Here is a 115,343-nt window from a genome sequence, read left to right on the forward strand (position 1 = left end):
TAGCGAGCTGACCGGTCACTTTGAAGAGAGCCGCGCCGCCATCGATCTCGATTCGGTGCTGCAGGAGATCGAGAGCGCTGAGGAGGAGGCCTATGCCCGTCAGGCCCGGATGAAGGCGGAGCAGGAAGACAGTTACTAAAGATTTTTAGTGGTCAACTCAATCTGGATACTTGGTTCGGTTGAACCTCGGATTTTGCTGGTGGCATCCCGCCATTGTGTTGATGTGGATGCGGCCAGTTGTTGTAATCCATCAGGTAATAACTGATTTCCCGCTTCTCCTCCCGTAGGTTCATGCCCCCACCAATGGGATCCCACCAAGTCCCCCTGACGTCTGAACCACATAAAATAGTGTCTGGGATGATTAGACCATATATGGACGCCGTCGGGTGGTTGGCTCCTTGTCCCGAAGAGTAATCTTGCGTGAAAACGTAAGTGGGCCCAATGGCCCGTTTGGCCGCCAATGAAAAGCGCCTGCAGCAATGCAGGCGCTTTTTATATGATCAAGCAGTGCCAGACAGGTTACTGGGCGACCAGATAGAGGTCCCGGCTATAGACGATGTCTTGCGGGCTCTCATAGGGATAACCCTTGACGAACGGCTTGAGCAGTCGCGATTTGACGTAGAAGTAGAGCGGCGCGATAGGGGCGTCAGCCTCGATCAGTGCTTCTGCCTGCTGGTAGAGCTGATTGCGCTCGGCCGCATCCTGCGAGTCGTGGGCCTTGGCTAGCAGGGCATCGTACTCCTTGTTGAACCACTTGCCGCTGTTGGCGCTGCTGCTGGAGGTCAGGATATCGAGGAAGGTGGAGGCATCGTTATAGTCCCCGTTCCAGGAGTAGCGGCTCACCCCGAAATCCCCCTCGTTGAGTGCCGAGACCATGGTTTTCCACTCCATGTTGTTGAGGGTGGCGGTGACCCCCAGGTTGTGTTTCCACATGGAGGAGACGGCCAGCGCAATCTTTTTGTGGCTCTCGTTGGTGTTGTAGAGAATGTCCACTGTGAGTGGCTTGTCCGGGCCATATCCCGCTTCGGCCAACAGGGCTTTGGCTTGCTTGATCCGCTCATCTTTGCTCTGCAGCTGGCTGGCCGGTTTTTTCAATTCAAAGCCGTCCACAATGGGGGGCGTGAAGCTATATGCGGCAATTTGTCCCTGTCCCAGGATCTTGTCGGTGATGGTCTCCCGGTCGATGGCGAGCGAGAGCGCCTTGCGTACTTTCGGGTCATCGAACGGTTTGCGCTGGGTATTGAAGACATAGTAATAGCTGGCCAGCGTGGGGACGCTGACCAGTTCTTCCGGGCTCTTGCTCTTGAGCTGCTTGTACTGCTCCAGCGGATAAGTGGTGTAGTGCAGTTCACCGGTGCGATAGCGGTTGTAGGCGGCGGTTTCCGAGACGATCTCCAGATAGATCACCTTGTTCAGGACGGTGTGCTGGTTGTTCCAGTAGTGGGTATTGCGCTCGGCACTCAGCCGCTCGTTGGGGGTCCACTCCTTGAGTACAAAGGCACCGTTGGAGACGATATTGCCCGGTTTGACCCAATCCTTACCGTATTTTTCAATGGTGGCCTTGGGGGCCGGGAACGTGGTGTAGTGGGCCAGCGTCTTCAGGAAGAAGGGGACCGGATTTTTCAGGGTGACTTGCAGGGTGTGGTCATCGAGCGCCTTGATCCCGAGCTCTGACGGGCTCTTCTTGCCCTCTGTCACCTCCCTTGCATTGACCACTCCGGTCAACTCGATAAACCAGGCGTAGTTGGAGGCCGTCTTGGGATCGGCCGCCCGTTGCCAGCCGTAGACATAATCGGCGGCGGTGACCGGTTCACCGTTTGACCACTTGGCCTCGGGCCTCAGCTTGAAGGTGTAGACGGTACCTGTCTTGTCGACCTCGTAGCTGACGGCGCCTGCTGGTTTGATCTTGCCGGTATTATCCAGCTCATAGAGCCCTTCAAACAGATCGTTGACGATGGCACTACCGGCGGTCTCTTCTACCAGCTGGGGGTCGATGGTGGTGGGTTCGGTGCCGATATTGGTCACGTAGATTTGTTGGGCATCCGGCAGCAGCTTGGTACCGGCAGGCACCTGGGCAGCCCAGGCGGGAAGGGCAAACAGTCCGGCTACCATGCCGGCAATGAGAGTCTTGTTCATTGATAATCCTTGAGTTTTATTTGCTTCCAAAGCGAAATCAGTGTGCTGGATTGGCGATCGGATCTCAAGAGGCAATGGCTAAGGGAGCAGCAGGCCCATCAGACTCTATTTTTAATGGCCCAAGGCCAGTCAGCTCATGGCTTGCAGCAGGTTATTGCCACGAATTAAGGGGCTGAAAGTTATCGATTGAAACCGAATGAAACGCGCCTTTTACCATAACGTGAGGCGAAATAGTCTATTTAATAGGCCGCTTAATTCGCTGCAAAAACAAAAAACAGACGTTACATTAGGTTACAAATCAAGGCCGCCGGTGATCGGCATTTTTTTTGCCGATGCCTGCAAACGTTTTCAATGCCAACGGATGCGATCTAAAGGAACAAAAATGCGAAACATGATCACCATGGGTGAGTTCATCGTCAAAAAGCAGGCGGATTATCCTACCGCGACCGGCGAGCTAACCTCGTTGCTCAGCTCGATCCGCCTTGCTGCCAAGGTGGTGAACCGGGAGATCAACAAGGCGGGACTGGCGGATATCATCGGTTCCATGGGCGCTGAAAACGTACAGGGCGAGGTGCAGCAGAAGCTGGATGTCTACGCCAACGAACGCTTCAAGGCGGCGCTCGAAGCGCGCGGCGAGGTGTGCGGCATGGCCTCGGAAGAGGAAGAGGACTTCGTCGCCTTTGACTCACCGCTCTCCAAAAACTCCAAGTATGTGGTGCTGATCGACCCGCTCGATGGCTCTTCCAATATCGACGTCAACGTCTCGGTCGGAACCATCTTCTCCATCTACCGCCGTTTGAGCCCGCAGGGTTCGCCGGTGACCCTGGAGGACTTCCTGCAACCGGGCAACCGTCAGGTCGCCGCCGGTTATGTGGTCTACGGCTCCTCCACCATGCTGGTCTACACCACTGGGTTTGGCGTCAACGGCTTTACCTACGACCCCTCCATCGGCTGCTTCTGCCTCTCCCACGAGAACATCCGCATTCCGGAAGAGGGCAAGATCTACTCCATCAACGAGGGCAACTACATCAAGTTCCCGGACGGGGTGAAGAAGTACCTGAAATATTGTCAGGAGCGCGATGAGGCGACCCACAGACCCTACACCTCCCGCTATATCGGCTCCCTGGTTTCCGATTTCCATCGCAACCTGCTCAAGGGCGGCATATACATCTATCCGTCCGGCACCAATTCGCCGAACGGCAAGCTGCGCCTGCTCTATGAGTGCAACCCGATGGCGTTTCTGGTGGAGCAGGCTGGTGGCAAGGCCTCTGACGGTTTTGGCCGCATCATGGATATCCAGCCCACCGCGCTGCACCAGCGTACCCCTTACTTTGTTGGCTCGACCAAGATGGTGGAGCGCGCCGAGGCCTTTATGCGCGAGTTCTCCGGCCATGAGGATCCAGCCAACCAGGGCTGAACGTACGCAGTAGTCAGATAGCAAATAAAAAACGGGAGCCGATATGGCTCCCGTTTTAGTTGGCGTTATCTCTCTGGCTCGCCGCCAGCGTTGCAGATATTCACAGGCTGTTGTTGGCCAGATCAGCCAGCAAACCATCCACCAGTTTCAGGCGCATGGCGCGATCCTGGGTCGGCACCTGGAAGCGCAGCCGGGTCGGCCCGTCCATCTTGTAGACCCGTGGCTGGCTGGAGAGCAGTTTGACCAGATAGGCCGGATTGACCTTGGTCTCCTGGGTGAAGTCCAGATAGCCGCCGCGCTCGCTCATCTCCACCCGGCGAATGCCAAGGGCGGTGGCACGCTGGCGGAAGGCGGCCAGCTCCAGCAGGGTTTTGGTTGCCTCCGGCAACAGGCCAAAGCGGTCGATCAGCTCCACTTTCAGCTCGCGCAGCTCCTGCTCGTCCGCCGCACTGGCGATCCGCTTGTACATGGAGAGGCGCATGTTTACGTCCGGAATATAGTCATCCGGCAGCAGCGCAGGCAGGCGCAGCTCCACCTCGGTGTGCTGGCTCATCAGCTGCTCCAGCGATGGCTCCTTACCATTTTTCAGCGCCTCGACCGCCTGCTCCAGCATCTCCATGTAGAGGGTGAAGCCGACCGATTCGATCTGACCGCTCTGATCGTCGCCGAGTAGTTCGCCTGCGCCACGGATCTCCAGATCGTGGGTCGCCAGCGCAAAACCGGCGCCGAGATCTTCAAGCGAGGCGATCGCCTCCAGCCGCTTGGCCGCATCCTTGGTCATCAGCTTGGGATGGGGGGTGAGCAGGTAGGCATAGGCCTGATGGTGAGAGCGGCCAACCCGACCCCGCAGCTGGTGCAGCTGGGCCAGGCCGAGATGATCCGCCCGATCCATGATGATGGTGTTGGCGCTCGGAACGTCGATACCGGTCTCGATGATGGTGGTGCAGACCAGCAGGTTGAAGCGCTGGTGGTAGAAGTCAGACATGATCCGCTCAAGGTCGCGCTCGCGCATCTGGCCGTGAGCGATACCAATGCGCGCCTCTGGCACCAGCTCCGCCAGGTCGGCTGCGCACTTCTCGATGCTCTCGACATCGTTGTGCAGATAGTAAACCTGACCACCACGCTTCAATTCCCGCAGTACCGCCTCGCGTACCACTGCCGGTTCGTGCTGGCGGACAAAGGTCTTGATGGCGAGCCGCTTGGCGGGCGGAGTCGCGATGATGGAGAGATCTCGCATGCCGGACATCGCCATGTTGAGGGTGCGCGGAATAGGGGTGGCGGTGAGAGTGAGGATATCCACATCGGCCCGCAGCGCCTTGATCTTCTCCTTCTGGCGCACCCCGAATCTGTGCTCCTCATCGACGATGAGCAGGCCCAGATCCTTGAAAGTGAGCTCGGAGCCGAGCAGCTTGTGGGTGCCGATGATGATGTCCACCTTGCCTTCGGCCAGCTCTTTCATCACAGCGCTCTGCTCCTTGGCGGAGCGGAAGCGGCTCAGCACCTCGACCCGCACCGGCCAGTTGGCAAAGCGGTCGCGGAAGTTGTCGTAGTGCTGCTGGGCGAGCAGGGTGGTGGGCACCAGCACGGCAACCTGCTTGCCGCCGTGGACGGCCACAAACGCTGCCCGCATCGCCACTTCGGTCTTGCCGAAACCCACGTCGCCACACACCAGTCGGTCCATGCTCTTGGCCTGACACATATCCCCCAGCACCGCATTGATGGCGTTGAGCTGATCGTCGGTCTCCTCGAACGGGAAGCTGGCGGCAAACTGGCGATAGGCCTCTTTGTCGTGCTTGAAGGCAAACCCGGCGCGAGCGGCGCGATGAGCGTAGACATCCAGCAACTCGGCTGCCACGTCGCGCACCTTCTCCGCCGCCTTGCGCCGCGCCTTGCTCCAGGCCTCGCCGCCGAGTTTGTGGCTGGGCGGGTTATCAGAGCCGGTGTAGCGGCTGATAAGGTGCAAACTGGTGACCGGCACGAACAGCTTGTCGCCGCCGGCATATTCGAGGGTCAAAAACTCGGTGGGCAGACCACCGGCATCGATGGTCTCCAGTCCCAGATAGCGGCCGACCCCGTGATCCAGATGGACCACCGGCTGGCCCTGGGTCAGCTCGCCCAGGTTTCTGATCACTGCATCGGAGCTTAAGTTTTTGCTCTTCTCCCGCGCTCGCTTGCTGCGCACCTTGCCGCCCAGCAGCTCGGTCTCGGTGATCAGCGCCAGTGGATCCTGACCGACCTCCTGCCACAGGAAGCCACGCTCAAGGGGGGCAACCAGCAGGCCGTGGCGATCCGGGCTCGCCATAAAGGCGTCAAGGGAGGGGAACTCCTTGGGTTGCAGCGAGATACGCGCCAGCAGATCGCCGAGCACCTCCCGTCGCCCTTCGGATTCCACCGCAAACAGGGTGCGCCCGGCAAAGCCTTGCAGGAACTGGTTGAGCGCCAGCAAGGGTTGCTCCTTGCTGTGATCGAGTTGCAGATCCGGCAGGGCCGAGATAGGCAGATCGTGCTGACCAGCATCGCCCGCAGTGGCGGCCTCTTGCAGCCGCACCGCGCCATATTGGCCCAGAGAGGCAAAGAGCTGCTCCACCGGCAGATAGAGCTGGGCCGGGGGTAGCAGGGGGCGAGTATTGTCCCAGCGTCTGTCTTCATAGCGCTGGCCGATATCGTTCCAGAAACGCTGGGCGGCGGGGTAGATATCCCCCACGGTGAGCAGCAGGGTATCTTCCGGCAGGTAGTCAAACAGGCTGGCAGTCTGGTTGAAGAAGAGTGGCAGATAATACTCGATGCCGGCGGGCCAACGCCCCTTGCTCACCTCCTGATAGACGGAGCCCTCGGCCCGCGACAGCTCGAACTGCTCGCGGAACTGGCCGCGAAACAGTTCGATGGCTGCCTCGTCGGTAGGGTATTCCCGGGCGGGCAGCAGGCTGACCGTCTTGACTGGTTCGCTGGAGCGCTGGGTTTCGGGATCAAATGGGCGGATGGAGTCCACTTCATCGTCGAAGAAGTCGATGCGATAGGGGCTGCTACTGCCCATGGGGAAGAGATCGAGCAGGGAGCCGCGGGCGGCAAATTCGCCATGTTCCAGCACCTGATCCACCGCCACGTAACCCGCCTCAGCCAGGCGGCCGCGCAGCTGTTGCAGATTGAGGCGCTGACCGGCCTTCACCATCAGGCTGTATTTGTCGAGATAGACCCGGGGGGCACAGCGCAGCATCAGGGTGGAGATGGGGACAATCAGCACCCCCTTGCTCATCTGCGGCAGCTTGTAGAGAGTCTCGAGCCGCTGGGAGATGATGTCCTGATGGGGGGAGAAAGTGTCGTAGGGCAGGGTCTCCCAATCGGGGAACAGCAATACCGGCGCAGACTGATCGGCTAGCTGCTTGTCTGCCAGCAAGTACTGTAGCTCCTGCTCCAGGCGCAGGGCGCTCGGGGTATCGGCGGTGATAAGCAGTACCGGCCCCTTGGCTTCATTGGTGAGACGGGCTGCAATCAGCGAGAGGCTGCTGCCGACCAGCTGGCCGAGCGTGATCTTTTGGCCCGCTTTGGCGGGCAAGGCGGGGAGTGTCATTGGCATGGTTCGATTCTTTTAACGTTGACGTTATCTATCGCTGACGTTCGCTCTGGTTAGCGCTGACGTTCTTGGGCGCGCAGCTTGAGCTGCTTCGATTGCACATGGAGGCTGGCACGAACCAGCAGTTCACGGTCATCTTCGCGGATCCGCACATAGTCGAGCTGCACATGGGTGCCATGTTCACCGCCGTCGAGCTGTTTGACCTGGCCATAGCAGTAGATCGCTGCCGCCTCTTCCCGCAGGAAGATCTTGAGGCGGACGATCTGGTGCAGGTGCGGCGCATCCCCGTGATCATGATAGGGGTGCAGGTAGGTGAGTTGACCAGCCCCGAAGCGCAGGGTGTGAAAGCGCTGCTCCGGATGGTCCTGCAGGGAGAGCACATAGCCCATGATCATGTCGATCTTGCGGGACTGCTGATTGACGATCTCGATCAGGTCGTGCATCGACTCGTTCTGGTTGCGCAGCAGGCGGGTGGTCACCAGATCGATGGAGGTAATGGCCGAAGAGATCCGAAAGGGCTCCGGCAGCTCAGCGTCCAGCTCCTCCAGCGAGGGGAGGTGGAAGTCGGCCGGCATGGGGATCACATTGACCGGCGTGGCATGAGTGACGCTGAAGAACTGTTCCTGCATGGAGGCTATCCCTTGTTGTCATGGACGGTTTCCCTTTATTATCCGGTATCTTATTTTGTTGGCAACGTACATATCCTTGAAGACCGGACTTTTTCAGCCCCTTTCGCTGGCCATCGGCCTGCGTTATGCAGGCTCGAAGCGCAGCAATCGCTTCGTCTCATTTATCTCCCTGTTCTCTACCTTTGGTATCGCCATCGGGGTTGCCGCCCTGATGGTGGTCATTTCGGTAATGAACGGTTTCGAAGGGCAGCTCAAAGGGCGCATCCTCGGGGTGATCCCCCATGTGGTGGTGACCAACCAGGCTGGTCGTATTGATGCAGACCCGCAAGGCTTGCCGGATCTGGCCAAACTCCCCCATGTGGTTGCCTCGGCCCCCATGCTCGACAGCGAAGGGATGCTGCAAAGCCCCGGTCAGCTGACCGGGGTGAGCGTGCAGGGGATCGACCCTGCAAAGTGGCCCAAGGATGACATCCTCCACAGCCAGATGCTGGGGGGGCGCCTCGATACCCTGCAGGCCGGCCACTACCGCATCGTGCTGGGGCAGGGGGTGGCTCGTCGCCTCAATGTCTCCATCGGCGATCAGGTTCGTTTGATCCTGACCGAAGGGACCCGCTTCACCCCGTTTGGCCGGGTACCGGCCCAGCGCCTCTTTACCGTCTCCGGCATCTTCGGGGTCGGCGCCGATGTGGATAACCAGATTGCGCTGATCGCCCTGGGGGATGCCCAGCGGCTGCTGCGCCTGCCGCCAGAAACCGTCGGTGGCATTCGCCTCTGGCTCGATGATCCCTTTGCCGCTGACGAGGTGATCAAGACGCCGCTGCCGGATGGCTTGCTATGGCAGGATTGGCGCCGCGAGCGGGGCGAGCTGTTCCAGGCGGTCGCCATGGAAAAACGGATGATGGGGCTGATGCTGGTGCTGATCATCGCCGTCGCTACCTTCAACATCCTCTCCGCGCTGGTGATGGTGGTGACGGACAAGGAGGGCGAAGTGGCCATCCTGCGCACCATGGGCATGAGCGAGTCGGGGATCGTCAAGATCTTCATGGTGCTCGGCGCCTCCAGCGGGGTGATTGGTGCCCTGTTTGGCGGGCTGGCTGGCCTTGCGCTCTCTTTGGGTCTCAACCCTCTGCTCAATGCGGTGGGGCTCAACCTCTATATGGCGGCGGGCGGCAGTGGCCTGCCGGTCATCGTCGAACCGGCTCAGGTCATCACCATCTTGCTGGGCGCCGTGCTGCTGAGCTTCAGTGCCACCCTCTATCCGGCGGCCCGCGCTGCGCGGGTGAAACCGGCCGAGGCGCTGCGTTATGAGTAATGCCGTGAATAATGCATCTTCTGTTGTGACTGGTGCCCCCGTTGTTGCGGGTGCCAGCGTTGTTACCGAGGCAAGTGGAGCCCCTGTTATGAATGAAGCCGTATCCCGTGAACCTCTGCTGCGCTGCCAGGCGCTCAACCATGTTTATAAAGAGGGGGAGCTGGAGACTCAGGTGCTCAAGGGGATCGATCTCTGCGTCGCGCCCGGTGAAATGCTGGCGGTGGTGGGGAGCTCGGGCTCCGGCAAGACCACTCTGCTGCATCTGATGGGGGCGCTGGACAACCCCTCCAGCGGCGCCGTGCTGTTCAAGGGGGAGGATATCCACCACTGGGACAGCCGCACCCAGGCCCGTTTTCGCAACCGCGAGCTGGGCTTTGTCTATCAGTTCCACCACCTGCTCTCCGAGTTCAGTGCGTTGGAAAATGCGGCCATGCCGCTGCTGATCGCCGGTGAGTCGGTGGCGATTGCCACCGAAAAGGCAACCAAGATGCTGGGGCGGGTGGGGCTCTCCCATCGCTTGAATCACCGTCCCTCCGAGCTATCCGGTGGCGAACGTCAGCGGGTGGCGATCGCCCGGGCGCTGGTCAACGAACCGAGTCTGGTATTGGCGGACGAACCTACCGGTAATCTGGATCACGCCAGTGCCACCGCAGTGTACGAACTGCTGTGTGAACTGAATCGTGAGCTGGGCACTGCGTTTGTGGTGGTGACTCACGACTTGAGCCTGGCGGCCAAGCTCCATCGCCGGGTGACCCTGGTGAGCGGCGTGATGGCGGAGGTTGCCTGATGTTCAAACCGCTGCCCCTCTTTCTGGGCCTGCGTTACAGCCGCTCCCGCCGTCGCAACGGGTTTATCGCCTTTATTTCTGCCTCTTCCCTGATCGGTATTGCCCTCGGGGTGATGGCGCTGATCCTGGGCCTCTCTGCCATGAACGGTTTCGAGCGGGAGCTCAAAGATCGGGTGCTCTCGGTCGTGCCGCAAGGTGAGCTGGACGCCGTCGAGCGGCCGCTGCCGGATTGGCCACGTCTGCGCGACTACCTGCTGGCTCAGCCGGGCGTTGAGGCGGCAGCGCCGGTCATTCGCCTTAATGGCCTGCTGGAGCATGGCTCTGCCCTCAAGGGGGTCCAACTGCGCGCTGTGCTGCCCGATCTGGAAGCCAATTTGTCGGATGCCGGCAAATACATGACGGGCCGCGGTCTGCGTGAGCTGCAACCGGGTGAACGTGGGGTGATCCTTGGCAAGACCATCGCCGACAAGTTGGGGGTCAAGGTGGGGGATTCGGTCGCCCTGCTGCTGCCGCAAGGGGGTGATCAGGCGGGGATCAAGAATCCTCGCCGTGAAGCCCTGACCGTGGTGGGGCTGCTGGAAATTGGCGGTCAGCTCGACGGTCTGCTCGGCTTTATGCATCTGGCCGATGCGCAAGCGATCACCGGCATGGGCAGCGATGTGGAGGGCTTCAGCCTGCGGGTGAGCGATGTGCTCAAGGCGCAATCCATCACCGTAGCCGCGGCGCAGCAGTTCCCTCATCATGTTTACATCCGCAGCTGGATGAACAGCCAGGGCTACCTCTATCAGGACATCCAGATGGTGCGTACCGTCATGTATGTGGTGATGCTGATGGTAGTGGCTGTCGCCTGCTTCAATATCGTCTCCACTCTGGTGATGGCGGTGAACGAGAAGCGCAGCGAGATTGCCATCCTGAAAACCATGGGGGCGAGCCCCGGCCAGATCCGGCTCACCTTCGTCATTCAGGGGATGGTCAACGGCGTGGCCGGAGCCCTGCTCGGCGCCCTGCTGGGCGGGCTGCTCTCCAGCAAGCTGACCCAGATCCTTGGTGTCATCGAGAAGCTTATTGGCCACCGCTTCCTCAATCCGGATATCTACTTTATCGACTTTTTGCCGACCGAGTTGCATATGCAGGATCTGCTCATCGTGACGGGCGCCGCCATCCTGATGAGTCTGGTGGCTACCCTCTATCCCGCCTGGCGGGCGAGCGGTCTGGTACCCTCCCGCGAGCTGGGTCACTGATGCGCTGCATCTAATGCGCCATAAATAACGAAGGGCCCGTCGGTGAAAACCGGCGGGCCCTTCTGTTTTCAGGTCGCGTGGACTGGCTTAGTGAGCGTTAAGCTCATCGAGCGGCAGAGAGAAGCTGGCCACAAAGGTGTCGATAAAGTAGCGCATCTCCTCGCTCATCCGGGCTGCCAGCATGGCTTCAAGGCGCTTGCGAGCCGGTTCGAACTCCCGGTTGCCCGCGTTGATCTCCTCCAGACACTTGGTATAGGCGCAGAGGGTGTCGGCATCCTTGACCAGTCTGGCCAGCTCGTCATCCTGGGCTGCCGAATCGAGCAGGGGGCGAAAGTCATCGATCAGTTCTGGCGGCAGCATGTCAAGCAGACGCTGTTCGGCGGCCAGTTCTATCTTCTTGTACTCGCGGGCAATTTCGGGGTTGAAGTATTTGACCGGGGTAGGCAGATCGCCGGTCAGCACTTCACTGCTGTCGTGGTAGAGGGCCATCACGGCGGCGCGGTCGGCATTCACGCTGCCGCCAAACAGTCGATTTTTGATGATGCCGAGGGCATGGGCCACCATGGCCACCTGCAGGCTGTGCTCGGCGATGTTTTCCGGCTGGATGTTGCGCATCAGGGGCCAGCGGTAGATGAGTTTCATGCGGGCGAGATTGGCGAAAAAGTGGCTGGGTAACATGACGGCCTCAACAAAAGAGAATAGAAAAGGGCAGACCCTAGTCTGCCCTTTTTTTCGTTGCAGGGCAGCGTCTGCCCGCGCATTTCCCGCAGTTAGCGGATATAGCGGCCCGATTCCGCCTCCTGGTTGGTCACAATCATCTGGCCGATGGGCGCCAGACTGATGAGTGACAGCTTGAGGTGCTGGATACCGAACGGGATACCGATAATGGTCACGAAGCAGGCCAGCGCGGAAGCGATGTGGCCGATGGCCAGCCAGACACCGATCAGCACGAACCAGAGGATATTGCCAATCAGCCCCAGAGTGCCGGTGCCGATATCGCTCTGGCCGGTCATGGTCTTGCGATTGACGGCCTGCTTGCCAAACGGGAAGAAGGTAAAGGTGCCGATCACGAAGCAGGCACGTCCCCAGGGGATGCCGACCAGCGAGATAAAGCAGACAAGACCGGCCAGCCACCAGGCCAGGCCCATAAAGACACCTCCCAGTACAAACCAGAGCAGATTGAACAAGAAGCGGAAAAAGGCCATGTGAGTGACTCCAGATCATCAATTTGGTTGCCACCATAACGAGGGAGGGGTAGGGACGCAATGGTTGATTGGTTCAATCGCCATTTGGCTGGTCAAATTGAGTCGCCACCCGCAACGGCGGGCTGTTTTTCGGCTAAAAATGGGCAATAAAGCGGCGTTCGGATGAAAAAAGGTGAGCAAACGCAAAATTATTGCCATCGGATAGTTGAAGTCGGGCACCTCTCTCCCCATATAAAGGGCAGTTTTGCACGAATTGTGCTTGCACGCCGCTCAATGTGGGGGATGTGTAGCTCGACTCGACCAAAGTGCGCAGCTATAATGCCGCGTCATATTTTCTCATCACAAAGACATATCGTTGTCTTTATAAACAGGAAGACTCCGGGCTTTGCCCAGGGGCAATAAAGGGTCAGCACACAGTGCTGAGTTGAACGAGGTAGAAGAATGCAAGTTTCTGTAGAGACAACCCAGGGTCTGGAACGCCGTCTTACCATCACTGTACCGGCCGCTACCGTAGACGCCGCTGTGCGTAAAGAATTGAATGGCCTGGCCAAAACTCGTCGCATCGACGGTTTCCGTCCTGGCAAGGCTCCGGTTGCCATCATCAAGAAGATGTTCGGCGCCATGGCTCACGCCCGCGTTGCTGATGAAATGATGCAGAGCAACTTCATCAAAGCCATCATCGAAAACAAACTGAGCCCGGCCGGTGCCCCGACCATGGATCCGAAAGAGATCAAAGAAGGTCAGGATTTCGAATTCACCGCCACTTTCGAAGTGTATCCGGAGTTCGAAGTTGCAGGTCTCGAGACCATCAAGGTCGAGAAGCCGGTTGCGACCGTGAAGGATGAAGATCTGGCCAACATGATCGACACCCTGCGCAAGCAGCACGCTACCTGGGCTGATGCTGATGTTGCCGCTGCCAATGGCATGCGTGTGACCATGGACTTCGTCGGTTCCATCGACGGTGAAGAGTTCGACGGCGGCAAAGCTGAAGGCTTCAACCTGGTGCTGGGTGCTGGCCGTATGATCCCGGGCTTCGAAGACGCCATCCTGGGCAAGAAAGCGGGCGACGAGTTCACCATCGAAGTGACCTTCCCGGCTGATTACCACGCTGAAAACCTGAAAGGCAAAGAAGCCAAGTTCGCTTCCAAGCTGAGCAAGGTTGAAGAGCAGATCCTGCCTGAGCTGACCGAAGAGTTCGTGAAGCGTTTCGGTATCGAAAGCGGTTCTGTTGAAGAGCTGAAAGCCGAAGTGCGCAAGAACATGGAGCGCGAACTGGCTCAAGCCCTGAAAAACAGCGTGAAAGAGCAGGTTCTGAACGGTCTGGTTGAAGCCAACCAAATCGACCTGCCGAAAGCTGCCGTTGCTCAAGAGATCGACGCACTGCGTCAGCAGGCGCTGCAGCGTTTCGGTGGCTTCCAGGGCGGCAACGCTCCCGAGCTGCCTGCTGAACTGTTCCAGGCTCAAGCCGAGCGTCGTGTACGCGTAGGCCTGCTGCTGGGTGACGTGATCCGCACCAACGAGATCAAGGCTGACGATGCTCGTGTAAACAGCATCATCGAGTCCATGGCGACTGCCTACGAAGATCCGAAGGAAGTGATCGAGTACTACCAGAAGAACGAACAGATGCTGAACGGCGTTCGTAACCTGGCAGTAGAAGATCAAGCCATCGACCTGATCCTGTCCAAAGCGCAAGTGACCGAAAAAGAAGTTGCCTTTGACGAAGTGATCAACAAGTCTGGCGCCGCTGCCTAAGAACATTTGACTTAAGGTCAAGACTGTTAAGTATAATGGCTCGTGTGATCTCCACTCGGGCCATTTTATTTTAGGGACAATGCCTTATGTACAAGAACTATAACGATATGACCGATTCTCCCAGCAATGCGCTGGTCCCCATCGTGGTCGAACAGACTGCCAAGGGTGAACGTTCCTACGATATTTACTCCCGTCTGCTGAAAGAGCGGGTGATCTTCCTGACTGGTCAGGTTGAAGATCACATGGCCAATCTGGTGGTGGCTCAGCTGCTGTTCCTCGAATCCGAGAATCCGGACAAGGACATCTATATCTACATCAACTCGCCGGGTGGTTCGGTGACTGCGGGCATGTCCATCTACGACACCATGCAGTTCATCAAGCCGGATGTCAGCACCGTCTGCATGGGGCAGGCTTGCTCCATGGGTGCCTTCCTGCTGGCCGGTGGCGCCAAGGGCAAGCGTTTCTGCCTGCCTAACGCCCGCGTGATGATCCACCAGCCGCTGGGTGGCTTCCAGGGTCAGGCATCTGATATCCAGATCCACGCCCAGGAGATCCTGAAGATTAAAAATACCCTGAACGAGCGCCTGGCGTTCCACACCGGTCAGGACATGGCTACCATCGAGCGTGACACCGATCGTGACAACTTCATGTCCGCCGAGCAGGCCGTGGCCTATGGTCTGGTAGACGGTGTCCTGAGCCAGCGTAGCTGAGCAGGGTGTCCCGGTCTGTTGTAAACTCAACAGGCCGATCCATCCTCTATTGATAAAACGAGGTTGCTGAATGACAGAGAAACGCAAGGGTGAGGGTGATAAGCTGCTCTACTGCTCTTTTTGCGGCAAAAGCCAGCATGAAGTGCGCAAGCTGATCGCTGGCCCTTCCGTCTACATATGTGATGAGTGCGTCGAGCTGTGCAACGACATCATCCGCGAAGAGATCCGCGAGATCTCGCCCAAGCGCGATGGTAACGAGCTGCCGACCCCTCATCAGATCCGCGCTCATCTCGATGACTATGTGATCGGGCAGGAGTACGCCAAGAAGGTGTTGGCCGTTGCCGTCTACAACCACTACAAGCGTCTGCGCAACAGCGGCGAAAACAGTGGTGTGGAGCTCGGCAAGTCCAACATCCTGCTGATTGGCCCGACCGGTAGCGGCAAAACCCTGCTGGCCGAGACTCTGGCTCGTCTGCTGGATGTGCCGTTCACCATGGCCGATGCGACCACCCTGACCGAAGCCGGTTATGTGGGCGAGGACGTGGAGAACATCATCCAGAAGCTGCTGCAAAAGTGCGACTACGACGTAGAGAAGGCCCAGCGTGGCATCGTCTATATCGACGAGATCGACAAGATCTCCCGCAAGTCGGACAACCCCTCCATCACCCGCGATGTCTCCGGGGAAGGGGTACAGCAGGCACTGCTCAAGCTGATCGAAGGGACCATCGCTTCCGTACCGCCGCAAGGTGGTCGCAAGCACCCGCAGCAGGAGTTCTTGCAGGTTGATACCTCCAAGATCCTCTTTATCTGTGGCGGTGCCTTTGCCGGTCTGGACAAGGTGATCGAGCAGCGTTCCGTGAAGGGAACTGGTATCGGTTTTGGCGCCGAGGTGAAATCCAAGGATGCCAAGGCCACCCTGAGCGAGACCTTCGCCAAGGTGGAGCCGGAAGATCTGATCAAATATGGTCTGATCCCCGAGTTCATCGGCCGCCTGCCGGTGGTCGCGACCCTGACCGAGCTGGACGAGTCTGCCCTTATCCAGATCCTGAAAGAGCCGAAAAACGCGCTGACCAAACAGTACGCGGCGTTGTTCGATCTGGAAGGGGTCGAGCTGGAGTTCCGTGACGATGCGCTCAACGCTATTGCCCGCAAGGCGATGGAGCGTAAAACCGGTGCTCGTGGTCTGCGTTCTATCGTGGAAGCCGTACTGCTGGATACCATGTATGACCTGCCTTCTCTGGAAGGGGTCAGCAAGGTGGTGATCGACGAGACCGTGATCAAAGGGGACTCTGCGCCCTTGATGATCTACGAAAATCCCGAAACCCAGGCTGCTGCATCAGAGTAAATGTCTGATTTTTAATCGAATGGAAGGGGCTTTTTGCCCCTTTCATGCTTTTTACGGTTTCGGCGATTGAATCTCATCTCAGCGCCCCCATATACTCAGCCAAGCGCTTTGCCAACGGTATAACAAGCCGAGAGGACATATATGAACCTAGAGCGTTCAGAACGCATCGAGATTCCCGTCCTGCCTCTTCGTGACGTGGTGGTTTATCCCCACATGGTCATTCCACTCTTTGTGGGGCGGGAAAAATCCATTCGCTGTCTGGAAGCGGCCATGGAGCAGGACAAGAAAGTTCTGCTGGTGGCCCAGAAGGATGCGTCAACCGATGAGCCAACGGTGGAGGAGATCTTCACCGTCGGGACAGTGGCCAATATTCTGCAGATGCTCAAGCTGCCGGACGGCACCGTCAAGGTGCTGGTAGAGGGGGGACAGCGTGCCCGCCTGGAGCGGATGATCGACGACAAGGATTTCTTTGTCTGCGAGGCCCAGTACATCCCCTCCCAAGCCATTGAGGAGAAGGATCAGGAAGTACTGGTTCGCTCCGCCATCGGCCAGTTTGAAGGCTATATCAAGCTCAACAAGAAGATCCCGCCCGAGGTACTGACCTCGATCTCGGCGATCGACGATGCTGCGCGTCTGGCTGACACCATGGCGGCCCACATGCCGCTCAAGCTGGAAGACAAGCAGAAGGTGCTGGAGATCGTCTCGGTTTCCGAGCGCATCGAATTCCTGATGGCGATGATGGAATCGGAAATTGACCTGCTGCAGGTCGAGAAGCGCATCCGTACTCGCGTCAAGAAGCAGATGGAAAAGAGCCAGCGCGAGTATTACCTCAACGAGCAGATGAAGGCCATCCAGAAAGAGCTGGGTGAGCTGGAAGATAGCCCGGATGAGTTTGAAGCCCTCAATCGCAAGATTGAAGAGGCTGGCATGCCGGAAGATGCCCGTGAAAAGGCCCAGGCCGAGCTTGCCAAGCTGAAGATGATGTCTCCCATGTCCGCCGAGGCTACCGTGGTTCGCAGCTATGTGGACTGGATGGTACAGGTGCCGTGGAAGGCGCGGTCCAAGGTCAAAAAAGACCTTGGCAAGGCGCAAGAGGTGCTGGATGCCGATCACTATGGCCTCGAGAAGGTCAAGGATCGCATCCTCGAATATCTGGCGGTACAGGCACGGGTGAACAAGCTCAAGGGCCCCATCCTCTGTCTGGTTGGGCCCCCAGGTGTGGGCAAGACCTCGCTGGGCCAATCCATTGCCAAGGCGACGGGTCGCAAATATGTGCGGATGGCCCTCGGTGGGGTGCGTGACGAAGCGGAGATCCGCGGTCACCGCCGTACCTATATCGGTTCCATGCCCGGCAAGCTCATCCAGAAGATGGCGAAAGTCGGCGTCAAGAACCCGCTGTTCCTGCTCGACGAGATCGACAAGATGAGCTCGGACATGCGTGGCGATCCCGCATCCGCCTTGCTGGAAGTGCTGGATCCGGAACAGAACAACAGCTTCAACGATCACTATCTGGAAGTGGATTATGACCTGTCGGACGTGATGTTCGTGGCCACCTCCAACTCCATGAACATTCCGGGTCCGTTGCTGGACCGGATGGAAGTGATCCGTCTCTCCGGTTACACCGAAGATGAGAAGCTCAACATTGCCAAGCAGCATCTGGTTGCCAAGCAGATCCAGCGCAACGGCCTGAAAGAGTCCGAGATCACCATCGAAGATTCTGCCCTGGTCGGAGTGATCCGCTACTACACCCGCGAGGCGGGGGTGCGGAGTCTGGAGCGCGAGATCTCCAAGATTTGTCGCAAGGCGGTCAAGCGCATCCTGCTGGACAAGAGCATCAAGCACGTTCAGGTTAATCAGGAGAACCTCAAGGAGTTCCTCGGGGTGCAGCGTTTCGATTACGGCAAGGCCACCGACCAGAATCAAGTGGGTCAGGTGTGTGGTCTGGCGTGGACCGAAGTGGGGGGCGATCTGCTCACCATCGAGACCACCAATATGCCGGGCAAGGGCAAGCTCACTTATACCGGTTCTCTCGGTGATGTGATGCAGGAGTCCATCCAGGCGGCCATGACGGTCGTAAGAGCCCGTGCCGAGAAGCTGCGCATCAATGCCGACTTCTACGAGAAGCGCGATATCCACGTGCACGTACCGGAAGGGGCTACCCCGAAAGATGGTCCGAGCGCCGGTATCGCCATGTGTACTGCCCTGGTCTCCAGCTTGACCGGTAATCCGGTTCGTGCTGATGTGGCGATGACAGGGGAGATCACCTTGCGCGGCGAAGTGCTGCCCATCGGTGGTCTCAAGGAGAAGTTGCTGGCAGCCCATCGTGGCGGCATCAAGCGAGTGCTTATTCCGAAAGAGAACGAGCGTGACCTTGAGGAGATCCCGGCAAACGTCAAACAAGACCTTGAAATTTATCCGGTTCGCTGGATTGACGAGGTGCTGGAATTGGCGTTGCAGGACAATCCACAGGGGTTTGAGCGCGTTTCTGTCGTGTAAATGTTGATGCGCCGCAAATTTGGCGCATTCGGCGGGTGGTTAAGGCTTGCATGCGCCCGATAACGGAAGTAGCCTTGACCACCGATCGGGTACTCGTGATGAGTCGCAATGCGTTGTGTGGCGCGGGTTTGCGCCAGATTGTCACTTGCAACTGATCAGGAGGCTTGCTATAAAACCTCCACTTGTTGTGGCCAGGGAAATCAGCGCCGCAGCGGTGTTTGATAAAAGGGGAATATAAGAGTGAATAAATCTCAACTGATTGACAAGATTGCAGACGGTGCCGATATCTCCAAAGCTGCCGCTGGCCGTGCGTTGGATGCCTTCATTGATGCTGTTGGTGAAGCGCTGAAAGAGGGTGACCAGGTTGCTCTGGTTGGTTTCGGTACTTTCGCTGTACGCGAGCGTGCTGCCCGTTCAGGCCGTAACCCGCAGACTGGCGCGACCATCGAAATCGCTGCTGGTAAAGTTCCTGCCTTCAAAGCCGGTAAGGCCCTGAAAGACGCTGTTAACTAAGTCGGTCGCTGATATCCGTCGGCTACCGTCCTTGGTCGCAGACCAGACAAGTTAGAGAGTCTTCTCTCATACTGATTGACCAAGGCGCATCGCAATCGGTGCGCCTTTTTATTGTTTACGCCCATCGAGTTCGGGAGCATAAGTACAAACATGATGTTGGATAAACTACGCGAAGGGGCGCAGGGCAAGGTAGCCAAGGTTATCTTGGGCCTGATCATCCTCTCCTTTGCCTTGGCTGGTGTAGGTAGTTACCTGAACGGCCCGGCCCGTACCGCCCCCGCCACCGTCAATGGCACCGAGATCAGTGCTGCGGCACTGGAAAATGCCTACCGTAACGAGCGCGCCCGCATGGAATCCCAGATGGGAGAGGCATTCAGCCAGCTGGCCGCGAACCCCGATTACATGAAACAGTTCCGTCGCGGTGTGCTGGATCGCCTGATCGATCAGGCGCTGCTGGACAGCAAGGCCCGTGAACTGGGTCTGCGTATCAGTGACGAACAGATCAAGCAAGCCATCGTGGCCATGCCGGAGTTTGCCGAGAACGGCAAGTTCAACAATGACCGCTATCTGCAACTAATCCGTCGTGCCGGCATGACTCCTGAAATGTTCCGTGACTCCCTGCGTCAGGACATGGTACGTCAACAGTTGATGAGCGCTCTGCTGGGCACCGAATTCTCCCTCAAGGGTGAAGCGGAGCAGCTCGACAAGCTCTACAACCAGACTCGCGATCTGCGTCTGGTGCGTCTGGCTGCTGCCAACTACATGGCTGACGTTCAGGTCTCCGACAACGAGCTGGAGCAGTACTACAAGACCAATGGCGCCCGTTTCATGAACGACGAACAGGTCAAGGTCGACTATCTGCTGCTGGACGCTGCCAACCTCGCCAAAGATATCAAGGTCACCGAGCAGGATGCCCAGGATTACTACGATCAGCACCAGGATCTGTTCCAGCGTGCCGAGCGTCGCCACGTGGCTCACATCCTGATCCCGTTTGGCAAGGACGAGAAAGCGGCCGAGCAGAAAGCAGAAGCCGTGCTGGCCAAAGCCAAGGCGGGTGATGATTTCGCTGCGCTGGCCAAGGCTGACTCTTCCGATACCTTCTCTGCCAAAAAAGGCGGCGAGCTGGACTGGTTCGAGAAAGGGGTGATGGATCCGGCCTTCGAGAAAGCCGCGTTCGCCCTGAACAAGGCTGGCGATCTCTCCACCGTGGTGAAGAGCCCGTTCGGTTTCCACATCATCAAGCTGCTGGGGGTTGAAGCAGCCCAGACCAAGCCGTTTGCCGATGTGAAAGAAGAGACCATCACTCGTCTGCAAGCTGACAAGGCCAAGGAGAAATTCTTCGCCGAGCAGCAGAAGATGGCTGACAACAGCTTCGAAAACCCGGACTCGCTGGATCTGACCGCTGATGCCATGGGGATGAAGGTTCAATCTTCCGATTTCTTCACCCAAGCGACTGCTCCGGCTCCGCTGAATGATCCCAAGGTGCTCTCCGTGGCGTTCTCCGAACAGCTGCGCGATGACAACACCAACTCCGACGTGATCGAGCTGGCTGACGGCAAGGCGCTGGTGCTGCACATCACTGGTCACAAGCCCAAAGCAGTCAAGCCGCTGGCCGAGGTGAAAGAGCAGGTGATTGCCGCCATCAAGCATGACAAGGCCAGTGAAGTGGCCCGTGGCAAGGCCCAGGGCCTGCTGGACAAGCTGAAAGTCGGTGAGAGCATCACCGCCGATCTGACTGCACTGGGTCTGAAAGTGGAGACCCACAAAGGGGTTGCCCGCTTCGATCGCGAGCTGGATCAGAACCTGATTGCCCAGGCATTCACGCTGCCCCATCCGATCGACGGCAAGCCGAGCGTGGCTCTGGTTGCCGAGACCAATGGTGACCGCGTTGTAGTTGCGCTGGACAAGGTCAACGTCCCTGCCGCCGCATCCGGCATGGCCGCCATGCTGCAAGCTCAGCTGGGTCAGGGCAAAGCTCAGGTGGATTACAAGTCTCTGATCGACGAGTTGCGCAAAGCAGCCAAGATCGAGTACTTCACCAGTGTGGAAGCGACCGTCGAGTAATCGGCACTGCGCAATCCATTGAAAACGGCTCCTTGATGGAGCCGTTTTTTTATCTGTGGGCAAAAGAGGGGGATACTCAAGCTCTGCTCTCTGCTCTCTGCTCTCTGCTCTCTGCTCTCTGCTCTCTGCTCTCTGCTCTGTGGCGTGTAGTCACACCACTGCTATATGCCATCTCAGTCGTCTAAATACGGGATATAAAAAAACCGGCACCTGAGTGCCGGTTTTGCATTGCGCACTTGCGCAGGAGCGGGGTTATACCACGCCCTGGGTGCGCAGGTAATCCTCGTAGGTGCCGCCGAAGTCGCGGATACCATCTTCGGTCAGTTCCAGGATACGGGTCGCCAGAGATGAGACGAACTCGCGGTCGTGGGAGACGAAGATCAGGGTCCCCTGGTAGAGCTCCAGTGCCATGTTCAAGGATTCGATGGATTCCATGTCCAGGTGGTTGGTCGGCTCATCCATGATCAGGATATTGGGGCGCTGCATCATCAGCTTGCCGAACAGCATGCGACCCTGTTCACCACCGGAGAGCACCTTGACCGGCTTCTTGATGTCGTCCTGAGAGAAGAGCAGACGGCCCAGTATGGAGCGTACAGCCTGCTCGTCTTCGTTCTCCTGTTTCCACTGGGCCATCCAGTCGAACACGTTGAGATCAGTGTCGAAGTCTTCGGCGTGATCCTGAGCGTAGTAACCGATCTGGGCGTTCTCGGACCACTTGATGGTGCCGGTATCCGGTGCCAGTGCGCCGACAAGGGTCTTGATCAGGGTGGACTTACCGATACCGTTGGTACCCAGAATGGCGACCTTCTCGCCCACTTCCATCATCATGTTGAGGCCCTTGAACAGTGGACCGTCGCCATAACCCTTGGATACACCTTCCACTTCCAGGATGTTGCGATAGAGCTTTTTGTCCTGCTCGAAGCGGATGAATGGGTTCTGGCGGCTGGAGACCTTGACGTCCTCAATCTTGATCTTGTCGATCTGCTTGAGACGAGAGGTCGCCTGACGGGACTTGGAGGCGTTGGCGCTGAAACGGGAGACGAAGGATTGCAGATCGGCGATCTGGGCCTTCTTCTTGGCGTTGTCAGCCAGCAGGCGCTCGCGCGCCTGGGTGGCGGCCAGCATGTAGTCGTCGTAGTTGCCTGGGTAAACGCGCAGCTCGCCGTAGTCCAGATCCGCCATGTGGGTACAGACAGAGTTCAGGAAGTGACGGTCGTGAGAGATGATGATCATGGTGCTTTCACGTTCGTTGAGCACCTGCTCCAGCCAGCGAATGGTGTTGATGTCCAGGTTGTTGGTCGGTTCGTCCAGCAACAGGATGTCAGGGTTGGAGAAGAGCGCCTGTGCCAGCAGCACCCGCAGTTTCCAGCCTGGGGCCACTTCGCTCATCGGGCCGTTGTGCTGCTCAAGGGGAATGCCGACACCCAGCAGCAGCTCGCCTGCACGCGCTTCAGCGGTGTAGCCGTCATATTCGGCGACCAGACCTTCCAGCTCGGCGGCCTTCATATAGTCTTCGTCGGTGGCTTCGAGATTGGCGTAGATGGCATCGCGCTCGGCGATAGCCGCCCACAGCTCGGTGTGACCCATCATGACCACGTCCAGTACGCGCATATCTTCGTAGGCGAACTGATCCTGACGCAGCTTACCGATGCGCTCGTTGACGTCCAAGCTCACATTACCGCCAGTGGGCTCCAGATCACCACCGAGGATCTTCATAAAGGTGGACTTGCCACAGCCGTTGGCGCCGATAAGGCCATAGCGGTTGCCGCCGCCAAACTTGACGTTGATGTTCTCAAACAGCGGCTTGGCGCCGAACTGCATGGTGATGTTGTTGCTACTTAACAAGGTATGTGTCCCGATTGGTCTGTCAAATGGCGCGCATTATGGCACAGATCCCCCAAAAGTTTTAGCAAGAACTGTGATCTTGATCGGGGCAAGCAGGGCGTGCAGCCGATTGATGGGCAATAAAAAAAGCCGGCACGAGGCCGGCTTGGAGGGATGAACATGATCTGTTAGTGAGAGGTGGCGCCAGAGGCACCCAGCCCGGTCTGGGAGCGAACGAACTGCGGCAGGAACTTGGCATGCTCATCGGCGGCGTTCTGGGAGCTGTCAGTGATGGAGAAGAACCAGATCCCTATGAAGGCCAACCCCATGGAGAAGAGGGCAGGGTATTCGTAGGGGAAGATGGCCTGGGCATGGCCCAACACTTTCACCCACACGGTCGGACCAAGGATCATCAGGGTTACTGCGCTCGCCAGTCCCAGCCAGCCACCGTAGACGGCGCCACGGGTTGTCAGGCGTGACCAGAACATGGAGAGGAAGAGTACCGGGAAGTTGCAGCTGGCGGCGATGGAGAAGGCCAGACCCACCATGAAGGCGATGTTCTGCTTCTCGAACAGGATCCCCAGACCAATGGCAACCACACCCAGCACCAGAGTCGTCATCTTGGAGACGCGCAGTTCATCGGTCTCGTTGGCCTTGCCCTTCTTCAACACGCTGGCATAGAGGTCATGGGAGACCGCAGAGGCTCCGGCCAGGGTCAATCCGGCAACTACCGCCAGAATGGTGGCAAATGCCACGGCAGAGATGAAGCCGAGGAACAGACTTCCACCCACTGCATCAGCTAGGTGGACGGCTGCCATGTTGGTGCCGCCCAGCAGGGCGCCGGTGGCGTCCTTGAAGGCAGGATTGGTGCTCACCAGCAAGATGGCGCCAAAGCCGATGATGAAGGTGAGAATGTAGAAGTAACCGATAAAGCCAGTGGCGTAGAACACCGATTTACGCGCCTCTTTGGCATCGCTCACGGTGAAGAAGCGCATCAGGATGTGGGGCAGGCCGGCGGTACCGAACATCAATGCCAGACCGAGCGAGATGGCGGAAATGGGGTCGGAGACCAGCCCGCCCGGGCTCATGATGGCGGAGCCTTTCTCGTGCACTTTGACCGCTTCGCTAAACAGGGCGCCGATGTCGAAGTTGACTGACTTCATCACCATGATGGCCATAAAGCTGGCACCGGAGAGCAGCATCACTGCCTTGATGATCTGCACCCAGGTGGTGGCCAGCATGCCGCCAAACAGCACGTAGAGCACCATCAGGATACCGACCAGCACCACGGCCACATGGTATTGCAGACCGAACAGCAGCTCGATCAGCTTGCCGGCACCGACCATCTGGGCGATCAGGTAGAGGGCGACCACTACCAGCGAACCACAGGCGGAGAGGGTACGCACTTCAGTCTGCTTGAGACGATAGGAGGCGACATCGGCGAAGGTGTATTTGCCGAGATTGCGCAGCCGCTCGGCGATCAGGAACAGGATGATGGGCCAGCCCACCAGAAAGCCGATGGAGTAGATGAGGCCGTCATAGCCGGAGGTGTAGACCAGCGCGGAGATCCCGAGGAAGGAGGCGGCGGACATATAGTCACCGGCGATGGCCAGACCGTTCTGGAAGCCGGTGATACGGCCACCGGCAGCATAGTAGTCGGAAGCCGAGCGGTTGCGCTTGGAGGCCCAGTAGGTGATGAACAGGGTAGCGGCCACAAACACCAGAAACATCACGATGGCGGCGACATTAAGGGGCTGACGCTCCACGGCGCCAGAGATTGCATCGGCCGCCAGCAGGGGAGAGGAGGCCAGTGAGGTCAACAGCAGCAACTTGCCTTTCATGATTGCACCCCTTTGAGGATCTTCTGGTTCAGTTCATCAAACTCGCCGTTGGCGCGAAAGACATAGACGCCGGTCAACACGAAGGAGGAGAGGATCAATCCTACCCCGACAGGAATGCCGCGAGTAATGGTCGACCCTTCGCTCAAGGGGGTGCCGAGCCAACCGGGGGCAAAGGCGATGAGCAGAATAAACGCCAGGTAGAGTCCCAGCATCAGAGCCGAGAGGGCCCAGGCAAAACGCTGGCGCTTGGCGACCAGCTCCTGGAAGTTGGGATCTTGCTGGATCCTCAGATAGCTTTGCTGTTCCATTGCAGTTCTCCATGACATGAGTGTCAGCGGTGGATGGGGTAACCCCGACGAGCAGGCAATCTGCTCATGTAAGCAAAATGTGAATTAAATGTTATTTCTCGACAATTAGACTTTGGGATAAGTGAGCGGCGAGCCGCAGGTCAGGCGCAGGTAGATGAGCGCGGCCGTGGTGGCATCGGCAAGGGCATCGTGGGCGGGCAGGGCGGGCAGCGCCAAGTGACGGCAGATGGCACTCAAGTGGAGGTCAATCGCAGCATCGGGGTAGCGGCGATAGAGGTGGTCGTGATAGAGCTGGCTCACCTCGATCCCTCGCTGGGGCAGGGTCAATCCCCACAATTTCTGGCAGGCAAGATTGAGAATGCGCAGGTCGTAGGCGATGTGATAGCCCACCAGTTCACGGGGGCCGATAAAGTGAAGCAGCAGGCGCAGCGCGGCTTCCAGCTCCATTCCCTGTTGCAGATCCTGATGGCGCAGACCGTGGATCACCACAGATTGGCTGGTCAGGCTGGCCGGTGGCTGTACCTTGATGGCTAGGGCCTCGCCGGTCAGCAGCCGGTTACCCTGAATGCGCACCCCCCCGATGGAGACGATCTCGGCCTGCTCGGGATCGAGACTGGTGGTCTCGAAATCGAGGGCGACCTGTTCATCTTTCGGTGGGGTGGCAAAGAGCGGCGCGAACTCGCCCGTTCGGAACGTGCGGCCATACCAGTAGCGTCGAGCGCGGCTCAACATGACTATTGTCTCAGACGAAAGTGCAAGGTGAGCCACTGCTGGAATTTCTTCACCTGATGCAGCGCCTGACGCAACAGATCCCGCTCGCTGTGGCTCAGCTCGCTTGTCTGCACCCGACTATTGCCCCCCTTGAGCTGGCTGCGCAGCCTCAGCCGGATAAAGAGCCGAAACGCCTCTGCCAGATTGCTGCCATAGTCGGCACTGAGCCGATCGGCTGCCACCAGCGCGTCGATACGCCCCAGGGTTGAAGTCTCCAGAATGCCTGCCTCAAGGGCCAACATGCGGATACCGTGCACCAGCGGGAACAGGCCGCCCCGCTTCAGATCCAGCCCTTCCGGTGGCTGCTCCAGCCGGCCAAACAGGGTGAGGGGGGCATGAAAGGCTACTGCCGGCCGCACCATCTCCGCCAGCAGATCCCGCCTGTCCGCCAGCTGCTCGCGCAGCGCTCTGGCCATCGGCAGATGGAGCTGGCGATCCCCTGCGATGGGGTGAGCATCGGCCAGGGTGGCGAGCCAGAGCAGCTCATCCTCCTTTGCCGTAGTACAGGCGCTGGCAATGGCGCTTTGCCACTTGCTGCCCGTTTTCACCCAGGCCGGATTGTTCACCATCACCTGCCCGGGGCACAGCGGGTAGCCGAGTCGCTCCAGCAGGGCGCTGAATTCGGCCAGATCGGCTGTCTGGGTGGGCCATGCCAGCCCCTCTGGCAGGATCAGGGCGTTGTCCTGATCGGTTTTGAGGATCTGCTCGCCGCGCCCCTCCGAGCCCAGCATCAGCAGGCAGACCTTATCCTGCACCTCGGGGGGGATCACCATCGCAAAGGCTTTGGCGATCAGCTGTTCGTTGATGGTGGCGATGAGCTTCATCAAAAAGGCGGTGTGGATCCCCTGGGCAAACAGGGATCGGGTCAATTGCTGCTGCTCGCGGGCCACCGCCTCCAGTGCCGGCAGGCTGTCGGCGCGGGCGATACGCAACGTCAGCACGTGGGAGTGGGTAGAGAAGAGCCCCAGCACCTGAGTCAGTTGCAAGATCCCCGCCACCTCGTTGCCACGCCACACCACCAGTCGCTTGATGCGATGGCGGGTCATCAGCAGCAAGGCATCAAACAGATAGCTCTCCAGCGGCAGACCAATCAGGGGCGTGGGGGTCAGCACCGAGAGGGGGGCTGTCAGCGGCAATCCCTTGAGGGTCAGGGCGTGGAGCAAGGTCTTGCGGGTTGCCAGCGTGAGGGAGCCGTCGTGGGCCGGGTAGAGCAGGCAATCGGTCCCCTTGCTCACCATGGCTTCGGTGGCCGCCAGCAGTGACAGCTTGCTGTCGACGATAAGCGGTGCCTGCAGGTGGCCGGGTTCGATGCGGGTCAGGATAAATTCAGCCAGATTCTTCTGACCCAGTTGTTCGCGTTGCTCCTGCTGGCGCTGGCGCTCGGCCAGATTGGCGGTGAAGTAGCTGGCAAACTGCGGATCCTGCTCACAGAGCGTCAGAAATGTGTGGCGAGGAATGAGCTGACAGAGGCTATCTTCCAGCGCGGTGAAGCGGTGGCGGCAGCGGCCGTCAAACTGGGCACGTACATCGAACAGATCATCGACCCCGTAATCACCAAACTGGTGGTGAGGGGCAGACTCTTCCACCGCCCCCTTGATGACGAGATAGAGGCCGGGAGGCTCGTCCCCCTCTTTTAGCAGCAGATCCCCGGCCCGAAAATAGCAGAGCGAGAGGTGACGGGAGAGCCGCTCGCGCGCCTCCTCGCCCAGTCGGTCGAACGGTGGTCTGGCAAAATTGAACAGGGTTGACATGACAGCGTCCTCTGCTGGCTTGCGGCACTCATGCAGATCCCAGTGTGACAAAGGGAGGGGGAGGCGACCAGCCGACTTTAGTCTCAGCTGTACCGCCTGTTCACACTCTGATAACGTGGTGGTATGACCAGTGAGTCAGTTTCAGGGATCAAGGAGAGGACAAGGGAGATGGAAAAACCAAGGATCAAGTGCGAGATCCACGACGGGATTGCCGAAGTGATGCTGACGCGGGGGGATAAACTCAATGCGCTGGACCGCGCCATGTTCAGCGCCATCGATGAGACATTGACGCAGTTCGCTCAGCACAAGGGGCTGCGGGCGGTGATCCTGCACGGCGAGGGGCGGGCCTTCTGCGCCGGGCTGGATGTGAAATCCATGCTGAGACAGCCGGTGGCGGCGCTCGATATTCTCAAGCGCGAAGCGGACGAGGCGACCAATCTGGCCCAGCGGGTTGCCTATGGCTGGCACCTGCTGCCGGTGCCGGTGATTGCGGTGACCCAGGGAGTCTGTTTTGGCGGTGGCTTGCAGATCGCGCTCGGGGCCGATTTTCGCTTCAGCACCCCCGATTGCCGCTTCTCGGTGATGGAGATCAAGTGGGGCATCATCCCCGATATGAGTGGCAGCGTCACCATGCGCAACCTGATGGGGCTGGATACCGCCATGGAGCTGGCCATGAGCGGGCGTGAGCTGGATGCTGTCGAGGCCAAATCCCTCGGGATGGTGAGCCGGGTCTGTGCCGATCCGCTGGTGGAGGCGCGCGAGTTTGCCCGCACCCTGATCACCAAGTCACCGGATGCGCTGGCGGGGATCAAGCAGCTCTACAGCCAGGCCTGGGCCCGCAGCGATGAGGCGATGCTCAAAGAGGAGACCCGCCTGCAAAAGCAGATCCTGGGGCGACCCAATCAGTGGCGGGCCACCCTTAACAGCCTGTTTCGCTGGCGGCTGCCCTTCGGGCCGCGCCGCAATCCGCTCTGAGATGAGGTGACAGGAAAAAGAAATGGCAGCCGAGGCTGCCATTTTTATTGATGTCTTATGTCGTTTTGGTTCAGGAAGTCTTGCGATCCTGATCCGGCTCGAACTGATGGCCCGATTTCTCCCTCTCCAAGTTCTCTTCGGAGCGTTTGCCCACCCAGTAATCGGCGTTCTTGATGCCGAGCTTCTCCGGGTGGAATACGGGGTCAATACCTTGTGCCTGCTGCGCTTCATAATCCTTCAAACAGGTGAAGGCGGTCTTTTGCAGCAGCAGGATGGCGATGATGTTGAGCCATGCCATCAGGCCAACCCCGATATCACCCATGCCCCACGCCAGATCCGCCGTCTTGACGGTGCCGTAGACAGTGGCAGCCATCAGCGCAATTTTCAGCAAGAAGGTGAGCCAGGGGCGATTAATCTTGCGGTTGATGTAGGCGATGTTGGTTTCGGCGATGTAGTAGTAGGCAACGATAGTGGTGAACGCGAAGAAGAACAGCGCGATGGCCACGAAAATGCTGCCAAAGCCCGGCATCATGCTCTCCATGGCGGTCTGCACATAGCCCGGGCCTGCTGCGATACCGGCAATACCCGTGTAGATGGCGGCGCCGTCCGGCCCTTGTACGTTATAGAGACCGGTGATCAGCAGCATAAAGCCGGTAGCGGAGCAGACGAACAGGGTGTCGATATAGACGGAGAACGCCTGCACCAGACCCTGTTTGGCCGGGTGGCTCACTGCCGCCGCAGAGGAGGCGTGCGGTCCGGTACCCTGACCCGCTTCGTTGGAGTAGACCCCGCGCTTCACGCCCCACATGATGGCCAGACCCAGAATGGCACCGAAACCGGCATCCAGACCGAAGGCGCTCTTCCAGATCAGCAGGATCACGCCCGGCAGCTGGCCGATATTGAGGGCGATGATGACGCAAGCCACGATGATGTAGCCCAGCGCCATAAAGGGCACCACGGTACTGGCAAAGCTGGCGATACGCTTGACGCCGCCGAAGATAATAAAGCCGAGCAGCAGCGCCAGACCGGCGGCGGTGACGTTCGGATCGATATTAAAGGCGGTCTGCAGGCTGGAGCCGATGGAGTTGGCCTGCACGCCCGGCAGCAGCACGCCGCAGGCGAAGACGGTAGCGATGGCGAAGGTCCAGGCGTACCACTTCATGCCAAGCCCTTTCTCGATGTAGAAGGCCGGGCCGCCGCGGTATTCACCGTTGATCTTCTCTTTGTAAACCTGACCCAGGGTGGACTCCACGAAAGCGGAGCTGGCGCCGAGAAAGGCGACCATCCACATCCAGAACAGGGCGCCCGGACCACCGAAGGTGATGGCGGTGGCCACACCGGCGATGTTACCGGTACCCACGCGACCGGCCAGGGTCATGGCCAGCGCCTGGAAGGAGGAGACACCGGCATCGGTGCTCTTGCCATCAAACATCAGGCGCACCATCTCTTTGATATGACGCAGTTGCAAAAAACGGGTGCGCAGGGAGAAGTAAAGACCGACCCCCAGACACAGGTAGATGAGCGCAGGGCTCCAGATTACACCATTGATGGCATTGACGATTTCATTCATGTACAACAACTCCTTTGTTGTGTTTGTGGCGCTGTCTTGGCGAGATCTTGGCCTCGCTCTCTGTCACTGTTTTCGGCCCTGTTTGTTAACAATCCAGTTAACAAATGAGCGCGAGGTTGAGGGGTTAAGCAGAGCGCAAACACGCGCCATGCATGGCTTGTAACATATCGAGTTGTATCGGTGCTTCCCAGCGAAAAATGTTGCCTTGTTGCAAATTTGTGAATTGACAAGGGTGGGGGGATAATGGCAGGCAGCGTTTTCTATGAGTAAAGATGAGATCCTCCTTGTTGATCTGCGCCAGGCAATGTGACGGGTGTAACACAATGGAAAGCAAACATGAGGCCAACAATGAAAAATGACCCTGAGACGTTGACGATCCGTCCCCCTGAGGCCGACGACGGGAGCGCCATCGCCCACCTGTTCACCCAATTGGGGTATCCTGCCGAAGGCGCTGACGTGACGGCGCGCCTGTTGACGCCGGATCCCGCGAGCGTTGTGCTGCTCGCTGCCCTTGCAGACAAGGTGGTCGGCGTGCTGGTGTGGCACAAGTTGGCACCGCTGCATGTTGCACCAGCTTGGGGCCTGATCTCGGCGCTGGTTGTCGATGAAGGGGCAAGAGGGGCGGGAGTGGGCGCAGCCTTGCTCAAGGGCGCCGAAGAGATGGCGCGGGCCGCAGGTTGCGCCCAGCTGGAGCTATCCAGCAGTCTCAAACGCGAGGCGGCTCACCGTTTCTATCTGGCGCAGGATTATCAGGAGCGGCCGAAACGGTTCGTCAAACTGCTGTGACCTGTTTTTTGCATCAAAAGAAGGAGTAGGCGTGCTGGGATGGTTCAAATGGCTGGGTGGTCGCCCGCAAACGCCCATGAGTGAGGATGAATTGGCGCTGTGGCGTCAGGCGCTGGCGGCTGTACCCATCTTGCAAGGGCTCAGCGACACCGAGCAGACAACGCTTATCGGCTTGGGGCAACAACTGCTCAAATGCAAGACCCTGACCCTGATCGGGGTAGAGCTCAGCCGCCGTCAACAGGCGGTGCTGGCGCTGCAGGCGGCGTTGCCCATTCTTCATCTCGGTATCGACTGGTATCGCGGCTTTCACGAAATCATCATCATTCCCGAGCCCGTCACCCGGCGTCAGGAGGTGCAGGATGAGTTCGGTCTGGTGAGCGAGTTTGAAGAGAAGAACGCCGGTGAATCCTGGCCACAAGGGCCATTGGTGCTGGCCTGGAGCGAACTGCAGCAGGATGGCGACTGGGATGGCTTTAATCTGGTGATCCACGAGCTGGCTCACAAGCTCGATATGCTGGGCGGTGAGGCGGACGGTGCGCCGCCGTTGCCGGGGCAGATGAGCAGCCAGCTGTGGCAACAGGCCTTTCAGAGCGCCTTCGATGCGCTCTGCCAGCAGCTCGACCGGGACGAAGTGACCGATATCGATCCCTATGCTGCTGAACATCCCGCCGAATTTTTTGCCGTCAGCTGCGAGTGCTTCTTTAGCGATCCGCTGCGGCTGCAGCAGGTCTATCCCGCGGTGTACCGGCAACTGAGCCAGTTCTTTAGCCAGGATCCCGCACTGCGTTTTCCCGCGACCCGCTTGCTGGCGGGGGAGGTGGACGTCGAGTCACTTGACTGATAATCGATCTGTTGAACGGTTATTCGAGATAGCAAAAAGGCACCCGAGGGTGCCTTTTTCACAATCTGAGTGGCTTGCCTATCAGGCAGCGGCTTTCAGCTGTACTGCGGCGGCTTTCTTGTGATCGCCGATCGGCATTACGGTGCGGCCGAACTGCTCGTTGATCACGGTGGCCATGGCCAGGTAGATGGCGCTGGCGCCACAGATGATGCCTTCGAAACCGGCGATGGTGCCGATCAGGGTGCTGCCGGTGAAGTCACGGGCGGCCAGCAGGAAGAACAACACGGTCAGGGAGGCGAACACGAACTGCTTGGCGCGCGGGTAGTTGATGGTGCCAACCAGCATGAACAGGGTGAACATGCCCCACATCAGCAGATACCAACCCATGTAGGCGTGCGGAGTGGCTTCGGCCAGACCCATGGTCGGCATGATCAGCAGGAACACCAGGCTCAGCCAGAACAGGCCGTAGGAGGTGAACGCGGTCACACCGAAGGTGTTGCCACGCTTGTACTCCATGATGCCAGCTATGATCTGGGCGATGCCGCCATAGCACAGGCCCATGGCCAGGATCATGGCGCTGATGGGGAAGAAACCTGCGTTATGGATGTTCAGCAGGATGGTGGTCATACCGAAACCCATCAGACCCAGAGGGGCAGGGTTGGCCAATTTTTCGCTCACGTGGCGTTCTCCAAAAATAGAGGTGGGGGTTAACAAAAGACGCGCGATTCTAGGCAGGCTGCGGCGCGCCCGCAAGGGGGCAAGGGGGATAAATCGTAAAAAAACTACGTGATTATTTGCATCAGAGGCCAAATGCTCACCAAGGCAGGCTGTTTGGTGAGCAAAAGGTGTCAAAATAGTTGAGGGGTTGTATTTTTATTACGCTTTTTACGAAGTGCGGCGGCGTCACTGATCCAGTGTCAGGATCACTTTGGCTTCCTTGTCCTCTTCCTTGACCTGGCTGTCGAGCACGAACAGCCGCTCCGGGGCGATCCCCTGGCTGTCGACCAGAAACTCCTTGGTATTTTGCGCCCGGCGCATGGCGAGATTGCGCAGGGATTTGGCGGTGATGAGCTGCTGATCCCGCAGCAGGATCACCGCCTGGGCCCGCAGTGCCGCGCTCTCTTCATCCAGATGGAGGCGGTCCGCCAGATCATCCAGATCTTCGCCAAAGCGCTCTTCATAGGCCTGGGCCAGCGCCTCTTGCAGGGCTGAGTCCTGTTCCAGCAGGTCGAGATCCGCCTGATTGCCGGTGAGCTTGGCCAGTACCCGCTCCAGCTTTTGCCGTTGCAGGATGGGGCGCTCCTCGTTGAAGTTGACCTTGCCGCGAATGTTCATGCTGAGCTTGGGTCTATCCTTAAGGGCCTGCGCCAGCTTGACCAGTTTCTCCTGCTGGGTGGGGGTGAGATCGGGATCCCCCGGCAGGAAGGGAAGTTCGTCGAGATCTTCGGTGCCATCGGCCAGCGAGGCGAGCAGGGAGAAGGGGGAGGTGATCGCCTTGCTCAGTGTGTTGCCCAGCACATCCCAGAAGATATTGCCGATGCTGAAGTCCGGTTGATCGAGATCGCCCTTCACCTTGAGGTTCATCTGTATCACCCCGTTGGCATCGCTCAACAGGGCGATGGCCAGCCCCAGCGGCAGATCCTTGGCCTGATCGCTCTTGATCTTCTCGCCCAGTTGCAGCTTCTTGATGGTGATGTCGTTATCTCCCTCCAGCCGGTTGCCCTCCAGCTTGTAGTGCAGCTTCATGGAGAGCTGCCCCTTGTCGATGGCATAACCCGCATAGGTGCCCGAATAAGGGGTAAAGGTGGTGAGCTCTAGGTTGTGGAAGGCGACCGCGATGTCGAGGATAGGGTTGGCCACCAGCAGGTTGGTACCGCCGCGAATGGTCACTGGCGCATAGCGATCCACCTTGCCGTTGAAGGCGAGATCGGAGCGTTGCCCCGGAATATTGCTGATATGACGGCTCTGGCCGCCCAGCGAGGCGATATCGGCCACAAAATCTTGGCTCAGGCTGCGGTCGGCAAAGCGCAGGTTGCCCTGCTCGGTGCGCAGCTGGTCAATGGTGAAACGAAAGTCGGGAGCCTTGCTGCCTGCCTTTGCTTCAGTACTTTTTGCTGCCGCCGGTTGTGGCAACAGCAGCTGTTGCAGGTTGGTGGTGCCATCTTCGTTGATCTCGATGCGGGCGAAGGGCTTGTTCAGAGTAATGTCCTTGATCCGCATCTGCTGGCTGATGCCATCATACGTCAGACCGGTGAGAGCCAGGGTGTTGAACTCCAGCAGACGCTGATTGTCTGCCCGATCGACCACCTTGAGCCCGTTGATATCGAGCCCCCCCTGCAGGGTCAGCTTGCTGAGATCTCCCTGGGCGGTGGTGGCGAGATCAAGCCGGGTCTTGCTGCTCAGCAGCCCGTTTTGCACCTTGATGCGTACCAGATCGGCTAGATAGGGCTGTGCCAGCGTCAGGGGCAGCCCCTGCTGGTTGATGTCGCCACTTAAGGTGAAAGGAGTCAGGGTCAGTTGGCCATCAAAGGCGAGGGGGCTGCTCTGGTTGAACTGGGTGGCCAGAGTCAGTTTGCTCGGTTGCTCCCCCTTGCTGCCCAGTGGCCCCAACGCCAGCTTGAGGCCGGAGAGCTGGCGTGCCTGCGGTTTGCCGCTGCTCGATTCGGTGAGGGTGAGATCGCCCTTGACGATGGCGATCTGCTTGATCTGCCACTGCCAGGGTTTGTCTGGCATATGTTTCTTGCCGTTACCGGCTGTCTTTGCTTGTTGTGCCGACTTGGGCGCCGCATTGTTGGCCACCTCGTTTGCGGTGTCGGCTCCTTTGACGGGCTTAGCGGGAGCTTGTTCAATCAGCAAGTCAGCCAGATCAAGCTCCTGCTGTGGGTTGAGGGTGGCCTTGAGCAGGGGCTGTTGCAGGGTTACCTTGCCGATCTGGAGCGACTGTTTCTGGCCATCGACAGCCAGATCGCTCAGGGCCAGCTGGCCGAAGCGGGCAAATTCGTCGCCCTTGTGTTTTTTAAGCTGCCAGTTGTCCAGCGTCAGCTTGCCTTTGGACAATTGCCACAGTACCCCTTGCTTGCCCTCTTTAAGCTGGTACTCCACCTCTGCATTGGCGTGGCCCTTGGCCAGATCCAGCTTGAGATAGGGTGTCCAGAGCGGGGCGAAGGGTTTCAGGTCGACCTGTTTGAGGCTCACCTTACCCTGACCCATGCCGCTCATCACATCGAGTTTGCCGTGGGCAGCGAGGCTGCTTTTGCCGTTGATGGCGGCGTTCAGCTGATAGGCGGTCGGGTGATTTGCCTCGGTGCGCAGGTTATCGAGCTTGAGGGTCACTTTCTCCAGATTGAGAGGCGGCAACCAGCCGGGTTCGCTCTCCTTGCGTTGATCCTGATAGCGCACATGGCCGTCAGTGACTGCGATGCTGGCAATATCGACCAATAGCGGGGCGCTGGCTGTTTCGGGCTCGGGGGAGGGCGCAGGGGCGAGCAGGGTGGCAAGCGCATCGGTCAGGTTGAGTCGAACATCTCCTTTTTTATCTGTCAGCCGTTGCAGCAGCACCACGGGTTTGGTCAGGGTGACGGTGGAAAGCACGACCCCTTTCTGCTGCCAGCTGGCTTGCAGGTCGGGGGTGATAAATAGCTGCTCAAAACCGATGATAGGCTGCTGTTTGGCATCGAGCAGGGCAGTCGCGCCGAGGGTGAGAGAAGGGTTGCGCAGTCCTACATTAATCTCCCCCAGCATCAGTTGCAGGCCGTAGTGCTCGGCCAGCCAGCCGGGCAGATAGCGCTGGATCAGACGGGGGGTTTGCCACAGCAGCAGGGTGATCAGGATAAGAAGCAGCAGGAAAGCGTAGGCAAGGTAGCGCAGCAAGCGGAGCTTGGGGGACGCGGGCTCGGTGGTGTTCATTTGGTGCACTCCCATTTGGTTCCCGCCATGGTACAGAAAAGCTGGATAGTAATCATGGGGTTGCGTGCTGTTGTACGCCGTACTTTGTCCAAAGGCGATCCAGTTCACCCTTTTGTTGCAGCACTGCCAGCCACTGTTCCAGCTGGGCAGGGGTAATGGGGGCCGCAGGGTGAAGGATGGCGCGGTGTTGATACTGTTGATCCCATTTTTGCGAGATCAGCAACTGGTCGGCTGTGTCGGGGTTGGCCTGCAGATACTGGTTAAGGTAAGAAATGTTGAGAATGGCTACCTCGCCGCGCCCTTTGAGTAGCGCTTGCAGGGCGCTGACGTTGTCTTTGACCAGGGTGATATTGAGCTTGCGCTGCAGGTAGAGAGGATCGGCATTGAACTGGCCGACGCCGTAGTGATAGCCGGTCACTCCGATGAGGTGATGGCTGGCAGGATCGTCAAAAAAGCGCTGATCCCGGCCCGCTTTGTTCAGGGCCACATAGACCTCGCCACCACCGAGGAAGGGGGTTGTCATCTTGAATTTATCGGTGTCCCAGCCCCACTTGGTGTCTTCAAACAGCATCAGCGAGAAACGGCCCAGATCGAGCGCCTTGTAACGGTTGGCGGCCGAGGTGGGGACAAAGACGAAGGTCACCTCTTTCTGCACGGTATTGAGCTGGTCGATAAGATCCAGCGTCAGTCCTTCATAGCGGGAATCGGGGAGTTTGATCACAAAGGGGGCATAGGGGTATCCACCAACCTTGATGAGGGGATGGCTCCAGCCAGAGAGGCTGAACAAGAGCAAAAACCAGCACCAATATCTCATGGGATCCCCAGGGCAATAGCTTGCTCCCAGATTCGGTTAATCTGCGCCGCTTTTCAAGCTGTTAAGGGAATTAACACAGCGCTGTTCGGCGGCTTCCAGCTCGGCCATCACCATCTGGATATCCTCCCGTTGCTGGCGCAGGGCACCGCGTTTTGCCTCGATCAGCTGGATCATGGAGTGGAGCTGGGTTTTGCTCGATTTGTCAGTGTCGTACATATCGAACAGCTCGCGGATCTCGGCCAGGCTAAACCCCAGCCGTTTGCCGCGCAGGGTCAACTTGAGCCGGATCTTGTCCCGATGGCTGTAGATGCGGGTTTGCCCCTCCCGCAGCGGGGTGAGCAGCCCCTCATCCTCGTAGTAGCGGATGGTGCGCGGCGTGACATCGAACTCGTGGGCCAGCTCCGAAATGCTGTAGGTGATCTCCTTGCCGGGCAGGGAACGGGACATGGTCATGACTCCTGTTGCTGGGCGTGTGGCTGGCAGAGGCGGGCACGCAGCCGCTCGGCATTGGCGTGCAGGGCCTGACCGACCCGCGAGCCGTTGGGGCGAGCGAGCTGCTCGCTCACCCACTGGCCGGTGGCCGCCAGTTTGTCGAGATCCACCCCGGTCGTCATGCCAAGGCCGTGCAGCAGGTAGACCACCTCTTCTGACGCCACATTGCCGGAGGCGCCCGGCGCATAGGGGCAGCCGCCAAGCCCCGCCACCGAGCAGTCGATGGTGCGAATGCCACGCTCCAGCGCGGGTAGCAGGTTGGCCAACCCCTGACCGTAGGTGTCGTGAAAATGGACCGCGAGTCGACCCGCCGGGATCTCGTGCAGTACCGCATCCAGCATGGGGGCCACGGTGCCCGGAGTGCCGACGCCGATGGTGTCCCCCAGCGAAATTTCGTGGCAACCGAGATCCAGCAGTTGCTCGGCCATGGCAGCGACCCGTTTCGGGCGGGTCGGGCCATCAAACGGGCAGGCGATGACGGTGGAGAGGTAGCCGCGCACCTTGATGCCGAGGCGGCGAGCTTCCTGCACCAGCGGGGCGAAGCGCACCAGCGACTCCTCCACGCTGATGCCGATATTGGCGCGGGTAAAACCGTCGGAGCAGGCGGTGAAGAGACCAATCTCATCGGCTCGGGCGGCAATGGCTGCCTGCAAGCCTTGCAGATTGGGCACCAGAGCGCCGTAACGGGTTGAGCCCTTGCGTGGCAGTGCCTCGAACAGCGCTGCGGAGTCCGCCATCTGCGGCACTTTTTTGGCAGAGACAAAGGCACCCACCTCGATGCGCTGCAGGCCGCTGTCGGTAAGGCGCTGGATCAGCTCCAGCCGCTGTACCAGGGAGAGGGGCGCAGCTTCATTTTGCAGGCCATCTCGCGGCCCCATCTCCACCAGACTGACCCTGTCGTCACGGACGTCCTGTGATCGGTTCATGGGTGATCCTCCTGTGAAGCAGTCTCTTCGGCAAAGCGCACCAGCACGGTTCCCTGGCTTACCTGCTCGCCTTGTTTGCACTGCAGGGCTTCAATTACCCCGTCCCGCTCTGCACGCAACTGGTGTTCCATCTTCATCGCCTCCAGCACCAGCAGGGGTTGCCCCTTGCTGACTGTTTGCCCCTGCTCGATCAGCACGGCTACCACTATGCCGTGCATAGGCGCGATGGCGCCCTGCGCCTTCTCGTTTGCCTGCTCATGGTGGTGGCTGTGCTGTCGATCATCGGCCGCGAAGCGGATGCGCTGGCCCCCCAGGGTCATGAGGAAGGTTGCCTCCGGGCCTGCGACCGTCTGAATGGGGATCTGTTGCCAGCCGCCGCCCTGCTGCAGCCGGATATTATCGTCACCTCTCTGGTAGCAATGAGTCTCCCCTTGCCACTCAAACTGGCCGCCATGATCGTGAAGGGTCAATACCCGGTGCTCATCACCGATGCGCACCGCCGCTGTCCAGCAGCGATCCGGCCCCAGCCGAAATCCGCAGGCTTGCTGCCAGGGGGAGGTGCCCGCAGGGCGGCTCGCCAGCCAGAAGGCGGCCAGCGGCCAGGCGAAGTCGGGAATGGATTGTGCTGTGGTGGGGATGGGCCACTGGGTATGGTGGCCCATGGCCAGGACGTCAGGCTCTTCACAAAGGCGCAGCAAGAGCGCGCCGTTGTGCATCAGCGGCCCGAGATCCAGTGCCGCCAGCGCATCGGCCAGTTTGGCGAACGCCTCGGCTCGACTCTGGCCGTGGGCGATCAGCTTGGCGATCATGGGATCGTAATAGGGGCTCACCTCATCGCCAGCGGTGACGCCGGTGTCGATGCGCACGCCAACGGGCCAGTGGAGCCAGTGGATAGGCCCGCTGGCAGGCAGAAAACCGGCCGCCACATCCTCGGCGTAGAGGCGCGCCTCCACCGCATGGCCGCGCAGCACCACTTCCTCCTGAGTGAGTGGCAGCGGCTTGCCTTCGGCTACGGCCAGCTGCCAGGCCACCAGATCCTGCCCGGTCACCGCTTCGGTGACCGGATGCTCCACCTGCAGCCGGGTGTTCATCTCCATAAAGAAGAACTCATCCTTGCAGAGCAGGAACTCGATGGTGCCAGCCCCCTGATAATGGATGGCTTTGGCTGCGGCCACGGCCGCATCCCCCATGGCGCGGCGAAGGGGCGGAGGGATGTCGGGTGCGGGCGCCTCTTCGATCACCTTCTGATGGCGCCGCTGCAAGGAGCAGTCCCTGTCCCCCAGATAGATGGCATTGCCGAGGCTATCGGCAAAGACCTGCACCTCAACATGGCGAGCCTGGGGCAGATAGCGCTCCAGCAGTACCAGATCGTCACCAAAGGCGGCCTTGGCTTCCCGTTTGACTGCCGCTAGCGACTCGTCAAAGTCGGCCAGCTGATCGACCCGGCGCATCCCCTTGCCACCGCCGCCACTGGCCGCCTTGATAAGTAGCGGGAAGCCAATCTGGCTCGCCTGATCGCGCAAGAAGTCCGGTCGTTGATCCGTGCCGTGATATCCGGGCAGCACAGGTACGCCGGCAGCCTGCATCAGCGCCTTGGCGCCCGATTTGTCGCCCATGGCGAGAATGGCGGCGCCGCTTGGGCCGACAAAGCGCAGGCCGCGCTGTTCGCAGGCGGTGGCAAAATCGCTGTTTTCCGACAGAAAGCCGTAACCGGGATGGATGGCATCGGCGCGCGCTTCTTTGGCAATCTTCAGCACCTTGCCGGTGTCGAGATAGCTCTCTCTGGCCGGTGCGGGCCCCAGATGCCAGGCCTCATCGGCCAGGTGGGTGTGCATGGCGTGGGCGTCGGCATCGGAGTAGAGGGCGATGGTGTGAATGCCGAGGCGTTTCGCCGTTTTGATGATGCGCACAGCGATTTCGCCGCGATTGGCGATCAGCAGGCGCTTAATCTGAGTGTGATGGGTCATGTCTCATCCTTGAAACGGGGACGCCAGGCGGGAGGACGTTTGTCGAAGAAGGCCTGCATCCCCTCCTGGGCTTCGAGCCCCACCCGAACCCGGGCGATGGTCTCGACGGTTTTCTCTTCGTGCAGGCGGGAAGGATGGGCCTCTATCGCCGCCAGCAGCCGTTTGGTCTCTTTCATCGCTTCCGGCCCGTTGCGGCACAGACGAAGGGCCTGCGCCCGTCCCTCCGCCAGCAGTTGATCCGGTTTGCAGAGTTGATGCGCCACATTGAGCCGACAGGCGGTAATGGCATCGAACGGCTCGGCACTGAGCATGTAGCGGCGCGCCTGACGCATTCCCATGGCACGTACCACGTAGGGGCTAATCACCGCAGGCACCAGACCCAGGCTCACCTCAGAGAGGCAGAAGCGGGCATCGTCGCTGGCCAGCACCAGATCGCAGGCGCAGATGAGGCCCAGCGCCCCGCCGTAGGCGGCCCCTTGCACCAGCGCCACCGTAGGGAAGGGAAGCTCATCGAGGGTCTGCATCAGCCGCGCCAGTACCCGGGCGTCTTCGCGATTGTGCTCGAAATCGGCGTGGGCCAGATTACGCATCCAGTTGAGGTCGGCGCCCGCGCAAAAGTGTTTGCCTTCGGCACGTAGCAGCAGGGCGTGAGGGCGTTCGGCGAGATCATGACCATGGAGATGGGCCAGATCATCGAGGCAGTCGAGCAGCCCCAGCATCAGGTCGGCATCAAAGGCGTTGTGGCGGGCCGGGCGCGACAGCACCAGCTCGGCCAGCGGGCCGTGCCGCTCCAGCCGAAACGGGCCCTGTGTTGAAGAGCCAAGTGCTGAGGAAGTAAGTGGATCTGACATCGTTTTGCTCCTTACATCCGAAAGATGCCGTACTGCTCGGGTTCAATGTGGGCACCCTGACAGGCGGCGAGCGCCAGTGCCAGCACGGTGCGGCTCTGGGCCGGGTCGATGACGCCATCATCCCAGAGGCGGGCGCTGGCGTAGTAGGGGTGACCCTGGCGCTCATACTGTTCGATCACGGGCGCGCGGATGGCGGCTGCTTCCTGTTCGCTCAAGTCTTTGCCCTCGGTAGCCAGCTTGTCCCGACGCACCTGCACCAGCACCCCGGCAGCTTGCTCGCCCCCCATGACAGAGATACGGCTGTTGGGCCAGCTAAAGAGAAAATCGGGCTCATAAGCGCGGCCACACATGCCGTAGTTGCCGGCACCAAAGCTGCCGCCGACGATCAGGGTGATCTTGGGCTCCCGGCTGCAGGCCACGGCGGTGACCAGCTTGGCGCCGTGCTTGGCGATCCCCTCTTTTTCTGCGCTGCTCCCCACCATAAAGCCGGTGATGTTCTGCAAAAAGAGCAGCGGGATGGCACGCCGGTTACAGAGTTGGATAAAGTGGGCCCCCTTCTGGGCACTGTCGCTGTGCAGCACGCCGTTGTTGGCGAGGATCCCCACTTCCATGCCGCAAATACGGGCAAAGCCGGTCACCAGTGTGGTGCCGAACAGCGCCTTGAATTCGTCAAAATCAGAGCCATCCACCAGTCGGGCGATCAGTTCGCGGGCGTCGTAAGGGCGTTTGAGGCTGGTGCCCACCAGACCGTAGAGCTCCTCTATGGGGTAGCAGGGGGGCTCGTAGCCAGGGCTGCTCTCTATCGGCTCGTTACCCAGATGAGTAACCAGCGTGCGGGCGATGGCCAGCGCATGTGCATCGTCACGGGCCATATGATCTGCAACTCCCGAGTGGGCGCAGTGTACTTCGGCGCCACCCAGGGCCTCGGCGCTGATCTCCTCACCGGTGGCGGCCTTTACCAGCGGCGGGCCTGCCAGAAAGATGGTGGCCTGCTCCCTGACCATGATCGACTCGTCCGCCATGGCAGGCACGTAGGCGCCCCCGGCGGTGCAGAGCCCCATCACCACTGCCAGTTGCGGGATGTTCTGGGCCGACATGCGGGCCTGGTTGTAGAAGATGCGACCAAAGTGATCCCGGTCGGGGAACACCTCGTCCTGCATCGGCAGAAAGGCGCCGCCGGAATCCACCAGATAGAGGCAGGGGAGACGCAGCCGCTCGGCGATGGCCTGGGCGCGCAGGTGTTTTTTCACCGTGAGTGGGTAGTAGGTGCCGCCCTTCACGGTGGCGTCGTTCACCACCAGCATGCAGAGTCTGCCCGAGACCCGGCCGATGCCGGTGATGATGCCGGCGGCGGGGACCGGCTCGTCATAGACCTGCCAGCCAGCCAGTGCCGAGAGTTCGAGAAACGGGGAGCCCGGGTCCAGCAGCTGATTGATGCGCTCGCGGGGCAGCAGCTTGCCACGGGCCTGATGGCGGGCGTTGTTGGCCGCGCCGCCCCCTAGCGCGATCTCGGCAATGCGGGCGTGGAGATCATCGACCAGCCCCTGCATAGCAGTCCGATTGGCCGCATATTCCGTGCTCGCCGTGTCGAGGCGGGAGTGGAGCCTGCTCATGCGTTATCCCCCATCAGCTCGCGGCCGATGAGCCAGCGGCGGATCTCCGAGGTGCCGGCGCCGATCTCGTAGAGTTTGGCGTCCCGCAGCAGGCGGCCGGTGGGGTATTCGTTGATGTAACCGTTGCCGCCGAGCAGCTGGATAGCGTCGAGGGCCATCTGGGTGGCGTTTTCGGCGGCAAACAGGATGGCTGCGGCGCAATCTTTACGGCTGGTGCGCCCCTGATCGCAGGCGCTCGCCACCGAGTAGACCAGCGCCCGGCTGCTGGCGAGGCGGGTATACATGTCGGCGAGCTTGCCCTGCACCAGCTGGAACTCGCCGATGGCTTGACCAAACTGCTTGCGCTCACGCACATAGGGCAGCACTACATCCATGCAGGCCTGCATGATGCCAAGGGGGCCCGCAGCCAACACCACCCGCTCGTAATCGAGCCCGCTCATCAGCACCTTGACCCCGCCGTGCAGCGTGCCCAGCAGGTTTTCCTGCGGCACCCGGCAGTTGTCGAATACCAGCTCGCAGGTGCTGGAGCCGCGCATCCCCAGCTTGTCGAGCTTCTGGGCGGAAGAAAAACCGGGAGTGCCGGCTTCAACGATAAAAGCAGAAATTCCTTTGGGGCCGGCACTGGCATCTGTCTTGGCATAGATGACGAAGGTGTCGGCATCGGGCCCGTTGGTGATCCACATCTTGTTACCGTTCAGCACGAAGTGATCGCCCTCACGCACCGCGGTGAGGCGCATGCTGACCACATCGGAGCCGGCACTCGGCTCGCTCATGGCCAGCGCCCCCACATGCTCGCCGCTCACCAGCGAGGGCAGGTAGCGCGCTTTCTGCTCCGCCGTGCCGTGGCGGTGGATCTGGTTGATGCAGAGATTGGAGTGGGCGCCGTAGGAGAGGCCGACCGAGGCGCTGGCGCGGCTCACCTGCTCCATCACCAGCACGTGGGCCAGATAGCCGAGGTTCACCCCGTCATACTCCTCCGCCACCGTGATGCCGTGCAGCCCCAGTTCACCCATCCGGGGCCAGAGATCACGGGGAAAGGCGTTGCTCTGATCGATCTCGCTGGCGCGCGGGGCGATCACTTTCTGGCAGAATGCCGCAACCTGTTCGGTCAGGGCATTCAGGGTCTCATCCATCTGCATCCATGCTCTCCTTGCGGATATGACAGTCGGGTAGGAAGGTTGGTTTGACCGGCTGACTCGGCGTTACGGCTGGCAGTGGTCGGTCCATTTTGTACTTCACTTCTGTCACAAGTTTACGTTAGCGTAAACGTAAATCAATTGTTAATCTGTTGTGTGTCGATAAAGCGGTGGTAGTGAAAGAGTGATCAGCTACCACGACAACAGCGCCACAGTGGTAGATTCGACTGACGCAGCGTGTGGGCGCCGCGTCATAAAGCACTAACTCAGGAAAATAAGCGCGGGGCAACAAGGGAGAGAAAGACGAGATGGATTTTACCCTGACCGATGATCAACAGGCGTATGTGGAGGCGGCCGCCGCCTTTGCCGATGAGGCGCTCAAACCCCATGCCGCGCGCTGGGACAAGGAGCATGAGTTTCCGATCCCGACCATCAAGCAGGCGGCCGAGCTTGGTTTTTGCGGTCTCTATACCCCGGCGCAGTTTGGCGGATTGGGGCTGCCTCGCCTCGATGCGAGCCTCATCTTTGAACGCCTCGCCATGGGGTGTACCTCGACCACTGCGTATCTGACCATCCACAACATGGTGAGCTGGATGCTGGGTAGCTGGTTGCCCACCGAGGTTGCCAAAGAGTGGGTGCCCAAGCTGGCCAGTGGCGAGCTGCTGGGCTCCTATTGCCTCACCGAACCGGGGGCAGGCTCAGATGCGGCGGCCCTCAAGACCCGGGCGGTGCGCGAGGGTGACAGCTACCTCATCGAGGGGACCAAGGTCTTTATCTCGGGAGCGGGCAGCACTGACGTGCTGGTGGTGATGGCCCGTACCGGTGGTGAAGGTGCGAAGGGGATCTCTGCCTTTATGGTGCCAGCTAATGCCCCCGGCGTGAGCTATGGCAAGGCAGAAGAGAAGATGGGCTGGAACAGCCAGCCGACCCGGGAGGTTGTCTTTAATGGGGTTCGCATTCCTGCCAGCTATCGGTTGGGCGAAGAGGGGGAAGGATTCAAGTTCGCCATGCAGGCCCTTGATGGGGGGCGCATCAATATTGCCACCTGTTCGGTGGGCACCGCCCAGCAGGCGCTGGACGATGCGCTGGCTTATGTGCAGCAGCGCCAGCAATTTGGTCACCCGATCAGCGAATTCCAGAGCGTGCAGTTTCGCCTGGCCGACATGGCGACCGAGCTGGCTGCCGCCCGTTTGCTGGTGCGTCAGGCCGCCGACAAGCTGGATCGCGGGGCTCCGGACAAGAGTGCCTGGTGTGCCATGGCCAAACGGTTTGCCACCGATGTGGGTTATCGAATCTGTGATGAGGCTCTGCAACTCTTTGGCGGCTATGGTTATATCCGCGAGTATCCGCTCGAGCGCTATCTGCGCGATACCCGGGTGCACCGCATTCTGGAGGGCACCAACGAGGTGATGCGACTCATCATCGCGCGCCGCATGCTGGCCGATCCCGGTTTGACGCTGGGCTAACCGGTGGTCGCATCAAGGGGGTGTCTACTGCCACCCGATTTGCACCATGCCGGTTTCGGCTTTGTGAGCCAGCCACAGGTTGGTGTCATTCAAGCCTGTCATCATGGCGGCAGCTTCATCGACAAGGACAATGCTATGACAAGGATCAGACTCGAATATCATGGCCACGTGGCCTATATCACTCTCGACCATCCCCCTGCCAACACCTGGACCCTCGCCAGCCTGCAGGCCTTTTTGCAGATGATGGGGGAGCTCGACAGTCGTCCCGATGTGGTGGCACTGGTGATCCGTGGTGCGGGCGACAAATTTTTCTGCGCCGGTGCCGACCTCAAGATGTTTGTCGAGGGGAATGTCGAGCTGGCCCGCGAAGTAGCCGAGGCCTTTGGCAAGGCTTTCGAGGCACTGGCCCGTTTTCACGGCGTCAGTATCGCCGCCATCAATGGTTATGCCATGGGAGGCGGGCTGGAAGTGGCGCTGGCCTGTGATATCCGCATCGCCGAGCAGCAGGCGTTGCTGGGACTTCCGGAAGCCTCGGTGGGCTTGCTTCCCTGTGCCGGTGGCACCCAGCGTTTGACCGAGCTGGTGGGGCCGGGCTGGGCCAAGCGGATGATCCTCTGCGGTGAGAAGGTGAGTGCCTCGCTGGCCTACGAGATGGGGCTGGTGGAGGAGGTGGTGAAAACCGGCCAGGCATGGGAGGCGGCGCACCAGATGGCCCATCTGGTGGAGCGCCAGAGCCCGAGCGCCCTGCGCGCCTGCAAAACCCTGATCAATCAGGGCCGCAGTGGCCCGCGGGATGCCGCCTTGCCCCTTGAGCGGTCGCTGTTTCTCGATCTCTTTAGCGATGCCAATCAGCGTGAAGGGGTGGCAGCCTTTCTGGAGAAACGCTTACCGCGCTGGCAATATGGCCCAACAAAATAAATCCATACGGAGCCGTTTATGAGTGAGCCGGTCAAGGTTAGCTGTTATCCCACCGAAGATGGTCATCAGGTCGGGGTGTTGACCCTCGACAGCCCTGCGTCTCTCAACGCATTGAGCCTGCCGATGATCCAGATCCTGCAACAGACGCTGACCCGTTGGGAGCAGGATCCCGCCATCGTCTGTGTGCTGCTGCAGGGGGCGGGTGAGAAGGCGTTCTGTGCCGGTGGCGATATCCGCTCCTTCTATTACCGCAAGCAGGAGGCAAGCGGAGCTGAACTGTTCGAATATGCCCGCGACTTTTTCGAGCAGGAGTACCGGCTCGACCACCACATCCACTCTTACCGCAAGCCCCTGATCTGCGTGGCGGACGGTATCTGCATGGGGGGCGGCATTGGCCTATTTGCCGGAGCCGATTTTCGGGTTGTCACCGAAAGAAGCCTGTTTGCCATGCCGGAGGTGACCATTGGCCTCTACCCCGACGTGGGGGCGAGCTGGTTTTTAAGCCGGATGCCGGGGCGGCTCGGGCTCTGGCTCGGTCTGACAGGTGCCCGCTTCAACGGGAGTGATGCCATCGGTATTGGGCTGGCGGATCACGCCATCGCCAGTGGCAAGCGCAGTGCGCTGTTGTCACGCCTTGCCGTGCTCGACTGGACTGGCAGTGGTGATCCCCGTGAGCAGATCGATCTGCTGCTCACGGGGTTGCATGGTGAGGTGGCGGCCCGCTTGCCTGCACCTGTGCTGCTACCCCATCAACAGAGGATCGATACCCTGCTGGCGGGGCGCACGTTGCAAGGGGTATTGGCGCGGTTGTTCGAGGCTCAGTTCGATGAACAGGAGACGGTACTCAGGCAGGCGCAGCAGCTTTGCCGCACCGGCAGCCCCATCAGCCGTGCCATTTTGTGGCGACAATATTGGCAGGCTCGCCGCAACTCACTGGCAGAGGTATTTGCCGAGGAGCTGACCCTCTCGGTCAACTGTGTGCTGAAGGGGGATTTTGTGGAAGGGGTACGGGCACTGCTGATCGACAAGGATAAAGATCCCCGCTGGCAACAGTTGCCACCGGAGGGGGAGTGGCTGGACGAGTTCTATCGCTGGCCGCAGGGGCGCAATCCGTTGGCCTGCAAGGAATAACATCTTGGCAACCGGCGGACGCCGCCATCAGCAACGCAAGGAGCAAGCGGGATGACAAGGATAGGGTTTATCGGGCTCGGCAACATGGGGGGGCCCATGGCGGCCAATCTGGCCAGGGCCGGGCACAGGGTGCAGGTGTTTGATCTGGTTGCCCAAAACATTGAGCGCGCCATCGCCGCTGGCTGTATCGCAGCGGGGGATGCCCGTGAGGCGGTGACCGGCTGCGAGGTAGCGATCAGCATGCTACCCGCGGGGGAGCATGTGCGCGACCTTTGGTTGTCTGAGGGGCAGGGTCTGCTGGCAGCCCTGCCGGTTGGTGCACTGGTGATCGACTGCTCCACTATCGATGTCGACTCTGCCCGTCAGGTCGGGGAGGCGGCCCGCGCCCGCGGTTTGCGCTTTATTGATGCCCCCGTATCGGGAGGTGTCGCCGGTGCGGCCGCCGGGACGCTCACCTTTATCGTTGGCGGCGATGGGGCGGATTTCGAGGCGGCGAAACCTCTGCTCGCCTGCATGGGGCAGAACCTGTTTCACGCCGGGGCGCTGGGCGCCGGGCAGATCGCCAAGATGTGCAACAACATGCTGCTTGCGATCCATATGGCGGGTACCGCCGAAGCGCTGGCCCTCGGGGTGAAGGAGGGGCTGGATCCCGCCGTACTCTCCACCATCATGGGCAAGAGCTCCGGCAACAACTGGAGTCTGGAGCGCTACAACCCCTGGCCCGGGGTGATGGAGAATGTCCCTGCCGCCCGCAACTATCAGGGGGGCTTTATGACCCGGCTGATGGTGAAAGATTTGGGGCTCGCCATGGCGCTGGCCGAGCATGGCCACAGCGCTGTGCCCATGGGGGCGCTGGCCCGCAACCTGTTCAACCTGCATGCTGCTCAGGGGCAGGGGAGCCGCGATTTCTCCAGCATCGTCGAACTCTATCTGGATAAACAGGATCCCGCCTGACGGGCACCTCTCTTCAAGGCATCTCTCTTCGACCAGCTACAAGGAGCATTGATGGATATCAAAGATAAGGTCATCGTTATTACCGGCGCTGGACGTGGCTTGGGACGGGCCATTGCGCTGGCCCTGGGCGCACAGGGGGCGACGCTGGCACTGCTCGACATCAATCGCGCCGATCTGGAGGCGACCGCAGCCCTGGTGCGCAGCCAGAATGCTCAGTGCGATCAAGATAGCCAGTGCGAGCTGTTTGTCTGCAATGTGGCGAGCGAAGCCGAGGTTGAGTCGGTTTTTGCTGCCATCAAGGGGCGTTTTGGCGTGCTGCACGGTCTTATCAACTGCGCCGGCATTTTGCGCGATGGCATGCTGATCAAGGTGAAAGAGGGTGAGCTGGTGGAGAAGATGACGCTGGCCCAGTGGCAGAGCGTGATTGACGTCAACCTCACCGGTACCTTCCTCTGCGGGCGCGAGGGGGCGGCGCTGATGGCGCAAGGGGGGCAGGGGGGCGTCATCATCAACATCTCCTCCATCGCCCGCGCTGGCAATATTGGCCAGAGCAACTATGCCGCCAGCAAGGCGGGGGTTGCCTCGATGGTGGTGACCTGGGCGCGGGAGCTGGCGCGCCATGGCATTCGGGTGATGGGGATTGCCCCCGGGGTGTTTGCCACCGACATGACGGCGGCGATGAAGCCGGAGGCGATGGCGCGGATGCAGCAGGCCATTCCGGTCGGCACCCTTGGCGAGGCGCAACAGCTGGCCGAGACGGTGAGCTTTATTTTTGCCAACGACTATCTGTCGGGAAGGATGATAGAACTGGATGGCGGTTTGCGTTTATAGGGATTTACATAATGGGCCCCGGTGTTTCCACCGGGGCTTTTTTATGCAGATTATTTATACAGAGTGTGCCTGAATGGCGATGCATAGGAACCATGCGAGTCAGGTTGTGTTGGCAGAAAAATGAGAAATATCAATGGGTCTTGGTTAATTTGAGCCAGCTCACAGGCCATATGGGTCAGTGCTGTAAAATTGCGCGCGGTCAAGGCGGTGCATGATTGACGAGACGAGGGATTGCGGTCGGAATAGTCATGCAATATAGTTGCCGCCTTTTTCACGGGGTCAGGATTCCCAGCCCCTCCCATATTGCGCGCAGTATGAATACGGACGCTCTGCCGCCGCCTAAATAAACAGGATTGAAATGGACAAGAAACTAGGGCTGGGCGCCCTCATTTCGCTGGTGATCGGCTCCATGGTCGGCGCCGGGGTCTTCAGTCTGCCACAAAACATTGCTGCGCATGCCAGTGCCGGGGCGGTCGCCCTGGGTTGGGCCATCACCGGTCTTGGCATGATCTGTCTCGCGCTGGTCTATCAGAACCTCTCCATGCGCCGCCCTGATCTCGATGGCGGTATCTTCAGCTATGCCAAGGCCGGTTTCGGCGATTTCATCGGTTTCAACGCCGCCTGGGGTTACTGGCTCTGCCAACTGCTGGCCAACGTCTCCTACGCCATCGTAGTGTTTAGCGCCCTGAGCTACTTCTTCGATACGCCTGACAACGTCATCTTCGGTGACGGCAATACGCCGGTGGCCATCACGCTGGCCTCCATCCTGATCTGGTCGGTGCATGCGCTGGTGCTGCGCGGGGTACAGGTTGCTGCACTGGTGAATATCGTCACTACCATCGCCAAGATGGTGCCGCTCATCGTCTTCTGTGTTGCGATCCTGCTGGCCTTCAACATGGATACCTTCACTCTGGATATCTGGGGCCAGAACAACATGGAGCTGGGCTCCGTGATGGATCAGGTCAAGTCCACCATGAAGGTGACCCTCTGGGTCTTTATCGGGATTGAAGGGGCCGTGGTGGTCTCTGCCCGTGCCCGTCATCGCAAGGATGTGGGCCGCGCGACCGTGCTGGCGCTGCTCGGCGCCCTGACACTCTATGTGATGGTGACCCTGTTCTCGCTAGGTGTCATGAGCCAGCCGCAACTGGCGGCGCTCAAGAACCCTTCGACCGCCATGATCCTCGAAGCCGTGGTCGGCCCCTGGGGCGCCTGGCTTATCAACATCGGTCTGGTGGTGTCGGTGATGGGTGCTCTGCTCAGCTGGACCGTGCTGGCCGCTGAAGTGCCCTACATCGCGGGCAAGACCGGTGTGTTCCCGGGCTGGTTTGCCAAGGAGAACAAGAACGGCTCGCCGCAGGTGTCCCTCTGGTGCTCTACCTGTCTGGTGCAGATCTTCCTGATCATCATCTACTTCCAGAGCAGCACCTATCTGGCGCTGGTCAACATCGCAACCTCGGCGGCGCTGGTGCCTTACGTCTTTTCGGGCGCTTATGGCCTGAAGCTGGCATTGAAAGGGGAGACCTATCAGGGTCAACCTCATCAGCGCAAGCGTGACCTGCTGCTGGCCCTGGTGGCGACGGTTTACGGCTGCTGGCTGGTCTACGCTGCCGGTGTGGAGTACCTGTTGCTGGTGGCGCTGCTCTATAGTCCGGGCATCTTCATCTACTGGAAGGCGCGTCAGCATCACGGTCTGCGCGGCCTTAACCGGTTGGAGCAGGGGATGACGGCGGCCCTGCTTGGCTGTGCCGTGCTGGCCTTCTACAAGGTGATGGACGGTACCATTCCACTGCACTAACCGGCACAATGAAGAGATGGCCCTCGCGCCATCTCTTTTTTTTCATGCAGATATCCACTGTTGCCCGGCCGTGTTGGCCAGTTTTTGTTTAACACAGGAATTTTTATGCTGTTTATGGGTTACCTCCTGCTGGGCGCCTTTGCCGGTATGCTGGCGGGACTGTTCGGGATCGGCGGCGGTCTTATCATTGTCCCCGTGCTGGTCATGACCTTTCGCGCCCAGGGCATCGACCCTGAAATCATTACTCATCTGGCCCTTGGCACCTCGTTGCCCACCATGATCTTTACCGGATTCAGCTCGCTGCGGGCCCACCGGGAGGCAGGCGCCGTCGATTGGGTGATGATCCGCCGACTCGGCGCCGGCATGCTGATCGGGGGCTGGCTTGGCGGCATGACCGCCAATCTGCTCAGCACCAGCACCCTTAATATCATCATCGGTTGTTTCGCCTGGAGCATGGCGCTACAGATGGGGCTTAACCTTAAACCCAAAGCGGAGCGCCATATGCCGGGGCCGCTCGGCACAGGCATTGCCGGTACCATCATTGGCTGGATGTCAGCCCTGTTTGGTATTGGTGGTGGCTCGCTGACCGTCCCTTATCTGAGCTGGAACTCGGTGCCAATGCGCAATGCGGTAGCGGTCTCTGCAGCCTGCAGCATGCCCATCGCGCTGGCGGGGAGCCTCAGCTACCTCTATGCGGGTTGGGATCATGCCGATCTGCCCGAGTGGAGTGTGGGCTACATCTATCTGCCCGCCCTGCTGGGCATTGTGCTGACCAGTACCCAGTTCGCCCGCATTGGCGCCAAGCTGGCACACCGCCTGTCACCCACACGCCTCAAGCAGGCCTTTGCCCTGCTGATGCTGCTGGTAGGGGCGAAATTTATGCTGTTTAGCTGATTCATTCGGCAGATTGTTGAAAAATAAGGCAAACGATCTGTTGGAGGGTAGAAAGCCATTGCATTGAACGCCCAGTTTGCCTATTCTCCTCGCCGGTGGTCCTATTGGTCCTCTCGCATTGATAACCCGTCGACCTGGTCAGGACCGGAAGGTAGCAGCCAAGGCGGGGGACTCGAGTGCCGGGATGTGGCTGGTAGGGCCACCACTTGTTTCTGCAATTCAATAAGTTAGCTTCCTAAAGCCCTTGGTCATCCACTTTGTGTGGACGACGAGGAGCTCATCGATGAATCTCTGGCTCAGTCCTCAAGGTATCTGGTACTACCGCAAGGTGACAGTGCTCCCCTGTGGTCGTCGTAAAGAGATCAACAAATCCCTGCATACCCGAGACAAGCTGACGGCTCGTGCAGCTGTTGCGAAGCGGCTTGCCTGTGTGGGTTCCAGACCCAAGCCCATTCAGTTGCCTGCAGAGGTCAATGTTGCCCCACATGAGCAATCAGCAGCACGGAATCCGCGGTTTTATTGCTTGGTGACACGCATGGCTGCGTTGTATTTGAGCCGCCCATGGGAAATATGTCTGTTTATCTCGCTTAGCAGCGTCTCTTTATTGATGGGCTTGGTGATATACCCGTTCATGCCATGGGAGAGATAGTATTGCTTGGATTCCGGCATCGCATCAGCAGTCAGGGCGATGATGGGGATATCTGCCCAAGGCATCTGGGAGGTGCGGATCCGGGTGGTGGCCACCAGGCCATCCATCACTGGCATCTGGACATCCATCAACACCAGATCAAATTCGGTGTGACCCAGTTTCTCCAGCGCCTCTTCTCCCTGAACGGCCAATGTGACCTGATGGCCCACGGAGTCGAGCATGGCGCCGATCACCTTGCGGTTGGTGGCATTGTCATCAACCAGCAAGATGCGATAGCTCTCCTGATCCAGCGGCTTGGACGGCAGGCAAACAATCGAGGGGGTCGTGGCTTTGGCGGGCCAGATGTAGGTAAAAGTACTGCCATGTCCCTCGCTGCTCTCTACCGAGATATCGCCGCCCATCAGGCGTGCGAGGTTACGGGATATTTCAAGTCCCAGGCCCGATCCGCCATATTGGCGGGTGATCGAGACATCCGCCTGAGCGAAACGTTGAAACAGGTTCTTTAACTGACTTTTGCTCATGCCGATCCCGGTGTCCTGGATCGAGATACGTATCGAGTAGCGATCCTGCTCCAACAGGGTGCTATCAACGTGGATCTTTACTTCCCCCTGATGGGTGAACTTGATGGCATTGCTCACCAGATTGAAGAGGATCTGGCGCACCCTCAGCGGGTCGATCATCAACCACTCCGGCGTATCGGGGGCAACAGCCAGGGTCAGCTTGATCCCTTTTGCATCGCAGTTGCTCTGCATCAGGGCCCGGATATCCTCCAGCAGCTGGGGCAAGTGATGGGGGGCCAGTTGCAGCTCGATCTTGCCCTCTTCCAGCTTGGATACATCCAGAATGTCGTTAAGCAGACCGAGCAGATGGTTTGCCGATTCGCGCGCCGTCTCCAGATAGTCTCGCTCCCTCGGATCCATATCCCGGTCGGCCAGCAGTGAGAGCATGCCGAGAATGCCATTCATGGGGGTGCGAATTTCATGGCTCATGTTGGCCAAAAAGCTGCTTTTGGCTCTTGTGCCGGCCTCTGCCGCCTGATTTGCCCGCAGCAGTTTGTCATTGAGCTGCTGCATCAGTTTGTGCTGCAGAAACGAGATATTCATTTGCCGCCAGATCAGCAGGGCGAGCACAAAGAGCAGCGCAAATTGCAGGGTTGCGATGAGTGTCGTCGTGATGATCTGCTCCCTCACGCTGTCGCGACGCGCCACATCAAACAGGGTCGCCTGCTGGTTCACCTCCAGAGTCAGCTGATGGAGCAGGGGGAGCAGGGAGGCAAGCTGTTGGCGCAGCTCCTGATGGGCAAGATTGTCCAGCGGCTTGGTGGCTTCCGGGCCGAGCCAGATATCCGCCAGAGAGATGTAGGAGCGAATGGCTTTGCTTGCCTGCTGGTAGATCTCTGTTTGCTGAAGCAGGCTGCGATCCTTGCTCTCCAACACCAGATCCATGCGGCTGACCAGAATATCGTATCTGAGCTGGAAGGTCGGTTGCGACTCATGGAGCAGCGAGCTTTGAAAACGCAGCGCTTCGTTATAGAGCTGGAAATAGTTCCACATCACGTTGTCTTCGCCCTGGCTGGTACTGCGCTGCAGATCCTGAAATTGCCGGTACTGGATGGTACCAATACCGGCAAAGGCAAGGAGCAGCACGCAGAGCACCACAAACAAGAAACGTTGACTGGCCGCCATGGAACGCATGATGGGATTTACTCCACTTTTATCGCACTGATCTGCCAGATAGCCCGACCGTAATAGAGCTTGTTTTGCAGTTCGGGATATTGATCGAACGGATAGACAAGGAACAGCGGCCCTTTGTCACGTACCGACAGTGGCTTGCCATTGATCGTGCGGGCGAGGATGACCCGATACTGCTCGGCATCGCTGGTCGGCACCTGTACCGAGTAGTCATTGAGCGCGGTAATGGTGAGCTGTTTGCCGGTTGCCCCGACCTTGGCCAATACATCTTGCAGCAGCGGGCCGCGAAAGGTTTTGGCTTCGTCATACCAGGGGGTATGGGTTTTGATTTCGTGTACCGGCAGTTGATCAAGCATGGCGCTGTCCCACAGGGCCAGAGCCTGATGAGTGGGGCTGCTGATGGCGCCTTCAACCTTCAACACGGCGCTGTCAGGGGAGGGGGCTGCGTATGCGGTGCCGCAAAGGGCTGCCAACAGTGGTGCGATGTAAAGGCCTGCTTTCATGATCTCTCCTTCCTGGAAAATGGCGGCATGGGGGCCGAGCCAACGGTGGCTTGTGAAGTGTGTCCAAAGGCAAGCAATAATCGGGCCCAGTCTAATGGGCTCGAATTATCAGTGATTTAGCCTGTTATCGGGCGATCTCGGCCAAGGTGAATTGCAGTTTGCAACGTGCGGGGGAGGTTAATTGCAATTTGGCAATCAAAACGAGGAGTGGGTGTCGGTGAATAAGGCACAAAGAGTATCATTTGGAGAACAAGTGCCGTGGCACTGCCCGGCATAACATTTGCAACGTGCTGAATGCCGTGACAGCAAATAGTCTGAGAATCGACAAGGAGCTAGCGATGGAAAGCATGACTTACACCCTTAATGATATCCAGGTAGTGGTACTGGAAAACGAGTTTGACGCGATGGCCGTCAGTGAGCTCCGCCCGTTATTTGAAACCCTCTCGACCCACCCGGGAGATATCCTGGCCGATATCAGCGATGTTCATTTTATCGACTCGTCGGGGATCGGAGCCTTGGTATTTCTCTATAAAAGATTGATTATGAACGGGCATCAGATGGCCCTTGTCTGCGGACCCGGTCAACCCCATGACCTGCTGGAGATGCTGCATATCGACCGGGTGATCCCCTGCCATGAGAGCATCAAGGCCTATATGCGTTCCCGTGGCATGATGGCCGCTGCATCATGAAACGCTTTGGTATCCTGCTCTCGTCCATTCTGCTGTCGGGTTGTGCGCAGTGGCCGCCGGAGGGGTATGGCGGCATGGCAGAGGCAAGACCCACCCGTATTCCGGTCAATGAGGATGAACGGCGGGTCTGGTCTCGTTATGATGAGCGTCAGAAGGAACTCGACTTGCAACTGACGGAATTAAAGCAAGCGAGTCTGCAGGGGTGTATGCCTGCCGAGTTGAAACGACTACAATCTCAACGTATTGATATCGAACGGGATATGCACGGACGGCTCTGGTCGGATGTAGCCTGGCGTCAGACCGTGTTGGCACAATCACTACAACAAGTACGTTTGCGGCTGCAACAGACAACAGCGGATGGCTGTCGTGCTGATTGGTCAGGGCTCCCCTTACGCCAATGGGGGCAGACGTAACAGACGAAAAGGATGTCTATGAAACGGGGCGCTCTCGAAGGATTGATCTGTGTTCTCTTGCTGTTGTTCACCTGCCCGTTACTGGCCTCCACCTTGTTGGCTCCCGGTGATCGGTTGGCCATAGTGCAACCCGGTGAGCCTGCTTTTGATCAGCCTTTCCAGATCAACAAGCAGGGGGAGATTGCACTGCCTGAAGTTGGAAACGTCGTGGTGGGGGGGAAGACCCTGCAACAGGCGGATGAGCTGATCCGCACCGCCCTCAAACCTGTTTACAACAACCTCTCTCAATTGACCGTCACCTTGCTGGAGAAGCGGCTGCTGATCAGCGTGATGGGCTATGTCAAAAAACCCGGCAGTTATGATCTGGCGCCCGATGGCAACGTGCAGATGGCCCTCGATGCCGCTGGCGGGTTGGTGCCCGGTGCCCAGCTCAACAACATGCAGGTGCGGCGCGGCAGCACGGTATCTAGCTTCGACTACAAGCGTTATCTCGATACCGGCGATGCCAGCGTGTTGCCGCCATTGCAATCCCTCGATGTGGTGTTCGTACCCGCCTCTCCGCTGATCGGCAACGTGCAAATAGATTTTGATGCGGCAACCCTGGCGGCAGGCGGGGATGGCGATACCGGCAAGGCGATCAAGGTGTTTGGCGAGGTCAACAGCCCCGGCGCCTTCAGTTTCAAGAGTGGCAACTCCATCGTGGATCTGCTGATGCGGGCAGGTGGGGTAACCCGTTTTGCCGGGGTGGAGCGGATCCGGGTGATCAATGGTGATGCCCCCGAACTGTTCGATCTCAAAGCCTATCTCGACTCCGGCAACAACAAGCTGCTGCCCAATCTGGCGCCGGGCGCCACCATCTTCGTGCCCAAGGATGAAGAGCAGATAAAACGGGGGGCACGCACTATCTACATCATGGGCGAGGTGTTCAAACCCGGCGCCTATGAGGGGCGGGAAGGGGACTCCTTCCTCGATATTCTGGCCAATGCCGGCGGCCCGACCCGCTATGCCGAGAGTCGCCAGATCCGTTTGCTGCGCACCGATGGCACGATCGAACCCATCGACTTGCAGGCTTATACCGAGGGGATGCAAAAGGCGCTACCCCAAGTCAAACCCGGTGACGCCATCTTTGTGCCGGAAAAGACCGATATCAACGAGAAGTCCTGGTTGAAGGTGGCACCCGGGCGGGCGGTGATGGTGATGGGGGCGGTGCGGATCCCAGGTCGTTATGAATGGTCTGACGAAATGTCGCTGCTGGATCTGATCGCCCACGCCGGAGGGCCCAACGAGCGGGCCGATATCGCCAAGGTGCAGATCCTGACCGCCGAAGGGGGGCAGGCCACGCCAACCCTGTTTGATCTCGACAAGTTCCTTCATCAGGGCGGGGCGCTGGCCAGCCTGCCGAAGATCCGGGCCGGATTCACCATCATGATCCCCGAGCTGCCCACCGATCCCAGTGATAACAAGTCCCAGTGGGTGCGCCAGTCACCGGATAGCTCCATCTATATCTTCGGTCAGGTCGGGGCCCCCGGTCGCTATGCCTTCAATGAGCAGATGGGGTTTATCGACATCCTGTCGGCCGCCGATGGTCCGACTGCGGCGGCGGATCTGCGCAATGTGCGCATCGCCCATCGTAGTGGCAGCACGGCGCGGGTCAGTAAGCTCGACCTTGCTCTCTACTTTGAAACCGGCGATGAAACCTTGTTGCCCAAGGTGCTGCCCGGCGACTCCATCTATCTGCCGGAGAAGAATCGCCCCTGGCTCGACGAGCCCAAGGAGAACACCATTCGGGTGCTGGGAGCGATTGCTCGTCCCGGTCGCTACCGCTTTGACTCCTCCATGACCCTGCTGGATCTGCTGGCCGAGGCGGGGGGCCCGACCAGCAGCGCCTATATCAAGAAGATTGTGGTGATCAACATGGCCACCAGTGGTCAGGGGGATCAGGCCCGCAGCTTCGATCTCGACGGCTTTGCCAAAGAGCCCGACTTTAGCCAGTTGCCGGTGCTGCGTGCCGGGGACACCGTCTTTATCCCTGATAGCAAAAGCAGCAACTGGGCCATCTTCATGGATGGCATGCGCGACATTCTGACCACGATCTCGGTGGTGGCCCTGGTCGGGACGCTTTGATATGAGCATCCCCATTCAATATCTGGAGCTCGAATCCCTCTACGCGGCGACAGTCGCCCGGGGGATCCGCTCGCTGGCGGTCACCTCGTCAGAAGGGGGAGAGGGGGTGAGCTCCATCTGCGATGCGCTGGCAAGGCGCTCGGAGGCGGATGGGCTGCGCACCCTGCTGGTGGATCTCAACCTCTATCATCCCGGCCGCGCCACGGCGGTTGCCTGGGGTCCCAATGATGTGCCCGAGCCGGTGGCCACTGGCCGGTCGTTGTCGCTGCTCCCGGCGCCGGGCAAGGATCTGATGGCTTTTCGCAACAAGGATACCTTGCGCCAGCTGCTGGTTCGCTGGCTGGAGCATTACGATGTGGTCATCTTCGATACCTCGCCGCTCACCGCCCTCAATCGGGGCAATATTCCGGCCGATCAGGTGTGTGGGGCCTGTGAAGGGGCGCTGCTGGTGGTGCTGGCAGGAGTGACGCCGACGACCGTGGTACAAAGTGCGGTGGATAAACTGACCCGTGCCGAGGCCAATCTGATTGGCGCAGTCTATAACGACAAACTCAACCCGGGGCTGGCCAGCGAGATCCTGCGCGAGCTCAACCGGCTGCCCAGTAACCGGGTGACCGAATGGCTCAAGCGCTGGTGCCGGCGCAGTGCCTTGCTCAATTTCCGGATCTGATCGCCCGCTGATGGAGGCCCGATATGGATGACTGGTTGCGATCTGCTCCGGCAACCCTGCAGTCGGTGCGCGAACTGCGCAACCGGCTGGCGCAGGGACTCTCCCTGTTTCAGGTCTCCCCAAAGGATCAAGCCAACTGGCTGCTCTGTTTCAGTGAGCTGGCCACCAATAGCGTCAAGCACACAGCGCCTCCTGCGACCCAGCTCTGGCTCACCCTGACTGCAGATGAAACGGGCTTGAGTCTGGTGCTGGAGGATGATGGCGGCCCGCAACCCGGTCTTGCCAGCGCGCCGTTACCCGATGAGCTGCAGGAGGGGGGATACGGGCTGGCGCTGGTGCACCAACTGTTTGCCGAGGTGCACTTCTCTCGCGACGGTGATCGCAATCGCGTGACCCTTCGCCAGCAGGGCCCGGTCAACCAACTGCCGGTGCTCGCGGTGATCGACGATGACAAGGTGATGCGTGCCTTACTCACCGCCTATCTCCATGAGCACTACCGAGTTGAAAGTTATGCCGACTCCCATGCCGCCCTGCTGGCGCTTGGAAAGCAGCCCCCCGCGCTGGTGCTCTCCGATATCGAGATGGAAGGGATCGATGGCTTTGGGCTGCGCCAGCAGTTGATGAAGGATCCCAAGATGAAGGGGGTGCCCTTTATCTTCCTGACCGGTCATCAGGATCAGTGGACCCAGAGTCGGGCGGGGGCGCTGGGGATCGATGACTTTCTGGTCAAGCCCATCACCAAGCAGGACCTGTTGCTGGCGGTTTCGCGGGTGCTGCAACGCTCGGAGCAGCTCAAGTCGCAATGGGGCGAACAGCTGGATCAGCGCATGACCTCGGCGCTGCGCCCGTTATTGCCCGCCACCTCCATAGGGGGATACCAGCTGGCGTTGCAAACCCGCGCGGCCACCGTGGGCGGCGGTGACTTTCTGCTGGTCAAGGATCGGGTGCTGTGGCTCGGGGATGTGATGGGCCACGATGCGGAAGCCAAGTTCTTCGCCCATGCCTATGCCGGTTATCTGCGCGGTTTGCTGACGGCGCACGATCTGGAGCGCGCCCCCGCCCGTTTGCTGACCATCTTGTCCAATGCGGTTCACAGTGATCCGTTATTGGGGGCTACCCTGCTCACCACCCTCTGCATTGAACTCGGCAACGAGGGGCGGGTGCAGTGGGCCAGCGCGGGCCACCCGGCGCCCTTGCTGGTCGGGCCCGGCACCATCCGTCAGGTCGGCGTGACCGGCCCCTTGCCCGGTTTGCGCCCGGATCCCCACTTCGTGACCAATGAGCGTCAGCTCAAGCCCGGCGAGATCCTGCTGTTCTGGACCGACGGCCTGCTCGATAGCCGTGACGCAGAAGAGCGCCAGCGCTGGGAGGCGCAGCTCAAGGAGATCTGCCTGACTTCGGGGCCCGGTCTTGAGCAACTGGCTCATCGCATTGCCCGCTGGTTTGATGAGCGCATCAATGATGCCGCCCTCGATGACATGACCCTCTTGCTGGTCGCCTGTCCCGGCGCCTGATCCTGCCCCTCTTTGCCTGACTGGCCCGCTCTATGCAGCGCCTCATTTCAGGTGGCATGGAGCCACGGGAGGAGGGCCTTATGTTACCCATGCAGCAGATCTGGCTGGCCATCGATGCGCGTCAGGTCGGTGGAATAGAAGTTCACATTATCCACTTGGCCAACGATCTGCTGGCCAGAGGATTTCGCCCCACCATAGTGCTGGTGAGCAACCACGGCATGACCCCCTTTACGACACTGCTCAAACAACAGGGCTTGCCCTACGAGGTGTGCCACAACAGCCGCGACTTTATGCGCCGTCTGGCCCGCCAGCCGGCTTCTGTGCTGATCCACACCCACGGCTACAAGGCCGGGGTGCTGGGGCGGCTGACAGCCTGGTTTACCGGTAAATCGGTGGTCTCGACCTTTCACAGCGGGGATGACGGGGAGGGTTTGCTGAAGTTTTACAGCTGGCTGGATCGCACTACAGCGCGTTTTGCGAAGTGTATTGCAGTGAGCGAGCCCATCGCTCGCAAATTGCCTGTACCAAGCACGGTGATCAGCAACTTTGTCCCCATGCCTGCGACGCCGGCTGCGGTATCTGGCAACAGGATTGCCTTTGTCGGCCGCCTCTCGCCGGAGAAGGGGCCGGAGGCGTTCTGCCAGCTGGCCGCCTTCTGCCCGGACGGGGCGTTTCATCTCTACGGGGATGGCCCCATGAAAAGCGCTTTGTTGCAGCAGTATGGTGATCGCGTCCAGCTTCATGGTTTCCAGAACATGGCCAATGAGTGGCACAACATCGACCTGCTCTGCATCACTTCACGCTTTGAAGGGTTGCCGCTGGTGGCCCTGGAGGCGATGGCTCACGGCATACCGGTTTGTACCTTTGCGGTGGGGGGCCTGGTCAATCTGATCGACCATAAATCCAATGGCTGGCTGGTGGAGCCCGGCCATGTGCGGGATATGGCGGAGCTGGTCAACTACTGGCTGCGCAGCGATGGGGTGGTGCGCAGCAAAATGAGTCAGGCGGCCCGCAACACCATCGCCCGCGGGTACAGCGTCAACAACAGAGTGACCGATATTCTGGCCGTCTACGGCGCCTGAATCCCCACGGGGAAACCCGCCAAAAACGAGTGGCTGCTGGCTACTCGTTTTTTTATGTGCCGGTGTTAGGGGTTGCAGGGGGAGGATTGCTTCGGTGATCACGCAACGCTTGGGTTTCTGCGGTTGGTCAAACTGGCATCAGGCCTTTGGATGGATGGGGCCAGATGATGGCGATCAGATCGCTGACTTCTCGGTGATCAACGTTGATTTGCCACAAGGATGCGCCATAAAAAAAGGCCATTGCAGTGGCAATGGCCTGATGGGGTTGGGGTGTGGTTGAGGTTGGCACAGCGGGATTAGCGCCCCTTTTTGCCGACCATGATGGCGATCGTCTTGCCGATGATATGCACATCCTGCACCAGCCAGCGCCAGGGGTGGAGCAGGGCGACCGAGTAGGCCAGGTCGAACGCCAGCTTGCTGCGCACATCATCGAGCGACTCGTCGTAACCCTGATTGACCTGTGCCAGACCGGTAATGCCGGGGGCCACTTCATAGGTGCGTTCGATAAAGTACGGCACCGCATCTTCCAGCCGGTTGGCGATCCCGGGTCGCTCCGGACGGGGGCCGATCAGCGACATTTCCCCCTTGAGCACATTGATAAACTGCGGCAGCTCATCGAGCCGGGTCTTGCGCAGAAAGTCGCCGCTGCGGGTGATCCGGCTGTCCCCCTTGCCACACCAGACCGGCCCGGTGCCCGCCTCGGCGTCGGCGCGCATGGTGCGAAACTTGATCATGAAAAAGAGTTCGGTATGGGTGGCGTGGCTGCGCCCGATCCGCAGCTGACGAAAGAACACAGGCCCCGGGCTATCGAGCCGGATGGCCAACATGATCAGCGGCCACAGAGGCAGCGTCAGCAACAGGCCAAGAGTAGCACCGAGCAGATCCATGCTGCGTTTGACCACCAGGGTCAATCTTGGAATGGGGTGTGTCATACGGCTTTCTCCTGTGACATGAAACGTATGGGGGCGCGCAGGCAGTAGCGCAGGGTGCCCATGCCGTTGTACCAGTGTCCGAGTACCAGATAGTGGATTTTGCGAAACAGATTGGGCCAGGGGTGCACAGGGGTCAGCTGGATCAAGATGACCAGCAGATACCCCAGCAGTTGCAGCCCCAGCAGCAGTTGAAACAGCAGGGATTGGGTGGCCAGCGGGATGGCGCAGAGCCACAGCAGGGTCAGGCAGAGCGGCATCAACACCCGCAGCCCCTTGCCACTGGCAAAGTTGAAGGCAACCCAGCCGAACTTGGGGTGTAGCAGGGGCAGCAACCGCAGCAGTTGCTGGGTGTTGCCAGCCCCGATCCGCTTGCGCCGTGTCGCCTCCAGCGCGGCATCGGAAACTTCCAGCTCCAGTGCGGCGCAGCGATTGTCATAGACAGCGCGATACCCCTTGGCGATGGCTTGCATCGGCAGGATGAAATCGTCGTTGATGGTATCGGCGGCCAGCGGGGTGAGGCACTCCCGGCGCATCATGTAAAAGGCCCCGTGGGCCCCCAGCATGCCGCCAAGGGCCGACTCGCAGAGTTTGATCTGGCTTTGATAGTGCCAGTAACTCTCCTCGCCCTGAGAGCCCGGTTGCCAGAACCGGTATGCTTCCCCGACCACCCCTACCTTGGGATCGGCAAAATGGGCGACCGCCAGCAGCAGACTGTCGATGGGCAGCAGGGCCGAGACATCGGTGAGGGCCACCAGATCGCTGTGCACCCGGGTCATGGCCTCGTTGAGCACGGCGACCTTGCCGCGATTGCGGGGGTGATCAAACAGCCTGATCTGCAACTGCTGCAGGGCGGGATCACCGAGCTGGCTCAGCGCAATGGGGTAACTGTTGTCGCTGCAGCCGTCGAAATGCACATGCACCCACAGCTTGTCGGCGGGGTAATCGAGGCTGGCGAGGTTTTGCAGCTTGGCCGCGATGGTCGCCGCCTCGTTGTAGACCGGCATCAGCAAAGTGATGGTCGGCAGCGCCTCATCGGCGGCGTCTGCTTTGAACCCTCGATCCAGAGGGCGCGGTGGATTAGCTACCTTGTGCGCCTGCCGACCACCGAATTTGAGCAGCAGGGGATAGCCCACATGGTGGTAGACCACCAGTACAGCGCACAGCCAGAACACGGTCATGATCCATTCCATGGGATGCTCCTCTGGTCATCGGGTCGCTTGATCAGCGGCTGTAAAGCTGCTGATAGGCCTGAGCCATCCGGCTCAAGCTGCTTTGCTGGCACACAAACTCACGGGTGACGGCACGCAGGCTATGGCACTGCAGCAACCCTTGTGCCAGAAGCTGGGCAAGGCGGCCGGGATCCCGCTCAGACAGGATATGGCCGCTGGCCTGGCAGACGATCTCTCTGGCCGCACCCACGTCGCTCATCACCACCGGCACCCCGCACGCCTGTGCTTCCAGCACGCAGAGCGGCATCCCCTCTGCCAGTGAGGGGAGGCAGAAGAGATCCAGCCCCTGATAGAAGCGCGGCATGTTTTCGACCAGCCCCAGAAAATGGACCCGATGGGCGATCCCCAGCTGCTGACACTGTTGTTGCAACGCATTTTGCAAACTGCCGACCCCTGCCAACGCAAGATGCACCTCCTCCGGCAGGGTGCGGATCGCCTCCAGCAGCAAGGTATGTCCCTTGACCGACTCAAGGCGGGCGGCGCAGCCAATCAACTTGACCCCTTGCGGCAGCCCCATCTCCTGACGGGCGAGGGCGGCGGCGCCCGGGGCAAAGCGCAGCTCATCGATGCCGTTGGGGATCACGGTTGGCGACAGCTGGCCCAGCTTGGCCAGCAGCTGGTTGGCCACCGGCGTGGCATCGGCCACCAGAATGGGTTTGAAGGCGCGCAGCCCCCACAGGGCCAGCGTGCGCTGATGGGGATCATCGAGATACCAGGCATCGTGCTCTGTGTGTACCAGGGTGGGCACCCGTGCCAGCCGACTGGCCAGACCGCCATAGAGCATGGGCCCCAGATGGTGGGTATGTACCGCGACGGGCTTGAGTTGGCGCAGCAGTCGGGTGAGCCGCCAGAGGGTCGCCAACGACCAGCCCGCGGGCTTTTCCAGACAGTGAATATTGCCTGCGAAGGGATGCAAGGCGGGCCATGCCCTTAGCACATCCCCTTTGCGCCCTTCGAGGGAGATGATATGCACTGGTTGCTCGGCAGGGCTTGCCTGAGTGAGGTTGAGCACCATGGTCTCCAGCCCGCCCGGCTGCAGGTGCTGCACTATTTGAACGATGGAGCCCCTGCGGGGATGGGGTTTGTGCGACAGGGTTGATGACAACATGGTTCGCGCTCCGGCAAGGGAAGGGGTGGCACCCCGGATAGCGGGAGAATGCGAATCTTGTACCACTCTTGCGATCTGCTCACAGAGGCGATCAGCTCCTCTGGTGGCACTGCCTTTGCATCGTGCGGGGGGAGGGCCTTTCTCAGGGAGTGATGCCATGCCTGTCCAGTTCTATTACAACCTCTACATCATTCTCTTTGCCGCCTGGCGCCGTCGCTATCTGCTGGTGATCCCGGTACTGGTGATGCCGCTGGTGGGCGTCACGGTTGGCCTGCTCACCCCCAAGGAGTATGAGAGCCGCACCACCTTTATGGTGCCGCAAGATGCCAACCAGACCCCGACCCTCAAGGATCTGATCACTCAGGAGAGTCTCAAGGATCGCTTTGCGGTGCTCGAAGCCCTGTTGCGCAGTCGTTATGTGCTCGATGGAGTGGCGCGGGATCGCGGTCTGGTCAATGACGAGACCCCGCCAGCTCAGCGCGATGCCATCATGGACTGGCTCTCGAGTGCCGTCTCGCTGCGGCTGATCGGCGATGAGGTGATCGAGATAAAGGTCAAAGCGGATTCGGCGGCCAACAGCGCCGGTTTGCTCGAAGCCATTTCACGGCGCTTTTTCTTCAACCTGCTCAGCAAGGGGCGCCAGTCGGCGGAGTCGTCCGAACGTTTCCTGCAAAGCCAGCTCGACAGCCGCCGCAGCGAACTGCAAGCGGCCGAGCAGCTGCTCGCCGATTTTAAACGGGAGCATGCCAGCGCCTTGCCCCAGCAGCAGAGTACCAACGTCGCCCGTCTCTATGGTTTGCAGGAGCGCTATGCCGAGAGCCTGATCACCCTGCAGCAGGCCAAGGCTCGGGTCGATCAGCTATCGCTGGGGCAGGAGAGCCAGCTGGCCCGCCAACTGGATGAGAAGCTGCAACTGATGCGCACCGAGCTGGTGTTGCTGCGAGCCCGCTACAGCGACGAGCACAGCAAGGTGCAGAGTCTGCGCTATCAGATTGACCAGTTGCAGCAGGAGTTTGAGCAGCTCAAATCCCAACCGGATATGGCGCGCGGGCCCGAGTGGCAACTGGCCCAGACGCAGTTGACGGAGGCGGAGCAAAACGCCGCCGGCCTGAAGAGCCAGCTGGATGGGCTGGACAAGGTGGTCGACTCCCAGGGGGATACCGAGCGCCAGCTCGCCGAGCTGGAGCGGGATCTGGCGGTCAAGCGCACCCTCTATCAGGATTTGCTGCTGCGCTACGAGAAGGCCAAGGTGACCGGCGATCTGGGCAACTTCGAGCAGGGGGAGCGGATCAAGGTGATCGACAAACCCTTTGCCCCCAGCAAGCCGAGCAACTACCCGCTCTGGCTGTTCCTGCTGGCGGGTATGGTTGGCGGGCTGGGGCTCGGCTGCGGTCTGGCGCTGGTGGCCGAACTGGCGGATGCCAGCCTGCGCCGCTCCGATCAACTGGCCGCCCTGGTCAAGGCGCCGGTGCTAAGCCGCATTCCCTACTGCGAGCCAGTGCCGGACTATCCATCCAATAGTGATCATGCGCTGGATGGGCAGGTGTTGCCCTTGTCACCAGAGCCGGGTTGATTGCCGTAAAACTGGCTGACAGCCGGAACCTGAATATATCTGAAAAGGCCTTGTGATAAGGCCTTCTTTATATCGTGCAGATGGCGGAGTAAACATCGCGGCAGGCCGATAAAAGAGGATAACGGCAGCATTTTCTATTTCCCTTTCTTGACTGTGGTTTTACCGAGTGATACAACTGAAACCAGTTTGGTATTATTGGCCTCATACGCGAAAATCACAACATGGTTATTATTTAAACTTTTTGTTATTAATGATGTGTGGAAGGGCAGTATGAGATGGAAAAACTGCCAACATGTTAATAACTCTTTTCATATAATTCCTGTTAGAAAAAGGAGAAAAATGAATCAATCTGCACACGCATATATGATTAAAGCGCCTGCATTACTTAATGATACGCGGCGTTTAATTTCTAGAATAGATGATTATAACAGAGATGGTCTATCAGCTATATCAACATCAATCTCGGCTGTTGAGGCTTTTTTAAACGAAATTGTTCAAATTGGTAATGGGTACAAAGCCCATAAACATGGATTAAAAAATCCTCTTGTACGAATGGCTGTTGACCTTGAAAAGGCTGAGCGAAAGCCAATACTATGTAAATTTGATATTGCTTATCGTGCACTTAAAGGTAGTGGTTTCAATGTTAAAGCTACCAAGCCAATCCAAAGATTACAAATTGTCATAGATGTTAGAAATGAATTAACTCACCCTAAAGCATCAACAATAAATATTTCTCTAAATGGTATCTCATTACAGCCAAAGGAAAAGAAATTAGTAAATAAATTACGTTCGAATGGCTTCAAAGTTTCCGATGACCCTTTCGATTGGGAGCGAGTCGTTAATACTAAGGCCTTTGCCTTGTGGGCTTATCAATCGGCCATAGATTCTATTGCTATGGTTTTTGATGCATGGCCTTATATCGATGCTATTGACAGCTTTAAGGAAATCTACTCTGTAAATTTAAGGCATGAAGAACAATGGAAATAATTTTCATGAGAAGGTATTCAAAAAACTCAATGTACATGGCGTGTTCAGTTTACAGTTTTTTAGTGACTAAAGCGTAATGTAGTTATTTTTATATTACGTCTCTGCCTTACTTAAGGTGATGTTATATTTTTAGTTTAAGGGGGTTCTTTGAAATCAAGTGGTCATAAGTTACTTAGAAGTGTAATAACTAACCGTGAAGCTAGTCTTGAAGATCTTAGCTCTTTTATAGAATCTAAACATGGTGATTATCGCGATTATTTTCCCTTAGCTAGCCTTATTGTTAGTGGATATGTGGCTTGTGAGATTCGCTGCTCATCAGGCGAGCCATATGAAGAACGATTACTTGCATCAATACTTTATGCAAAAGCATCTGGTGAAAAAAAGGTTAATAATTTCCATAACCAAAATGGTAAGAAAGGATATACAGATAAGATATTTACTATGACAGCTAAAACTCAGCTTTATTTTGATGAGTTGAGATCGAAGCGAAATGAGAGAGTGTTTACTGCATTTATTAGTATTGTTGTGGGTGTGTCATCGGCTTTAATTACGTTAGCAATACAAAGCAAAATTTGAGAGTGTTATCCTAAAGATAACAAGCACCTCAAGAGAAAATATTTGTGAACGAGTAGTGTTTTCAGACCTTATGGTCCATCTTGCCATGACTTCGCCAAAATCAGGGAGCCATAGCTCCCTAATCGCGACACACGAGGTGATAGATCAGCCGATGGCGGGGGTTTGTTGCCAGTTGGCTTGCTGCAGGCGTCCTTGGTTACGGCGCTGATAGCGCCAGGCCAGCAGTAGCGGCATACCGAGCAGCAGCTGGGCGGCCAGCGGGATCTCCTCGATGGGGGCGGCCAGTGCCCCTTCAGGAATAATGCCCCCCTCAATTTCGGCCGCCAGTTTGAGCTCCAGCGCATTGCCAAAGTCGGCGAAGGTGGTGGCATTGATCACAAACGCATCCTGACCGCCCGCCACGTTCTCCACATACCACTCTTGCAGCACCCCATCGGCATAGTCCTGACCTATGGTGATGCCGTTGATGGTGTCGATGCCGGAGGCGAGCAGTTGATCCCGCACGGTGGAGGTATCCAGCCCGTTGTTCTGGATACCGTCACCTGACACATCCATCACCTGGCGGGCGGCGGTGAAGTTGTTGGTATCAAACTGCTGGGCACCAAAGGCCATCGCCGAACCGGGGGCCGTCATCCCCGCATAGGGGCGCACCAGGGCATCCAGGGTGGCGGCGAAGTTGTTGATGGAGGTCATGTCGTAGAGGTGGAACCAGTCAGTCATCACGCTCTGCTGGTTGCTGCTGCTCCACATGATCATCTGTACGGCGATGGACCCGAGTTTGCCGCCACTGGTGTCGAGGATGGCGCTTTGTACATCCTGACTGTAAAAGGCGTCCACATACCCCTGTAATTGCAGATTGAATTCCGATGAACTGACGCTGCCCGACACATCCATCAGCAGTTGCAGTTCGGTATCGACTTCGGTCAAGGCGTATGCGGGGGAGGTTACCAACAACATCCCCAGCAGCCCTGCCAACGGTTTGAGTTTCATTGCCCACTCCTTCTCCTTGGCGCTAGTGCCAGCAGGGTGGAATGAATAAAGCGTGCCAGCTTTGGCGAATCCTTTGACTTGGCTTGATCCGGGTGAGACCGGGCAGGCATGGAACTTGCGACAGCGGTCAAAAGCGCTGATAACCGGCAGGAGTTGCGATGGAGATCCGTCCCTGGCAGTGGGCACCCAACTGGCTGCTACTTGGTTTGGCCAATCAGTGGGGCATGGTGTGGCTCAATATGGGCCACTTCAACCTGCTGGTGGTGTTGCTGATTGCTATCTGGTGGCAAATTGCATCGCGGGTTGCACCGAGCTGGCGCCCGCATCCACTGGCGCTCGCCCTGTTTATCCTGCTGATCCTGATCCCCAGCGCCAGCTGCAAGGCGCTGGCCTGTCTGTTGCTGGTGGCCTCGCTATGGCGCCGTCATCAGAGTGGCGATGAGCGGGCGGTGTTGCAGATTGTGCTCGCCTTTACCGTGGCGGTGTTGTGGGGGCAGCAGGTGTTTGCGTTGCTCTCCGGCCCTGTGTTGGCCCTCGATGCCTGGGGGGTGGGCCAGTGGTTGCAACTGCTGGGCTGGGAGACTCGCCTTGATGGCAATCGCATCGAGCGGTTGGGGGGCCATGCGCTGATTGTGCTCAAGGGGTGCTCCTCGTTTTCTCAACTCTATCTGGTGGTGCTCTCCTGGCTGGTCTCCTGCTGCTGGCTGGCGCCGGAGCGCCCCCTCTACCGGCAGTGGCCCATGTTGCTGCTGGTTTGCCTGCTCTATATCGGGGCCAATCAGCTGCGGTTGGTGCTGATGAGCCTGGATCTGCGCTGGTATGGCTGGCTGCATACCGGCTCGCTGGCCCAGCTCTACCAGTGGGCCATCATGTTGTTGGTGATGACCATCCTCTTTCTAAGGGGGCGCCGTGATGGGTCTGTCTAAGGGATATCTGCGGTTGGTGGCGTTATCAGAGCCGGGTGGTCAATATGATGCTGCTGGTGATGACCATCCTCTTTCTAAGGGGGCGCCGTGATGGGTCTATCTAGGGGATATCTGTTGCTGTTGCTGGTGGCGCTGCTCAGTGCTGCCGCCATGGGCTGGCGTTATCAGAACCGGGCAGTTAACGAGGGAGCCAAGCCGATGCTGCTGGAGATGGTCCAGTTGGGCTGGCGCTTGCGGGTGGCTACGCCGGTATTGGGTGGCACCTATGTCAGCTATCAGCTGGCCCATCCCCGCTGTGATGGTCTGCTGCAGGCCATGCTGGTGGCGCCGGATAGCGAGGCGATGTCAGTGACGCTGGCGGGTGAAGGGATGAGTCAGGGGGTGATGTTTTTAGGCGAGCTGCACCAGAGCCCGCCGCTGCTCTCGTACCGTCTTACCCAGGGTTGGCGCAAATTGTGGGGGCTGGCCCCTTATCCCCTCTATCGGGTGGCTTTGCCTACCTCTTGCCTCGGCCTTATTGCGCCGCCGCTGGGGTGACCGCCCCCGATTCACCGTTTGGCAGAATGCGGATCAGCAAGGTATTGGGGGCCAGCATGGGGTCATAGCGGGGCTCCAGCTCAATGGCGCGAGCTCCCAGCAAGCGTGTCAGGGCAGTTAGTCGCACGCTTGCCATTCGCGCACTCTCCAGCATGTCGGTTTGCAGCCCGGGGCCGCTTACCAGCGCAATTCGGGCCGGATCCTTGCGTCCTAAAAACTGATGCAGCAGCTGCTCCTGATCCGCTGGCAGTTGTGTCTCCGCTTGCTGGTACTGCAGTTGCAGCTGGGGTTGTTCGGCCAGTTGCTGTTCCCGCAACTGGTTGAGGATCGGCAGGGTCTCATTGACCGGCTCCTGACGGGCGCAACCGGTGAGGATCAGCAATGGCAGCATTAGGGGCAACAGGCGGCGCAGGGCGCTGTCTTTGGCTGTGGAGCGGGGAGTCTGGTTGGCCATACGCAGTCACTTCAGGAGGATGAGTTGGCACCAGTTTGCAATGTTTTCAATCCCTTGGCCAGTTGTTCAATCTCGCGGCGCCACTGGATCCAGGCGGCAGAGGGCAGTTGCTCTGCCACCTGCCAGCGGGTCGGCAGCTGATCCCGCAGGCGCTCCAGCAGCAGGGCGGCCTCTACTTGATAGCGGGCCTCCTGCTCCAGCCAGGCGAGCCAGCGCAGATCTTCGATGGCTTGCTGCAACAGCAACAGATCGTGAGAGAGGCGGTGCGCCTCGCAGGCTTGCGGGCCGAGCAGCATAAAGTCGCTCTCCCGCCCGTCGGTGGGGTCATAGGGCAGGGCGGTGGGCATGCGGCCATGCCACTGCAAATAGCCTTCGGCGCCGCTTTGCCACAGATAGAACCCGGCGGCTCTCGGGGTGCCCAGATTGTAAAACCAGGGGGTGACCTTGTGCTGGCGTACCCGCGCCACATCGGCCTTGTCGGCGCCAAAGCCTGCGTTGATCAGGGCAATCTCCACCTCTGCCAGCAGACCAGCCTGACCCGGATGATTGAAGTGACCTGCGCGGAGCACCGCCGGATCCCGCCGTTTCATCTCCCGCGCCAGGCTGGTAATGGCGGGCAGAGTGGCAAGATCCGGCTCATCAAACAGGCTCCATGCCAGCGGGGGCAAGCCGCTGGCGGTCAGCGCCTGTTGCCGCGTCTGCCACTGATCAAGCTGGCTGGCAGGGTCGTTCCCCCAGCGTTTGAGCGGGGTATAGGCCAGCAGGGGCGGCACAAAACCGAGCCCCACCGCCTCTCCCATGATCTCCCGCATCCCCGCTTCATCCTGTGGCAGGGCGGGCGAGAGGCCGCTGATCCCGAGTTTGGCGAGCCGCTGCAGGTCGCAGCGACTGGCCGCGGCGATCTGCTCTTTTAACGCCTCGGGATTGGGGCTCAGCCAATTCAGATAAGGGGGCGCTTCGACATAGATGCCGACCGGCTTGCTGGCCGCGGGCAGGGTCAGCGGCAGCACCTCGATAGTCAGTGGCAGCTGCACCAGTTGTTGATGGCTGAGCAGCTGAATATTGCCGAGATAGCGCCCCGCCGGCGCATCGCGTGGGACGGTCATTTGCAGCACCAGACGCCGAGGTACGCCTGCCAGCAGGGTGAGCCCGGCGATCCCCTCGACCAGCTCCTGATCCGAGGGGGCCAACAGGGTGCCGCTCGCCTGCGGGCGAACCAGATGCCACTTGCCGTAATAGGGGGTCAGCGCCAGCGGCGATCCTGTTTGCTCAGGGGGCTGGATCACCAGCAAGGGGGCCGGATCGTCGGTGGCGGCGTGGATGGCAAATTCCAGCAACAGCTGGCTGCCACGGGCGGCCAACACGGGTTGTGAAGCCTGCTGCAACGCATCGGCCGCAGATAGCGGGGCGATCTGCAGGGTTGGGGCGGCATCCGTAATCGGCGTGAGGCTGAGCTGCTGCGAAGCTGGGGCTGGGGAATAGGGGGCCAGAGTCCACTTCTCCAAAAACAGCTGGCGCTGCTTGGTCAGCACGCTTGCGGTAGCGTCGGCCAATACGGCGCGATCTTTTCCACTATTCGGGAGAGCCTCGTTGCTGGTGCTGGCCGGATAGGGGGCAAGCAGCAGCCCTGCCAAGTATTTGGCATCCGGTGAGTGGCCCACCAGTGTGATAGTGAGCGGGCCGCCGGGGTGGTTCAGGGTGACATGGACCGGGCCGCCCTGTCGTGCCCCGAACAGCTGCCAGGGATCCGGATTTGGCAGCGCCTCGCGAGATTGCCCCGCCAGATAGCGCTGCGTTAGCCACTCCTGTGGTTGCCACTGCTCGGCCCAGATGGGCTCGCCATTGACCAGCACGCTGCGCTCGAAGGGGTGGGGCAGGTACTCCCATTCACCGGGGTCATCCAGCCAGAGGGTGAGCTGGTAGCGTCCTTTGGCCAGGTCCAGCCGCACCCCGTCGAGATTGCGCAGCCCATCGCGCACCAGGGCATCGCCGGAGGGACGCAAGATGGGGGTGGGATGGCCAATCAGCCGGGGATCCCCCGGACTCAGGGCCTCAAAGCCGGTAAAGCGGGGCGCAGCCGCCGCCCCCAGATCCAGCGCAATGGTGCCCGCAGGCAGAGTCAGACCAGGCTCCCAGTACCAGCGGTGAATGGTCATTGAGGGGGCGTTATCGGCCATAAAGAGATAGAGCTTGGTGAGTTTGTCCAGCGCCAGCGCTCTGGGCTGGCTGGTGCGCCACTCACTCAAGGCAAAGCGCAGGGTGAAGGGGCCGGGGGCGACAATCCGCTCCAGATTGACCCGGCTGCGGTAGTTGACCGAGCCCTGATCGTCGATACGCAGGATCAGGGTTTGCGGGCGGGCGCTGGGGTTATGGCCCTCGATCACCAGTTCATCATCGCTGCCTATTGGCCAGTTGTGGGTGCTCAGATCGAGCCGCTGGGGTGTCTGGTTACCCGTCAGGGGCAGCGGGGTCTGCCCCTCCAGCCGGGTGGTGGCCATTGCTGCATGGCCGCAGAGCAGGATAACCAGCCAGAGCCCTTTGCTCATCCTGCCAGCCCCTTCAACCAGTTGTTCAGCTCGGCAGCCTTGTGATCCCAGCTTTGCAGGGCCACCTGCTGTTGGCGAGTGTGGCGCCCTTCGCTGCGGGTGAGCCCCTCCCAGCCACTCTCCTGAAACCAGCCCGGATTGGATTGATCAAAGGCGGCCCGATTGATGGCCTGGGCCAGGCTCTCCCCATCGTGGGGGAGCTGGATCTGATCCCGATAGCCATCGAGAGCCGGAAAATCGGTGCTGACGATGGGGCGCCCTGCGGCCAGATACTCGCGCAATTTCAATGGGTTGCAGGCACGGATCTGGGCGTTGTCGACAAAGGGCAGCAGACTCACCTGCCAGTGCTGGGCATAGGCCGCCAGCGTGTGGTGGGGACGGGGCCCCAGCAGATGGATATTGGGGAGCCCTTTGAGGGGGGAGATATCGGTCTGGACCGGGCCAATCAGCACCAGATCCCAGTTGGGCAGGGCGGCGGCCGTCTCTGCCAGCAGGGGGATATCAATCCAGTCGCTCAGGCTGCCGTAAAATCCGGCAATGGGGCGGCCGGAGGGGAGATCTGCCGGGCGCTCTCTGGGGGGCATAAACAGCTCGAGATCCACGCCGTGGCTGAGGAGCCTGGTTTTATGGGGCGGAAACCGGCTGGCCAGCGCGGGGCTGGCGGCCAGAATGAGATCGGCTTTTTCCACCAGTCGGGCCTCGCAGTGGGCAATGGCCTGATGATCCACCCCTGCCAGCGCCGAGAAGTCATCGCCGCAGTAGTAGATCACCGCCCGCTCTTCGAGCTTGCCAATCAGATCGACGGCGCTGGGCAGGGAGATCCAGAGCAAGGGGCGATCCAGCTCGGGCAACTGGCGCCGGATCTGCGCCGCCAGCCAGTGGCCATTGATCTTGCCCGCCAGCCGACTGCCGGGCAGCGGTAAGGCGAGCGGCGGCAGAACCCGGGGGCTGCTGACCTCTGATGGCGCAACCGACTGGCCGCCAGCATGGCGCGCGCCGCCCAGCACCGCCCCCAGTTTGCGGACGATGCGGGTGAGATCATGAAGGGTAAAGCGGGGGCAACGCATGCCGATGGAGTTGACCCAGAGCACTTGATAATCGGGCAACAGGCGCTTGATCAGGTGTTGGGTGCTGGAGGGGTGCTGGCCCCAATCCTCGCCCAATACCACCAGTTGCGGCAGTGAGTGTGGTTTCATGCAAAGGTCTCCGAAGCGTGTGCGGGGTCGCTGTGATCTTGTGGCTGCAACGGGCGCAGCACGGAGGCCGGTACCCCGGCGGCGAGCACACCTGCGGGCAGATCCCGGGTGACGACGCTGCCTGCGGCGACAATGGTGCCGGCACCTATGGTGACACCGGCCATCACCATCACCCCGGTGCCAAGCCAGACATCCTGCTCCAGCACAATGGTCCCCACCTGTTCATCGCGATCCGGTTTGCCAAGGGCGCGATCGCGGGCGTTGACCGGGTGCCCCGGGTAGCCCGCCAGAAAGGCGCGGCCAGCAATTCTGACGTTATCCCCCAGCACTATCTTGCTGCCCACCGCCAGGGTGGTCTGCCAGCCAATCCCGACATTGCGGCCAATGACCAGCCTTGGTGTCTGGCTCGATGCCCGGCCGCTGATGGTCATGGCGGCGCTGAGGCGGCAGTCGGCACCAATTTCGATGGTGACCGGACCGCTGATATAGGGGATGCCGCCATAGAGATAGAGGCGCGGGGCGGGGGCCGTCAGGCGAGATTGAAACAAGGGGGTCCACCAAAGGGTGCGGGTCAGGGTTGCCAGCGCGTTGCTGCCCAGCAGATAGAGCCGATAAAGCAGCCGATGCAGGGGAGGGATCACGGGGCATGACCAGTGGCGGGCACTTTTGGCCAGACGCCATACCCGGCGGGCCAGTGGCGTCTCTCCCTGTTTGGCCCAGCTTTTCATCCGGTGCAGGTTGATGGTGTTCATGGCGACCTCTCCCTCTGGTGCAGTCCGTTGCTCGCTATGCAGAAAGCAGGGATCGGGCCAACAGGACGACCCCGGCGGGATCAGGCCAAATGGGGCTAAGAGGTGGGGCAGATTGCGCCGGTCGGTGCAATTTGCAGCCAGCGTTGTGCAAAACGCAAATGCCAGTCTCATTCTGGGCTTGTTCAGGCCGGTTAAGCCGCACAGAGGGGCTATCGCTTCAGGGCGGGAGTGAGTGGCGTGGGCTTTGCATTAGCGGTAGCTGACCCGGAGCAGGATGCTTCGGGTGGCTGGGAGGCCCTATGAAACTTGGTGTGAACCAGATTGCCATGCTCTATTACGCCGGCGGCTTGCTCCTGATGAAGGGGATCTCCCTGCTGATGCTGCCGGTGCTGACCCATCAGCTGCAGCCTCGTGAATACGGCCAGCTGGAGGTGCTGCTGACCCTCATCAATCTGGGTTCCCTTATTTTGGGCTTCGGGCTGGTGGATGCCCTCTACCGCTTTGCCGGATTGGCGAAAGATGAGCAGGAGCGCCAGCAGGTGGTGGCCCGCATGTTTGGGCTGGTCTGGCTGATCGCCCTGGCCAGTCTGGTGCTGCTCTGGCTGCTGGCACCTGTGGTGCAAGCCTGGTTGCCGGTTGAAACCCGCCTTGCGGATGTGCGCTGGGTGCTCTGCGCCCTGCCGTTTGAAGGGGTGATCGGCGTGCCACTGGCATGGCTGCGCATGCGCAATCAGGCCCGGCTCTTTTTCGTGGCGACCGCAGGCAAGGCGGTGATCCAGTCCCTGCTAACCGGCTGGTGGCTCTGGCTCGGCTGGGGTGTGAGCGGGGTGTTGGCCTCCGGCACCCTGACCTGCATCGCTCTGGCGCTGCTGCTGAGCCTCTGGCAGTGGCGAGATAGCGGGATCCGCTTTGACTGGCAACACTACCGGCCGCTGCTGCGCTATGGATTGCCCCTGGTGGTGAGCGGGCTGGCAGGTTTTGCCCTGAGCGGACTGGATCGCTGGTTGCTGGCCGATGTGGTGGGGGAGGCGCTGCTCGCCTACTACGCGGTGGCGGGCAAGCTGGCGCTGGCGGTGGGGTTGTTGCTGCAACCCTTTGCCCTCTGGTGGTATCCCCGCCGTTTCATGCTGTTGCGCGAGCCGGATGGACTGCGGCTCAATGCCCACTACAGCGTAATGGGGTCGGTACTGGGGTTTGTCACCGCGGGGATTGTCGGGCTCACTGCCCCCTTGCTTATTCGCTGGCTGACTCCGGAGAGCTATCACGGGGCGATCGCCTATATTCCGCTGCTGGTGCTGGGCATGGCGGTGCGCAATGTCTCGGACTTGCTCAATGTCGGCTGCTTCAGCGGCGAGAAGAGCAATGCCCAGATGGTGATCAATCTGGGCTGCAGCGCCCTTGGGGTCGCAGGCTTTCTGCTCGCCATCCCCCCCTTCGGGGTCGCCGGGGTGATCTGGACTCTGCTGCTGGTCTATCTGGTACGGGCGCTGGCCTTTTATCTGGTGAGCCAGCGGTTGCTGCCGCTGCCATATCGTCTTTCCAGACTCTGGGCCAGTTCGCTCGGGGCGCTGGCGATGGTCTGGCTCGGCCAATGGTGGGCAGGATCATGGCTCGTCTAACGCCGGCCATCTGGGCAAGCGCCATCTGTCTGGTGCTGGCTCTGCTCTGGTGGCGGCTTCCCCATCCCTTGCTGCTACCGGTGCTCGGCCTTGCCATTCCCGCCATCTGGTTTGCCCTGCGCTGGCCCTTCTTGATGGTGCTGGGGTTTGTCACCTTCTCCTTCTTTCGGCTGCATGAGGTGTTCCCCCAGCTCTATCCCCTCAAGATCCCGCTGCTCTTCTCGCTGGCCGCCATCGGTGCGCTGGTCTGGCACATTTTGCTGACCGGCCGGATCAAGCCCTACTGGAGTCCAGCCCTGAGCTGGCTGACGGCCTTCTTTGTGATGGTCTCCATCGGTGTGCTATTTGCCAGCAACCGGGGCGAGGCGATCGCCACCTGGACCGGCAGCTACAGCAAGATCTATCTGATGACCCTGGCCACCGCCTGGCTGGTGCGTACCCCGGGGGATTTTGCGTTGGCGGTGCGCACCTTCGTGGTAGCGGGCTGTCTGGTGGCGCTGGTGGCCCTCTACAACAAGGCGAGCGGAATTGGGCTGGTGGAGGGGACCCGGGTGACCATAGGGCGCGAGCTGGGCTCTGTGCTGGGGGATCCCAACGATCTGGCGCTGGTGCTGCTCTTTCCTGCCGGCTTTTCGCTGAGCTTGCTGCTCAATCAGGGCAATGGGGTGGGGGGGCGTTTGCTGGGGGGGCTTGGCTTTGCGCTGACTGCGGCCGCCATTATCGCCACCCAGAGCCGGGGTGGTCTGCTGGGTATCTGCGCCGTTGGTGGCCTGTTTGCCTGGCAGCGAGTGAAGTCGAAAACCCTGTTGATCTCGCTGGGGATGGTCGCGCTGGTGGTGCTGTTTGCCGCCGCCGGGATCAGCGACCGGGCATCTGGCGGCGCCGCCGAAAGCGGGGTCGATGCCTCGGCCATGGGGCGGATCTACGCCTGGCAAGCGGCCTGGGGCATGGCGTTGGGCCATCCGCTGGTGGGGGTGGGCTTGTCCAATTTCTATTACAACTACTTCTTCTACAGCCCCCATTGGGATGGACTCAATCATGCGGTGCACTCCACCTGGTTCGGGGTGCTGGCTGAAACCGGCTTTGTCGGGCTGGCGCTGTTTATCGGCATGGTGACGGTGACCCTGCGCAGTTGCTGGCGTTGCCAGCTTGCTGGCATGCCTCCTGCAGTGATCACGGCGATGCAGGGGGTGATGGCCAGCATGGTGGGGTTTGTGATTTCGGGATCCTTCCTGACCCAGGGTTTTACCTGGCCCATCTATCTGGAGTTGGCGCTGGCCGTCGCCGCCATCAAGTACGTGCAGCAGGCGGCCACAGAGGTGAAGGCCACCGCTGAGGAGCATCAGGAGGCAACCCGGTTGCCGGCAGTGCCACCAAAGGGAGCAAGAGGATGAACGCAACCCCTGTTTTGCTGCTTCACTACGGAGAGGACTGGATCCGCGGCAGCGAACGCTGCCTGCTGGATCTGCTGGCCCACCTCGATCGCAGCCGCTTTACGCCCCTGCTCTGGTGCAATAGCCCGACGCTGGCGGCAGAGGTGGCCACCCTCGGGGTAGAAACCATGGTCGAGCCGTTCAGCCTGCTGCTGGGATGGCAGGCGCCCCATTTTGATCTTGCGGCCCATCGGCGCCTCTCCCGGCGAGCCAGAGAGCTCATCACCGAGCGGCAGATTGGGCTGGTGCACGCCAACAGCGCGGCTCCTTGTCAGTGGCTGGCGGGGGTCTGTCGGGCGTTGCAGGTACCGCTGGTGTGCCACCTCCATGCCCGTTACCAGCCCAGAGACAGGTTCAGCCTGCGGGTTCATCAGGCAAGCGTGCTGATCGGGGTGAGCGAGCCGGTGTTGACCGGTTGGCGCCAGGATGGCTGCGCGGCCGATCGGTTGGTCCGGGTGCCCAACGGGGTCGATGCCGCTCGCCTGAATGGCGGTGCTCACTGGCCGGTCGTCGGCATGTTGGGCTTGCCACCGGGGGATATGATCATCGCAACCGTCGGCTCCCTGATCAAACGCAAGGGGATTGATCTGCTGATCCGCTCGCTGGCTGCCCTGATGGCATCGGGGGAGGAGGCTCAGTTGCTGATTATTGGCAGCGGTCCGGAGCGGGAAGCATTGATGGCGTTGGCTGTCGAGCTCGGGGTGGCCGAGCGTGTCCACTTTCTCGGCGAGCGGCCGGACAGTGCGGCTATCTTGCGGGGCGGGGTGGATCTGCTGGTCTCCGGCGCCCGTGAGGAGGTGTTTGGTCTGACGTTGGCGGAGGCGGGCATGTTGGGGCTCCCGGTCAGTGCCTATCGGGTGGGCGGCATCCCCGAAGTGGTGGAGGAGGGGGCGACCGGCTTGCTGGCAACCCCGGGGGATTGGGCCGAGATGGCTGATCACTGGCGGCAATTGAGTAATCCTCAACGCCGATGTGAAATGGGGCAGGCCGCTAAGTTGCGTGCTGCACAGTTGTTCACGGTGGCGCGCTACGTTGACGGGGTCACGGCGGTGTGGGACGCCGCGCGGGCTGGTCGTTGGCACGCCACGGCCTCCGCACCCTTCCGACCACTCATTCACTGGGCGGGGCAACGACTCCTTGCCAGAGGGCGCAATATGCTGGCGAGTGGGATGGCAAGAGTGGCGCAAAAAGTGCAGTTGGGGTTTGGCCGCCGCAAGGTGCCAGAGTAAGGGAGCAGCAAGATGAGCATGCAAACTGAGCCGGTGTTCGGAAAGGTCATCGTTGTGGATCCCATCCCGTTTCGCGGGGGCTCAAAGGTTGCGACCGAAGTGCTGCTCGATGAGTTGGCCAAACGGATGCCCGGGCTCACATGCCATGTGCTGACCCAGGATCCCGACTCCTGGCCCCGTTGTCAGCATCATCCCCTTTGGTTGCCCCACATATTGAAGGGGCGTGAGTCCGGCATCGGCTATCTGCTAAAACAGGGGTGGCAGACCCTGCTGATCCTCTGGCTGGTGTTGCGCTTGGGGGAGGTGAAGTGCCTGGTGGCGGCGTCCGGGCCGGGAGTGGATCTCTGCTGTTACTGGGCGGCCCGCTGGTTGCGGTGCCGGGTGGTTCAGCTGATCCATGGCCCTGTGGGGTGCTCGGGGCTCTCTGCCAGAGCCCTGCAGCGTGCGAATTTTGTCTTTTATCTCGAATCAACCCGCAGCTCCCTGACGGCATTGCTGGCCCGGCTTGGCGAGACCGAGTTCCCGTCACACTGGCAGCCATTTACCAACGGTTTGAGCGAGATTGATTGGCCCAAAGCGACCCTGGGTGGTCCCCGCATTTTGTGGGCGGCCTCGTTGCTGCGCTGGAAGGGGCTGGAGACCATGCTGGCCGCCCATCAAATGATCCCTGATGTTCGCCCCGAGCTGATGGTGTGCTATCTGCAACCCAAGGGCACGCTGCAGCCCTGCAGCCAGCCTCAGCCACAGCTGCCAGACACGCACTGGTATGCCAACCCCGCCAATCTTGACGAGATCCGATCTCAATGCGGCATTTTTGTCTCCACCAGTCATCAGGAACCGTTTGGTCTCTCCATTCTGGAGGCCATGGCGGCAGGATTATGCGTAGTGATCCCGGCCGATGGCGCCTGGTGGGATCGACATCTCACCGATGACCTGAATTGCCGTAAATATCAGCCAAACGATCCCGGCGATCTGGCGCGGGTGCTGGCCAGCCTCAATGCCATGCCCGACGTGGTCAAGCGACTTGGCCATCATGCCCGCCTGCATGCCATGGTCCATTACAACGCGGCAGATACCTATCAAAGCACACTGGATCAGTGGGAAGGTATGTTGCGATGGGATGCGTTGAGCCTTGCCGTGCATGGTTAGCGCGCAGTGGTTCCCCACGGGGAGGATGGGGGCGTATGAGGGACTTATGGTCAGACTGGTTGCGGGAGGCTGGGTGACTCCGCCACTCTGATGCAGTTACGGCCGGATGATTTGGCGGTGTAGAGCGCAGTATCAGCCAGTTTTACCAGTTCAGACGGCTGCCAGTGACTCGATGGTCTGAGGCAGGCAACACCCATGCTAACTGTCACCAGACCGGTGGCATTTTGTGCGTGTGGCTGCGCGAGTGCAAAAATCAGCCGCTGGATATGTTGGGCAATTTCATAGGCGGATTGACGCTCGACATGTGGCAGCAGGATGACAAACTCCTCTCCCCCGTAGCGGGCCACCAACTCCCCCGAGCGGCGCCCGGATTGCGCCAGGGTATGGGCCAGCAATCGAAGGCACTCGTCACCGGCAACGTGGCCATAGAGGTCGTTGAACTGCTTGAAATGATCGATGTCGAGCATGATGAGCGCAATCGGCATCTCTGTCTGAATACAGCGCTCCCAGGCTTGGTTCAATGAGTTGTCGAACAGACGACGGTTGCCAATGTTGGTGAGCCCGTCGGTATTGCTGAGCGCTTCCAGTTTCCGGTTCGCTTCCGCCAGCTCCTTGGTTCTGAGCTCGATAATGAGCTCCAGCTCATGTTGGCGCTCCTCCAGACTGGTCATCGGGTAAATTTCGCTTTCCCGAGCCGCACAGTAAGGGATGGAGATACTGCTGTGAGCAATTTTCCACGCCATGGCTTCGTGTCGAAAAATCAATACCAGCCTGGCGGTTCTGCGGGAGAGGATAGGTTCTGATTTCGGTAGATGGATATGAAAGAAGGCGGTGACAGCTACCACATCGGCGGCCAGATCTTGCAGGGTCACGTCGAGTATTTCCAGGCGGATCCTGCCTGGGATCTGGGCAAAATCGCGGCGGGTTATCCGGATCCACTCATCTTTATCGGTAACCAGAACATCACTGCTGCCGGCAAAGCCGCTGAAATTGTCGCTAAACCGCGTGGTGAGCCGATCATCCCGTGATGAATACAGCTCGATGTACTCATCAAACAGTGAGCGGATCAACTGTTCCCGTTCAGTGGTCATTGCGCTGGGCCCATGTGAAGTGGTCACGTTTTTCAAACGTTCGATTGAACTATAGTCAATTATGTCATTTTAATTGGCTATCTATCTTGATTTTTCTCGTTTTTTTGTTCAATCCCCGCACTTGGCAAGTGTCCGTAGGGCCAGCCAGAAACAAGGCTCCATGGCGTGGTTATCAGAGGCAGTCAGGGGGAGGCGTCTCTCTGCAACTACGGCCGCTGCGGGCTGCATTTCACGAGGTGAGCAGGGCTGTCAATGAGTTCGATAAGGCAAGGTAGTGGCTGGAGCCACTGCTTGGCTGATGATTAATACACTTATCGTTTGTCATGTTTATCGTCATCCCAACTCATTTTTTGGGGTTGCCATTGAACAAGAATAATTATCATCTTTATCGATGGGGATGGATATTTACGCTCTGGTTAATTAAGCGGGGTGACGTGAAGGTAAATAGTGTGAAGGTGGGCGGTAACATCTGTAACCGGATGAGCGAATGCATCGCGAGTTAAATATGATATCTATGTTGCAGACAGCCTTCCACCTTGCCTTTTCTCTTACCATTAATTTGAATGCAGATTCACGATGATGCGTAAACATATCCGTGATCGCGATATTTTACTCACCCGCATCCAAGACAATAAAGAGTGGGGTAGGTCATACTGATATGCATACCTCGGCGGCATCTTTTCACTAAGCTGTGTTAAACGGCAGGGAGGCCAAGCGGGGTTGTACTGTGTGGGTTAGCAGAAGCAATCATCGCCGTCCAGTGCAAACTGAAACCAAACGACATGCAGGTAAATCGTGCCATGCAGGCCGTGCTTGCTACCGGTGGTAGCGGGCCGTGAGACCGTTCTGGTATGGGGAGGCAAGTCAGGAGGTTGTTCCGTGGATGACTGTATGGAATATGCAATGAGATGAGTAAAGATATATTCAATGGATCATTTATTGGTGGGCATCAGTATTGTGAAATGAGCGGTATAGCCTAGATTTCAATCATGTTAATTTGGCTCACAGTGAAAGAGAGGATATGCGGCGATTAATTATTTAATATCCAATTAAGTTCATAAAATTTACGGGGATGCTAAATATCTCTTTGGGGGTAATTAATTTCATTTGTGATGTGGCTCGCTATGAAAATAGGGGTAAGCCGGTCGAAATTGATAGAGATCAATACTGCAGGGTGGGTGAGTCCTTAGCATTTCCGCTATTAAGCATTTATCAAACAAGTGCTCACTACGGGAATAAGAAGAATGGTCGAGGATAATTTTTTATCGGCTCATGGGATTAATCGCCGTGATTTTATGAAATTGTGTGCCGGGATGGCCGCAACCCTGGGATTAAGTCAGCATGCCGTCGCCAAGATGGCCACTGCGCTCACCAGCCCCGAACGGCCGCCGGTGATCTGGATTGGGGCGCAGGAGTGCACCGGTTGTACCGAATCGCTGCTGCGGGCCACCCACCCCACCATCGAGAACCTGATCCTCAACACCATTTCGCTGGAGTACCACGAGGTGCTCTCGGCGGCCTTTGGTCATCAGGCGGAAGAGAACAAGCACAACGCCATCAAGCGCTATAAAGGCAAGTATGTGCTGGTGGTGGATGGCTCCATTCCGCTCAAAGATGGTGGCGTCTACTGCATGGTGGCCGGTGAGCCTATCGTCGACCATATTCGCCGTGCTGCCGCCGACGCGGCTGCGGTGATCGCCATCGGCTCCTGCGCCGCCTGGGGCGGTGTGCCTGCCAGCGGTGGCAACCCGACCGGCGCTGTCAGTCTGGAAGAGGCGCTGGGCAATATCAGCACCCCGATCATCAATATCCCGGGCTGCCCGCCCAATCCCCACAACTTCCTCACCACGGTTGCCTACTACATCACCTACGGCAAGCTGCCGGCGCTGGATAGCAAGAAGCGTCCGCTGTTTGCCTATGAGCGGCTGATCCACGAGAACTGCGAGCGTCGTCCGCACTTCGACGCAGGGCGTTTTGCCAAGGAGTTTGGCGATGAGGGTCACCGTCAGGGTTGGTGTCTCTACCATCTGGGCTGCAAAGGGCCGGAGACCTATGGCAACTGCTCGACCCTGGAGTTCTGCGATGTGGGCGGCGGCATCTGGCCGGTCGGCATCGGTCACCCCTGTTATGGCTGCAACGAGCAGGGGGTCGGTTTTAGCAAGGGGATCTTCCAGCTCGCCAAGGTCGAGAACCCGACTCCGAGGGTGGATAAACCCGATGTGAAGATCCAGGAGGGGGGCTATACCTCGCCCACCGCAACTGGCCTGATCGGTGGCGCCCTCGGGGTGCTGGTGGGGGTGAGTCTGATGACGGTGCGTGAACTCGGTCGCCAGCAGAAGCGCCACGAAGCCGGGCAGCACCCATCACGGGAGGAGTAACCGTGAACAGACGCAACTTCCTCAAATTCGCCTCCGTCGGTGCGCTGGCGGCGGGCACAGCCGTACCCGGCACCGCACTGGCGGCGGCCAAGAACAAGCCGCCCATTCCCGGCGCGCTCGGCATGTTGTATGACTCCACCCTCTGCGTCGGCTGTCAGGCCTGTGTGGCGGAGTGTCAGCGCCTCAACGGCAACCCGACCAACCCAGCCGGGGCGCAAACCTGGTCCAACAACGACAAGCTGACCCCCTACACCAACAACATCATTCAGGTGTGGAAGAGCGGCACTGGCGAGCACAAGGATCAGCTGGTGGATGGCTACGCCTACATCAAGAAGCAGTGCATGCACTGCGTCGATCCCAACTGCGTCTCGGTCTGTCCGGTGCAGGCTCTTAAAAAAGATCCCAAGACCGGCATCGTTCACTACGACCCGAGCGTCTGCACCGGCTGTCGCTACTGCATGGTGGGTTGCCCGTTCGATGTGCCCAAATATGACTACGACAATCCGCTGGGGGCGATCCACAAGTGCGAGCTCTGCAACCAGAAGGGGCTTGAGCGGATCGATCAGGGCAAGTTGCCTGGGTGTGTCGAGGTGTGCCCCACCGGCGCCGTCATCTTCGGCACCCGCGAGGAGCTGATGGCCGAGGCCAAGCGCCGCCTGCTGGCAAAGCCGGGCAGCGAGTACGCCTACCCGCGCCAGACCCTCTCTGCCAACGACCCTTACCTGCACGAAGTGCCCAACTACCAGCCATACGTCTATGGCGAGAAGGAGGGGGGCGGCACCCAGGTGCTGGTACTGGCCGGGGTGCCCTATACCAAGCTCGACATGCCCGACTTGCCGGAGCTCTCCTCCGGTGCCCGCTCCGAGCATATCCAGCACACCCTCTACAAGGGGATGGTGCTACCCATGGTGGTGCTGACCGGCCTCTCGGTGCTCATTCGCCGCAACACCAAGAATGGTCACGATCACCATCACGATGATGGCCATGATCAGGGGAGTGCGCAGATCAAGGATCAGGGCACCACAAAGGGAGGCAAGGATCATGAGTAACCACAAGGCGTATCCCCTCGGCGGCAAGCTGGTCAGCTGGCCGGTGCTGGTGCTGGCCCCCTTTGCCGTGCTGTGCGGCATGTTGATTTTAAAACGCCTCGTCTTCGGGCTGGGTTCGGTCACCGATCTGAATGGCGGTTATCCCTGGGGACTCTGGATCTCGTTCGATCTGCTGATCGGCACCGGTTTCGCCTGCGGCGGCTGGGCACTGGCCTGGGCTGTCTATGTGTTCAACCGGGGCGAGTATCATCCGCTGGTGCGGCCGGCTCTTTTGGCGAGCCTGTTTGGCTACTCGCTGGGCGGCCTCTCCATCACCATCGACGTGGGGCGTTACTGGAACCTGCCGTACTTTTACCTGCCCGGTCACTTCAACACCTCCTCGGTGCTGTTCGAGACGGCGGTCTGCATGACCATCTATATCGGGGTGATGGCGCTGGAGTTCGCTCCCGTGCTGCTGGAGAAGTTCGGCTGGAAGGCGTCACTCATTCGCCTCAACAAGATCATGTTCTTCGTGCTGGCGTTGGGGGCTCTGTTGCCCACCATGCACCAATCCTCCATGGGATCCTTGATGATAGTGGCGGGGGAGAAGATCCATCCGCTCTGGCAAAGCTACGAGTTGCTGCCGGTCTTTTCGCTGCTGACCGCCTTCATCATGGGCTTCTCCATCGTGGTATTTGAGGGCTCTCTGGTGCAGGCGGGACTGGCGGGGCGGGGCCCCAATGAGAAGTCGCTCTTCTACAAGCTGACCCAGGTGATCGACATCTTCCTGATCCTGTTTGTGGCGCTGCGCTTTGCCGAGATCGTCATCCACGACAAGTCGGAGTATCTCTCCGAGTTCAATCGCTTCTCCATCATGTTCTGGAGCGAGATTGCGCTGATGATCTTCCCGCTGTTGGTGTTCCACTGGGACAAGAGCCGCCGGGATTCGCGCATGTTGTTCCTGGGGGCCCTCAGCATGCTGCTGGGCGCAGCCCTCTGGCGACTGGATTACTCCCTGCTCGCCTTCAACCCCGGCAATGGCTACCACTACTTCCCCTCCGCGGAGGAGGTGCTGATCTCCTTGGGCTTTGTTGCCATCGAGGTGTGTGCCTATTTGCTGTTGATCCGGCTGCTGCCGGTACTGCCATCACTTGAACGTGTTCACCAAGATTATCAGGCCCGAGGGAAAGCCAACGTATGAGCCAACGTATCACCATAGACCCCATCACCCGCATTGAGGGGCACCTGCGTATCGACTGCGAAATCGAAGGCGGCAAAGTGACCAAGGCCTGGTCGTCCGGCACCATGTGGCGCGGCATGGAGGAGATCGTCAAGGGCAACGACCCGCGCGATGCCTGGATGATAGTGCAGCGCATCTGCGGGGTATGTACCTCTATTCACGCCATCGCTTCGGTGCGGGCGGTGGAGAACGCCATCGGCGCCAAGGTACCGGTCAACGCCCAGTACATCCGCAACCTCATTATCGCGGCCCACAACATCCACGATCACATCGTCCACTTCTACCAGCTCTCCGCGCTTGACTGGGTGGATATCACCGCGGCCCTTGAGGCCAATTCGCAAAAAGCGGCGGACATGCTCAAGGGGGTATCAACCTGGTCCCTTAACAGTGCCGACGAGCTGACCAAGGTGCAGGACAAGATTCGCGCGCTGGTGGCGAGTGGCCAGCTCGGCATCTTCGCCAACGGCTACTGGGGTCACAAGGCGATGAAGCTGAGCCCGGAGGTGAACCTCATCGCCGTGGCCCACTATCTGCAGGCACTGGAGTGCCAGCGCGATGCCAACCGTATTGTCGCCATTCTCGGCGGCAAGACCCCCCACATCCAGAATCTGGCGGTGGGCGGCGTGGCCAACCCCATCAATCTGGATGCGCCGAGCGTGCTCAACCTGGAACGACTGCTCTACGTGAAGAGCTTTATCGACCGGCTCGGCGAGTTTATCGAGCAGGTCTACAAGGTGGATGCCGCCATCATAGCCGCGCACTATCCCGAGTGGCTGACGCTGGGGCAGGGGGCCAAGCACTACCTGAGCGTGCCGGAGCTGCCCACCGACGCCAACGGCGGCAGCTTCCTGATGCCGGGCGGTTATATCGAGAATGGCAATCTGGCGGGTTATCGCCCTATCGAGAGCCATCAGGATGGCTGGCTGATGGATGGCATCGCCGAGAGCAACAAGCACGCCTGGTACAAGGATGACGAGCCCCTCAAACCCTGGGATGGCAAGACCGAGCCCAACTACACCGGCTGGCAGGATGATGGCAAATACTCCTGGGTCAAATCCCCCACCTTCTACGGCAAGGTGGTGGAGGTGGGGCCGCTTGCCGACTTGCTGGTGAAGCTCGCCGCCAAACACCCGGAGACGATAGCGCACTTCGATCAGCTGAACGGCATCTACAAGGCGCTCACCGGCTCTGCCATCAAGACTGAACAGCTGCACTCCACCATGGGCCGCATCATCGGTCGCGCGGTGCGCTGCTGCGTGCTGAAAGATACCCTGGCGCACCAGTGGAAGGCGCTGGTGGACAACATCGGCAAGGGGGATACCACCGCCTATATCAAGGCGGAGATCCCGGCGGACAAGGAGTTTCGCGGAGTGGGCTTTGAGGAGGCGCCGCGCGGCATGCTCTCCCACTGGATCGTCATCAAGGGCGGCAAAATCGAGAACTATCAGGCGGTGGTGCCATCGACCTGGAACTCGGGCCCGCGCAACTTCAATGATGAGCCCGGCCCCTACGAGCAGGCGCTGGTGGGCACCCCGGTGGCGGATCCCGCCAAACCGCTGGAGGTGGTGCGCACCATCCACTCGTTCGACCCCTGCATGTCCTGTGCGGTGCATGTGGTGGATACCCAAAATGGTGAAACGACTCAGGTGAAGGTGCTGTGATGGACATCCTGATCCTGGGCGTCGGCAACCTGCTGTTGAGCGATGAGGCGGTGGGGGTGCGCATCGTCGAGGCGCTGGGGCGCAACTACCGTTTCGCCCCCGGTATCGAGCTACTCGACGGTGGTACCGCCGGCATGGAGCTGCTCGAAGCGATGGCCAGTCGCGACCACATCATCCTGGCGGATGCGGTACGCAGCGGTAATCCACCGGGCACCGTAGTGACTCTGAAAGATGAGGAGATCCCGACCCTGTTTGGCCGCAAGATCTCCCCGCACCAGCTGGGACTGGCGGATGTGCTCTCGGCGCTGCACATGACGGGGGAGTCGCCCAAGCGGCTCACCCTGATCGGGGTCGAGCCCGAATCCCTCGAACCGCGCATCGGCCTCACCCAAGTGGTGGCGGCTGCCATGGGGGAGGCGACGGATCGGATCTTGACCCTGCTGGCCAGTGTCGGTGCCCCTGCCATCCCGCTCTCTGAGCAGGAGAAAGCTGAACAAGCGCGGGAGGGCTTATGGCGCAGTCCCATTTAAGCGAGGCTGAGAGAGTGCTGGAGAGAGTACCGGAGACGGCACAGGAGTTTGCCGGTTTTGCCAGCAATCCCGCGCCTCTGCTGGTAGCCCAGTACGAGCGGATCGCTCGCGAAGAGATGCAGGCGTTGCCCTTTTATCACGCCACCATGCCAATCGTTGCGGAGTGCGTGTTGTTTGAAGACCAGTGGCTTGGCTGCGTGCTCACCCCCTGGATGCTGAGCGTGGTGGTGCTGCCGGGGCCGGATCAGCTTTGGCCGGTGCGCAGCAGCAGCGATCGACTCGCCCTGCAGCTCCCCTGCGGCAACATGACCTTTATGGTGGGTGAATTGCCCGAAAGTGGTCAGCTGCTGTCCTGCTCCCTGATGTCGCCGCTCGATCCCCATCTCGGTGCCGTGCAGGGGCGCTCACTGGTGAGCAGCACCCTCAAGATGCTGCTCTCCTTGCCGGTGCAGCAAGGGGCTGGCGGCGTGGATCTGGGCCGCAGACGGCTATTCGGTGCCCGGCGCGGTCAACCGGCATAGTCGCTAGGTTTCACGCGAAATCAAGTTTAGAATAGGGGGCCATTTTGGCCCCTCACTCCCATGTTCAGACACGCATTCCGCCTCTTTTTTGAGTGATGATCCGTGAGTGGTACAAAACAAGAAGGATCCCCATGACTGTTTCTCGCAATTCCCTTCGCCATTACGCCAGATCCAGCGCTACCGCCCTGTTGACCCTGCTGCTGGGCACTGCCTCTCACGCGGCGCTGGCCGCAGCCCAACCTGTGCCCGCCGAGCTCAAGCTTGCCATCGGAGCCGAACCCACCGAAGGGTTTGACCCTCTGCTTGGCTGGAGCCACGGCAGCTACCTGCTGCTGCACAGTCCGCTGCTCAAACAAAACGCCGACCTCAGCTGGCAGAACGTGCTCACCCAAACGGTGACTCCGAGCCAGGATGGCAAGGGGTGGCTTATCCGCCTCAAGCCGGATTTGAAATTCTCCAACGGCGCGCCGCTCACCGCCGAGGATGTGGCCTTCACCTACAACAGCGCAGCCCAGGGCGGCGGCAAGATCGACATGGGCAACTTTGTCTCGGCCAAGGTGCTCTCACCCACCGAAGTTGCCATCACCCTGAGTGCCCCCCAGAGCACCTTCGTCAACGTGCTGGGATCCTTGGGGATAGTGTCGAAGCGGGATTACGATCCCAAGCGCTATGCTCGCGAGCCGGTCGGCGCCGGCCCCTACCGGCTGGTGAGCTTCCTGCCCGGCCAGCAACTGGTGGTGGAGGCGAACCCCTATTACGCCGGTGGCAACAATGACTTTAAACGGCTGGTCTTTGTCTTTATCGATGAGGAGAGCGCCTATGCCGCGGCCCAGAGCAGCCAGCTTGATGTGGTGCGCATCGCCCCGTCACTGGCGCCCACCGTGCCTGCTTCCCTCAAGCTCTGGGTGCGCCCGAGTGTGGAGAACCGCGGTATCGTCTTCCCCATTCCGCCTGCGGGCGGCAAGGATGCCAAGGGTTATCCCGTCGGCAACGACGTGACCTCGGACGTGGCGGTGCGCCGCGCCATCAACTACGCCATCGACCGCAAGCTACTGGCCGGTCAGCTACTGGAAGGGCACGCCATCCCCGCCTACAGCGCGGTGGAAGGCTTGCCCTGGCTGAACAAAGCCACCGCCTTCAAGGATGGGGATGTCGCCCACGCCAATGCCCTGCTCGACGAGGCGGGTTGGAAGATGGGCAGTGACGGCATTCGCCACAAGGGCAATCTGCGCGCCGCCTTTACCCTCTGGTACACCAGTGGCGACAGCACCCGCCGGGATTTGGCGGAAGCGGTGCGGGCCATGCTCAAACCCATCGGCCTTGAGGTGAGCCTCAAGTCCGGCAGCTGGGAGCAGGTGGAGCGGGAGATGCACGCCAACCCGGTGCTGATGGGGTGGGGGAGTCTGGATCCCATGGAGCTCTATCACCACTACCAGAGCGGCTCCGGTGGCGTGGAGTTCTACAATCCGGGCTACTACAGGAACCCTGTGGTGGATGGCCACCTCAAGCAGGCGCTGGATGCCCCGAACTGGCAGGCGGCCGTGCCGTTCTGGCAGCAGGTGGAGTGGGATGGCAAGACCGGTGCCGGAGTGCAGGGGGATGCCGCCTGGGCCTGGCTGCTCAACGTGCAGCATACCTATCTGGCCAACCACTGCATCGACCTTGGCAAGGGGGCGCCGGAAATCCACGGTAGCTGGTCCCTCCTCAACAACCTGCAGGATTGGCGGTGGACGTGCCGTTAAGTTCGCCTTTGAGTCATTCAGGTTATCTGTTGCTAAAAGCCCTGCTGCGTCTGGCAGGGCTGTTATGTCTGGTCTCGGTCGCCACCTTTGTGCTGCTGAGTTACTCCCCCATCGACCCCATCAAGGCCTATATCGGCAACGATCTGCTCCATGTGCCGCCGGAGCAATACGCCCGCATTGCCGCTCGCTGGGGGCTGGATCAACCGCTCTGGCTGCGCTACTGGCACTGGTTTACCCAGGTGCTGCAGGGGGATCTCGGTTACTCCATGCTCTACAACGCGCCTGTGGGTGGGGTAATCGGCCAGCGTTTTGCCGCCTCCTTCCTGTTGCTGGCGGGGGCCTGGCTGCTATCCGGTTTTTTCGGGATTTTGCTGGGCCTCTGCGCCGGTCGCTATCTCAACCGCTGGCCCGATCGCTTTATTTGCCGCTTTGCTTACTTGCTAGCCTCCCTGCCCACCTTCTGGGTCGGCCTGTTGCTGCTCGCCCTGTTTGCGGTGCACTGGCCGCTACTGCCGGTCTGCTGCGCCTGGACGCCGGGGCTCGCTGCCGATGAGGCGGATTGGCTGATGCGGTTGCGTCATCTGCTGCTGCCGGTCACCACGCTCGCCCTGCTCGGGCTGGGCAATATTGCCCTGCATACCCGGGCGCGGGTGGCCGAGGTGCTGGAGAGCGACTTTATCCGTTATGCCCGCGCTCAGGGGGATGGTGGCTGGCCCATGTTGCGCTTTCATGTGTTGCGCCACGCTCTGACCCCGGCGCTCTGCCTGCAGTTTGCCTCGCTCGGCGAGCTGATTGGCGGATCGCTGTTGGCGGAGAAGGTCTTCTCCTACCCGGGGCTCGGCCAGGCCACCGTAGATGCGGGACTGCGGGGCGATATCCCCTTGCTGATGGGAATCGTGCTCTTCTGCACCCTGCTGGTCTTTATTGGCAACACGGTGGCCAGTTTGCTGCTGGCCCGCATCAATCGGGGCTGGGAGGGCGAGCATGCTGTTTAACCCGTTTCCCTCCATACTGCGGCTGGGTTTTGCCCTGCTCGGATTGGCGCTGCTGGCCACTTACGGCTGGAGCCTCTCTCATCAGGATGTGCCGATGGATCTGCTGGCGCGCCAGCAGCCTCCCTCGCTGGCCCACTGGTTCGGCACCGATCAGATGGGGCGGGATCTCTGGTTGCGGGCTTTTCAGGGCACCCTCACCAGTCTGGAGCTGGGCATCAGCACGGCGCTCTGCAGTGGCCTGCTGGCCATGGCGGCGGCAAGCGTGTCGCTCATTCACCCCAGATGCGATGCGGCGGTACGAATGGTGATCGACGCCATGCTGGCACTGCCCCATATGCTGCTCTTGATCCTCATCTGCTTTACCGTGGGGGGCGGCATGCGCGGGGTGATCCTGGCGGTGGCGCTCACCCACTGGCCCAAGCTGGCGCTCATTCTCTGCGCCGAGGCGCGGCGGATCGCCTGCAGCGACTATGTGGTGCTGGCCCGCTGTCAGGGGATGGGGGCGCTGCGTCGCTGGCGCACCCACCTGCTGCCGGGGCTGTTGCCCCAGTGGTTTATCGGCACACTGCTGATGTTTCCCCATGCGGTGCTGCACAGCGCGGCCTTGAGCTTTCTCGGCTTTGGTCTGGCGGCCCACGAGGCCTCGCTGGGCCTGCTGCTGGCCGATGCCCTGCGTTATCTGGCCGGTGGCGGTTGGTGGCTGGCCCTCTTCCCGGGGCTGATGTTGCTGCTGCTGGTGTTGCTCTTTGATCAGGCTACCCGCGCCTTGCAACAGCTGCTGTGGCACAGGAGTGAACCATGCTGAGTTTTGACCATGTGACCATAGAGGCGGCCCACTACTCCTGGCTGGGGCGACGCAGCTGGCAGCCATTGCTGACCGATATCAGCCTGCAACTGGCACCGGGGGAGATAGTGGCGCTGGTGGGGGGGAGCGGCGAGGGCAAGAGCCTGCTGCTGCAAAGCGCTCTGACATTGCTGCCGGACAATCTGCGCATGCGCGGCAGCATCTCTCTTGATGGTACTCCTCTGTGCGATGCCAGCCGGGCCCGTTTGCGCGGCCACACCCTCTGCTATGTGCCGCAGGGGGTAAGCGCCCTCAATCCGCTGCTGACGGTGGAGCGTCAGCTGGGACGTGCGGCACGCCTCTGCGGCCAGAGCGGTTCTCGCGAGCGGCTCGGCGAGCAACTGCTGCGCTACCAGCTGCCCGCGACCACCCTGGACAGATTCCCGCGCCAGCTCTCTGGCGGCATGGCCAAGCGCATTCTGGCCTGCACCGCGGCGCTCGGCGGTGCCCGCTACATTCTGGCAGACGAGATCACCGCCTGGCTCGACGAGGAGCTGGCCTGTCTGCTCCTCGGCCAGTTGCGTGAATTGGCCAATCAGGGCAGCGGTATCCTCTGGGTGACCCACGATCTGGCGCTGGCGGCCCGCTTTGCCGATCGCATAGTCGCGCTCCATAAGGGCCAAGTGAGCGATACCTTGAGCAGCCACCATCTGCGGCAAGGGCAGGGGAGCGAGATGCTCCGTGCCCACTGGCAGGCACTGCCGGAGTTCAACGCGCTCTTCTCTGTGCCGGAGGTCTCCTGATGTTGGAAGTACGAAATCTTACTATCGCCCAGGGGGAACGTCCCCTCTGGCAGGGGTTGTCGCTGACGGTGAAAGCGGGCGAACGGCTCGGCATCTCCGCCCCGAGCGGCCATGGCAAGACCACGTTGGGGCGAGTGTTGGCCGGTTGGCAACCAGTTGGGGCCGGCGGGCTGCTCCTGCTGGATGGGCTGCCGGTGCCTGAACAGGTAAAAGGTTATAACCCCATCCAGCTGGTGCCCCAGCATCCGGAGCTCACCTTCAATCCCTATCGCACCACCGGGCAGGCGCTGTGGGATGTGTGGCGCCCCGATGACGCCATGCTGGCTCGCTTTATGGTCAAGCCTGAATGGCTTGGTCGTAAACCCGGTCAACTCTCCGGTGGCGAGCTGGCCCGCATCGCGCTGCTGCGCGCCCTCGATCCCCGCACCCGGTTGCTTGTCGCCGATGAGGTGACCGCCCAGCTGGATCCGCAGATTCAGCGCCAGCTCTGGCAGGAGTTGATGGTTGAATGCGAGCAGCGCGGGCTTGGCATGGTGATCTTCAGTCACCAGCAGGCGCTGCTGCGCCAGATCTGCCATCGGGTGCTGCGCTTTGGGGAGATGCAGCCCGTGACTGGTGTATTGGCTGAAAATGCGGCCTGAGGATTGGCTTCCCCCTCACCCTGGCCTTCTCCCGCAAGGGGAGAAGGCCAGGGTGAGGGGATGCGAGTATGAAACGCTGGCAATGCTGTACAGAGAGAACCGTTGGCAAAGTGCGCAGGTAAAAGAGAGGGAGGCATCAGCCTCCCTCTCTTGTTTTCTACCCTTATCAGCGGCGTTTAACCGGTTCAGGCACTGGCCAGCCAGTTAAGCCAGGCATCCATCCCTTCGCCTGTGGTGGCGCTGACCTGGATCACCTGAATATAGGGGTTGACCCGTTTGGCGTTCTCGATGCAGCGGGCCATGTCAAAGCTGACGTAGGGCAGCAGATCGATCTTGTTGATTACCATCAGCTGGGCGGCGGCAAACATGTCCGGGTATTTCAGCGGCTTCTCTTCCCCCTCGGTGACCGAGAGGATCGCCACCTTGTACTTCTCGCCGAGATCGAAGCTGGCGGGGCAAACCAGATTGCCGACGTTCTCGATAAAGAGGATGCCCCCTTCATTGGCAGGCAGCTGGTGGCAGGCGTCGTGGACCATTTTGGCGTCCAGATGGCAGCCCTTGCCGGTGTTGATCTGCACGGCAGGGACGCCGGTGGCACGGATGCGATCCGCATCGGCACTGGTCTGCTGATCCCCCTCGATCACCGCGCAAGGCCGCTTGTCGGCCAGCTGGCGCAGGGTTTCGCATAGCAAGGTGGTCTTGCCTGAACCCGGGCTCGACACCAGGTTAAGCACCAACTGGGCCGCCTCGTCGAAGTGTTCGCGGTTGTGGGCCGCCAGCGCGTTATTCTTGGCCAGCACATCCATCTCGATGGCGATCAGCTGACGCTGCCCCATGCCGGGCACCGACAGTCCCGCTTCCCCTTTGCCATAGTGCAGATCACCCTGCTGATGGTCATGGTCATGGTCATGGTCATGGTCGTGGTTGTGATCATGGGGATGCGCGTGGGAATGGTCGTGGTCATGAGAGTGGGCATGATCATGGTGGTGCTCATGGGGGTGATCATGACCCTCATGGCTCACGGGAGCCCGCACCCCGTGGTAGTGGTGATGGACATCTCCCTGATGGTGGTAGTGGTGGTGAATGATCAGGGTGCGCGGCGCACTCTGCTCGTGGTCATGATGGTGATGGGCGTCATGAGCATGATGATGGTCGTGCTCATGATGATGCTCATGATCGTGCTCATGGCCGGCGATCCGCGCCTGGCCGCATCCGCATACGCTACACATATCAACTTACCTCGATGTCGGTGATGCGCAGGCTATCACCCTGCGCGACTCGTAATTTGTATCCGCCACACTCGGGACAGGCCTGCCCGCGTTCGGTGAGGGTGACCGTCTGGTTGCAGTCATAACACCAGGCCTCTGCCGCCTGGTGCTGAAAGTGCAGTTGGGCCCCCTCGACGGCGGTGCCCTTGGCGGCCGCCTCGAAACAGAAGGCAATGGTGTCCGGGTCGACGCAGGAGAAGCTGCCGACCTCGAGCCAGAGGGCGGTCACCTTGTTAAAGCCCCGCTGGGTGGCCTGCTCGGCCGCCAGATCGATGGCGGCCATGGCCAGAGACATTTCGTGCATGGTAGCTCCTTAACCGATATGGGGAGGAGCCGTGACTCCCCCCTGTAATTGACGGAACGGCATGGTTGCTCAACAGATCCGCGGCAGCAGCTCCCCTTGCGGCAGCTCCAGATAACGGCGGCTGCCCCAGGGGTTGTTGAGGATCACCTTGTGGCGATCGTTCGCCTGCACCACGCCGATCTGGCTGGCGGTGGGGTTGAATTGCCGCAAGATGCCCAGCGCGTCCTGTGCCTGTTCGGCAGGCAGGGCCAGCACCATGGTTCCCTCGTTGGCGAGATCATGGGGCTCGAAACCGTAGAGCTCACACAGGCCGCGCACCGGATCACACACCGGAATGGCGGACTCCTCCAGCTCGATGGCAACGCCGGAGGCGCTGCTCCACTCGTTGAGCACGGCGGCGAGGCCACCGCGGGTGGCGTCGCGCAGGGCGTGAGGGGTAATGCCCGCTTTTAGCAGCGCTTCGACCTGTGGCCAGAGGGTGGTGCAGTCGCTCTTGAGATCAGATCCGAGTTGCAGGGCGTCACGGGCCATCAGGATGCAGGCGCCGTGGCTGCCGATATCCCGCGACACCAGAATGGCGTCACCGGCCTTGAGATTGCGAACCGAGATGCCCCGGCTCTGCTCAGGCTGCGGGAAAGTGCCGACCCCGCTGGTGTTGATAAAGATCTTGTCGGCCGCCCCCTTGGGCACCACCTTGGTGTCGCCGCAGACGATGCGGGCGCCGCTTTTGGCAAGCTCTGCCGCCATCGACTCGACGATGCGGGCGAGATCGGCGTAGGGGAAGCCCTCCTCGATAATAAAGCTGCAGCTCAGATACTCGGGTTTGGCCCCCATCATGGCGAGATCGTTGACCGTGCCGGCGATAGCCAGCTTGCCGATATCACCCCCCTCGAAGAAGAGCGGCGAGACGGTAAAGCTGTCGGTGGTAAAGGCTACGGGGCCCTCTACCGGCAGCAGGGCGGCATCTTCACCGCGCAGCAGGATCTCGTTGCCAAAGTGGCGAAAGAAGAGCTGGTTGATCAGCTGATTCATCTCGACGCCGCCGCCGCCGTGGCTAAGTTGGATTTCTCTCATCGTGATTGGATCTCCACAAGGTTGCCGAAGCAGACAGATTCATCTCCACTCATCACCCGACCGCCGTGGCTTAACTGAATTTCTCTCATTGGATCCCCATATATCGGTAGTAGGCATTGCAGGCCCCTTCGGAGCTGACCATGCAGCTGCCCATGGGCTGGGTCGGGGTGCAGCCCCGGCCAAAGACTTTGCACTGGTTCGGTTTGGCAAGGCCGCGCAGGATATCGGCGCACTGGCACGCCTTGTGGTCATCGATGGGAGTCTGATTGAGCGCAAAGTGACGCTCCGCATCGCGCTTGGCAAACGCATCGCGCAGGCGCAGGGCGGAAGCCTTGATATCGCCAAGACCCCGCCAGCGAAAGTGCTCGCGGGTCTCGAAAAAGCGCTCGACCAGCCGCTGGGCGGCTTTATTGCCGCTGGCGGTGACGGCGCGGCTGTATTGCACCTCCAGCGCGTAGCGACCCTCCACCTTCTGGCGCACCATCATCAAGAGCGCCTCCATCACATCCACCGGTTCGAAGCCACTCACCACCACCGGTACCTGATAACGATCGACGATGGGCAGGTAGATATCGGCGCCGGTGATGACGCTGACGTGGGAGGGGCCGATAAAGGCGTTCACCTTGGCCACCCCGTCGGCCATCACCGCATGAATGGCAGGGGGCACCAGCACATGGTTGATATGAAACAAGAGGTTCTCGATCCCTTGATCTTCCGCGGCAGCCAAGAGCGCCGCAGTCATCGGGGTGGATGTCTCGAAACCGATGGCGAAGAAGACCACGGTTTTCTCCGGATTCTCTTTGGCGATACGCAGGGCATCGAGGGGGTCATAGACCGGGCGGATATCGCTCCCCTTGGCGCGCTGCTGGGCCAGCGTGCCCTTGGAGCCCGGTACCCGGATCATGTCCCCCAGGGTGACCAGAATGACGTTGGGCTGGCGGGCCAGCTCGATGGCCTGATCGATGCGCTCTTTGGGCATGATGCAGACCGGGCAGCCGGGGCCGTGGACAAACTCGATGCTGGCGGGCAGCAGCTGGTGCAGGCCGTATTTCATGATGGTGTGGGTATGGCCGCCACACACCTCCATCACCCGCAGCGGTTCGGGGAGTAATTTGGCCAGTTCGGTGATTTGGGCGGAGAGGGCGCGGATCACCTCGGGCTGGCGAAAGCCCTGAAACAGATCATTCAAGGTCAGCATGGCAAGATATCCTGTTTGGGCATCAGGGCCACCATCTGGCGGAAGCTCTCGAGGCTGGCCTGCGCCTCCTCCTGGTCAATCTTGCTCATCACAAAGCCGATATGGAGCAGCACATAGTCGCCAATGTTGAGAGGCTCTTCGAGCAGCATGCAGCTGACGCGCCGCTGCACCCCCAGGGTGTCGACGGTAACGCAGTTATCTTCGGGGTGCAGTTGCACCACCTGAGAGGGGATGGATAGACACATGAATTTCAGGACTCCGACAAGGTGGCACAACCGGTGGTGACAGGCTGATGCGTGGCAAGATGGTGGATGGCAAACCAGAGCTGACCGGCGGCGATGCCACCGTCATTGAGCGGCAGGGTTTCGCTGGTCAATACCTGCTGGCCAGCGGCTTCGAGTGCGGGCACCAGCTGGTCCATCAGCACCCGGTTTTGAAAGACGCCGCCCCCGAGTACCACCGGATAGCCGGGGAAGCGCTCGGCAAGGGCGATGACCAGATTGCTGATGGCACGGATAAAACCGGCGGCCAGGCTGGCGGTGGAGGCGCCTTTGCGCCGCTCGCTGACAAGGGTATTGATGAGCTCGGCCCACTCGATCAGCAGCGGCCCTTCCGCTGATTGGCTGAGATCAAAGGCAAGGGGTAAGGGCTGTTCATCGGGGGCAAGCTGCAAGGCGGCTGCCTCCAGCAGGAGCCCGGCTTCGCCCTCGTAATCGGGGGTGTCGATGACTCCCAAGAGCGCCGCCACCACATCGAACAGCCGACCGATGGAGCTGGTGTAAGGGGCGTTGCGACCCAGCTGCCAGAGCTGGTGCAGGTTGCTGATCCGCTTAAGGGGCAGTTGCTTGATCAACGGAATATCGAGGGCGCTGATCTGCTCCACGCTATAGGATTCGAACAGCAGCCCCAGCAGCTGGCGCACCGGCTCGCGGATGGCCGCTTCGCCGCCGATCAGCTTGAAGGGAGCAAGGTGGGCAACCCGATCGAAGCCCTGAACGTCTGCGATCAGCAGCTCGCCGCCCCAGAGGGTGCCGTCATCGCCAAGGCCGGTGCCATCGAAGGCAACACCCAGCACCGGGCCTGTGATGTTGTGCTCGGCCATCGCCCCCAGCAGGTGGGCGTGATGGTGCTGCACCTCGAGATGGGTCGCATTGTGATCGCGGCAATAGCCCTTGGCCCACTGGTGGCTGAGGTAGCCGGGGTGGCGATCCGACACCAGCAGTTCGGGTGTGAGATCGTAGAGATCGCGAAAGGTCGCCAGGGTCTGCTCGAAGTGCTCCTGCATCGGCAGGCTGTGCAGATCGCCGATATAGGGGCTGTAGATGCGCTGGCGGCCGAAGGCGAGCGCCAGCTGGTTCTTCTGCTGTGCCCCGACTGCCAAGAGCGGCACCTTGACCGCCTGTTTCAGGCTGGGGGTGCAGGGGGCATAGCCCCGGGCCAGCCGCAACGTTTGGCGCCGCCCGCCCGCCCACTGCACCAGACTGTCGTCGCAAGGGTGCAGGATGGGACGGTTGTGATCCAGGATGCCGTCAATCTTGCTGCCGAGTTCCCTGACTACTGCCTCACAGTCGATCAGGATTGGGCTGCCGCGACCATTGGCGCTGGTGGCCACCAGCGGCATGGCACAGGCGTCCAGCAGCAGCTGATGGAGCGGGGTATAGGGGAGCATGATGCCAAGGTAGGGGATGCCGGGGGCGATCCCCTCGGCCAGCGGCGCGGCTGACGGTCCAGATTCTGAGAGCCGATCATCGTTAATGCGCTTGCGCAGCAAGGTGATGGGTCTGGCCTGAGAGGCGAGCAGCTTCCACTCTGCTTCGCAGCCGGTGACATGCAATTTGGCCTCGGCAAGGGAGCCCATCATCACCGCCAGCGGCTTGCGTGCGCGCCGCTTGAGCGTTCGCAATCTGGCAACACTCTGTTCATTGCGAGCATCACACATCAGGTGATACCCACCCATTCCCTTGACCGCAATCAGCGCCCCCGCTTGCAGGGCGCAGGCGGCGGCCTGCAGGGCATCCTCGCGTTCGGCCAAGGCATCGCCCTTGTCGCTGCGCCAGCTGAGGTGGGGCCCGCACTCGGGACAGCTCACCGGCTGGGCGTGGTAGCGTCTGTCCAGCGGGTTTTCATAGGCCGCCGCGCAGCGCGGGCACATGGCAAAGCCCGCCATGGCGGTGTGGGGGCGGTCGTAGGGGAGGCGGCGGATGATGGTGTAGCGCGGGCCGCAGTGGGTGCAGTTGGTAAAGGGGTAGTGGTGGTGGCGATCGTTGGGATTGGCCACGTCCCGGGCGCACGCCTCGCACATTCCCTGGTCCGGCGAGATGGCGACCGTGGCGGCGCTCTGCTGCTGGCTCGCTTTAATTCGAAACTGGCCATGAAATTGGCCATCGAAGTCGGGATCATGAGCAAGAGGCAGTTCCCGCTCGCTGAAATGATCGATGCGGCTAAGCGGCGGCGCCAGTTCCCGCAGTTCACGGGCAAAGGCGGCCAGCTGCTCGGGGGAGCCTTCAGCGCCTATGGTGACGCCATTGGCATCGTTCAAGACATAGCCAGCAAGGCCGTGACGCAGTGCCAGCCCGTAGACGAAGGGGCGAAAGCCGACCCCCTGTACTATGCCGTCGATATGAAATTCGCGGCGCAGCCGGTTGGCAGCAGGATTGGAAGCGATAGAGAGGGCGATGGTGGCGCTCATGCCGGCTCCATCTCATCTTGAGTCGCTGGCAAGCGCAGCACCCGGCGCTCGTTCTCCTCGCGCCGCACCCAGCCATCCATCTCCATGCGCAGGCAGAACGGAATGGCGTATTTGCGCGACAAGCCGGTGATCTCCTTGAGGGATGCCATGTCGATCAGATCTCCCACCTGCTGGCCCGCCAGCACTTCGGCGACCATCAGGTTGTAAAGCTCGGCGTCGTAGTAGATGGGGCCATCGAGCTGCACCAGATACTTGAGTCGCGCCAGATTGCGCAGCTGCTTTTGCAACGCGCCTTTTTGCTGTAAGCCCTGCTGCAGGGCCGCGGGCAGTTTGCGGGTGATAAAGGGATCCAGCTCCACGCCGCCGGGGCCCAGTTTACCGGGCTCGTAACCCTCCTTGCCTTGATCTCGCACCACCTTGAGCACCAGCTGCGCCTCTTCCCCCAAATCATCTTCCGACTCGCCGCTGCCCGGTTGCCACTTGTCATGGTGCAGGCGAATGAGCTGCTCGCTCTTGAGCTGCTGGAGCAGGGCCTGAGTGACCGGCAGGGCGATGCCAAAGCGGGTCGCCAGCTCCGCAGCGCTCAGCGGTTCGTTTGCCAAGGTAGCGAGCAGCTGATCGCGGCTCTGGGCCAGCCAGTGGTTGTCCAGCAGCCAGTCACCGAGGGGGGTAACCTGTTCGGGCCGCCGGTCAAAGCGGCTGGTCAGCACATAGCCGTTGAGCCCCAGTTGCAGGGTGGCGGGGTTGTAGCGCTCCAAGTCATCCGGCAGCTCGCCCAGCAGGGCATGCAGCGCCTTGCGTCTGGCGGGATGGATATCGCCGCACCAGACGATGCGGGCGCCGTGCAGTAGTTCGCTGCTGCCGTGACGAATGATGGCAAGCGGTTGGCCAAAGAAACAGGGGATGGGACTGGTAAAGATCAGCCGCGCCAGCCGGGTATCCTTGATGGGAACAAAACGGGCTCGGCCATGCCAGCTGCCAAGGGCTACTTCGACCTCCTTGTTGTGCAGAGAGGGGCGTAGTGCCTTGCCGCTCAGGCTCTCGGTGTTGAGCCGCACGATCAGGTGAGTCGCCGCCTCGCACTGGCCCGCTGCGCTGGTCAGGCAGTGGCCGCGAGCCACCTCCTTGTGAGGCACTTTTTTCAGGCCCACCGCCACCCGGCAGACGGCGCCAATCTCGTCGACGCTCTGGTGATATGCCTGCAGGGAGCGCACCTGCACCTCCCGATCGGCGGGGTAGAGGCGCAGCTTGTCCCCCACCTTGAGGCGGCCCTGCTGCAAGGTGCCGGTTAGCACTGTGCCGGTGCCATTGGCAGTAAAGACCCGGTCTACATAGAGGCGCGGTGCGCCCTGCTCGCGGGCAGCTTGTGAGGCTGGCAGATCGGCCAGCTGACGCACGATATCGGTGTGCAGGGCAGCCATATTGGCGCCGGTTTTGGCGCTGACGCTGACGATATCAGGCACCATACCGCTCTCGTCCATCACCCGCTCCAGCAGGTTCTCTTCCAACAGCAAAAGCTCGTCAGGGGAGACCAGATCGCACTTGTTGATGCAGACCAGCAGGCGCGGCACCCCCATCGCCTTGAGCAGGCGCAGGTGATCGCCGGTCATCGGCATCCACCCCTCGTCGGCGGCAATCACCAGCAGCACCAGATCCAGACTCCAGAGCCCCGCCACCATGTTGCGGATATAGCGCTCGTGGCCGGGCACGTCGATGACACCTATGGTGTTGCCCTGACCGTCGTCAAAGTGGGCAAAGCCGAGATCCTGGGTCATGCCGATGGCCTGCTCGTGGGCGCGGGCTGTGGTGATGCCGGTGAGGGCCTTGATCAGCAGGGTCTTGCCGTGATCCACGTGGCCAGCAAGGCCGATAACGGCGCGATAGGGGGTCATGGGATCAGGGCTCCTCGCTCGCATTTGTTGCATTGAACGGGGCGGGCAGCAGCAACTCCCTGAGTTGGGCGATCAGCAGTTCCATCTCGGTCGGCAGCAGGGTGGCCATATTGAGCAGCACCTTCTGCTGGCGCACGGTGGCGATGACCGGCACTGGCAGTTCGCGCAGAGCATCAAGCAGCTGCTGGGCCGGACGCGGGTCGGTGCACTCCAGCGCAGGGGCCGGATAGAACTCGTCCGGCAAGGTGCCACCGCCCACCACCAGCTGGGCTGGGACCGGCACAAAGCAGCCGGGCAGGGCGGCCATCAGCTGGTCGGCTCTCTTCTGCATGGCGGCCGGATTGCTCAGGGTGCGATGGGCGATACCCTCGCCGATGGGAGATTTGTTGAGTTTGTGGATGAGCAGGCGTTCGAGCAGGGAGTAGACGATACGGCTCGGGCGGAAGGTGCGCATCATGGGGTGTTTTTCCAGCCGCTTGATAAGGTCGCTGCGGCCGCTGATGATGCCCGATTGCGGGCCGCCCAAGAGTTTGTCGCCTGAGTAGCAGACCAGATCCGCCCCCGCCTTGATGTACTGGCGCACCGAGGTTTCATCCGGCGCAAACTCTTCTGTGGTCAAGCCCGACCCCTGATCCACCGCCAGCACCACCTGCTCGGGCAGGGCGCGGGCCACCTCGCCGATATCGGGGGATTCGGTAAAGCCGCGAATGGCGAAATTGGATCTGTGCACCATCAGTACCAGCGCGGTCTGATCGGTGATGGCATCGAGGTAATCCCGGGCTGTGGTGATATTGGTGGTGCCCACCTCCACCAGTTTGGCGCCGGAGAGGGCCAGAATATCGGGAATGCGAAAGCCGCCGCCAATCTGGATCTGCTCGCCGCGCGATACGATCACCTCGCGCCCCTTGGCTACCTCCTGCAGCAGCAAAAAGAGCGAGGCGGCGTTGTTGTTGACCACCAGCGAATCCTCGGCCTGGGTGAGGCAACGTAGCAGGGGGGCGATCAGCCCCTTGCGCCCGCCGCGTTTGCCGGTAGCGAGATCCAGCTCCAGATTGTTGTAGCCGGTGTTGAGGTCACGCACCTCGTCCCACAGATCGGCACTTAACGGCGAACGCCCCAAATTGGTATGCACCAGGGTGCCGGTGGCGTTGATCACCCGGGTTTGACGCTGGCGCAACTGCTGTTGGCAGCGTTTGGCAATCAGCGCCTCGATCTGCTCGGGGGCAACGCCATGCTGGCGAAAATCTTCGCTCTGGCGCAGCTCGCTCAGGGTGTCGCGCACCGCCTGAGTCACCAGCGGGCGGCTCAGCGCGTCGATAAAACCGGCGAGAAAGGGTTGCTGCAGCAGCTGTTCCACTTGTGGCAGACGGCGCGTTTGTTGCTGGCTGGGCTGTTGCGGTGAATCTGGCAGTGAATCGTCGGCAGCCGTACCTGATGCGGGCTGGCGATGGGGGATGGCTGGCGCGTGAGACGAGTTCGGCATGGGATTACCAGTGCTGTGCGTGGGTTCGGGATGCGCACCGGTTTGCCGATAGAGAGGCCGAGCTGACGGGTTATGGCAGTGCTGGCGATTTGCGGATGAGTGCAAACTGGATGCATAAATGAGCGGGTATAAATTAATGCTGCATCGATGCTGATAAATTAATTGTTGGCCAGCGAGATAACCTGAGTTCGGATTATATTGGCAAGCGGCAAGCACCTTTTTTAAGGTATTACTTCAAACATATTGAACAAACAATGGAAATAACATCCAGGCCGAATAATTCAGCGAGAGAGTATTTGTTCAATAGATGAATTTGGCGGAAGAGGCAGGAATCGAACCTGCCAAAGCCTTCTCGGCTCACATCGGTTTTGAAGACCGAGGAGGCCACCAGACCCCATCAACTTCCGTAACGGTCGCCATTTTGTGGCAAATTTCTGTGACTGGCAACGCTTTTTTTGTCATAAAAAAGCGAGGGTTAGCGATTTTTTGAAAAAATCAAAGAACCTTGTTTTATATCAAGTTCAGCACAATTAGCCCGATGTTTTTAATTTAACATCAGGCCTCGATCACATTGCCATAACCGTCGGTCAATATCGGTCGTTAACAACTCGACAAATAATCACCGGTTGGCGTTGGCAATATTCCACTGCTCCAGTTTATCTATTAACAGACCGGTATCCCTGGCGGTATCAAGATGCTGATAAAGATAATCCATCGCCTCGCTCACCATCTCGGTCATCGGGAAGGAGAACGCCACGATGGCCGGTTGTACCCCGACAAAGATCACCTCGGGGACAAAGGTCTTGAGCTCGTCGATCAGGAAATTGAGCGGCATATTGTGGGTCGAGAAGATAAACATCTCGGCGATGGTCTCGGGGGGGATCACCTGCAGGGTTCCCGCCTTCTCGCCGATCTCGGCGGCATCCACCAGCACCACCCGCTCCGGTTGCAGCTCCCGCACCTTGTAGACCACATTTTCCGGCGCGATGCCGCCGTCGATATGGATCCAGCCGGGCTGGGGGGCGGCTTGCAGTTTGTCGGCAAGATAGGGGCCGGCACCGTCGTCCCCCATCATGGCATTGCCCACGGTCAACACGAGATTGCAGCCCATCAGCGGCTCCTTACCATCAGGTACATATGGGGGTCGTTAAAGAGGGCGGTCAGCTGATCCATAAAGGTATTGGTCCAGCCCAGCTCCTGCTCATCGAGTAGATTGTCGGCTTTGCGCAGTCGGTCGAAGGCGCAGGCCAGCATATGGCAGTGCTCGCGATAGATGGTGATCTCGCCAAAGGTGAGAAACCCCTCCATCTTGCGGCGCGCTTCGCTCCCCTGTGGCAGCTTGGCTACCCAATCGCGATAGCCCGTCAGCGAGCAGACCAGGTCTGCTCGCAGGCAATCGACGATGCCGAGGTGGTGGCCGATGGCGAGGCTGTAGTACATCACCTCCTTTGCCTCTTCCGGCACGTCGAACTGCTCGTCGACTAACTTGCGCGAGAGGCGGTAGAAGAAAACCTCGTCAGCCATGTACCGCCTCTCCCTTGCTGGCCGCCCGGTTGAGGCAGGCGTTTGCGAGGTTGTTGACGATCTCCGAGAGGCGCGGATCGTCGTGCTGATCGAGGTAGCTCTGGATACGCAGATCCACATCCTGCTGGGTCGCCCCTTCGAGCAGGGCCATAAACTCGTCGGCGATGATCCGCCCCTGCCGATAACCGGCCATGCGGCGGGCTTCGCGCTCGATCATCACCCGAATTTCGTTGGGGATGCCGGTGTGGCGCAGCTCGACCCGTTCACCTGGTTGCACCTCGTGGCTGGTGGCTTTGAGTTTCTGCTCAAGCAGACCGAGCGCCACCGCAAAGCCGTAGATGGTGGCTGCCGGTGTGGGGGGGCAGCCGGGGATATAGACATCTACCGGCACGATCTTGTCGGTGCCGCCCCAGACGCAGTAGAGGTCGTGGAAGATGCCGCCGTCACAGCCGCAGGCGCCGTAGGCGATGCAGATCTTGGGATCGGGCGCCGCCTCGTAGGCGCGCAGGGCCGGTACCCGCATCGCCCGGGTCACAGCGCCGGTAAAGAGCAAGATGTCGGCGTGACGGGGAGAGGCGACCACCTTGATGCCGAAACGCTCGGCATCAAACAGCGGGGTGATGGTGGCGAAGATCTCGATCTCGCAGGCGTTGCAGCCGCCGCAATCGACCCGGTAGACATAGGCCGAGCGGCGAATGTCCTTGAGCAGGGTCTTCTTGAGTTTGGTGATCTCGGGATCCTGTGCCAGCGGCACGGCGCGGGTATGGGCATGGCCGACAACCGGTTCTATGCCTTTGATCTTGCTCATCACATCCACTCCTTTTGTGCGGCCATCGGTGTGGCTATCGGTGTGATCAGGGCCGAGTCAGGCTGGCTCAGCATGCTCTGTTTTCGTTTGCAGTCGGGGCAGTGGTGCAGCCGCTCCGGGGTCGCGAGCGGTGTGCCCGCCTGCTTGAGGGTGTCCTCCACCAGTGCCACCAGCTTGCTCGGGGCAAAGTAGGTGCCGCACAGGGTGCAGGGGGCCAGCGCGAAGCGGGCCTCTTCATAGAGATCCGCCTTGTTGGTTACCGCCAGTTCGAACTCGGGGGAGAGGGCGATGGCGCGGGTCGGGCAGACCTCCTCGCAGCGGCCGCAGAAGATGCAGCGAGCCATGGAGATCTCCCAGCGCCGTTCGCCGGTCTCCATGTCCACTTCCATCACCAGCGCATTGGCCGGGCAGGCCTTGGTGCAGGCGGCGCAGGCGATGCACTGATCCGCCTGATATTTGGGTTTGCCGCGAAAATCCCGGTTCACCTCGTAAGGGGCGAAGGGGTACTTGGCGGTCGGGGTGCCAGCCTTGAGGATGGTCTTGAACAGCTTGATCATGATGACCCCTTATTTCAGCGGAGAGTTTTTGCGATCGATGCCGTAGCGCTCGATCTCCTTGTAGGAGACCACGGTGGATTTGCCCTTCTTGGGGTCGACCAGAGTGACCCGGTCGGTACAGGAGTAGCAGGGATCCAGACTGCCGATGATGAGCGGTGCATCCGCCACGGTATTGCCGCGCAGCATGTAACGCAGAGCAGGCCAGTTGGCGTAGGTGGCGGCGCGGCAGCGCCAGCGGAACAGCTTCTGGTTATCTCCCGTCATGCTCCAGTGGACGTTTTCGCCGCGGGGCGCTTCGGTAAAGCCCAGCGCAAACTTGCCCGGCTGGTAGGTGAACCCTTCGGTGAGCAGTGGCCCTTCCGGCAGGTGCTCCAGGCCGAACTCAATCATGTCGAGGGAGTCGTAGAGCTCGTGGATCCGCACCAGCACCCGGGATTGCACATCGCAACCCGCCTTGGTCTGGATCTCCATCGGCAGCTCGCGATAGCCGGCAAAGTCGTGGACCCGGCGCACGTCGCGCTTGAAGCCGCTCGCCCGCACCATGGGGCCGACGCAGCTGAAATCGCGGGCAATCTGCGGCTCGAGCTTGCCGATACCGATAAGGCGGGAGGAGATGTTGGCGGTATCAAGCAGCATGGCCACCAGGGGTTTGAGCTCATCACGGAGTTCGCGCACCAGCTGGGCACCCTTGATGCGATCTTCCTTGAAGATGTCGCGGCGTACCCCGCCAATCAGGTTGAGGCCGTAGGTCTTGCGTGCGCCGGTCAGCAGCTCGGCCAGGGTCATGGATTTCTCCCGCACCCGGAAGAACTGCATGAAGCCGGTGTCAAAACCGGTGAAGTGGCTCGACAGGCCGATGTTGAGGATATGGCTGTGCAGGCGCTCCACCTCCAGCAGCACGGCGCGGATCATCTTGGCCCGCTCCGGCACCGGAATACCCATGGCGTTCTCCACCGAGGTGGTGTAGGCGACGCTGTGGGTAAAGCCGCAGATGCCGCAGACCCGGTCGGTCAGAAACGCCACTTCGTTGTAGCCCATCCGGGTTTCCGCCAGCTTCTCCATGCCGCGATGGACATAGAAGAGGCGGTAGTCGGCATCGATGATGTCTTCGCCATCGACGAACAGACGAAAGTGGCCCGGTTCATCGGAGGTGATGTGCAGCGGGCCGACCGGCACGATGCGGTTGGCATCACTGCCCAGCTCGTTGACGAAGGGGTAGGTCTCGGTGTCGGTGGTGGGCATCGGGCGCTGGCGATAATCCATGGCGTCCTTGCGCAGGGGGTGGATATCCTCGGGCCAGTCGTCCGGCAGTACCAGACGGCGTTCGTCTGGCAGACCGATGGCGCGCAGGCCGTACATGTCGCGGATCTCCCGCTCGCCCCACACCGCCGCCGGAATGGTCGGGGTGATGGAGGGGTACTCCTGGGTATCGGCATCTACCAGCACCTTGACGGTGATCCAGCACTTGGTGTCGCCCTCCATGGAGAAGACGTGGTAGACGGCGAAGTGGCCGTTGAGGCTGCGCTCGTCATTGGCAAAGGAGAGTGGAAGCCAGCCCCCCAGCTGATGGAAGATCAGGCTGGCGGTCTCGACCAGACTGGTGGGCTTGACGGTAATGGTGGCTTGATCGGCGGTTTGCCACTCCTCGTCGACGATGGCGTGGGGCAGTTGTGCTCGCACCTGCTGGATGTAATCGCAGCCGATGCGATCCGAAATGGCGATGGTCATGCAGTTCTCACTTTAATGTTCGGGAATGAGCATTCACAAATGATGAAATCGGAAAAAGTCGCTGTGCTGGCGGGCATGATTCAGATCCCGACCAGATAGGCGAGCAGCGCCAGCAGGGCCAGCCCCAACCCGTAGCGGGTGAGCTTGTGGGTGCGCACGAACTGGGTGCGGGCCATGGCGTTTTCGATGATGCCAGCCAATAAAAAGGCCACCAGCAGCTTGCAGGCGAGGATCAGCGCTGCGCCGATGAGCGCAGGCAGACTCCAGTTGGCCGCCTTGCCGAAGGGGAGGAAAATCACCAGAAAGAGCTGCACCACCACCAGTTGCTTAAGGCCGATGGAGAGCTTGAGCAGGGCCAGCCCCGCACCGGAATACTCGGTGAGCGGTCCTTCTTGCAGCTCCTGCTCGGCTTCGGCGCAGTCAAAGGGCAGCTTGCCCATCTCGACAAACACCGCGAAGGCGCAGGCGGCACCCGCCAAGAGGGTAGCGATGGGGGCGGCCAGTGGCTGGGTCGCCACATAGCTGCTGATATTGCCCAGATCCGAGCTGCCCACCATCATCGCCATGATGAAGCAGGCGAGCACCAGAATGGGCTCCACCAGAATGCCGAGGGTCAGTTCGCGGCGGGCACCAATACCTGGAAACATGCTGCCGCTGTCGAGCCCCGAGAGGGAGAAGAAGAAGCGGAAGATGGCGAACAGATAGATATCGGTGATGAGATCCCCGGCGATGGGGAAGGGGGACTCGTGAGTCAGGGTCGGCAGCGCCATCCCTACCAGCAAGAGGGCGGCGATGAGCAGCGCAGGCATCAGGTTGAAGATGATGCCGGCAGGCTCGGGGGTCACCTCCTGACGGCGCAGGAGCTTGGCGATATCCCGGTAATCCTGCAGCAGGCCCGGCCCCTGACGGGAGTGCATCTTGGCCCGCAGCACCCGGTTGAAACCGGTGGCGAGCGGCGCCAGCGCCAGCATGGCGATGGCCTGGGTCAGGGCGAGGGCAACCATGCCCCAGCTCGGCATTTCAAGAACAGGCATATCAGACTCCTACAGCCATCAGGATAAAGAGCGCCAGCACAACACCGTGCAGCAACCAGCCGGTCATTCCGCTGGTATCGCTCACCCCGTGCAGGGCGGTGGCCAGATCGAGCTGCGGCTGCTTGCGATAGAGCGGCGCGCAGAGTTGGCGCAAGGTGTGGGTGACACCGCCGGAGGTGAGGCTCATGCGCTCCTCGTAGGCGTAACCACAGGCCCACGGGGTGCCAGCGTGACGACGACCCAGCTTGGGTCCCTTGAAGATGGCCAGTACCAGCAACGGGATGAGGAACAGCCCCAGCAGGGTGATGGCGATAACGGGCGGGGAGAGGATCGCCTGGCTGCTATCGAGTGGCAGCAGGGTGGCGCCGGTGGCGACACTCATCTGGCTGGCAACGAGTGCCTGACCATAGCTGGCGATATGGGGGGCAATCCAGGGGGCGCCCAGACCCAGCACCAGACAGACCGCGGCCAGCAGCAGGGTGCCTGCCACCATGGCGCCCGGCACTTCGCGGGCGTGACTCGCGTGTTCGCTGCGCGGTGCGCCGCAGAAGCAGATGCCGTACACCTTGACGAAACACATCACCGCCATGGCGCCGGTCACCGCCAGCATCACTACCGCGAGCGGCGCGACAACGGAGGTGCCGAGCTTGGTCATGGAGAGCAGGGATTGGTAGATAAACCACTCGCTGACAAAGCCGTTGAGCGGCGGCAGCGCCGAGATGGCCATGGCGCCGATGAGGAACGCCAGCGCGGTCCAGGGCATCAGCTTGGCGAGGCCCCCCATCTTGTCCATGTCGCGAGTGTGCAGGCGGAACATCACAGAGCCGGTACCCATAAAGAGCAGGCTCTTGAAGATGGCGTGGTTGAGCAGGTGATAGAGGGCGCCGAGCAGCCCCAGCACCACCAGTGCCGGCTGCTGGTTGGCGATGCCGATCATGCCGATCCCCATCCCCATCAGGATGATGCCGATGTTCTCCACCGTGTGGTAGGCGAGCAGGCGCTTGAGGTCATGCTCGGCCAGCGCAAACAGCACCCCGAGCACTGCCGAGCAGGCACCAAAGATCAGCACCACATAGCCCCACCAGAGCTGGCTGGCGCCGAGAAAATCGATGCTGACCCGCAAAATGCCAAACAGACCCAGCTTCACCATCACGCCGGACATCAGCGCCGAGATATGGGACGGTGCGACGGGCTCGGCCACCGGCAGCCAGCCGTGCAGCGGCACAAAACCGGCGCGCAGGCCAAAGCCGCAGAAGCTGAGCAGGAATACCAGGGAGGCCAGGGCGCCCGCAAGATGGTGCTCGCGCAGCGCGGCGAACTCCAGCGAACCGCTTTCGCGGCAGAGTAGCAAGAAGGCCACCAATACCAGCGCCATGCCGATATGGTTCATCACCAGATAGAGACGGCTCTGTTTGGCGGCCTCGGGGTTGGTCTTGACCAGCCAGTAGGTGGTGAGGGTCACCAGCTCGTAGCAGAGCAAGAAACCGAGTGTGTTGTCGGCCAGCACCATGCCCACCATGGCAAACAGGAAGAGGTTCATCAGCGCACCGATGGCCACATCCCCCTTGCCCTGATATTCGCGGATATAGGCAAAGGAGTAGAGGGCGACGGCGACGCCGACGGTGCTAATCACCAGCAGCATCAGCGCGGAGAGCATATCGAGGTGCACCGAGCCCAGCAGCCAGAGTTGGCCGTCGACGGGGGCGCCTTGGGCAAAGATCTGGATGGCGGCGACCAGACCCGCGAGCGAGCCCAGCAGGGCAAAACCGCTATTGAGGCGGTTGGCCAGTGCGGGCAGCTTTTGCAGGAGCAAACCGGCGGCAGCGCCCAGCAAAAAGAGCAGGAGCGTGGCCATAACAAGGGGGGACAACATCAGCGAACTCCCTCTGTGGTAGATAAATCGGATGCAGGGAGCGCCGTGGCAGGCGCCGAGAAGGCAGAGGCCCCTTGCGGGTTGGTGTCGGCCGCTTGCTGGCGACGGATACGCGCGGCGCGTTCGGTGTCGCCGTCATTGACCAGCTTCAGTGCCTGGGAGGGGCAGGCACCGACACAGGCCGGGCCGTCGGTGCGAAACTCGCACAGGTCACACTTGACCGCGATGCTGCGCACCCCCGGCTCCCAGCTCAACAGATCCTCGCCAAAGCAGCGCAGGCCGGCGGAAGTGGATGGGTTGCTGGAGCGGATGGAGCAGGGGATATAGGTGTCGTAACTGGTGGCCACGGCCACCGGGCGGCTGCCGCCGCTCTGGATGGCGCCGAACGGGCAGGCCACTGCGCAGAGATTGCAGCCGATGCAGAGCGACTCGTTGAGTTGCACGCAATCGCCGGTCTGGTGAATTGCCTCGACCGGGCACACCTTGATGCAGGGGGCATCGTCACAGTGACGGCACTGAACCGGCATGGTCGCCTGCTCGTGTCGCATAACGGTTAAACGGGGGGCTTGCTGCAAACCTTGCGCCTTGTGTACCTCGCTGCAGGCTGCCATACAGGTGCCACAGCCGATACAAAGCTTGGGGTCAGCGATAACGAAGCGGTTCATAGCCTACCTTGTCGTGTCGCGAACGGAGAAAGTAGGGGCAGGTTGGCAAGATACGGGCCAGAATGGTTTTTGCAGCGAAATTGGTTTTAAGTGGCTGTTTTTAAATGAATAAAAATCTTGAAATGGTTGGGTCGAAGCGCTGATACGGCTGTCGAACTGTGACGTTCGTCACTTGTGACGAAGCCGCCAAGAGGGTTCGTCACCCCGGAAAATGCGGTATGCGTAGGTTTGGATTGGGCAGTTACACAGAATTATTTACAAGCTCTATATACAGCCAGACTAGCCCTCATCACTACAACGGTGGAGTAACCCCCAATGAATCTGAGTGGTAGTTCTGGGCGGCTTATATAACCGTGGCCAAGTTTACTTGACCACCACAACCAGCCTGTTGGCAAGCTGTCTGGCTTTGTCTGCCGCCTTCTCTTGCTCCAGTGGTTTGACCAGATCCACTATGCCGCAGCCGCGCACTGCATTACGTCCCAAGGGGATGGCCAACTGGGCTTTACCTGTCTCGGTTCCACCGATCAACTGCAGATAGCGCTTCTGTTCCTGGAGGTCGCCCCCAACGAGTGGGTAGACAACCGGATTCACACTGACATAGCCAACCCACAAAAGCGAACGGTTGCATGGGGTCATGCATTCCTATATTTATCTTGACCAAAAGCAGCTCTCTGTTTCACCCTGCGCCACAGGGTAATACTCGGAAAGAAAAGGAAACCCCATGCCAATGTTGACTCGCTTTGTCCCCCGTTTTCGCAGCACTTTTCACTGTATCGGTTCGGCGTGTGAAGAGCATTGCTGCCAGGGATGGTCGATACAGATAGACAAGCCCACCTTTCGGCTCTACTGGTTTAGCGATGATGAGCGGATCCGCGCCACGGCCCGTGGATGCCTTCAAAAAACCAAAAGCAGTAATTATGACTGGGGGCTGGTGAAACTCGATGAACAAGGAGTATGCCCTTTTCTCGACAGCGACAAGTTGTGCACCATTCATCGCCTCCTTGGTGAATCGGCCCTAAGCAACACCTGCAGTACTTACCCGCGTACCACGGGCACCTTTCTCAATCAAAAAAAAGAGAGTCTCACCCTCTCTTGCCCCGAAGCCTGCCGTCAACTGCTCCTTGATCCTGATGCCATGTTGATAGAGACAGAAGAACTGACGGTCGCCTCCCTCTCCCAGGCAGTGCCGGATGCGGCTCAGCGGCTCAATCAACTCAGTTATCAGATTGCAATGACCCAGGAGCTTTCCTTTGAGATGCGGCTGTGGATGATAGGGATGTTGATCCACCACGACGAGCGTAACTCTTCTTACGAGCAGTTTCTCGATGAGCTGGTTGCTCTGCTGGAAAAAGGGCAACTGCAGGCCATGTATGACACAATTCCCTCGCTGCCCAACGTGCAATGGTTGGCTCTGAGAACCCTGACCCATCTACTGCTGCAATCCAACGATACCAACCAAAGGGGGAGGGTCATGATTGAAGAGTGCCTGAACACCCTCTACAAGTTGCTCGAGGGTGAATATGACCAAGAGAAGATGGCCTTCTTCCCGCGCCTGTGGCGAGAACAAGTCGCCCCCTTTCTGGCCGAGCGTCCCCACCTGTTGGATAACTATTTGCTCTACCAGATCTACAACTTCAATTTTCCCTATTCTAATGAGCACTCGATGGAGGCGGCCTATCGGCTGCTGGTCGCAGATCTGTTTTTGCTACGCAGCTATTTTTGTCTGCTGGCGCATCAAGGAGAGTTAACCGAAGAGAAGGTGATCAAACTGGTCTATAGCTATCACGCTCGCCGCCAACATAACCTCAGCTTCAAACATGAGCTGGCCACCGGATTACTCGATACGGGGTTTAGCTCAGATATCACGCTCTATGCGCTGCTGAATCTTTCCTAAATAGTGCGCAGGTGGGTGTAGATTCTCGCTGTTTTAAAACGTCGATTAGCGAAGCGTAATCGGACGCACGAGAATGCAAATATATCGGCAGCATGCCGGGAGCAGGGGGCAATGAACGTGAATTGCACCGTTTGCAGCATATGGCCACGGTGGGTTGCCCCCTTCTCCCCTCGCGGGAGAAGGGCTGGGGATGAGGGGGCCGGTAATCGGGGTTAACGGAAAATAGAGAGAGAGGCCAATGCCTCCCTCTCTATTTGCTGACGTTTTCTATGCCTTTAAGAGGCCATCAACCCGCCATCAGATATCCACCTGGGATCCAAGTTCGATAACCCGGTTGGGCGGGATCTCGAACTGATCCGGGGCGCGCAGGGCGTTGCGCTGCAGCAGCATAAAGAGCTTGCCGCGCAGATAGAGATACCAGGGGCGGTCTTTCATGATGAGCGACTCGTGGGCCATAAAGAACGAGGTCTCCATCATCCGGCAACTGAGCCCCTCGGCGTTGCAGCGGTGGAAGATCTCCTCCACGTTCGGGGTCTCGCGCCAGCCGTAGCTGGCCACTACCCGCCAGAAGGTGGGGGAGAGCTGCTCGATGCAGACCCGGCGCACATTGTGGACGTAGGGCACCTCTTCCACCCGCAGGGTGAGCAGGATGATCCGCTCGTGCAGCACCTTGTTGTGCTTGAGGTTATGGAGCAGCGCATGGGGGATCACATTGACCACCCGCGACATATAAACCGCAGTGCCCGCCACCCGGGTCGGCGGGGATTTCTCCAGCGAGGCGATCATCGGATCAAGGGAGTTGCCGTGCTCGTTCAGGCGACGAATAAGCTGGAAACGCTCGCTCTTCCAGCTGGTCATCACGGTGAACATCACCGCGCCCAGAGTGAGCGGCAGCCAGCCGCCGGAGAAGATCTTGGCGAGGTTGGCGGCAAAGAGCGGCACGTCGATACAGAGCAGCGCAGCAAACAGGATGGCCACCAGATACTTGTTCCAGTGCCAGCTGTTCTTGGCCACCGAGCAGGAGAGGATCGAGGTGAGCACCATGGTACCGGTCACCGCGATGCCGTAGGCCGCCGCCAGATTGCTGGAGTGCTCGAAGCTCATGATGACGATCACCACCGAGATATAGAGCATCCAGTTGATGACCGGAATATAGATCTGGCCGGACTCCTGCTCGGAGGTATGAACGATGCGAATGGGTGAGAGATAACCGAGGCGCACTGCCTGCCGGGTCAGCGAAAAGACCCCGGAGATCACCGCCTGCGAGGCGATCACCGTCGCCATGGTTGCCAGCAGCAGCAGCGGCACCAGCGCCCATTTCGGCGCGAGCAGGAAGAAGGGGTTGGCAATGGCGGCGGGGTTACTCAGCAGCAGCGCCCCCTGACCGAAGTAGTTGAGCACCAGGGAGGGCAACACCACGATAAACCAGGCGAGGCGAATTGGATTTTTGCCAAAGTGGCCCATATCCGCGTAGAGCGCCTCCACCCCGGTGATGGCCAGCACCACGGCGCCGAGGGCAAAGAAGGAGGTGGTCTGGTACTGGACAAAGAAGCGCACCGCCCAGATGGGGTTGAGCGCACCCAGCACCTCGGGGTTATGGATGATGCCGCGCAGCCCCAGTACCGCCAGCGTCATAAACCAGATCAGCATGATGGGGGCAAACAGCTTGCCCACCATGGCTGTGCCATGTTTCTGGATGGCAAACAGCAGGGTCAGCACCAGCACCGAGAGGGTGACGATATAGGGGTCGAGGGCGGGGGTGAGAATGCTCAGGCCCTCGATGGCCGACATCACCGACATTGCCGGGGTGATCACCACCTCGCCATAG

Annotated in this window: 99 protein-coding genes, 1 tRNA gene, 1 other RNA gene and 1 pseudogene (2 of these 102 running past the window's edge); 51 read left to right on the forward strand and 51 right to left on the reverse strand. The window is 60.1% G+C overall.

Translation table 11 applies throughout. The features are described from left to right. A protein-coding gene (locus ACB040_RS00955) for a PA4780 family RIO1-like protein kinase (RefSeq protein WP_021231339.1) crosses the window boundary here: on the forward strand, positions 1 to 139 show its 3' end. 722 nt of this gene lie to the left of the window's left edge; 139 of the gene's 861 nt are visible here — the last part of the coding sequence; its start codon lies off the left edge, out of view; its stop codon occupies positions 137 to 139. A 13-nt stretch (positions 140 to 152) separates the two neighbouring features. Here the strand turns inward: ACB040_RS00955 and ACB040_RS00960 are convergent. After that, positions 153 to 314, reverse strand: a pseudogene (locus ACB040_RS00960) (IS3 family transposase); the annotation flags it as partial. Between the two features lie 205 nt (positions 315 to 519). Continuing rightward, entirely contained in the window at positions 520 to 2,136 is a 1,617-nt protein-coding gene (locus ACB040_RS00965; RefSeq protein WP_371154270.1) for a peptide ABC transporter substrate-binding protein, read from the reverse strand. 382 nt (positions 2,137 to 2,518) lie between these two features. Here ACB040_RS00965 and fbp point away from each other — a divergent pair, with 382 nt between their 5' ends. Further along, on the forward strand, positions 2,519 to 3,553 hold the full coding sequence (fbp, locus tag ACB040_RS00970) for a class 1 fructose-bisphosphatase (RefSeq protein WP_040068095.1): 1,035 nt from the start codon (positions 2,519 to 2,521) through the stop codon (positions 3,551 to 3,553). 100 nt (positions 3,554 to 3,653) lie between these two features. Here fbp and mfd read toward each other — a convergent pair whose 3' ends face one another. Both mfd and ACB040_RS00980 read right to left on the reverse strand, forming a co-directional pair. Then, positions 3,654 to 7,121 carry a transcription-repair coupling factor gene (gene mfd, locus ACB040_RS00975; RefSeq protein ID WP_371154291.1) on the reverse strand — a complete coding sequence of 1,156 codons (3,468 nt, stop codon included), beginning with the start codon at positions 7,119 to 7,121 and terminating at the stop codon, positions 3,654 to 3,656. Positions 7,122 to 7,177: 56 nt separating this feature from the next. Beyond that, positions 7,178 to 7,753 carry a hypothetical protein gene (locus ACB040_RS00980; RefSeq protein WP_005351323.1) on the reverse strand — a complete coding sequence of 192 codons (576 nt, stop codon included), beginning with the start codon at positions 7,751 to 7,753 and terminating at the stop codon, positions 7,178 to 7,180. Positions 7,754 to 7,829: 76 nt separating this feature from the next. Here ACB040_RS00980 and ACB040_RS00985 point away from each other — a divergent pair, with 76 nt between their 5' ends. The 3 genes from ACB040_RS00985 (at position 7,830) to lolE (ending at position 11,093) form a co-directional block, all read left to right on the forward strand. Next, complete coding sequence (locus ACB040_RS00985) at positions 7,830 to 9,065, forward strand: lipoprotein-releasing ABC transporter permease subunit (RefSeq protein ID WP_005345085.1); 1,236 nt, start codon at positions 7,830 to 7,832, stop codon at positions 9,063 to 9,065. An 88-nt stretch (positions 9,066 to 9,153) separates the two neighbouring features. Further along, positions 9,154 to 9,852 carry a lipoprotein-releasing ABC transporter ATP-binding protein LolD gene (lolD, locus tag ACB040_RS00990; RefSeq protein WP_236272764.1) on the forward strand — a complete coding sequence of 233 codons (699 nt, stop codon included), beginning with the start codon at positions 9,154 to 9,156 and terminating at the stop codon, positions 9,850 to 9,852. Continuing rightward, a complete protein-coding gene (gene lolE, locus ACB040_RS00995; protein WP_139476962.1) occupies positions 9,852 to 11,093 on the forward strand; it encodes a lipoprotein-releasing ABC transporter permease subunit LolE in 1,242 nt (413 codons plus the stop codon). The genes lolD and lolE overlap by 1 nt, the downstream gene beginning before the upstream one ends. Before the next feature lie 87 nt (positions 11,094 to 11,180). Here lolE and yfbR read toward each other — a convergent pair whose 3' ends face one another. Together yfbR and ACB040_RS01005 are read right to left on the reverse strand one after the other, a co-directional pair. Further along, the gene (yfbR, locus tag ACB040_RS01000) at positions 11,181 to 11,771 is read right to left on the reverse strand and encodes a 5'-deoxynucleotidase (protein ID WP_167569878.1); all 591 of its coding nucleotides are present in this window, start codon (positions 11,769 to 11,771) and stop codon (positions 11,181 to 11,183) included. 92 nt (positions 11,772 to 11,863) lie between these two features. Then, on the reverse strand, positions 11,864 to 12,298 hold the full coding sequence (locus ACB040_RS01005) for a YccF domain-containing protein (RefSeq protein ID WP_371154266.1): 435 nt from the start codon (positions 12,296 to 12,298) through the stop codon (positions 11,864 to 11,866). A 441-nt stretch (positions 12,299 to 12,739) separates the two neighbouring features. Here ACB040_RS01005 and tig point away from each other — a divergent pair, with 441 nt between their 5' ends. The 6 genes from tig (at position 12,740) to ppiD (ending at position 21,178) form a co-directional block, all read left to right on the forward strand. Continuing rightward, positions 12,740 to 14,050 (forward strand): trigger factor, encoded by a 1,311-nt coding sequence (tig, locus tag ACB040_RS01010; RefSeq protein ID WP_150388984.1) that lies wholly within the window; start codon positions 12,740 to 12,742, stop codon positions 14,048 to 14,050. An 86-nt stretch (positions 14,051 to 14,136) separates the two neighbouring features. Continuing rightward, entirely contained in the window at positions 14,137 to 14,760 is a 624-nt protein-coding gene (gene clpP / locus ACB040_RS01015) for an ATP-dependent Clp endopeptidase proteolytic subunit ClpP (protein ID WP_005336979.1), read from the forward strand. A gap of 70 nt (positions 14,761 to 14,830) precedes the next feature. Continuing rightward, a complete protein-coding gene (gene clpX, locus ACB040_RS01020; RefSeq protein WP_005336977.1) occupies positions 14,831 to 16,105 on the forward strand; it encodes an ATP-dependent protease ATP-binding subunit ClpX in 1,275 nt (424 codons plus the stop codon). 141 nt (positions 16,106 to 16,246) lie between these two features. Further along, positions 16,247 to 18,601 (forward strand): endopeptidase La, encoded by a 2,355-nt coding sequence (gene lon, locus ACB040_RS01025; RefSeq protein WP_005336976.1) that lies wholly within the window; start codon positions 16,247 to 16,249, stop codon positions 18,599 to 18,601. Positions 18,602 to 18,841: 240 nt separating this feature from the next. Next, on the forward strand, positions 18,842 to 19,114 hold the full coding sequence (hupB, locus tag ACB040_RS01030; protein WP_005315375.1) for a nucleoid-associated protein HU-beta: 273 nt from the start codon (positions 18,842 to 18,844) through the stop codon (positions 19,112 to 19,114). A 150-nt stretch (positions 19,115 to 19,264) separates the two neighbouring features. Further along, entirely contained in the window at positions 19,265 to 21,178 is a 1,914-nt protein-coding gene (gene ppiD, locus ACB040_RS01035; RefSeq protein WP_047436808.1) for a peptidylprolyl isomerase, read from the forward strand. A gap of 252 nt (positions 21,179 to 21,430) precedes the next feature. On the opposite strand, the gene ACB040_RS01040 is transcribed toward ppiD, so the two are convergent. The 5 genes from ACB040_RS01040 to ACB040_RS01060 all read right to left on the reverse strand — a co-directional run bounded on the left by ACB040_RS01040 (position 21,431) and on the right by ACB040_RS01060 (position 27,673). Beyond that, positions 21,431 to 23,023 (reverse strand): ABC-F family ATPase, encoded by a 1,593-nt coding sequence (locus tag ACB040_RS01040; RefSeq protein WP_040068106.1) that lies wholly within the window; start codon positions 23,021 to 23,023, stop codon positions 21,431 to 21,433. 167 nt (positions 23,024 to 23,190) lie between these two features. Then, positions 23,191 to 24,843, reverse strand: a complete 1,653-nt coding sequence (locus tag ACB040_RS01045) for a cation acetate symporter (RefSeq protein ID WP_040068108.1) — start codon at positions 24,841 to 24,843, stop codon at positions 23,191 to 23,193. Then, complete coding sequence (locus ACB040_RS01050) at positions 24,840 to 25,151, reverse strand: DUF485 domain-containing protein (protein WP_040068110.1); 312 nt, start codon at positions 25,149 to 25,151, stop codon at positions 24,840 to 24,842. Before ACB040_RS01050 ends, ACB040_RS01045 begins: the two co-directional genes overlap by 4 nt. 105 nt (positions 25,152 to 25,256) lie before the next feature. Next, positions 25,257 to 25,883 carry a 3'-5' exonuclease gene (locus ACB040_RS01055; RefSeq protein WP_371154261.1) on the reverse strand — a complete coding sequence of 209 codons (627 nt, stop codon included), beginning with the start codon at positions 25,881 to 25,883 and terminating at the stop codon, positions 25,257 to 25,259. 2 nt (positions 25,884 to 25,885) lie between these two features. Then, positions 25,886 to 27,673, reverse strand: coding sequence for a putative nucleotidyltransferase substrate binding domain-containing protein (locus ACB040_RS01060; protein ID WP_371154259.1), 1,788 nt, complete (start codon positions 27,671 to 27,673; stop codon positions 25,886 to 25,888). A 168-nt stretch (positions 27,674 to 27,841) separates the two neighbouring features. Between ACB040_RS01060 and ACB040_RS01065 the strand changes: the two genes are divergently transcribed. Continuing rightward, complete coding sequence (locus tag ACB040_RS01065; protein ID WP_157160657.1) at positions 27,842 to 28,648, forward strand: crotonase/enoyl-CoA hydratase family protein; 807 nt, start codon at positions 27,842 to 27,844, stop codon at positions 28,646 to 28,648. Between the two features lie 70 nt (positions 28,649 to 28,718). Here ACB040_RS01065 and ACB040_RS01070 read toward each other — a convergent pair whose 3' ends face one another. Next, a complete protein-coding gene (locus tag ACB040_RS01070; RefSeq protein ID WP_005360093.1) occupies positions 28,719 to 30,218 on the reverse strand; it encodes a sodium:alanine symporter family protein in 1,500 nt (499 codons plus the stop codon). 348 nt (positions 30,219 to 30,566) lie between these two features. Between ACB040_RS01070 and ACB040_RS01075 the strand changes: the two genes are divergently transcribed. Both ACB040_RS01075 and ACB040_RS01080 read left to right on the forward strand, forming a co-directional pair. Continuing rightward, positions 30,567 to 31,004: a GNAT family N-acetyltransferase gene (locus tag ACB040_RS01075; RefSeq protein WP_108539440.1), complete on the forward strand. Its 438-nt coding sequence runs from the start codon at positions 30,567 to 30,569 to the stop codon at positions 31,002 to 31,004. Positions 31,005 to 31,080: 76 nt separating this feature from the next. Then, positions 31,081 to 31,845, forward strand: coding sequence for a zinc-dependent peptidase (locus tag ACB040_RS01080; protein WP_371154289.1), 765 nt, complete (start codon positions 31,081 to 31,083; stop codon positions 31,843 to 31,845). Positions 31,846 to 31,926: 81 nt separating this feature from the next. On the opposite strand, the gene ACB040_RS01085 is transcribed toward ACB040_RS01080, so the two are convergent. From ACB040_RS01085 to ACB040_RS01125, 9 genes are all read right to left on the reverse strand, one after another. After that, the gene (locus tag ACB040_RS01085; RefSeq protein ID WP_005336948.1) at positions 31,927 to 32,523 is read right to left on the reverse strand and encodes a GPR1/FUN34/YaaH family transporter; all 597 of its coding nucleotides are present in this window, start codon (positions 32,521 to 32,523) and stop codon (positions 31,927 to 31,929) included. 225 nt (positions 32,524 to 32,748) lie between these two features. Then, a complete protein-coding gene (locus tag ACB040_RS01090) occupies positions 32,749 to 35,751 on the reverse strand; it encodes a DUF748 domain-containing protein (protein ID WP_371154255.1) in 3,003 nt (1,000 codons plus the stop codon). 52 nt (positions 35,752 to 35,803) lie between these two features. After that, complete coding sequence (locus ACB040_RS01095) at positions 35,804 to 36,565, reverse strand: substrate-binding periplasmic protein (RefSeq protein ID WP_371154253.1); 762 nt, start codon at positions 36,563 to 36,565, stop codon at positions 35,804 to 35,806. A gap of 36 nt (positions 36,566 to 36,601) precedes the next feature. Then, positions 36,602 to 37,012 (reverse strand): MerR family DNA-binding transcriptional regulator, encoded by a 411-nt coding sequence (locus ACB040_RS01100; RefSeq protein WP_371154251.1) that lies wholly within the window; start codon positions 37,010 to 37,012, stop codon positions 36,602 to 36,604. A 2-nt stretch (positions 37,013 to 37,014) separates the two neighbouring features. Further along, complete coding sequence (locus tag ACB040_RS01105; RefSeq protein WP_064337796.1) at positions 37,015 to 37,983, reverse strand: hydroxymethylglutaryl-CoA lyase; 969 nt, start codon at positions 37,981 to 37,983, stop codon at positions 37,015 to 37,017. Further along, entirely contained in the window at positions 37,980 to 39,950 is a 1,971-nt protein-coding gene (locus ACB040_RS01110; RefSeq protein WP_371154249.1) for a biotin carboxylase N-terminal domain-containing protein, read from the reverse strand. Before ACB040_RS01110 ends, ACB040_RS01105 begins: the two co-directional genes overlap by 4 nt. Then, positions 39,947 to 40,801: an enoyl-CoA hydratase-related protein gene (locus ACB040_RS01115; RefSeq protein WP_058057197.1), complete on the reverse strand. Its 855-nt coding sequence runs from the start codon at positions 40,799 to 40,801 to the stop codon at positions 39,947 to 39,949. Before ACB040_RS01115 ends, ACB040_RS01110 begins: the two co-directional genes overlap by 4 nt. Before the next feature lie 11 nt (positions 40,802 to 40,812). Next, positions 40,813 to 42,414 (reverse strand): carboxyl transferase domain-containing protein, encoded by a 1,602-nt coding sequence (locus ACB040_RS01120; RefSeq protein WP_371154246.1) that lies wholly within the window; start codon positions 42,412 to 42,414, stop codon positions 40,813 to 40,815. Further along, positions 42,411 to 43,553 (reverse strand): isovaleryl-CoA dehydrogenase, encoded by a 1,143-nt coding sequence (locus ACB040_RS01125; RefSeq protein WP_371154244.1) that lies wholly within the window; start codon positions 43,551 to 43,553, stop codon positions 42,411 to 42,413. The genes ACB040_RS01120 and ACB040_RS01125 overlap by 4 nt, the downstream gene beginning before the upstream one ends. A 305-nt stretch (positions 43,554 to 43,858) precedes the next feature. Here ACB040_RS01125 and ACB040_RS01130 point away from each other — a divergent pair, with 305 nt between their 5' ends. From ACB040_RS01130 to ffs, 8 genes are all read left to right on the forward strand, one after another. Further along, positions 43,859 to 45,016, forward strand: a complete 1,158-nt coding sequence (locus tag ACB040_RS01130; protein ID WP_371154242.1) for an acyl-CoA dehydrogenase family protein — start codon at positions 43,859 to 43,861, stop codon at positions 45,014 to 45,016. A gap of 135 nt (positions 45,017 to 45,151) precedes the next feature. Beyond that, positions 45,152 to 45,934, forward strand: a complete 783-nt coding sequence (locus tag ACB040_RS01135; protein WP_371154240.1) for an enoyl-CoA hydratase — start codon at positions 45,152 to 45,154, stop codon at positions 45,932 to 45,934. An 18-nt stretch (positions 45,935 to 45,952) separates the two neighbouring features. Continuing rightward, the gene (locus tag ACB040_RS01140) at positions 45,953 to 47,065 is read left to right on the forward strand and encodes an enoyl-CoA hydratase/isomerase family protein (protein ID WP_371154238.1); all 1,113 of its coding nucleotides are present in this window, start codon (positions 45,953 to 45,955) and stop codon (positions 47,063 to 47,065) included. 51 nt (positions 47,066 to 47,116) lie between these two features. Further along, positions 47,117 to 48,019, forward strand: coding sequence for a 3-hydroxyisobutyrate dehydrogenase (gene mmsB / locus ACB040_RS01145; RefSeq protein ID WP_371154236.1), 903 nt, complete (start codon positions 47,117 to 47,119; stop codon positions 48,017 to 48,019). Positions 48,020 to 48,070: 51 nt separating this feature from the next. Next, entirely contained in the window at positions 48,071 to 48,850 is a 780-nt protein-coding gene (locus ACB040_RS01150) for an SDR family oxidoreductase (RefSeq protein WP_371154234.1), read from the forward strand. Between the two features lie 358 nt (positions 48,851 to 49,208). After that, complete coding sequence (gene arcD, locus ACB040_RS01155) at positions 49,209 to 50,645, forward strand: arginine-ornithine antiporter (protein ID WP_005336921.1); 1,437 nt, start codon at positions 49,209 to 49,211, stop codon at positions 50,643 to 50,645. Between the two features lie 105 nt (positions 50,646 to 50,750). Next, positions 50,751 to 51,539: a sulfite exporter TauE/SafE family protein gene (locus ACB040_RS01160; RefSeq protein ID WP_236353641.1), complete on the forward strand. Its 789-nt coding sequence runs from the start codon at positions 50,751 to 50,753 to the stop codon at positions 51,537 to 51,539. 102 nt (positions 51,540 to 51,641) lie between these two features. Continuing rightward, positions 51,642 to 51,738, forward strand: an RNA gene (gene ffs / locus ACB040_RS01165) — signal recognition particle sRNA small type. 317 nt (positions 51,739 to 52,055) lie between these two features. Here the strand turns inward: ffs and ACB040_RS01170 are convergent. Together ACB040_RS01170 and ACB040_RS01175 are read right to left on the reverse strand one after the other, a co-directional pair. Further along, a complete protein-coding gene (locus tag ACB040_RS01170; protein WP_371154231.1) occupies positions 52,056 to 53,882 on the reverse strand; it encodes an ATP-binding protein in 1,827 nt (608 codons plus the stop codon). Between the two features lie 8 nt (positions 53,883 to 53,890). Then, complete coding sequence (locus ACB040_RS01175) at positions 53,891 to 54,382, reverse strand: molybdopterin-dependent oxidoreductase (RefSeq protein WP_005351410.1); 492 nt, start codon at positions 54,380 to 54,382, stop codon at positions 53,891 to 53,893. Between the two features lie 338 nt (positions 54,383 to 54,720). Here ACB040_RS01175 and ACB040_RS01180 point away from each other — a divergent pair, with 338 nt between their 5' ends. The 7 genes from ACB040_RS01180 (at position 54,721) to ACB040_RS01210 (ending at position 61,154) form a co-directional block, all read left to right on the forward strand. After that, positions 54,721 to 55,071: an STAS domain-containing protein gene (locus ACB040_RS01180; RefSeq protein WP_005333409.1), complete on the forward strand. Its 351-nt coding sequence runs from the start codon at positions 54,721 to 54,723 to the stop codon at positions 55,069 to 55,071. Further along, complete coding sequence (locus tag ACB040_RS01185) at positions 55,068 to 55,484, forward strand: hypothetical protein (protein ID WP_005351415.1); 417 nt, start codon at positions 55,068 to 55,070, stop codon at positions 55,482 to 55,484. Before ACB040_RS01180 ends, ACB040_RS01185 begins: the two co-directional genes overlap by 4 nt. A gap of 18 nt (positions 55,485 to 55,502) precedes the next feature. Beyond that, positions 55,503 to 57,608, forward strand: a complete 2,106-nt coding sequence (locus ACB040_RS01190; RefSeq protein WP_005360128.1) for an SLBB domain-containing protein — start codon at positions 55,503 to 55,505, stop codon at positions 57,606 to 57,608. A gap of 1 nt (position 57,609) precedes the next feature. Continuing rightward, a complete protein-coding gene (locus ACB040_RS01195) occupies positions 57,610 to 58,278 on the forward strand; it encodes a tyrosine-protein kinase family protein (RefSeq protein WP_005360129.1) in 669 nt (222 codons plus the stop codon). A 23-nt stretch (positions 58,279 to 58,301) separates the two neighbouring features. Continuing rightward, on the forward strand, positions 58,302 to 59,792 hold the full coding sequence (locus tag ACB040_RS01200; RefSeq protein ID WP_371154227.1) for a SpoIIE family protein phosphatase: 1,491 nt from the start codon (positions 58,302 to 58,304) through the stop codon (positions 59,790 to 59,792). Between the two features lie 80 nt (positions 59,793 to 59,872). Further along, complete coding sequence (locus ACB040_RS01205) at positions 59,873 to 60,874, forward strand: glycosyltransferase family 4 protein (protein WP_371154225.1); 1,002 nt, start codon at positions 59,873 to 59,875, stop codon at positions 60,872 to 60,874. A gap of 94 nt (positions 60,875 to 60,968) precedes the next feature. Beyond that, a complete protein-coding gene (locus ACB040_RS01210) occupies positions 60,969 to 61,154 on the forward strand; it encodes a hypothetical protein (protein ID WP_371154223.1) in 186 nt (61 codons plus the stop codon). 16 nt (positions 61,155 to 61,170) lie between these two features. On the opposite strand, the gene ACB040_RS01215 is transcribed toward ACB040_RS01210, so the two are convergent. Genes ACB040_RS01215 through ACB040_RS01225 form a run of 3 tightly spaced genes read right to left on the reverse strand, consistent with a single transcriptional unit; the run spans position 61,171 to position 64,143 of the window. Continuing rightward, the gene (locus tag ACB040_RS01215; RefSeq protein ID WP_144712876.1) at positions 61,171 to 61,806 is read right to left on the reverse strand and encodes a sugar transferase; all 636 of its coding nucleotides are present in this window, start codon (positions 61,804 to 61,806) and stop codon (positions 61,171 to 61,173) included. Next, entirely contained in the window at positions 61,803 to 62,996 is a 1,194-nt protein-coding gene (locus ACB040_RS01220) for a glycosyltransferase family 2 protein (RefSeq protein ID WP_371154221.1), read from the reverse strand. The genes ACB040_RS01215 and ACB040_RS01220 overlap by 4 nt, the downstream gene beginning before the upstream one ends. 31 nt (positions 62,997 to 63,027) lie before the next feature. Next, entirely contained in the window at positions 63,028 to 64,143 is a 1,116-nt protein-coding gene (locus ACB040_RS01225; RefSeq protein ID WP_371154219.1) for a glycosyltransferase, read from the reverse strand. A 157-nt stretch (positions 64,144 to 64,300) separates the two neighbouring features. Here ACB040_RS01225 and ACB040_RS01230 point away from each other — a divergent pair, with 157 nt between their 5' ends. The 3 genes from ACB040_RS01230 (at position 64,301) to ACB040_RS01240 (ending at position 67,279) form a co-directional block, all read left to right on the forward strand. Continuing rightward, positions 64,301 to 65,716: a GumC family protein gene (locus ACB040_RS01230; RefSeq protein WP_371154217.1), complete on the forward strand. Its 1,416-nt coding sequence runs from the start codon at positions 64,301 to 64,303 to the stop codon at positions 65,714 to 65,716. A gap of 339 nt (positions 65,717 to 66,055) precedes the next feature. Beyond that, entirely contained in the window at positions 66,056 to 66,703 is a 648-nt protein-coding gene (locus tag ACB040_RS01235; protein ID WP_149153026.1) for a hypothetical protein, read from the forward strand. Positions 66,704 to 66,850: 147 nt separating this feature from the next. Beyond that, the gene (locus ACB040_RS01240; protein ID WP_335854743.1) at positions 66,851 to 67,279 is read left to right on the forward strand and encodes a hypothetical protein; all 429 of its coding nucleotides are present in this window, start codon (positions 66,851 to 66,853) and stop codon (positions 67,277 to 67,279) included. A gap of 144 nt (positions 67,280 to 67,423) precedes the next feature. Here the strand turns inward: ACB040_RS01240 and ACB040_RS01245 are convergent, their stop codons facing one another. Continuing rightward, a complete protein-coding gene (locus tag ACB040_RS01245; protein ID WP_335856148.1) occupies positions 67,424 to 68,269 on the reverse strand; it encodes a DUF1194 domain-containing protein in 846 nt (281 codons plus the stop codon). A 158-nt stretch (positions 68,270 to 68,427) separates the two neighbouring features. Here ACB040_RS01245 and ACB040_RS01250 point away from each other — a divergent pair, with 158 nt between their 5' ends. Both ACB040_RS01250 and ACB040_RS01255 read left to right on the forward strand, forming a co-directional pair. After that, positions 68,428 to 69,195 carry a hypothetical protein gene (locus tag ACB040_RS01250; protein ID WP_258720639.1) on the forward strand — a complete coding sequence of 256 codons (768 nt, stop codon included), beginning with the start codon at positions 68,428 to 68,430 and terminating at the stop codon, positions 69,193 to 69,195. Positions 69,196 to 69,285: 90 nt separating this feature from the next. Next, a complete protein-coding gene (locus ACB040_RS01255; RefSeq protein ID WP_371154214.1) occupies positions 69,286 to 69,732 on the forward strand; it encodes a hypothetical protein in 447 nt (148 codons plus the stop codon). Here the strand turns inward: ACB040_RS01255 and ACB040_RS01260 are convergent. From ACB040_RS01260 to ACB040_RS01275, 4 genes are read right to left on the reverse strand one after another with little or no spacing between them, the layout of a single operon-like run. Next, positions 69,710 to 70,186 (reverse strand): hypothetical protein, encoded by a 477-nt coding sequence (locus ACB040_RS01260; protein WP_371154212.1) that lies wholly within the window; start codon positions 70,184 to 70,186, stop codon positions 69,710 to 69,712. The two genes, ACB040_RS01255 and ACB040_RS01260, sit on opposite strands and share 23 nt — an antisense overlap. A gap of 11 nt (positions 70,187 to 70,197) precedes the next feature. Continuing rightward, entirely contained in the window at positions 70,198 to 72,732 is a 2,535-nt protein-coding gene (locus tag ACB040_RS01265; RefSeq protein ID WP_371154210.1) for a hypothetical protein, read from the reverse strand. Next, positions 72,729 to 73,928, reverse strand: coding sequence for a glycosyltransferase (locus tag ACB040_RS01270; protein ID WP_371154208.1), 1,200 nt, complete (start codon positions 73,926 to 73,928; stop codon positions 72,729 to 72,731). The genes ACB040_RS01265 and ACB040_RS01270 overlap by 4 nt, the downstream gene beginning before the upstream one ends. After that, positions 73,925 to 74,680: an acyltransferase gene (locus ACB040_RS01275; protein ID WP_371154206.1), complete on the reverse strand. Its 756-nt coding sequence runs from the start codon at positions 74,678 to 74,680 to the stop codon at positions 73,925 to 73,927. The genes ACB040_RS01270 and ACB040_RS01275 overlap by 4 nt, the downstream gene beginning before the upstream one ends. Before the next feature lie 299 nt (positions 74,681 to 74,979). Between ACB040_RS01275 and ACB040_RS01280 the strand changes: the two genes are divergently transcribed. Genes ACB040_RS01280 through ACB040_RS01295 form a run of 4 tightly spaced genes read left to right on the forward strand, consistent with a single transcriptional unit; the run spans position 74,980 to position 80,110 of the window. Then, positions 74,980 to 76,299: a lipopolysaccharide biosynthesis protein gene (locus ACB040_RS01280; RefSeq protein ID WP_371154204.1), complete on the forward strand. Its 1,320-nt coding sequence runs from the start codon at positions 74,980 to 74,982 to the stop codon at positions 76,297 to 76,299. Beyond that, positions 76,287 to 77,693 (forward strand): O-antigen ligase family protein, encoded by a 1,407-nt coding sequence (locus ACB040_RS01285; protein ID WP_371154202.1) that lies wholly within the window; start codon positions 76,287 to 76,289, stop codon positions 77,691 to 77,693. Before ACB040_RS01280 ends, ACB040_RS01285 begins: the two co-directional genes overlap by 13 nt. Further along, positions 77,690 to 78,961 carry a glycosyltransferase family 4 protein gene (locus ACB040_RS01290; protein ID WP_371154200.1) on the forward strand — a complete coding sequence of 424 codons (1,272 nt, stop codon included), beginning with the start codon at positions 77,690 to 77,692 and terminating at the stop codon, positions 78,959 to 78,961. Before ACB040_RS01285 ends, ACB040_RS01290 begins: the two co-directional genes overlap by 4 nt. 12 nt (positions 78,962 to 78,973) lie before the next feature. Continuing rightward, positions 78,974 to 80,110: a glycosyltransferase family 4 protein gene (locus tag ACB040_RS01295; RefSeq protein WP_371154198.1), complete on the forward strand. Its 1,137-nt coding sequence runs from the start codon at positions 78,974 to 78,976 to the stop codon at positions 80,108 to 80,110. A 50-nt stretch (positions 80,111 to 80,160) separates the two neighbouring features. Here the strand turns inward: ACB040_RS01295 and ACB040_RS01300 are convergent, their stop codons facing one another. After that, a complete protein-coding gene (locus ACB040_RS01300; protein ID WP_371154196.1) occupies positions 80,161 to 81,180 on the reverse strand; it encodes a diguanylate cyclase domain-containing protein in 1,020 nt (339 codons plus the stop codon). Between the two features lie 1,265 nt (positions 81,181 to 82,445). On the opposite strand from ACB040_RS01300, the gene hybO reads away from it, so the two are divergent. The 11 genes from hybO to ACB040_RS01355 all read left to right on the forward strand — a co-directional run bounded on the left by hybO (position 82,446) and on the right by ACB040_RS01355 (position 93,524). Continuing rightward, positions 82,446 to 83,579: a hydrogenase 2 small subunit gene (gene hybO, locus ACB040_RS01305; protein WP_005351450.1), complete on the forward strand. Its 1,134-nt coding sequence runs from the start codon at positions 82,446 to 82,448 to the stop codon at positions 83,577 to 83,579. A 2-nt stretch (positions 83,580 to 83,581) separates the two neighbouring features. Beyond that, complete coding sequence (gene hybA, locus ACB040_RS01310; protein WP_371154193.1) at positions 83,582 to 84,628, forward strand: hydrogenase 2 operon protein HybA; 1,047 nt, start codon at positions 83,582 to 83,584, stop codon at positions 84,626 to 84,628. Then, the gene (hybB, locus tag ACB040_RS01315; RefSeq protein ID WP_021230238.1) at positions 84,621 to 85,808 is read left to right on the forward strand and encodes a Ni/Fe-hydrogenase cytochrome b subunit; all 1,188 of its coding nucleotides are present in this window, start codon (positions 84,621 to 84,623) and stop codon (positions 85,806 to 85,808) included. The genes hybA and hybB overlap by 8 nt, the downstream gene beginning before the upstream one ends. Then, a complete protein-coding gene (gene hybC / locus ACB040_RS01320) occupies positions 85,805 to 87,508 on the forward strand; it encodes a hydrogenase 2 large subunit (protein ID WP_371154190.1) in 1,704 nt (567 codons plus the stop codon). The genes hybB and hybC overlap by 4 nt, the downstream gene beginning before the upstream one ends. After that, positions 87,508 to 88,038 (forward strand): HyaD/HybD family hydrogenase maturation endopeptidase, encoded by a 531-nt coding sequence (locus ACB040_RS01325; RefSeq protein WP_371154188.1) that lies wholly within the window; start codon positions 87,508 to 87,510, stop codon positions 88,036 to 88,038. Before hybC ends, ACB040_RS01325 begins: the two co-directional genes overlap by 1 nt. Then, positions 88,020 to 88,559, forward strand: coding sequence for a hydrogenase-2 assembly chaperone (gene hybE, locus ACB040_RS01330; RefSeq protein ID WP_371154186.1), 540 nt, complete (start codon positions 88,020 to 88,022; stop codon positions 88,557 to 88,559). The genes ACB040_RS01325 and hybE overlap by 19 nt, the downstream gene beginning before the upstream one ends. Before the next feature lie 131 nt (positions 88,560 to 88,690). Further along, positions 88,691 to 90,301, forward strand: a complete 1,611-nt coding sequence (locus ACB040_RS01335; RefSeq protein WP_371154184.1) for an ABC transporter substrate-binding protein — start codon at positions 88,691 to 88,693, stop codon at positions 90,299 to 90,301. Then, positions 90,286 to 91,296 carry an ABC transporter permease gene (locus ACB040_RS01340; RefSeq protein WP_371154182.1) on the forward strand — a complete coding sequence of 337 codons (1,011 nt, stop codon included), beginning with the start codon at positions 90,286 to 90,288 and terminating at the stop codon, positions 91,294 to 91,296. The genes ACB040_RS01335 and ACB040_RS01340 overlap by 16 nt, the downstream gene beginning before the upstream one ends. Beyond that, positions 91,286 to 92,101 (forward strand): ABC transporter permease, encoded by an 816-nt coding sequence (locus ACB040_RS01345; protein ID WP_371154180.1) that lies wholly within the window; start codon positions 91,286 to 91,288, stop codon positions 92,099 to 92,101. Before ACB040_RS01340 ends, ACB040_RS01345 begins: the two co-directional genes overlap by 11 nt. After that, positions 92,095 to 92,883: an ATP-binding cassette domain-containing protein gene (locus tag ACB040_RS01350; RefSeq protein ID WP_371154178.1), complete on the forward strand. Its 789-nt coding sequence runs from the start codon at positions 92,095 to 92,097 to the stop codon at positions 92,881 to 92,883. Before ACB040_RS01345 ends, ACB040_RS01350 begins: the two co-directional genes overlap by 7 nt. Then, a complete protein-coding gene (locus ACB040_RS01355; protein ID WP_371154176.1) occupies positions 92,883 to 93,524 on the forward strand; it encodes an ATP-binding cassette domain-containing protein in 642 nt (213 codons plus the stop codon). The genes ACB040_RS01350 and ACB040_RS01355 overlap by 1 nt, the downstream gene beginning before the upstream one ends. Positions 93,525 to 93,709: 185 nt before the next feature. Here ACB040_RS01355 and hypB read toward each other — a convergent pair whose 3' ends face one another. After that, complete coding sequence (gene hypB, locus ACB040_RS01360) at positions 93,710 to 94,546, reverse strand: hydrogenase nickel incorporation protein HypB (protein ID WP_371154174.1); 837 nt, start codon at positions 94,544 to 94,546, stop codon at positions 93,710 to 93,712. Between hypB and ACB040_RS01365 the strand changes: the two genes are divergently transcribed. After that, on the forward strand, positions 94,427 to 94,777 hold the full coding sequence (locus tag ACB040_RS01365; protein ID WP_371154172.1) for a hypothetical protein: 351 nt from the start codon (positions 94,427 to 94,429) through the stop codon (positions 94,775 to 94,777). The genes hypB and ACB040_RS01365 overlap by 120 nt on opposite strands. Here ACB040_RS01365 and hypA read toward each other — a convergent pair. The 17 genes from hypA to ACB040_RS01450 all read right to left on the reverse strand — a co-directional run bounded on the left by hypA (position 94,755) and on the right by ACB040_RS01450 (position 112,257). Further along, positions 94,755 to 95,096, reverse strand: coding sequence for a hydrogenase maturation nickel metallochaperone HypA (gene hypA, locus ACB040_RS01370; protein WP_005301911.1), 342 nt, complete (start codon positions 95,094 to 95,096; stop codon positions 94,755 to 94,757). The genes ACB040_RS01365 and hypA overlap by 23 nt on opposite strands. Positions 95,097 to 95,165: 69 nt before the next feature. Further along, entirely contained in the window at positions 95,166 to 96,170 is a 1,005-nt protein-coding gene (hypE, locus tag ACB040_RS01375) for a hydrogenase expression/formation protein HypE (RefSeq protein WP_371154170.1), read from the reverse strand. Between the two features lie 85 nt (positions 96,171 to 96,255). Next, positions 96,256 to 97,368: a hydrogenase formation protein HypD gene (gene hypD, locus ACB040_RS01380; RefSeq protein WP_371154168.1), complete on the reverse strand. Its 1,113-nt coding sequence runs from the start codon at positions 97,366 to 97,368 to the stop codon at positions 96,256 to 96,258. Next, the gene (locus tag ACB040_RS01385) at positions 97,362 to 97,613 is read right to left on the reverse strand and encodes a HypC/HybG/HupF family hydrogenase formation chaperone (RefSeq protein WP_005333341.1); all 252 of its coding nucleotides are present in this window, start codon (positions 97,611 to 97,613) and stop codon (positions 97,362 to 97,364) included. Before ACB040_RS01385 ends, hypD begins: the two co-directional genes overlap by 7 nt. Positions 97,614 to 97,618: 5 nt before the next feature. Further along, positions 97,619 to 100,057 (reverse strand): carbamoyltransferase HypF, encoded by a 2,439-nt coding sequence (hypF, locus tag ACB040_RS01390; RefSeq protein ID WP_371154165.1) that lies wholly within the window; start codon positions 100,055 to 100,057, stop codon positions 97,619 to 97,621. Beyond that, on the reverse strand, positions 100,054 to 101,949 hold the full coding sequence (selB, locus tag ACB040_RS01395) for a selenocysteine-specific translation elongation factor (protein WP_371154163.1): 1,896 nt from the start codon (positions 101,947 to 101,949) through the stop codon (positions 100,054 to 100,056). The genes hypF and selB overlap by 4 nt, the downstream gene beginning before the upstream one ends. A 4-nt stretch (positions 101,950 to 101,953) precedes the next feature. Continuing rightward, positions 101,954 to 103,432, reverse strand: coding sequence for an L-seryl-tRNA(Sec) selenium transferase (gene selA / locus ACB040_RS01400; RefSeq protein ID WP_371154161.1), 1,479 nt, complete (start codon positions 103,430 to 103,432; stop codon positions 101,954 to 101,956). Positions 103,433 to 103,746: 314 nt separating this feature from the next. Then, positions 103,747 to 103,838: transfer RNA gene (locus tag ACB040_RS01405), tRNA-Sec, on the reverse strand. Between the two features lie 213 nt (positions 103,839 to 104,051). Beyond that, complete coding sequence (hycI, locus tag ACB040_RS01410) at positions 104,052 to 104,543, reverse strand: hydrogenase maturation peptidase HycI (protein WP_371154159.1); 492 nt, start codon at positions 104,541 to 104,543, stop codon at positions 104,052 to 104,054. Then, the gene (locus ACB040_RS01415; protein ID WP_371154157.1) at positions 104,543 to 104,956 is read right to left on the reverse strand and encodes a formate hydrogenlyase maturation HycH family protein; all 414 of its coding nucleotides are present in this window, start codon (positions 104,954 to 104,956) and stop codon (positions 104,543 to 104,545) included. The genes hycI and ACB040_RS01415 overlap by 1 nt, the downstream gene beginning before the upstream one ends. Then, on the reverse strand, positions 104,949 to 105,764 hold the full coding sequence (locus ACB040_RS01420; protein ID WP_005360200.1) for an NADH-quinone oxidoreductase subunit B family protein: 816 nt from the start codon (positions 105,762 to 105,764) through the stop codon (positions 104,949 to 104,951). Before ACB040_RS01420 ends, ACB040_RS01415 begins: the two co-directional genes overlap by 8 nt. Further along, positions 105,764 to 106,321, reverse strand: coding sequence for a formate hydrogenlyase complex iron-sulfur subunit (locus ACB040_RS01425; protein WP_005345227.1), 558 nt, complete (start codon positions 106,319 to 106,321; stop codon positions 105,764 to 105,766). The genes ACB040_RS01420 and ACB040_RS01425 overlap by 1 nt, the downstream gene beginning before the upstream one ends. A 9-nt stretch (positions 106,322 to 106,330) precedes the next feature. Then, a complete protein-coding gene (locus ACB040_RS01430; RefSeq protein WP_040065714.1) occupies positions 106,331 to 108,049 on the reverse strand; it encodes an NADH-quinone oxidoreductase subunit C in 1,719 nt (572 codons plus the stop codon). Between the two features lie 80 nt (positions 108,050 to 108,129). After that, entirely contained in the window at positions 108,130 to 109,083 is a 954-nt protein-coding gene (locus tag ACB040_RS01435; RefSeq protein WP_371154154.1) for a respiratory chain complex I subunit 1 family protein, read from the reverse strand. 1 nt (position 109,084) lies between these two features. Continuing rightward, positions 109,085 to 110,956 carry a hydrogenase 4 subunit B gene (gene hyfB, locus ACB040_RS01440; protein ID WP_371154152.1) on the reverse strand — a complete coding sequence of 624 codons (1,872 nt, stop codon included), beginning with the start codon at positions 110,954 to 110,956 and terminating at the stop codon, positions 109,085 to 109,087. Next, positions 110,956 to 111,621 carry a 4Fe-4S dicluster domain-containing protein gene (locus ACB040_RS01445; RefSeq protein WP_371154150.1) on the reverse strand — a complete coding sequence of 222 codons (666 nt, stop codon included), beginning with the start codon at positions 111,619 to 111,621 and terminating at the stop codon, positions 110,956 to 110,958. Before ACB040_RS01445 ends, hyfB begins: the two co-directional genes overlap by 1 nt. A 363-nt stretch (positions 111,622 to 111,984) precedes the next feature. Continuing rightward, positions 111,985 to 112,257 carry a hypothetical protein gene (locus tag ACB040_RS01450; RefSeq protein WP_338774828.1) on the reverse strand — a complete coding sequence of 91 codons (273 nt, stop codon included), beginning with the start codon at positions 112,255 to 112,257 and terminating at the stop codon, positions 111,985 to 111,987. A gap of 85 nt (positions 112,258 to 112,342) precedes the next feature. Between ACB040_RS01450 and fliB the strand changes: the two genes are divergently transcribed. Beyond that, entirely contained in the window at positions 112,343 to 113,515 is a 1,173-nt protein-coding gene (gene fliB / locus ACB040_RS01455) for a flagellin lysine-N-methylase (RefSeq protein ID WP_338774829.1), read from the forward strand. 297 nt (positions 113,516 to 113,812) lie between these two features. Here fliB and kup read toward each other — a convergent pair whose 3' ends face one another. Beyond that, positions 113,813 to 115,343: the 3' portion of a low affinity potassium transporter Kup gene (gene kup, locus ACB040_RS01460; protein ID WP_371154147.1), read on the reverse strand. The gene runs 338 nt beyond the window's last position; 1,531 of the gene's 1,869 nt are visible here — the last part of the coding sequence; its start codon lies off the right edge, out of view; its stop codon occupies positions 113,813 to 113,815.

Source organism: Aeromonas sp. S11(2024), assembly GCF_041402345.1.
Classification (GTDB): Bacteria; Pseudomonadota; Gammaproteobacteria; order Enterobacterales; family Aeromonadaceae; genus Aeromonas; species Aeromonas veronii.

Coding starts and splice junctions, on each gene's coding strand:
- ACB040_RS01055 (WP_371154261.1), bottom strand. CDS start 25,883: ATGTTGAGCCGCGCTCGACGCTACTGGTATGGCCGCACGTTCCGAACG.
- ACB040_RS01080 (WP_371154289.1), top strand. CDS start 31,081: ATGAGTGAGGATGAATTGGCGCTGTGGCGTCAGGCGCTGGCGGCTGTA.
- ACB040_RS01095 (WP_371154253.1), bottom strand. CDS start 36,565: ATGAGATATTGGTGCTGGTTTTTGCTCTTGTTCAGCCTCTCTGGCTGG.
- ACB040_RS01365 (WP_371154172.1), top strand. CDS start 94,427: ATGGTCATGGTCATGGTCGTGGTTGTGATCATGGGGATGCGCGTGGGA.
- ACB040_RS01250 (WP_258720639.1), top strand. CDS start 68,428: ATGGAGATCCGTCCCTGGCAGTGGGCACCCAACTGGCTGCTACTTGGT.
- ACB040_RS01185 (WP_005351415.1), top strand. CDS start 55,068: ATGAAACGCTTTGGTATCCTGCTCTCGTCCATTCTGCTGTCGGGTTGT.
- ACB040_RS01175 (WP_005351410.1), bottom strand. CDS start 54,382: ATGAAAGCAGGCCTTTACATCGCACCACTGTTGGCAGCCCTTTGCGGC.
- hypD (WP_371154168.1), bottom strand. CDS start 97,368: ATGCTGACCTTGAATGATCTGTTTCAGGGCTTTCGCCAGCCCGAGGTG.
- ACB040_RS01060 (WP_371154259.1), bottom strand. CDS start 27,673: ATGTCAACCCTGTTCAATTTTGCCAGACCACCGTTCGACCGACTGGGC.
- ACB040_RS01215 (WP_144712876.1), bottom strand. CDS start 61,806: ATGACACACCCCATTCCAAGATTGACCCTGGTGGTCAAACGCAGCATG.
- ACB040_RS01195 (WP_005360129.1), top strand. CDS start 57,610: ATGAGCATCCCCATTCAATATCTGGAGCTCGAATCCCTCTACGCGGCG.
- hybE (WP_371154186.1), top strand. CDS start 88,020: ATGGCGCAGTCCCATTTAAGCGAGGCTGAGAGAGTGCTGGAGAGAGTA.
- ACB040_RS01425 (WP_005345227.1), bottom strand. CDS start 106,321: ATGATCAAGCTGTTCAAGACCATCCTCAAGGCTGGCACCCCGACCGCC.
- mfd (WP_371154291.1), bottom strand. CDS start 7,121: ATGACACTCCCCGCCTTGCCCGCCAAAGCGGGCCAAAAGATCACGCTC.
- ACB040_RS01090 (WP_371154255.1), bottom strand. CDS start 35,751: ATGAACACCACCGAGCCCGCGTCCCCCAAGCTCCGCTTGCTGCGCTAC.
- ACB040_RS01245 (WP_335856148.1), bottom strand. CDS start 68,269: ATGAAACTCAAACCGTTGGCAGGGCTGCTGGGGATGTTGTTGGTAACC.
- ACB040_RS01100 (WP_371154251.1), bottom strand. CDS start 37,012: ATGTCCCGTTCCCTGCCCGGCAAGGAGATCACCTACAGCATTTCGGAG.
- hybC (WP_371154190.1), top strand. CDS start 85,805: ATGAGCCAACGTATCACCATAGACCCCATCACCCGCATTGAGGGGCAC.
- ACB040_RS01045 (WP_040068108.1), bottom strand. CDS start 24,843: ATGAAAGGCAAGTTGCTGCTGTTGACCTCACTGGCCTCCTCTCCCCTG.
- ACB040_RS01135 (WP_371154240.1), top strand. CDS start 45,152: ATGACAAGGATCAGACTCGAATATCATGGCCACGTGGCCTATATCACT.
- ACB040_RS01275 (WP_371154206.1), bottom strand. CDS start 74,680: ATGAACACCATCAACCTGCACCGGATGAAAAGCTGGGCCAAACAGGGA.
- ACB040_RS01225 (WP_371154219.1), bottom strand. CDS start 64,143: ATGTTGTCATCAACCCTGTCGCACAAACCCCATCCCCGCAGGGGCTCC.
- ACB040_RS01230 (WP_371154217.1), top strand. CDS start 64,301: ATGCCTGTCCAGTTCTATTACAACCTCTACATCATTCTCTTTGCCGCC.
- ACB040_RS01335 (WP_371154184.1), top strand. CDS start 88,691: ATGACTGTTTCTCGCAATTCCCTTCGCCATTACGCCAGATCCAGCGCT.
- hypF (WP_371154165.1), bottom strand. CDS start 100,057: ATGAGCGCCACCATCGCCCTCTCTATCGCTTCCAATCCTGCTGCCAAC.
- ACB040_RS00965 (WP_371154270.1), bottom strand. CDS start 2,136: ATGAACAAGACTCTCATTGCCGGCATGGTAGCCGGACTGTTTGCCCTT.
- clpX (WP_005336977.1), top strand. CDS start 14,831: ATGACAGAGAAACGCAAGGGTGAGGGTGATAAGCTGCTCTACTGCTCT.
- ACB040_RS01415 (WP_371154157.1), bottom strand. CDS start 104,956: ATGGCTGACGAGGTTTTCTTCTACCGCCTCTCGCGCAAGTTAGTCGAC.
- ACB040_RS01200 (WP_371154227.1), top strand. CDS start 58,302: ATGGATGACTGGTTGCGATCTGCTCCGGCAACCCTGCAGTCGGTGCGC.
- ACB040_RS01180 (WP_005333409.1), top strand. CDS start 54,721: ATGGAAAGCATGACTTACACCCTTAATGATATCCAGGTAGTGGTACTG.
- ACB040_RS01235 (WP_149153026.1), top strand. CDS start 66,056: ATGAATCAATCTGCACACGCATATATGATTAAAGCGCCTGCATTACTT.
- ACB040_RS01005 (WP_371154266.1), bottom strand. CDS start 12,298: ATGGCCTTTTTCCGCTTCTTGTTCAATCTGCTCTGGTTTGTACTGGGA.
- fbp (WP_040068095.1), top strand. CDS start 2,519: ATGCGAAACATGATCACCATGGGTGAGTTCATCGTCAAAAAGCAGGCG.
- selA (WP_371154161.1), bottom strand. CDS start 103,432: ATGCCGAACTCGTCTCACGCGCCAGCCATCCCCCATCGCCAGCCCGCA.
- ACB040_RS01205 (WP_371154225.1), top strand. CDS start 59,873: ATGTTACCCATGCAGCAGATCTGGCTGGCCATCGATGCGCGTCAGGTC.
- ACB040_RS01345 (WP_371154180.1), top strand. CDS start 91,286: ATGCTGTTTAACCCGTTTCCCTCCATACTGCGGCTGGGTTTTGCCCTG.
- ACB040_RS01285 (WP_371154202.1), top strand. CDS start 76,287: ATGGCTCGTCTAACGCCGGCCATCTGGGCAAGCGCCATCTGTCTGGTG.
- fliB (WP_338774829.1), top strand. CDS start 112,343: ATGCCAATGTTGACTCGCTTTGTCCCCCGTTTTCGCAGCACTTTTCAC.
- yfbR (WP_167569878.1), bottom strand. CDS start 11,771: ATGTTACCCAGCCACTTTTTCGCCAATCTCGCCCGCATGAAACTCATC.
- ACB040_RS01280 (WP_371154204.1), top strand. CDS start 74,980: ATGAAACTTGGTGTGAACCAGATTGCCATGCTCTATTACGCCGGCGGC.
- hybB (WP_021230238.1), top strand. CDS start 84,621: ATGAGTAACCACAAGGCGTATCCCCTCGGCGGCAAGCTGGTCAGCTGG.
- ACB040_RS01265 (WP_371154210.1), bottom strand. CDS start 72,732: ATGAGCAAAGGGCTCTGGCTGGTTATCCTGCTCTGCGGCCATGCAGCA.
- ACB040_RS01120 (WP_371154246.1), bottom strand. CDS start 42,414: ATGAGCAGGCTCCACTCCCGCCTCGACACGGCGAGCACGGAATATGCG.
- lon (WP_005336976.1), top strand. CDS start 16,247: ATGAACCTAGAGCGTTCAGAACGCATCGAGATTCCCGTCCTGCCTCTT.
- lolD (WP_236272764.1), top strand. CDS start 9,154: ATGAATGAAGCCGTATCCCGTGAACCTCTGCTGCGCTGCCAGGCGCTC.
- ACB040_RS01050 (WP_040068110.1), bottom strand. CDS start 25,151: ATGGAACAGCAAAGCTATCTGAGGATCCAGCAAGATCCCAACTTCCAG.
- hycI (WP_371154159.1), bottom strand. CDS start 104,543: ATGGGCTGCAATCTCGTGTTGACCGTGGGCAATGCCATGATGGGGGAC.
- ACB040_RS01435 (WP_371154154.1), bottom strand. CDS start 109,083: ATGCCTGTTCTTGAAATGCCGAGCTGGGGCATGGTTGCCCTCGCCCTG.
- ACB040_RS01350 (WP_371154178.1), top strand. CDS start 92,095: ATGCTGAGTTTTGACCATGTGACCATAGAGGCGGCCCACTACTCCTGG.
- ACB040_RS01220 (WP_371154221.1), bottom strand. CDS start 62,996: ATGGAATGGATCATGACCGTGTTCTGGCTGTGCGCTGTACTGGTGGTC.
- ACB040_RS01255 (WP_371154214.1), top strand. CDS start 69,286: ATGGGTCTATCTAGGGGATATCTGTTGCTGTTGCTGGTGGCGCTGCTC.
- hypE (WP_371154170.1), bottom strand. CDS start 96,170: ATGAGAGAAATCCAACTTAGCCACGGCGGCGGCGGCGTCGAGATGAAT.
- arcD (WP_005336921.1), top strand. CDS start 49,209: ATGGACAAGAAACTAGGGCTGGGCGCCCTCATTTCGCTGGTGATCGGC.
- ACB040_RS01190 (WP_005360128.1), top strand. CDS start 55,503: ATGAAACGGGGCGCTCTCGAAGGATTGATCTGTGTTCTCTTGCTGTTG.
- ACB040_RS01140 (WP_371154238.1), top strand. CDS start 45,953: ATGAGTGAGCCGGTCAAGGTTAGCTGTTATCCCACCGAAGATGGTCAT.
- clpP (WP_005336979.1), top strand. CDS start 14,137: ATGTACAAGAACTATAACGATATGACCGATTCTCCCAGCAATGCGCTG.
- ACB040_RS01430 (WP_040065714.1), bottom strand. CDS start 108,049: ATGACCATCGCCATTTCGGATCGCATCGGCTGCGATTACATCCAGCAG.
- ACB040_RS00980 (WP_005351323.1), bottom strand. CDS start 7,753: ATGCAGGAACAGTTCTTCAGCGTCACTCATGCCACGCCGGTCAATGTG.
- ACB040_RS01385 (WP_005333341.1), bottom strand. CDS start 97,613: ATGTGTCTATCCATCCCCTCTCAGGTGGTGCAACTGCACCCCGAAGAT.
- hyfB (WP_371154152.1), bottom strand. CDS start 110,956: ATGTTGTCCCCCCTTGTTATGGCCACGCTCCTGCTCTTTTTGCTGGGC.
- tig (WP_150388984.1), top strand. CDS start 12,740: ATGCAAGTTTCTGTAGAGACAACCCAGGGTCTGGAACGCCGTCTTACC.
- mmsB (WP_371154236.1), top strand. CDS start 47,117: ATGACAAGGATAGGGTTTATCGGGCTCGGCAACATGGGGGGGCCCATG.
- selB (WP_371154163.1), bottom strand. CDS start 101,949: ATGACCCCCTATCGCGCCGTTATCGGCCTTGCTGGCCACGTGGATCAC.
- ACB040_RS01355 (WP_371154176.1), top strand. CDS start 92,883: ATGTTGGAAGTACGAAATCTTACTATCGCCCAGGGGGAACGTCCCCTC.
- ACB040_RS01170 (WP_371154231.1), bottom strand. CDS start 53,882: ATGCGTTCCATGGCGGCCAGTCAACGTTTCTTGTTTGTGGTGCTCTGC.
- ACB040_RS01450 (WP_338774828.1), bottom strand. CDS start 112,257: ATGACCCCATGCAACCGTTCGCTTTTGTGGGTTGGCTATGTCAGTGTG.
- lolE (WP_139476962.1), top strand. CDS start 9,852: ATGTTCAAACCGCTGCCCCTCTTTCTGGGCCTGCGTTACAGCCGCTCC.
- ACB040_RS01295 (WP_371154198.1), top strand. CDS start 78,974: ATGAGCATGCAAACTGAGCCGGTGTTCGGAAAGGTCATCGTTGTGGAT.
- ACB040_RS01125 (WP_371154244.1), bottom strand. CDS start 43,553: ATGCAGATGGATGAGACCCTGAATGCCCTGACCGAACAGGTTGCGGCA.
- ACB040_RS01065 (WP_157160657.1), top strand. CDS start 27,842: ATGGAAAAACCAAGGATCAAGTGCGAGATCCACGACGGGATTGCCGAA.
- ACB040_RS01160 (WP_236353641.1), top strand. CDS start 50,751: ATGCTGTTTATGGGTTACCTCCTGCTGGGCGCCTTTGCCGGTATGCTG.
- ACB040_RS01110 (WP_371154249.1), bottom strand. CDS start 39,950: ATGACCCATCACACTCAGATTAAGCGCCTGCTGATCGCCAATCGCGGC.
- ACB040_RS01150 (WP_371154234.1), top strand. CDS start 48,071: ATGGATATCAAAGATAAGGTCATCGTTATTACCGGCGCTGGACGTGGC.
- ACB040_RS01070 (WP_005360093.1), bottom strand. CDS start 30,218: ATGAATGAAATCGTCAATGCCATCAATGGTGTAATCTGGAGCCCTGCG.
- ACB040_RS01420 (WP_005360200.1), bottom strand. CDS start 105,764: ATGAGCAAGATCAAAGGCATAGAACCGGTTGTCGGCCATGCCCATACC.
- ACB040_RS01130 (WP_371154242.1), top strand. CDS start 43,859: ATGGATTTTACCCTGACCGATGATCAACAGGCGTATGTGGAGGCGGCC.
- ACB040_RS01290 (WP_371154200.1), top strand. CDS start 77,690: ATGAACGCAACCCCTGTTTTGCTGCTTCACTACGGAGAGGACTGGATC.
- ppiD (WP_047436808.1), top strand. CDS start 19,265: ATGATGTTGGATAAACTACGCGAAGGGGCGCAGGGCAAGGTAGCCAAG.
- ACB040_RS01260 (WP_371154212.1), bottom strand. CDS start 70,186: ATGGCCAACCAGACTCCCCGCTCCACAGCCAAAGACAGCGCCCTGCGC.
- ACB040_RS01270 (WP_371154208.1), bottom strand. CDS start 73,928: ATGAAACCACACTCACTGCCGCAACTGGTGGTATTGGGCGAGGATTGG.
- ACB040_RS01105 (WP_064337796.1), bottom strand. CDS start 37,983: ATGAACCGATCACAGGACGTCCGTGACGACAGGGTCAGTCTGGTGGAG.
- ACB040_RS01075 (WP_108539440.1), top strand. CDS start 30,567: ATGAAAAATGACCCTGAGACGTTGACGATCCGTCCCCCTGAGGCCGAC.
- ACB040_RS01325 (WP_371154188.1), top strand. CDS start 87,508: ATGGACATCCTGATCCTGGGCGTCGGCAACCTGCTGTTGAGCGATGAG.
- hypA (WP_005301911.1), bottom strand. CDS start 95,096: ATGCACGAAATGTCTCTGGCCATGGCCGCCATCGATCTGGCGGCCGAG.
- ACB040_RS01115 (WP_058057197.1), bottom strand. CDS start 40,801: ATGTCAGATCCACTTACTTCCTCAGCACTTGGCTCTTCAACACAGGGC.
- hybO (WP_005351450.1), top strand. CDS start 82,446: ATGGTCGAGGATAATTTTTTATCGGCTCATGGGATTAATCGCCGTGAT.
- ACB040_RS01445 (WP_371154150.1), bottom strand. CDS start 111,621: ATGAACCGCTTCGTTATCGCTGACCCCAAGCTTTGTATCGGCTGTGGC.